The organism is Tritonibacter scottomollicae (assembly GCF_032924845.1).
Classification (GTDB): Bacteria; Pseudomonadota; Alphaproteobacteria; order Rhodobacterales; family Rhodobacteraceae; genus Epibacterium; species Epibacterium scottomollicae.
This window is the reverse complement of the sequence record NZ_CP136704.1, coordinates 2,987,501-3,100,838: the sequence shown is the minus strand read 5'-3', so window position 1 is coordinate 3,100,838 and position 113,338 is coordinate 2,987,501. Positions and strand designations below refer to the sequence as shown.

Sequence of the window (113,338 nt, the reverse complement as noted above, 5' to 3'; positions counted from 1 at the left end):
GACAGGTATTTGCGCGGCCGTGGCCGTCGCCGCAGGTGTTTATGCCATGAACAGCTTCTCGACCCGTCAAGGCGAGACGAGCTTGCTGGACATCCAACTGATTGGCGCAGCCAACGCGCAGGAGAGTGCTGAGGCTGCCGAAGTCGATACCTCTACCATCGTCGAGATGGTCCAGGGCGCGGAAGATGCACCTGTCACCATGATCGAGTATGCATCCTACACCTGCCCGCATTGCGCGAGTTTCCACGCGGACGCTTACAAGAAGCTGAAGGCGGACTACATCGACACTGGCAAAGTGAAGTTCATCTATCGCGAGGTCTACTTCGACCGCTTTGGCCTGTGGGCATCCATGGTTGCCCGGTGCGGTGGAGAGGAGAAGTTCTTCGGCATCACCGATCTGATCTTCCAACAGCAGTCCGAGTGGACCCGCGCCGGCAATCCGACCGAGATGGTCGAGGCGTTGAAAAAGATCGGTCGCCTGGCTGGCCTCGACAATGACAAGCTGGAGGCCTGCATGCAGGACGCTACCAAGGCTCAGACACTGGTGGCCTGGTATCAGGAAAACGCGACCAAAGACGAAGTGCAGTCCACACCGTCCTTCGTCCTGAACGGAACCAAGGTGTCGAACCAGTCCTACGAAGACATGAAGGCGCTGATCGACGCAGAGCTCGAAGGCTAACCTTCTATCGTTCTTATGATAATCCGCGCCGCTCTCTCATGCAGGGGGCGGCGCGATTTCCTTCAGGCGGGTGAGCAGCATGTCGGCCTCGGGTATCTGTAGGCGGACCGGCAGGGTGATTACCTTGCGTCGAAAGCTGTCAGGCAACCGCACGGCGTCTTTCTCCGTAGTAACGAGTTGCGCACCTAGCAGGCGCGCTTCCTGTTCCAGCCGGGTCAGCAGCGCCGGAGCCAGCGTTTGATGGTCATCCAACGCCTCCGCGCGGCGAAGGTCTGCGCCAAGGCCACGCAGGGTGGCAAAGAACTTTTCCGGATGCCCGATGCCGGCAAAGGCGAGCACCTTGGTGCCTTGCCATGGCATTCCGGTTGGCAACGGGGCGACGTGCCCCTCGACATGAGGGATGGTGATCGCCGGTCCCCAAAGGGCGCGAAAGTCGTTCTGTGCAGCGGTGTTACCCAGTGACAGCACAACATCCGCCCGCTTCAATCCGACATCGACTGGTTCTCTCAATGGTCCTGCCGGCAGGCAGCGCCCGTTGCCGAATCCGCGTTGGGCATCGACCACGATGATCGAAAAATCCTTTGCGACGGATGGGTTTTGGAACCCATCGTCCATCAGGATCACGCTGGCGCCAGAGTTTGCCGCAGCTTCGACGCCTGCGCTCCGCTCCTTGGCCACCCAGACTTCGCCGAAGGCGGCCATCAGAAGTGGTTCATCGCCGACATCTGCTGCGGAATGGTGCCTCGGGTCCACTTGCACCGGCCCGTCGAGCCGCCCGCCATAGCCGCGTGACACGACGTGAACGGAATGTCCGGCTGCGCCGAGCTGCTCCATCAACCAGATGACTGTCGGAGTCTTGCCCGTGCCGCCCGCGTTCAGGTTGCCGACGCAGATCACCGGAACCGTGGCTTGCAGCGCTGTGCCCTTGCGCAGACGTGCAGCAGTGGCGCGCGCATAGAGCGCACCCAACGGTGACAGAGCGTAGGCCCGCAGGTCAAAGACCCCCGGTGGCCTGTTCCAGAATTCAGGTGGCCGCATCGTTGATTTCACCTTGGTCCAGAAGATCCTGAATCTTGTCGAGGAGATTGTCTGTCATGACCGCACCTTCGGTCACGACCTGCCAACCTGCAAGCGCCATTTCTGCTGCCTTGTCAGGGGAGGAGAGCTGATAGACCGCTTCGGACAGTTCCTCTTCGCCATGGATGCGCTGGGCAGCTCCCAGTGCCGCCAGGCGATGGTAGGCCTGTGTATGCGTGACAACACCCGGACCATGTAGAATTGCAGATCCCAAGGCCGCTGCGTTCAATGGGTTGATGCCCTGCGCTCCCCTGATCAGGCTATTGCCGAGAAAACAGAGCGGGCACAGCCGGTACCAGAGGCCGAGGTCTTCGGTAAGCCCGATTATGACCTGGGTGTGATCCTCCGGCTCCTCGCCCATATCCCAGTCGGCAAAGACAAGCCCCTCTTTTTTCAAAGTATTACGCGCAGCGTCGAGATCCTCAAACGTGTCGACAGTGATGACCAGAAGCAAACGATGCAATAGTCGGAGCGTGGCGCGATGCGCCTTTACCACCGGTTGCAACTCGGTCAGCGACAGCCGCGCGCCGAGCCAAACGGGGCGGCTATGGAGTTGAGATTGCAGCCGTGCCAGCTCCTCGTCGTTGCAGCCAGGCGGGCTGGTCGACTCGAATAGGCGACCGGACGAGCGGATGCGTTCAGCCGGAACACCAGCGCGCTTCAACCGCTCCGTGACTTCGGTGCCAGGTACGAGGATTTCGGAAAACCCATTCAATAGCCGGTGCCGTTGATCGGGCAACCAACGCGATGTACGTCCTGGCAATTCATCGGCATCGATGTCGACCAGAACGGAGGGGAGTTTGCGTTCGCGTATCTGGCGCATCAAAACCCGGCGCAGATGACCGCCCGCCCAGATGCAGACAACCGGGTTCCAGTGATCAAGAAAGCTGCGGATATCAGTTGGCTGCTCGACAGTCAGCGGCCCCAAGGCGATATCGCAACCTTCCGGAATGTGAGAGGGGCGCGCATCCTCCTCCCAGGTGAACATCATCGAGAGGTCAGGGCGCATGGTCTTCAGACGATGCCCCACATCGCACAGGCCCAGAAACCGTTCCTGTGTTGTCGCATGCGCCCAGACCAGCTCGCCGTCAGGGCGGCTCAGGGGGGCGGTACCAAATCTATATTCGTCTTCGCGCCAGGGCATCAGCTCCGGTTCTCATCCGAACTGTAGACCAGACGGGAGAGCAATTGGCGATGCACCTTCGGTCCGCCCGCCACGACGCCGTCTTGAAGCGCGTCGGGGCGGTTGAAAATCATGCGCCCGCCAAAGCGATTGGTTGCCACACCTCCCGCTTCCTCCAGGAGCAACACACCTGCGGCGATATCCCACTCCCAGGTGGGGCGCAGGGTCAGCATCGCATCATAAGTGCCATCGGCCACACGTGCCATTCGATAGGCCAGCGATGGGCGATGGCTGCGTTCAAATGCAGGTGGTCCGGCATCGGTCCAATGGTGGGCATCCAGCGCGGATTTGGCGCTCAGCACATGAGCAGCTTCGACATCTTGAGCAGGACTGGCGTGAATTGGCGTGCCATTGCAGCGTGCGCCCTGACCGGCGGCCGCGGCAAACAGCAGGTCGCGCTGCGGTAGCATGACGACGGCGGCAACGGGCGCGCCATCCCTCACGATCGCGAGCGAATGCGCCCAGGTTCGAGAGCCATCGGCAAAACTACGGGTGCCATCGATCGGATCAATGACAAAGACATGTGACCGCGACAGGCGCAGATCATTGTCTTCACTCTCCTCCGACAGCCAACCGTAATCGGGGCGCGCGGCCTGCAGCCGATCCTCGAGATAGCGGTTCACGGCGAGGTCGGCTTCGGTAACCGGCCCTGCACCATCGGGCTTGTCCCATTTCTGCGCTTCGGTGCCAACAAATTGCCCCGCGATCTCACCTGCCCGCTGCGCCGCCGAAATGAGAAGGGACAGATCACTCTCCGGCAAGTGTCATTCCTTCGAGCAGCAGCGAGGGGACAACACGGGACAGGTAGGTCCGGGCGTCATTGGCTGGCACCAGCGTCTTGAGCATGTCGAGCAGGTTGCCCGCGATGGTGACTTCGTTGACCGGATGGGCGATCTCGCCGTTCTCTATCCAGAAGCCCGAAGCGCCGCGCGAATAGTCCCCGGTATTGGGATTGATCGTAGAGCCGATCATCGAGGTGACTAACAGGCCGGTGCCCATGTCCCGGATCAACTCGGCGCGCGTCCGTGTGCCCTGGGTCAGTGCGATATTCCAGTTGGACGGCGAAGGGACGGAACCAATGCCACGGGCGGCGTTGCCGGTACTTTCCATCCCCAGCTTGCGAGCGGAGGCCAGATCCATGGTCCAGCCGGTCAGGACCCCGTCCTCAACAATGGCACGTTTTTGGGTCGGAAGCCCTTCGCCGTCAAAGGGACGAGAGCCGGACATACGTGCACGGTGCGGATCTTCGATCACTGACAGGCTGTCTGGCAGGATCTGCGTACCAAGACCATCCTTCAACCACGATGAGCCCCGCGCGATGGCCGCGCCATTGGCGGCACTCAGCAAATGGCCGATCAGCGAGGACGAGATGCGTTCGTCGAACAGGACCGGATATGCCCCGGTCTTGGGGCGGCGGGAATTGATACGTTCGATTGCACGGGTGCCTGCGGTATGCCCGACGTCCCCGGCTGCGCGCAGGTCGCTCTGAAACGTGCGGGAATCGCCATCATAGTCGCGTTCCATGCCGCTGCCGGTCCCCGCGATGCCAACGCAGGAGACCGACCGGCTGGTGCGCGCGTAGCCTCCGGAGAACCCGTTGCTCGCGGCGAGATGGATGTCATGCCGACCGTAGCCCGCAGCGGCGGATTGGACCTGCGTGATCCCCTCGATGGCCGCGCAGGCCGCCTCGGCGGTCAAGGCGTCTTGCTGCAACTGGTCCGGTGCCGGTTCCGCGCTGGGGTCTGCCATCTCAAGTGCGGCCAGATCCCAGGACTGGGCCAACTGTTCGGCATCCGCCAATCCCGCATAGGGATCTTCCGGTGCCTCGCGCGCCATCGCCACAGCGCGCTCCGCCATGGCGGTCAGTGTTTCGGTGCGTGTGTCGGACGAGGACACTTGCGCCTGTCGTTGTCCGACAAATACGCGCAGCCCGATATCCACCCCTTCGGAGCGTTCCGCGTGTTCCAGGGTGCCGTCGCGGACTTCGATGGAGAGGGAGCTGCCCTCGGCGGCCATTGCATCGGCGGAATCAGCGCCCGCCTTGCGCGCTGCGTCGAGCAGGGCGTGGCAGAGGGTTTGCGGAGTTTGGGTCATGTGCACCTTCACGTATGAGCGGCAATGCTCCAGAGCTAGCCAGACCGCCGGGCTACCGCAAGGGCTGTGCACCATAAAAAGAGGCCGCCCCGGTAGGAGCGGCCCCATCACATGTGGGCAAAGGCCCGATGCGATTACTTCAGGCGCTGACCATTGGCGAGCACGTGACCTTCGTCGTTGACTTCGATTTTCGAGGTCAGCGTGTCATCACCGGCCGGGACGGCAAACATGCCCATCATCATGCGTGCACCCATGGCGTCATCCTCGGACAGGAGACCCATTCCGATCAGCTTGTCGATCAGCGCGTTTGCACCCACCAACTGCAGGTTGGCCTCACCTGAAGGTGCCGGCATCCCGTCAAAGCTCTCCAGGTCGGTGTTGTCGAAGGTGAAGTCACCGGTGCCGGTCAGTTCTGCACCCGCGGCGGACAGCAGCACTTCGTTGATTTTCAGCGAGTTCACTTCCCCCGGAACCTCTTCGCCGTCCTCGACTGCAGCCATTTGTTCTTCATCCGTCAGGTCAAAGAACAGTTTGCCGGTACCGGTCAGGTCAACAACCAGGTTGGCCGGGTCATGCGGCAGCTCGCCAGTCGGGTCGATCAGACCCCAGAGCATTTCCGGAACCGCAAATTCGCGCAGCGCGAGACCGAGAGCAAAATCCTGCTCTTCTTCGGATTTTGTCAGCGGCATCGCAAAGTTCACGCCCATCTCGGCCATGCTCAGCGAGATCGGGAACGGGAAGTCGGAGCCGGTCATGTTCAACGTCGTGTCGGATTGGATGACGTCGTAGGTCAGGCCTTCGGGGCTGAGGCCGATGTTGAACTCGCCGCCGTTCGAGGTGGTCTGTATCTCGAAGTTGTCAGACCCGTCGGAGCCTTTCGCGTTGCTGCTGCCGGACTCGAAGGTGAATTTGCCATCGTAGGCCATGCCTGCGTTCAGCATCGCCGCGACATCAGAGGGATCTTCAAGCTCGGGCACGATGGCGTCGCCGTCGAAGTTCACACCCTCGATCACGCCGTTGAAGGCCGCCCCGTCGTCACCTTCAGGGTCCTGGAACATGAAATCATAGGCAAGGGATGCGACGGTCATGGATTGGGTGTAGGACCGCAAGTCACCAATTTTCATCACCGTGTTGCTGGCAATGTCATTCATGGTGAGGGTCAGGGCCGCGACGTCAGTGGGGACGGCTTCGCCTTCGATCACGAGGTCGTTGAGCGTGATGGTGCCTTTATCGACAGCGTAGCTATACTCCATTTCGGAAGTGTCGCCGCTGACGACCATCGGGCTGCCGTCATGGGTGTAGAGCAAGCTGCCGGTGACGGCTTCGCCATCGGAATTGACATCAAATGCCATCGGGAATTCGGCTGGCATCACGACATTCACGCTGCCATCGCCATTTTCAATGAAATCCAGCGCGCCCATGGTCACGGAGACGGTATCACCGTCGATGTCCATCGACATTGCGATGTCGGTGACTTTGAGTGTACCGTTTTCGAACGCCTCTGATGCGGTCACGTCATATCCGGTGTCGGACATGTAGGATTTCCAGTCAGACCAGACATCCTGAGCGCTCAGATCGGCGTGCGCCGCCTGAGCGATAAGCAGTATTGGGGCAACGGCGCCCAGGCCACGAAAAAGAGAAACAGACATAAGAAGAACCTTTCCTAGCGAAGAGTTGGGGCGAACCTCTCCGCTCGCGCGGGTGTGGTCAAGGGAGCCAATGACTGGACCGTTCCCCCCAAAGCAGATTAACACATAAGCAAACGAAGATTTGGAGACAATTTATGGATATCGCGGGTAAGACAGTTGTCATTTCAGGGGCGAGCCGGGGCATCGGAGCGGATGCAGCAAGGGTTTTCGCCGCTTCTGGTGCGAATGTCGCGCTTCTTGCGCGTAGCGCTGATGCGCTCACCGAACTGGCGGCAGAGATAGGCGAAAAAGCGCTCGCGTTGGCCTGCGATGTGTCCGACTACGCGGCGGTTGAGGCGGCATTTGCCAAAACCAAGGACGTTTTCGGCAGCCTTGATGTGCTGATTTGCAACGCTGGCCTGATCGACCCGATCGACCGTTTGGCGGATGCATCCCCGGCGGATTGGGCGCAGTTGATCAACGTGAACATCACCGGCGTTTTCAATATGATGCACGCAGGCTTGCCGCATCTGAAGGCGGCGGGTGGCGGCTCTGTGCTGACCATCGGATCTGGCGCGTCGCAGCGGCCTCTGGAAGGTTGGAGCGCCTATTGCACCTCCAAGGCGGGCGCGGCGATGCTGACTGAAGCGCTGCACCTTGAGGAGGGTGAAAACGGCATTCGGGTTATGGGATTGTCGCCGGGCACGGTGGCCACTCAGATGCAGCGCGACATCAAGGCCAGCGGTCTCAATCCGGTAAGCCAGCTGGACTGGGAGGATCACATCCCGGCGGAATGGCCTGCGCGTACGCTTCTTTGGATGTGCAGCCCCGATGCCGACGAATTCATCGGCACCGAGATCTCCCTGCGCGATGAGACCATCCGCACGCGAGTCGGCCTGACATGATCGAACGCCATCAGGATTCGCGCGGTTTGCTGACCCTGCGCCTCAACCGTCCGGAGAAAGCCAACGCCCTGACGCCGGACATGCTGCAGCAGTTGATTGCAGTCTTGCGTGGGGCCGAGGGCGCGCGGGCCGTGATCCTGACCGGCACGGGTAAGGTGTTCAGCGCGGGTGCGGATCTTGATGCCGCGAAGGCCGGGCTGGCCACCTCGCCCCTGTGGGAGGAGCTGTCCGCGACGCTGGCGGCGATGCCCTGCCTGAAGGTTGCGGCCCTCAACGGCACGCTTGCGGGCGGTGCCAATGGCATGGCGCTGGCTTGCGATCTCCGCATTGCGGTGCCTACGGCCAAGGTGTTTTATCCGGTGATGCAACTGGGCTACCTGCCACAGCCCTCGGATGCGGCCCGGATGCGGGCACTGATCGGCCCGGCGCGCACCAAGATGGTGCTGGCGGCAGGACAGAAACTCTCCGCGCAGGAGGCCTATGACTACGGGCTGATCGACCGCATCGTGGCGCCGGAGGACCTGTTGCCGACCGCCGAAGCATTGGTGGAACCGTCCTTGGCGGCGGACCCCGAAGTTGCCCGCGCGATCCTGCAAGCCTGCGCACCGACCTAGCGTTTCCGTCGCTTGCCCGGCACGCGGGAGGAAAAGTCCGGCGGGCGCTTCTGCACCCAGTTGATGAACTTCGCCAGCCGCGGATGTTGTTGCAAGGCTGCGATGGTGCTGTAATTGCGCGCCAACTCCGCTTCGCTCAGGCTGGCGTGGATCTCCCTGTGGCAGATATGGTGGAGCAAAACCGTCGGACCGCCCTTGCCTCCTTTGAGCTTTGGGATCAGGTGGTGCAGGCTCCGTGGGGCGTCTTCCGGGATCGGACGGGCGCAGAGCGGGCAGATCGGGTTGGTGTCCGGGTCGGTCATGATGGGCTGCGAAGTTGGGATGCTCACCGCGCAAGATGCGGCGGAGACAGCAAAAGGCAAAGTCGAATGCATGAGTGGGATGCGGTGGTGATCGGAGGCGGGCCAGCGGGCCTGATGGCTGCGGGTGAAATCGCCCGTCAGGGGCATCGGGTGGCGCTGGTCGAGGCCAAGCCTTCGCCGGCACGCAAGTTTCTGATGGCTGGCAAATCCGGCCTCAACCTGACCAAGGACGAACCGATCGGGGCGCTGCTTGCCCACTATGGCGATGCCGAGGACTGGCTGGCCCCGATGATCCGCGCCTTTGACGCGCAGGCTGTGCAGGATTGGGCGCAGGGGCTGGGGCAGGCGCTGTTCACAGGCTCGACCGGGCGGGTGTTTCCCACTGCGATGAAAGGCTCGCCCCTGCTGCGCGCCTGGTTGGCGGAACTGGATCAGCTTGGTGTGACCCGGCATGTGGGCTGGCGCTGGACCGGTTGGCAGGATGGTCAGTTGAGCTTCAACACGCCGGATGGCCCGCAGTGGATCTCGCCCCGTGCGACGGTTCTGGCGCTGGGCGGGGCCAGCTGGGCGCGGTTGGGGTCTGACGGCGCCTGGGCCGCAATGCTGGCCAGCCAGGGTGTGGCACTGGCCCCCTTCCAGCCCTCCAACGCAGCACTTTCGGTGGCGTGGAGCGATCACATGGTGCCGCATTTCGGGGCGGCGATCAAGGCGGTAGGCTGGCAGGCCGGGCATCTGACGGGACGCGGAGAGGCAACTCTATCGGCGCGTGGGCTAGAAGGCGGCGGGCTCTATGCGCTGACCCCGGCCTTGCGTGACGGACATGCGCTATATCTGGACCTCGCGCCGGACGTGGCCGCGGCGGAACTGACCGCGCGTCTGGCAAAGCCACGCGGCAAGGCAAGCTGGGCCAATCATATGCGGCGGGGGCTGAAATTGGGTCCGGTGAAAACGGCACTCCTGCAGGAATTCGGGCGTCCGCTGCCGCAGGATCCGGCGGCTCTGTCCCTGATCATCAAGCACCTGCCGGTCAGCCATGCGGGGCTGCGTCCACTGGACGAGGCGATCTCCACCGCCGGAGGTGTACGGCGCGATGCGCTGGATGACGGGCTGATGCTGAAGGCGCTCCCCGGCACATTTTGCGCCGGAGAGATGCTGGATTGGGACGCGCCGACGGGCGGCTATCTGCTGACCGCCTGTTTTGCCACCGGGCGCTGGGCCGGGCAGGCTGCGGCGCGTTACTTGGCGAGTGTCACGACGCGCTGAAACGCCGCCCGGTCACGCATGCGCTTGCCATAGGCCAGCAACGCCTCGCTTTCGACCTCGAATTTGGCCCCGCGCGCCCAGTTCAGGCAATGGGTCAGCAGGATATCGGCGATGGAGAAACTTTCGCCTGCGATGAATTCATCGGTCAAGCGGGCCTCGACGCGGCTGACGGATCGGGCAAATTCCCAGCGCAGCGAGTCCTTGATCGCCGGCACCCGCTGTTCTTCTGGCAGGGCAAAGCTGTGCCGCGCAGCCATCCAGAGAAGCGCATCCATTTCGTCGTTGAGCATATTGGTGACCGAATCCTGCCGCGCGCGGGCTAAAGTGCCGGCGGGCGCAGTCAACGCGCCGTGCTTGTCAGCGAGATAGGTGATGATCGCAACGGAATCAGTCACGGTCGTGCCGTCTACCACAAGGGCGGGCACCTTGCCTGATGGGTTGTAGTTGCGAATTTCAGCGCTTTGCGGCGCCGCATCTTCCAACTCGTAGGGCTGTTCCAGTTCTTCCAGCGCCCAAAGCACGCGGAACGTGCGGGTCATCGGCTTGCCGATCACTTTGTACATCATGTGTGTCCTCCTTGGTTGCAGGCAGGTTTGCTGCACGCGCGAAAGAGGTCAAGCGGCCCGTCACGTCGTCGCGGGATGGTGATCAGCGCGCCCGGGCCAGCATCGCCAGCCGGATCAGGGCGCGTTCAGTCAGCGCTTGCGCCGGAGCGCTCTGCCCGGCAGACCGCAGCTGTAGGTCGGTATCGGTCAGCAAAGTCAGCGCGTTTTGCAATTTCTGCGCACCCCAGCCCTGGGCTTGCCGCAACATCCGGTCGCGCCGCTTGCCATAGAGCGGCGGACGCAGGCCACCGATGCCTTGCGCTGGGCCGCCGGGATGAGAGGCGATGGTGTAAAGCGTGCGAAAATGCCGGGTCGCCCCGATGCAAAGGCTGACCGCGTTGGTGCCCTGCGCCTGCAGACGCCGCAGCACAGGGCCGATCTCGGTGCTGCGCCCTTCGGCCACCACGTTGAGCAGATCGTCCAGTGCGGCCTCGGTGGACTGAGGCGCCACCGCGTCGATATCCTCCAGCGTCAGCGGGCTGCTGTCGCCGTGTTTGTAGAGGCTGAGCTTTTCAATCATGCGGGAGAAATCGCCGGGACCGATCTCATTGGCAATGTCGGTCAGCGCCGACATGCTGTCGCCGGGCACATCGCGTACCCCCGCCTCGCCCAGAATACGCTCGATCTCCGCGCGGGAGGGCGGGTCGTCGTAGATGCCGGTGGCGTAGGCGTTGCTGTGGGTTTCAAAGGCCTTGCGCAGCTTTGATGAGGCTTTCAGCTGGCCCGCGGTGACCACGATTTGCGCATCACCCGCCTGCCATTCCTGCAACGCGGCGGTGATCGCCGGGGTGGCAGTGTCATTGGCATCCTCGACAAACACCGCGCGGATGCCGGGAAAAAACCCCACGGCCTTCACCGCGTCCAGAAGTCGGGCCGGATCCTTGCGCAACTCGCCCGCCGCCATACGGGTCAGGCGCATCTCCTCCTCGGCTGCGGGGCCAAGGAGTGCCGCCAGCATCTGCTGACGTTTGAGCGAGACGCGCATCGCATCCGCCCCGTAGATCAACATCCCGGTCTTGCCGGGGTCGGGGCGGGCAAAATAGCCCTCGGCCTCGCGCGGGCTGAGTTTCATGTGCCGGTCGTCGTGCCCAAACCGGGCACCGCATAAAGCCGGGTCACGATCTGATCGGCGAGAATCACCATCAGGCGCTCGTGCGCGTCGGTCTCAGAAGCCAGGGTCTGTACCGTGGTGCCGCTGGCGGAATAGCCGGAGAAGTTCTCCACCTCGCCGCTGGCAACGATCTGTCCGTCCGACAGGCGCACGAGACTGTAGCCCGCGGTGCCGGTCAGCGAATACCGGGTGATGTCGCCATCGGCGGTGATCGCCTGACCGACTTCGCTCGTGTTCAGCGTCAGGTCCATTCGGTAGGCTGGCGCTCCCGCACGGCCCAGACGTGTCTCCAGCTGGCGGACGAAGTAGTAGGCATCAGTGTCGCTCGGCGCGCCGATGGTTTCGGGCGCCTGAAATGCGATCTGGTTGCGCAGGGCTGTGCCCGCTCCGTTCGGCCCATAGACCGGTTCAAATCCGCAGGCAGAGAGGCCGGCGCCAAGGGGCAGCGCCAGCATCAGGCCTAGGAATCTGCGTCGGTCAGGCAACGACATTGACGATCCGCCCCGGTACAACGATCACCTTCTTGGGCGCCGCACCTTCCAGCACCCGTTGTACAGCTTCATGCGCCAGCGCCAGTTTTTCAACCTCCGCCTTGTCGAGATCCTTGGCAACGGTCAGCTCGCCGCGCCGTTTGCCGTTCACCTGGATGGGCAGGGTGACGCTGTCCTCGACCAGCATGGAGTCGTCCGCGACCGGCCATGGGGCGTTGGCAACCAGCCCTTCGCCACCCTGATGCGCCCAGATATCCTCGGACAAATGCGGTGTCATCGGCGACATCAGCTGCGCCAAAGTCTTGATAGCTTGCTTTTGCACCGCGGCACTGGCCTTGGATTTGGACAGGGTGTTGGTGAAGCCATAAAGCTTGGCGATGGCGGCGTTGAAGCCAAAGCTCTCGACACCCAGCGTCACATCACGGATCGCCTTATGCATCTCGCGCAAGAGATCCTCGTCGCCTTCGCCTTTCGCATTCGGGTCCATCTCGCCAATGCGATCACAAAGGTTCCAGACCCGGTTCAGGTGCTTATAGGCGGCTTCAGCGCCAGATGCCGTCCATTCCACATCCCGCTCGGGTGGCGAATCGGACAGAACGAACCAACGCGCGGTATCGGCCCCGTAGGTCGAGATGATTGCCAGCGGGTCGACCACGTTGTTCTTGGACTTGGACATCTTGGCCGAGGGAATAACCTTGATCCGCTCGCCCGTCTTCTTGACGAAGACGCCTCCATCCCGCTCTTCAACCTCATTCGGGTAGTGGTAGATTGAGCGGCCGTTCTCGTCTTTGCGCTCGGCATTCTCGTAAATCGCGTGGGTCACCATGCCTTGCGTAAAGAGCGCATCAAACGGCTCTTTGGCGCTCTCGGGCAGATGGCCACAGATCTCCATCGCGCGGGCAAAGAACCGCGAATAAAGCAGGTGGAGAATCGCATGCTCAATGCCGCCGATGTATTGATCGACGTTCATCCAGTAGCTCGCAGCCTCCAGATCCGTCGGCGTCTCGGCGCGGGGTGCTGTGAAACGGGCGAAATACCAACTGGAGTCCACGAAGGTGTCCATCGTGTCGGTCTCGCGCTGGGCGGGCTTGCCACAGGACGGGCAGGCGCAATCGCGCCAGCTCGGGTGACGGTCCAGCGGGTTACCGGGGACCGAGAAATCAATCGCCTTGCCGTCCTCGTCGTAAGGAAGGGCGATGGGCAGGTTCTCTTTCTTTTCCGGCACCACGCCGCAGTCAGGGCAGTGGACGACGGGAATCGGGCAGCCCCAGTAGCGCTGACGCGAAAGACCCCAGTCGCGCAGGCGGAATTTGGTGACGCCTTCGCCCCAGCCTTCAGCCTCGGCTTTGTCGACGGCGGTGTTGACGCCGTCCTCGCCGGTTTGTTCCTCGGTACCTGCAAAGCCGCGCACATAGCGGACCTTCTCGGCTTTGGTCGGCACATAGGCCTCGGTCAGCTCATCTGCGCCTTCGACCGGCTCCACCACAGGAATGATCGGCAGGTCGTATTTGGTGGCGAACTCAAAGTCGCGCTGGTCATGCGCCGGGCAGGCAAAGATCGCGCCGGTGCCGTAATCCATCAGGATGAAGTTGGCGATCCAGACCGGCAGTTCCCAGTTCGGGTCGAGCGGGTGACGCACGCGCAGGCCGGTGTCGTAGCCCAGCTTCGGCGCGGTCTCGATGGCTTCTTCCGTGGTGCCGCCCTTGCGGCATTCCGCAACAAAATCGGCGACCTCTTGCGATTCGGCCTCGAGCTGCTTGGCAATCGGGTGATCGGGAGAGATGCCAACAAAGCTTGCGCCCATCAGCGTGTCGGGGCGAGTCGTATAGACCTCGATTGCCTCTTCACCATCGGTGCGCTCAAAGCTGAACTGCAACCCGCGGGACTTGCCGATCCAGTTTTCCTGCATCAGGCGCACCTTGGCGGGCCAGTTTTCCAGCCCATCGAGCGCGGTCAGCAGCTCATCCGAATAGTCGGAGATCTTGAAGAACCACTGCGTCAGTTCACGCCGTTCCACCAGCGCACCGGAGCGCCAGCCACGTCCGGCCTCGACCTGCTCATTCGCCAGAACGGTCATGTCCACGGGATCCCAATTGACCACGGCGTTCTTGCGGTAGACCAAACCTTTTTCAAGGAAATCGAGGAACAAAGCCTGTTGCTGGCCGTAGTACTCGGGGTCGCAGGTGGCGAACATGCGCGACCAGTCGAGCGAGAGGCCCAGCGGCTTCATCTGTTCGACCATCGTGTCGATGTTGGAATAGGTCCAGTCCTTGGGGTGCCCGCCCGAGGCCATCGCGGCGTTTTCCGCAGGCATGCCAAAGGCGTCAAACCCCATCGGGTGCAGCACGTTATGGCCGGTAGACAGCTTGTAGCGCGCGATCACGTCGCCCATCGTGTAGTTGCGCACATGGCCCATGTGCAGCTTGCCCGACGGGTAGGGGAACATCTCAAGCACATAGTACTTGGGTTTGCCGTGATCTTCTTTCGCTTGGAAAATGGCAGCCTCTTCCCAGGCTTTTTGCCATTTGGCTTCGATGTCCGAGGCTTCGTAACGCGACATGTGAGCGGTCCTTTGACTAAAAACGCCGGGCTTTAGACCCGGCGCTTCTGATACGTGTAATTTCTATTGGGTTCCAGTGCGCAGGCGTCAGATCTTCTTGTCAGCTATGCGTAGCTGACGGGCACGGGTGAGAATCGCATCCTCGACGGCGCGTGCAGTTGCCGAACTCACGGCGCCACCACGGCTTTGCAGCGCAACATTGAGCGACCGTGCCTCAAGCGCGGGATCTTTGATGTGAACGGTTGCCCGGTAAGAGCGCCCGCCACCCGGCGGTGTGCCGTACCCGGTCACGATCACGCCGGTGAACGGGTCGACCGACTGAACAGGCAGAAATTCGAGCACATCAAGGCTTGCGGCCCACAGATAGCGGTTCACCTGAACGCGTTGTTCGCTTTTGCGGGGGCCAAAGGCTTCCCAGATCGTGGTCTTGTCATCGTTTGCTTCACGGCCTTCGCCTGCGAGCACGATCGTGTCGCGGTCATCGACCTCAGTGCTGGTGTCCAGCGATCTAAAGGCCCCGCAGGCGGTCACAAAGGTCAGTGAAGATAGAAGAACGAAAGTCTTTATACCACGCATATTGGCCGGGCCTGTTCCAGAATTTGCAGTTGAACTACTCCTAGACAAGGCGGGATGCGCCAACAAGCCTATTCTTTAATAGACTCGCGCCTGCTGCGGTTTGCGGAGCTATCCGGTGAAATCGACTGTGACCTTGATGCATCATTTGGTTGATGAATGGTTTTCAGCTTTCAGCGCACGCTTGCTTCGAGACCCCAAAACGAGCGAGAGGATGTGCGTACTTGAGGAGCGAAGTGGCAGACGCCGATTGCTTCTTTCGAAATTCAAACCCGAGGGTAAACCATGAAAAAGATTCTCTTCGCTTCGACCGCTCTGGTCGCGACCGCAGGTGTCGCAGCAGCAGAACTCACCATCGGCGGCTCCGCACGCTTTGGTCTGGCATACAACGAAGCTGAAACCAACGAGACCCGCATCGAACAGCGTATGCGCGTCAACATCACCGGTATCGCGGAAACCGACGCTGGCGTGAAACTGGAAGCTCGCTTCCGTCTCGAAGCCAACGAAGATGACCACGAGAACTCCATCTCCGGCAAAGGCCCGGGCGCAGCCGGTTTCGCAGTGTCCTTCGGCGGTCTGCGTGTTGACGTTGGTAACGTATCCAACGTTCTGGATTCCGGTGACCAGGTTGACTACTACGGTTACGGCATCGGCTTCACTTCCTTCCTGGAAGCGAACTCCAACTTCAACGGCCCGGCAACCGGTTTCGGTGCAGGTTCCGCTGACGCAACCACCATCAAAGCACGTTACACCGTTGGTGACTTCTCCGCATCGCTCTCCTACAAAGAGACCCGTGCGCAGGCTCGTACCGCGACCACTCTCTGGAGCGCGGCGACCGGTGGTACTTCCACTGTCGTTTACAACGATGACGCAGTTGCGGCAGACGAAGAGTACCAACTGGGTCTCGGCTACACCCTGGCCAACGGCATGTCCCTCGGCGCGGTTTACTCCGACTCCGACATTGCTGGCGATTACTGGGTAATCGGCCTGAACGGCACCGCCGGCGCAATCGGCTACACCGTAATGGTTGGTGACGGCGACAACCAGCAGGACACCTCCATCTCCGCTTCGATGAACTACGAAGTGTCCTCCGCGACCTCCATCCGCGCGCTGGTTGCTGACGGTGGTATGACTGGCGCAGACACCGCATACGGTATCGGCTTCCGTCACGGTCTCGGCGGCGGTGTGACCCTCGCAGGTGGTGTTGGTTCCGACTCCTCCAGCAACACCAAAGCAGACCTCGGTGTGTCCTTCTCCTTCTAATTGGAGAACGGAACCACTCGGTTCTTGGGGCGGGCTCTTCGGAGCTCGCCCTTTTCTTTTGTGCGTAAACAGTGTTTTGTCCGGCCAAACAGCCCCCTAGCTAAATGAGGCCGAGATGTCGCTGAGTGAGATCAAATCCCGTATTGCCGCCGCAGAAGCTGCCGCCAATCGCACAGCCGGCTCGGTAGAGCTGATCGCCGTGTCCAAGGTACAGCCGAACGAACGCGTCGAGGCCGTTCTTGAAGAGGGGCACCGGGTTTTTGGTGAGAACCGCGTTCAGGAAGCAGCGGGTAAATGGCCCGAGTTTCGCGAGCGGTTTCAGGGCGTCGACCTGCATCTGATCGGCCCATTGCAGACCAACAAGGCGCGGCAGGCAATGGAGCTGGTGAATGCCATTCATTCCGTGGATCGCCCAAAGCTTGCCACAACGCTTGCGCGTCTTGCGCAGGAGTTAGGGCAGTGTCCGGATCTGTTCATACAGGTCAACACTGGCGAAGAAGAGCAGAAGGCCGGTATTCTACCTGCTGATGCAGATGGGTTCATTCAGGACTGCCGTGATCTCGACCTGCCGGTCAAAGGCCTGATGTGCATTCCGCCGGTCGACGAAGAGGCAAGCCTGCACTTCGCGCTCCTCGCCAAAATCGCGGATCGCAATGGCTTGGCCGGTCTGTCGATGGGGATGAGCGGCGACTTTGAAGGCGCAATCGCACTGGGTGCCACCCATGTTCGTGTCGGCTCGGCGATATTTGGTGACCGCACCTATTCAGCGTGAGCGGACAATAACCCGTGCTTCGGGCTGCAGTCGCTCTGCGATCCAGCGCAGGGTTTCGCGAGAGAACGCAATGCACCCTTCGGTGGGGTAGCCCGGCCTGCGCCATTGATGCAGGAAGATCGCAGAGCCGCGCGACTTTTGTGAATAGGGCCAATTCCAATCGGTTAGCAGAATAAGATCATAAAGCGGGTCGGCGCGCCGAAGCCGCTCATGGCTATGTGGATACGGCGCGCGCACCATGTGGTTGTAGTCGATCGCCTCGATGTCGTCAGACCAGAGGTCTCCGGGGAGGATTGGCATGGCCCAGTCCTGCGGTGGGCAGATGCGGTCCGGGCGATAGAGCATGCCCACAATGCGGTGTTCGCCGACCGGGGTGGCGCCGTCCCCTTCTGTTTTCCTGTCTGAAATGCCGCCTCTGCCGATCGAGCAGGCAAATGTACGGCCCATAAAGCGGAGGCCGGTGGGGGTTAGGACAAGGTCTGCAGGGGTCATAACATATGCCCTGACTTCGCGGCCTTGGTCGCCAGATAGTGACGGTTGAATTCGTTCTCGCCCACTTTTAACGGGACGCGTTCTTCGACCGAGATCCCGGTTTTCTCCATCATGGCGATCTTGCCGGGGTTGTTGGTCATCAACCGTACTGCGGAGAAACCCAGCTCTCGCAATATCGACGCGCCGAGGCGGAAATCCCGTTCGTCATCCTCGAACCCCAAACGATGGTTCGCCTCTACCGTATCAAAGCCCTGATCCTGCAATGAATAGGCGCGCATCTTGTTGGCCAGCCCGATACCGCGCCCTTCCTGGTTGAGATAAAGCAGGACGCCAGCGCCATCTTGGCCCATCTGGCCAAGCGCCCCGCGCAGCTGTGGCCCGCAATCGCATTTGAGTGACCCGAGGACGTCGCCGGTGAAACAGGCGGAGTGCAGCCGCGCCAACACCGGTTTGTCACGATCCGGTCGGCCAATCTCGATGGCGTAATGCTCCTCGCCGCCGTCTTCGGGGCGAAAGATGTGCAATCGGCCAGCTTCGGCGGCTTCCACTGGCAACCGGGCAGCCGCCACTGGATGGAGCGGGGAGCTTTGGTTCAGTAGCGGTTCGGCGGTAGAGCGGGGCAGGAGGGTCAGGTCGTGCTTTAGCGCAAAGGATCCGGCGTCCTGAAGGTCAACATAGGCGGCAGACGGCAACAGGCGCGCCGATTTCACAAGCGCCAGAGCCAGCCGGGGCAGAGAGGCCTCTCCGCTCCGCAGGCTGGTGAGCGGCCCTTTCATGGGGACTGCGAGATCGTCGGCGGGATCCGCAAGGGATTGAAGCCAGCTTAGATCCGCGTCGATGGGAACTTCCACCCGTGCCAGATCATCATCATAGACGCGGGCCTTCAGGGTCGTTGCACGGCGTGCTGTAAGGGCCAGGGCAACCGGGCCGAGCCCGCGCAGATCCGCAAGGCGCTCCGGGGTCAGGCTTTCTATGGCGATCGCGAGGATGGCAGTGTCGCCGGTGGTCAGGATGACTGGCAATCCCATCCTCAGATCGACTCGCGCACGTGCGATCCGCTCCAGCATTGTTGGCAATAGGCTCATCAGGTCACGATCCCGGCTGTAACATCAGGAATTTTTTCCTACGCCCAATTGCTGCAAAAGTGAAATATTTCCGCGCCACCGGACACGTCGACGTGAACCTCATGTCGCGAAGCTTGTTCTTTTGTGAGCACGGGCACATCTGTGATGGCAAGAGATCAGGAGAGACCGGATGGCCCAGTTGAAGAAAATTCTGCTCGTGGATGACGATGAGGATCTGCGAGAGGCTCTTAGTGAGCAGCTTGTGATGACCGAAGATTTCGACGTCTTCGAGGCTGGCGACGGGCAGGGCGCCATGGAACGTGCCAAAGAGGCGATCTATGATCTGATCATCCTGGACGTTGGATTGCCGGATACGGACGGGCGTGAGCTGTGCCGACTGATGCGCAAGCAGGGGGTGAAATCGCCGATCCTGATGCTGACCGGGCACGACAGCGATGCCGATACCATTCTCGGGTTGGACGCTGGCGCGAATGATTACGTCATCAAACCATTCAAATTCCCGGTTCTTCTGGCACGTATCCGCGCGCAGTTGCGTCAGCACGAGCAGTCTGAGGACGCAGTGTTTGTGCTTGGCCCCTATACCTTCAAGCCGGCGATGAAAATTCTGGTGACCGAAGATGAGCGCAAGATCCGCCTGACGGAGAAAGAGACGAATATCTTGAAATTCCTCTACCGCTCAAACGATGGCGTGGTGCCCCGCGACATTTTGCTGCACGAGGTTTGGGGTTACAACGCCGGGGTTACAACGCATACGTTGGAGACGCATATTTATCGCCTGCGCCAGAAGATTGAGCCGGATCCGTCGAATGCGAGACTTCTTGTGACGGAATCAGGCGGTTACCGGCTGGTCGCCTGAGTAACAATTAAAGGTGGAACAACTTTCGCACACACACGTTGAACGGTTGCTCTGCTGAAGAGATCCCGTGCATGTCCGGGTTATGATATGCACCCTCCCTGTTGGACTGGACCGGGCTTCGTGCCCGGTCTTTTTTTGTTCCGCGAGCGGCGGTACTTGAAAGTGTTTGTGCAGAATGACCGGTCAAGGGCTGGCATCAAGGCGGCTGCGGAGGCAATATCCGTGCGAACACTTGCCAGAGATTGAGAGCCCGCATGTCCTTTACCCTCGCCACTTGGAACATCAACTCCGTGCGCCTGCGCGAACCCATCGTGCTGAAGCTTCTCGAAGAGGAGGGGCCGGATGTGTTGTGCCTGCAGGAGTGCAAGAGCCCGGTGGACAAGATCCCGATGGAGGCGTTCCGGGCGCTGGGTTACACTCATATGGTTGCGCGCGGACAGAAGGGCTACAATGGAGTGGCGATCTTGTCCCGGCTTCCCATCGAGGACGCGGGCGACAAGGACTTCGCCGGCCTCGGCCATGCCCGCCATGTGGCGGGACGGCTGGAAAACGGCGTCACCATCCACAATTTCTACGTGCCTGCGGGCGGTGATGAGCCGAATCGCGAAAAGAACGTGAAGTTCGGTCAAAAACTCGACTACCTCACCGAGATGCGGGACTGGTTCCACGCCGAGCGGCCCGAGAAATCGGTGCTTGTGGGCGATCTCAATATCGCCCCGCGCGAGGATGACGTCTGGGATCACAAGAAGCTGCTGAAGGTGGTGAGCCATACGCCGATCGAGGTGGAGCACCTGGCGCAGGTGATGGAGGCCGGTGGCTGGGCCGATGTCACCCGCAACGACATTCCCGAGGGGCAGCTTTACAGCTGGTGGAGCTACCGTGCCAAGGATTGGGATGCCGCCGACAAGGGGCGTCGGCTCGACCATGTCTGGACCACGTCGGATATCACCAATGCCGCACACTCGAGCCGGGTCCTGCGCGCGGCGCGGGGTTGGGAAAAGCCCAGCGATCACGCGCCGGTCTTTGCCACCTTCGATCTCTGATCCCGCCTAAGTTTGGTGCAAGCAGGGCGGGGGCGCTCCCGCCAAAAGACGCGCGCCCGAGGGGGCGCGCATTTTTGTTGGGCCGGGCGCCGCGCCTGGCGGCGCGGCGGGGGCACGCCGCAAAGACTCTCGCGAAACTCATCCCTTGGTTTTCCGGCGTTGAAATCGCATATAGGGCTCAAGCAAGACTCAAAGGAGTGCGGAACAATGATGGACATTCTGGGCGGAGCCGATGCCGCAGCGTCTGCAGGCGATCTTATCAAGGATGTGACCGAAGAAACCTTCATGGCGGAGGTGGTTGATGGCTCCATGGAGGTGCCGGTCGTGGTGGACTTCTGGGCGCCCTGGTGTGGCCCCTGCAAGACGCTGGGCCCGATGCTGGAGGCAGCCGTTACCAAGGCCAAGGGCGCGGTCAAGATGGCGAAGATCAACGTAGATGAAAACCAGCGTCTGGCTGCCGCGCTGGCGCAACAGGGCCTGCCGCTGCAGTCGATCCCGAGTGTCGTTGCCTTTTATCAGGGGCGTCCGGTGGACATGTTCCAAGGTGCGTTGCCGCAATCCGAAATCGACGCCTTCCTGCAGAAACTGGCCGAAACCGCTGGCAGCACCGCCGATGGCGGACTGGGCGAAGCGCTGGAAACCGCCGAGCAGATGCTCGAAGAAGGCGCGGCCTCTGACGCGGCGCAGGTCTTTGCGGCGATCCTCGGTGAGGACGACAAGAGTGCTCCGGCCTACAGTGGACTGGCGCGCTGTCACGTGGCGATGGGCGAGTTGGACCAGGCCGAGGCGGTTCTGAACGGTGCCCCGGCCGAGATTTCAACGGCTCCCGAAATCGAGGCCGCACATGCGCAGATCGAGCTTGCCCGTCAGGCCGAAAACGCCGGTCCGGTCGCCGAGTTGCGCGCGGCTGTCGAGGCGGATCCGGACAATCTGCAGGCCCGGTTCGATCTGGCGCAGGCGCTGCATGCCGCAGGCGAAGCCGAGGCCGCCGTGGAGGAGTTGTTGGAGCTGTTCCGCCGTGATCGCGAGTGGAACGACGGCGCGGCCAAGGCGCAGCTTTTCACCATCTTCGAGGCGCTGAAGCCCAATGATCCGGTGGTTCTGAACGGCCGCCGCAAGCTCAGCTCTATTATATTTGCCTGATGCTGTTGCGGCACTAGGTTGCACAACATGATTAAACCCGCTGATCTGCCGGACACTATCCCTGTCTTCCCTTTGCCCGGGGCGCTGCTGTTGCCGCGGGCGAAACTACCGCTGCACATTTTTGAACCGCGCTACCTGCAGATGCTGGAGGATGCTCTCAAAACGCCTGAGCGGGTGATTGGAATGATCCAGCCCAATGGCAAGCGCAATGGTGAAGGCTCCGGCCTGCAAACCATCGGCTGTGCAGGCCGGGTAACGCAATTCTCGGAAACAGAAGATGGGCGCTATTTCATCACGCTTTGCGGACTGTCTCGGTTTCGCGTGAAAACGGAGGTCGAGGGCTTCACCCCCTATCGCCGTTGCGCGGTGGATTGGGCAGGGTTCGATGCCGATCTAGGGCAAACGGAATGCGACGAGGTCTTTGACCGCGCTGCATTGATGGGCCTTCTCGGGCGCTACCTTGACGCGCGCGGCCTGTCGACCGATTGGGGCAGTCTGGACGAGGCGGGGGACGAGTTGCTGATCAACTCGCTTTCGATGCTGCTGGATTTCGAACCGGAGGACAAACAGGCCCTACTGGAGGCGCCGAGCTTGTCGACCCGGCGCGAAACACTGGTCACCTTGATGGAGTTTGCCCTGCGGGGCGGCTCCGGTGGCTCTTTGGAGGAAAAACTGCAATGACAGATACGGCCCCCGCCTTTGATCGGCGCATGCTTGAAGCTTTGGTTTGCCCGACGAGCCAGACGCTGCTGGAATATGATGCCGAAAAGCAGGAGCTGATCTCCCGCGCCGCCAATCTGGCCTTCCCGATCCGCAACGGTATCCCGGTGATGCTAACGGATGAGGCGCGCCCGCTGGAGTGAGCGTGCCGCGAGCGCGCGGTCAGAGCGGGCGCCCGCGCAACAGTTTCGGCAGATCCCCGGACAGTCCCGCCGCCTCGCGCACAAATCCACGGCGCAGTCCGGGCAAGGCATTTGTCAGTCCAAGGCCAAGGTCGCGGGTGGCACGCAGAATCGGATTGTCGTTTGAAAACAGCTTGTTGAAGACATCCGTCGCCAGCGCCAGCGAGGTGGTGTCAAACCGTCGCCACTGCTGATAGCGCGCCAAGACCAGGGGGCTTGCAATATCCTCGCCCCGTCGCGCGGCGTCTGTCAGCACTTCGGCCAGGCTGGCAATGTCGCGCAGACCTGCATTCAGGCCTTGACCGGCGATCGGATGCAGCCCATGCGCCGCATCTCCCACCAGCGCCAGCCGCTCAGCGTAGTACGCATTGGCGAGGCTCAGCTTCAGCGGATAGCTGAAACGTTTGCCTTCCAGCGCGATCTCTCCGAGAAACGACCCAAATCGCGGGCGCAGCACGGTCAGGTAATCCGCATCCCCCAGCGCCTGGATGCGCGCCGCCTCGGCATGGGTCTCGCTCCAGACGATGGAGCTGCGATTGCCCGGCAGCGGCAGGATCGCCAGTGGGCCCGGCGGCATGAAGAACTGATGTGCAATCCCGTCATGCGGCAAATCATGTGAGATGGCGCAGACCAGCGCGGTCTGGCCGTAGTCCCAGCCGGTGCGCTTGATACCCGCGCGTTCACCGGTGCCGCTCTGGCGCCCATCGGCGCCCACCAGCAGCGTTCCGGACAGCTTCGTGCCATCCTCAAGCGTCACGGTGACCGCATCGGTACTGACAGACTGCGCCACCACGCGCTGGCCGGAGATCTGGGTGATCCGGGGTTCCACCGCCATCGCCTCCAGCAGGGCGCGACGCAGATAGCGGTCTTCGACCATGTAGCCCATCGGGCCCTCGTCCAGATCGCTGTCTTCGAAGTGCAGGAACAGCGGCGACGGGCCGCGCCCGGCGGTGCCGTCGCTGACCTTGATCTCATTCATCGGCTGGGCGCGATCCGCGATGCGGGACCAGACGCCGATCTGCTGCAGCAGCCGGGTTGAGGCCAGCGCCAGCGCGTAGGATCGCCCGTCAAAGCCCGCCTCTTCGCGCAGCGGCGCGGGCAGGGCGTCGATCAACGTTACGGAATGGCCAGCCTGGGCCAGTGCCAGAGCCAACGAGGGGCCGTTGAGGCCACCGCCCACGATCAGGATTTCACGCATATCAGTCATGCCCCGCAATATGCGCCCTGCCGGGCAATTGTCCATGCCAATGTCCAGAGGCACGCTGCCGCAGTCCCGTCGAGGGGCTGCGATCCGGGTCAGTCGGGATTGTGCGCCCCATGCGCGGTCGCTACGGTGGCCGCAAACGCAAATCTGCCCCCGGCACGGGGATCACGAAAAGGCAAAACTGATGCAGGACTGGCTGACCATGAGCGCCGCGCAACTGGGCCGCGGTATCGACGCGGGAGAGATCGACCCGCTGGCGTTGACCGAGACCTATCTGGCAGCGATTGATGCCCATCCCGCGACGGCGCGTATCTACACGCAAGTCACCCGAGACCGCGCCCTGGCGGAGGCCAAGGCCGCACAGGATCGCGCGAAATCCGGCCTGCGCCGCTCGCCGCTCGACGGGGTGCCGCTGAGCTGGAAGGACCTGTTCGACAGTGCCGACGTGGGCACCGAATCCGGCTCCGATCTGCTGAAAGGCCGGGTGCCGGACCGCGATGCGCTTGTGCTGGAGACCGCAACCGCCATGGGGGCGGTCTGCCTCGGCAAAACCCATATGAGCGAGCTGGCTTTCTCCGGTCTCGGGCTGAACCCGATCAAGGAAACACCGCCCTGCGTGAATGATCCCGACGCGGTGCCCGGCGGGTCATCGTCCGGTGCGGCCGCCTCGGTGGCCTTTGGTCTGGCGGCCGGGGCGATCGGTTCGGACACCGGGGGATCTGTGCGCATCCCCTCGGCCTGGAACGATCTGGTCGGGCTCAAGACCACCTCCGGGCGCGTCAGCCTTGAGGGCGTGGTGCCGCTATGTCTGAAGTTTGACACCATCGGCCCGCTGGCCCGCACGGTCGAGGATGCGGCGCTGATGCTGGCGCTTGTTGAAGGCTCCGCCGCCGCGCCGGATCTGGAAGGCGCAAGCGTCGAGGGCAAGCGGTTTGCCGACCTGCGCACGGTGGCACAGGATGATCTTGCACCCGAGGTGGCCGCGGCCCATGCCGCCGCGCTGGACAAGCTGCGCGAGGCCGGAGCGGACATCGTGCCGCTGGAGGTGCCGGAACTGCCCGAGGCGATGGTCCTGTCGCCGATCCTGTTCACCACCGAGGCCTATGGCCTGTGGAAGGACGTGATCGAGGCCGCACCTCATCTGATGTTCCCGGAAATTCTGGCCCGGTTCCGCTCCGGCGCGGAGTTCGCGGGCGCGGATTACGTCGCTGCATGGGCCAAGCTGGAACAGGTGCGCATGATCTGGGATCAGGCGGTCGCCGGCTTTGACGCGGTGCTGGCGCCGACAGCCCCGATTCTGCCGCCAAACCTCGCCCGGCTCCAAAGTGATCACGATTACTACGTCACCTCGAATCTCATGGCGCTCCGGAACACGCGGATCGGCAATCTGATGGGGATCTGCGCGCTGTCGCTGCCCACCGGCACGCCCAGCTGCGGGCTGCAGGTGATTGGTCAGCCCAACTGCGAAGAGGCGCTTTTGCGCGTGGGCGCTGGCGTTGAGGCGGCTTTGGCCTGAAAGACACACTGTTGCACCCGTGCCATCAGCGGGTGGACGCATGCTCCTTTGGCCTGTAACTTGCGGGACAAAACGGGGCGATTACGATCCCGGTATTGAGGCACAGACATGAAGTTTCCCGAGCGGTTTGCCCATCTGCCGCCCTACGCGTTTCCGCGTTTGCGTGCGCTTCTTGACCATCACGCGCCCGGTGGCGATGTGGTGCAATTGACCATTGGCGAACCAAAGCACGCATTCCCGTCTTGGGTCACCGATGTGATCATGGAGAACGCGGCAGGCTTTAACAGCTACCCGCAGAACGAAGGCACCGACGCCCTGCGCGGGGCCATGGCCGATTGGGCGGCGCAGCGCTATGGCGTGACGCTGGACCCGGCCACCCGGCTGATGGCGCTCAACGGCACCCGCGAGGGGCTGTATAATGCCGCCATGGCGCTCTGCCCCGAGGAAAAGAACGGCCAGCGCCCGGTGGTGCTGATCCCGAACCCCTTCTATCAGGTCTACATGATCGCGGCGATTTCGGTTGCCGCTGAGCCGATGTTCGTGCCCGCCACCGATGAGACCGGCCATCTGCCCGACTATGCGTCACTGCCCGAAGAGGTGCTGAACCGCACCGCCGTGGCCTATATCTGCTCGCCAGCCAATCCGCAGGGGGCCGTGGCCTCGCGCGCCTATTGGGAGCAGCTGATCCGCCTGGCGGAGAAATATGATTTCAAGATCTTCGCGGATGAATGCTATTCCGAGATCTACCGAGACAGCGCCCCGGTGGGCGCGCTGACGGTCGCTGACGAGCTGGGCGCGGATCCCGAACGGATTGTTCTGTTCAATTCGCTCTCCAAACGCTCCAACCTGCCGGGGCTGCGTTCCGGCTTGTTGGCTGGCGGACCCGAGACATTGGTGCAGGTCAAGAAACTGCGTGCCTATTCCGGCGCCCCAATGCCCGGTCCGTTGCAGGCCGCGGCCGCAAAGGTCTGGGCGGATGAGGCGCATGTTGTCGAAAATCGTGCGCTTTATCAGGAAAAATATCGCGTTGCGGATGAGGTCTTTGCCGGTCTCAACGGATATATGTCGCCTGAAGCCGGCTTCTTTCTCTGGCTGCCGGTCGAGAATGCTGAGGCGGCGACCTTGAAGCTCTGGCAGGAAACCGGCGTGCGTGTGCTGCCGGGTTCGTTCCTGGCGCAGGGCGAGGGGGCAGAGAATCCCGGGCATGGATATATCCGCGTGGCACTTGTGGCCTCTGCGGAACAGACACGTGCAGCGCTTACTTTGCTGCGCGATTGTCTCTATTGAGAATAAGAAGATCGCCTGTTCCCAAAGCCGGGAACAGGCCAAGAGCAAGACGAAACACCCGCGGGGCTGATCCAAGAGCGAAACAGCCGATGCCCTGCGCGAGCGAACCGAGGTAGGCATGGCATTTCAGACCCGCAGCAGAGATCCGCTTCTGGACAGCAACATGCAGGCGGCTATCGAAAAGCGTGGCAAGGAGCTGATCGGGCTTCTGTTGATTGGCGTTGGCCTGCTGGTGGCCGCGATGATCGGCTCATACACGCCGGACGACAGTAACTGGATGGTGTCCACAGACGCGCCGGTACAAAACTGGCTTGGTCAGACCGGGGCCTCGATCGCCTTTTTGCTGATCACATTTCTTGGCAAGGGCGCTTGGGCGATTTCCGTGTTTCTGTTTGCATGGGGTGCGCGCTTCCTGTTGCACAGGGGCGAGGACCGGGTGCTCTGGCCGGCCCTGATGCTGGTGTTCTGGCTGATCATTGTGGCGCTGCACTTTGAGACACTGGTGCCGGGTGACGAATGGAAGGCATTCCACAGCTTTGGTCTTGGTGGGATGATCGGCAATACGGCCCTGGGCGGCCTTTTGGCGCTCCTGCCTTTCGGTCTTGCGTTCCTGGTAAAGTTCCTGTCGTTCCTGACGGCCATCGCCGTGCTGGCGCTGGGGGCGTTTGTTCTTGGGTTTACCCGTTCCGAAGTGACGCGCATCGGGCGTTTCCTGTTGATCGGACTGGTGTTGGCCTATGGTGCCTTGGCAAACCTCTTGGGCCGTGGCGCCAATGGCGGCCTCCAGGCCGCGCGTTCATGGCAGAACCGCCGAGCAGAACAACGCACTCTGGCACTCGACGCAGAAGATGAACCACTGGTCTACAGCGACCCTATGGACGAGACTGAATTTGTCCGCAACGAACCGCAATTCGGTCTGCATACACCGGCGCCGCAGCCCGTCGCGGCCCCCCCTGTCGAGGAGCGCACAGGTCTGTTCAGCCGTGCAACCAATCTCATCCGGCGGGGTGAGGCGACGGACATGCCAGCACCAGAACTGGTGGATCCCGAACCGGTCGCCGACGTTCCGAATGTTCCGGGTGACGAGCGTATCGCCGAAAAGATCGCCAATGCCGTCCGTATCCGTCGATCCAAGACACCGCCGCCGTCGGACCTGTCGTTGACAAAGGGGCGTGGCAAACGGCCCGAACCGCTGATTTTCAATCAAAGCGCGCCGCAGGCGTCCCCCGCAAGCGAGCCGCAGCTTACTGCCGGTGTTTCATCTGTCCCTGATATTCCTGCCGCCCCGACACCGGAAGCGATCCCGCAGGCGCCAGTCGCTTCTGCACTGCACACGCCCGAAGCTGCGCCGGACATGCCGGATGCGTTCCTCGCCGACCAGGTTCCGACGGAGAACCTGCCCGAAGAACCTGCCATGACCAGTCCCGCACCAGCCATGCCGTCTGCTGAGGCACCTCGGGTCCAGATCACACCGCGCGCTGATCCTCAGCCCGCCGCGAATGTGTCGATGGAAATCCCGGTCGCAGAACCTCGCAAGGCGGTCGTGGAACAGCCTCAGCGCAAACCTGTTCAGCCCTCAGCCCGGGCGCAGGCGGAGGCGCAACCGAATTTGTTCAACGAGGAGAGCGACAGCGATTTCGAATTGCCACCGCTGTCACTGCTGACCAACCCGTCGGGTGTTGAACGCCTGCATCTCAGCGATGAAGCGTTGGAAGAAAACGCCCGCATGTTGGAAACCGTCCTCGACGACTATGGCGTAAAGGGCGAGATCGTATCGGTTCGCCCCGGCCCTGTTGTCACCATGTATGAGCTGGAGCCAGCGCCGGGTCTCAAGGCCTCTCGTGTGATCGGTCTGTCTGACGACATCGCCCGGTCGATGTCTGCCCTGTCGGCGCGGGTGTCCACTGTGCCCGGCCGCACGGTGATCGGTATCGAACTGCCGAACGAGAACCGTGAAAAGGTGGTGTTGCGCGAAATTCTCGCCAGTCGCGACTTCGGCGACGGCAATCAGAACCTGCCGCTGGCGCTGGGCAAAGATATCGGTGGTGACAGTATGGTCGCCAACCTCGCCAAGATGCCTCACCTGCTGATCGCCGGGACCACCGGTTCTGGTAAGTCGGTGGCGATCAACACCATGATCCTGTCGTTGCTCTACAAGCTCACGCCTGATGAATGCCGCCTGATCATGATCGACCCGAAGATGCTGGAACTGTCCGTTTATGACGGCATTCCGCACCTCCTGAGCCCCGTTGTGACCGATCCGAAAAAGGCGGTTGTTGCCCTCAAATGGGTCGTGGGCGAGATGGAAGACCGCTATCGCAAGATGTCAAAGATGGGCGTGCGGAACATTGCGGGCTACAACGGTCGCGTGAAAGAGGCGCTCGCCAAGGGTGAGATGTTCTCGCGCACCGTCCAGACCGGCTTTGACGAGGACACTGGCGAGCCGATCTTCGAGACCGAGGAATTCGAACCTAAGTCGCTGCCCTACATCGTCGTCATCGTCGACGAGATGGCAGACCTGATGATGGTGGCAGGCAAGGAAATCGAAGCCTGTATTCAGCGGCTGGCACAGATGGCGCGGGCCTCAGGCATTCACCTCATCATGGCGACACAGCGTCCGTCAGTTGACGTGATCACCGGCACCATCAAGGCGAACTTCCCGACCCGAATTTCCTTCCAGGTGACCTCGAAGATCGACAGCCGTACCATTCTGGGCGAGATGGGGGCCGAGCAGCTTCTGGGCATGGGGGACATGCTCTATATGGCGGGCGGCGCCCGTATTACCCGCTGCCACGGCCCGTTCGTGTCGGACGAAGAGGTCGAAGAGGTGGTGAACCACCTCAAACAATTCGGCCCGCCCGATTACGTCGGTGGCGTGGTTGAAGGTCCGGATGATGCGAAAGCCGACAACATCGATGCGGTCTTGGGTCTCAATACCGGTGGGAACACCAACGGCGAAGATGCGCTCTATGATCAGGCGGTGGGGATCGTCATCAAGGATCGCAAGTGTTCGACCTCCTACATCCAACGCAAACTGGGTATCGGATATAACAAGGCCGCGAGGTTGGTGGAGCAGATGGAGGAAGAAGGTCTCGTCTCTGCTGCAAACCACGTTGGTAAAAGGGAAATTCTCGTTCCCGAGCAATGAGCAACAAAAGGCCGGGCGCTGTGCCCGGCCTCTTCACTTTGGCCCTGAGGCGCATATCTTCTAAGTTATGAAACAGTTTGTCTTTGCTCTCGCGCTCGGCGCGACCACATTGGCTTCCACCGTTGCAACCGCGGCGGAGAAGCTGAGCCTGAACGAGATTTCCTCTTATATGAACAGTTTTGCCACTGCCCAGGCAGACTTCACTCAGGTGAACGATGACGGCAGCCTGTCGACCGGAAAGCTTTATATTCGCCGTCCGGGCAAGGTGCGGTTTGAATATGATCCGCCACATTCCGGGTTGGTGCTGGCGGAGGCCGGGACCGTCGCGATCATGGACCCGAAATCAAACCAGCCACCAGAGACCTATCCGCTCAGCCGTACGCCGTTGTCGATCATCCTGGCGCGGAACGTGAATCTGGGGCGCGCGAATATGGTTGTCGGACATGGGTTTGATGGGGTGTCCACCGTGGTGCGTGCGCAGGACCCTAAGAACCCTGAGTATGGCAGCATCGAAATGATGTTCACCGATGCGCCGGTACAGCTGCGAAAATGGGTTATCCACGGCAGCGCTGGCGAGACGACCACGGTCATTCTCGGTGATATGAAAACGGGGATGTCGTTTAAATCCAGCCTGTTCAGCATCTCACGTCCAAGACGCGACCGCTGATATAGGTTGCCCCACACCATTTGGCGTGGGGCAGTTCTTCACCTGAATTTTCGGCAGCTGTCCAATTGAACCTTATAGGCATTGGAGCGCGCTTCGACCTTGTTCGCGACGCCCAGCAGCCAGCTCTTTCTGTTGTAGCTGCCGCGCGCGTAGCCCGTGTGACCTTCGTGATAGGCCAGATACTGATTGCGCGCATCGCTTAGCTGGATGCCATTGCGCTGGTAGCTGCGCGTCATGTACCAACCCATGAAATCCGTGGCGTCATCAATCTTGTCCCGGCGTGCAGAGCGACGGCCGGTGTCTTTCTTGTAGTCTTCCCAGGTGCCGTCCAGAGCTTGGCCATAGCCGTAGGCGCTGGAAATGCGGCCCATCGGGATGATGCCGAGCGCATATTTATGCGGTGTGCGGGCCCTGCCATCAAAGCGGCTTTCCTGATGTATGGTTGCCATCTGCACATGCACCGGCACACCCCACCGGCGTTCTGCCGCGCGGAACGCACGCAAATACTTCGGGCGCTCGTTGATAATGCTGCAGGCGTTGTCCAAATTTCGCGGTGGGGATTTGTATCCACCACCACAGGCGGCCAATGCCAACAGGAGCACCAGGGCACTTATGATTCTGCTCATTGCCTCTGCCTCTGTTTTTTTGGCAGTTTAGCCAATTGCGATCAGGGAGGAAATCCCCAATGAATAGCGCTCACATTTCCCGCCGATTGTTAAAAATTGACGTGAAACTAGGGGGTTGTGGAACTGTCGTTGGCGGCCTGACAGACTGTTTCTGCAAATTGTCACCACCAAGGTTGGACAACCGAGGACGGAAACCGTTAGTACAGGGAGAGAAGAGGGCCGACAAACATGCTGAAGACGCGCGCAAAATATAATCTTGGCCAGGTCGTCCGTCATCGAAAGCACCCGTTCCGCGGCGTCGTTTTTGACGTGGACCCGGAGTTTTCCAATACCGAGGAATGGTATGAGGCGATCCCGGAGGAGAGCCGTCCGGCCAAGGAACAACCCTATTACCACCTGCTCGCCGAAAACGATCAGAGCTATTACGTTGCCTATGTCTCAGAGCAAAATCTGGTTGCGGATTATTCCGGCGAACCGGTCAGTCATCCTGACCTGCACGAGATGTTCACCGGGTTTAATGACGGCAACTATCAGCTGCAGTATCATCTGAACTGACGCCGTTCGACGCGAGACAGGTGCCGGGGGCGTCCCCCGACGTCCTGTCCTGTCGCGTTAGTATCCGATCGCGCATCCATCCTTGCGGGGATCGCTTGCCCCTTCCAGAACGCCATTGGCGTGGATCTGGATGGCTTGCGAGCCGCCGATCGCGGTGGTTGAAACGTCGACTTTGTGACCCATTTCGGTGAGCTCGGCTCTCACTTTATCCGAGTAACCTCGCTCAACTTTCAGCGTGCCTGCATCGGAGAACGCCCGTGGTGCGTCCATTGCGGTCTGCGGGTCCATGCCGAAATCCTTCAGGTTAGACACAAACCGCGCATGCCCGTTGGGCTGGTACGCGCCGCCCATGACGCCGAATGGCATGGTGATGCGACCGTTTTCTGCCAGCATCGCCGGGATGATCGTGTGCATGGGGCGCTTGCCGCCTGCGAGTTCATTGGCGTGCCCGGGCTGGAGGCAGAATCCCGCGCCCCGGTTCTGTAGCAGGATCCCAAACTTTTCCGACGCAATGCCGGATCCGAATCCGTGGAAGATCGAGTAGATCAGCGACACGGCCATCCGGTCCCTATCAACAACGGTGATGTAGATGGTATCCTTGTGCACTGCCTCGCTGACGCCTTGCGGCGCGGCCATGGCCCGTTTCGGGTCGATCAATGCGGCCAGACGCTCTGCCGTGTCCAATGCCAACATATGGTCGAGACGGGACATGTGATCCGGGTCCGCAATGAAGCGATTTCGGGCATCATAGGCGAGTTTTGCTGCCTCAGCTTCGATATGAGCGCGCTCAGCACCGTTGGGGTCCATGGCTGCGATGTCGAAATGCTTCAGGATGTTCAGCATCAGGATCGCGGTGGCGCCCTGACCGTTGGGCGGATGCTCCAGCAGGTCTGTCCCTTTGTAGTGACCCGAGACCGGATCTGTGGGCGTGGCCTCCGTCGCGGCAAAATCATCTGCGGTGTGCACACCACCGCGCGCCGCAAGGGCGGCGATCATGTCGTCCGCGATCTCTCCGGTGTAGAATGCATCACGCCCGTCCTTGGCGACCCGGCGTAACACCTCGGCCTGTCCGGGAGCGCGAAAGATGTCGCCCTGTGTCGGCGCCTTGCCGTCAAAGAGATAGGCCTCCCGCGCGGAGCCCTGCAGGGTAGACGCTTCATTGCCCCAATCAAATGCAACGCGCGGGGCAACGGGCACACCTTCATCTGCATAGTGTATGGCGGGGGCCAGAATGGCATCGAGGCCGAGTTTTCCTTCTGTTTCCGCCAAGCGGCAGAACGCATCCATGGCACCGGGGATGGTGACGGCATCCGAGGTATTCAACGGTACGGTCTGGCGCCCTTGAGTGCGCAGGTGGTCCGCATGCGCGGCTGCGGCGGCCCGACCGGATCCGTTCAGGGCGCGCACCCTGTTTTCGCCCGCCCGATTATAGAGGACAAAGCAATCCCCGCCGATGCCGGTCATCTGTGGTTCGCAAATCCCCAATAGCACCGCGCCAGCGATTGCCGCATCCATCGCATTGCCGCCACGCTTCAGAATGTCGATGGCGGCCTGGGCAGCCAAGGGATGCGAAGTGGCGCATATGCCATTCTGGGCGAAAACCGCAGAGCGGCCCGGTTTCTGGAAATCACGCATTCCTGTTTTCTCCTGTTTGGGACCGAAGCGTAGTGGTCCTGAAACTGGAGGCAATGGCAAAACGCGGGAGGGGCCGGATTGCTGCGCTTGAATGCGTGGCACTGCGCAGACTGCCGAAACCCCGGCGCCACGCGACAGGTGGGGGCAGAAATACACGGCGCCGGGGCAAGCTATAGATCAGCTCTACGTTGAGTTTTTGCTCAGCATTTGGGCGCTCGCGGGCCTTTAATGTGTCGGATCTGTGGCTGGGTGAGCGAGTTCATGCGGATCTGAAACAAATGCTGCGCAAATAGCGGTTTGGAGCAATTTGCCCGGTTCACTTCGTGAGTTGGATTTCGAAACACAGCGACAACTGATTGTTGTCCATATTGCGCTTGTACTGAATGTCACTGGCCAACTCGCGGATCAGGAACCAACCAAACCCCCCTTCGGGCAGATCCTCTAGCGGTGTGCTCGCGTCGACATGTGCGGGCTTTCCTTCCGGCAGTTTTGTGTCCGGAAAAGGCATACCCGCGTCGCGAATTTCCACCCAGAGACGGTCCGAGTGTAGGTTGCATCGGATCAGCACATCACCTGTGGTGGTTTCGGAATAGGCGTGTTCGACGACATTGTTGACTGCTTCGGCGAGGGCGATCTGCACCTCGTCGACACGGGTGTCGGGGACACCCATGTCCTTCAACCGATGGACCACCGAAATGACGCCACGCCTGGCATCCAGCTCGGTCGCCCTGAAGGAACAGGCAAAAGTTTCAACCATATAGTTCGATCTCCAAAGACGATCTTGGTCGGTTTAAGTCTCGACGTGTTCAGGATCGAGCGCGTCCTGCAGCGTGTCATAAAGATTGAAAACCGTGTCCATTCGGGTCAACCGAAACACCTTGTCGACCTTCGGGGTCAGGCCGGCCAGGTCCAGCTTGCGATCCTTGCCAAGCTGCTTCATCGCGGCGACGATTGCGCCCAGACCGCTGGAGTCGATGAAATCCACGCAAGACAAGTCGAGAATCACACGTGTCGGCCCCGCCTCCGTCTCCGTGCGCATGTCTTCTTTGAATTGGATGGCCATGGCTGCATCAATGCGCTGGGCGTTAACCGTCACCACCTGTGCGCCGTCTGCTTCCGTGCTTGTAAGGCTCATAGAGTGTTCCTCGGGTCATCATATTTGGAACTCACCCTAGACCTTAAATGTTATCATTCAGTATGGATAGTTCAGAAATTTGGAGGAGTTGACGGAATGGCCAGGATTGCGATCACGGGCGCGGCGCGAACACCGATGGGCGGTTTTCAGGGAATTTACGATGGGGTGACAGCGGCAGACCTCGGCGGGGCGGCCATCAAGGCTGCACTGCAGCGAGCAGGGGCCACCACCGTCGACGAAGTGCTGATGGGCTGTGTCCTGCCAGCAGGGCAGGGGCAGGCCCCGGCGCGGCAGGCAGGCTTTGCCGCAGGGCTGGGCGAAGAGGTGCCGGCCACCACGCTCAACAAAATGTGCGGCTCCGGCATGAAAGCGGCGATGATGGCGTTTGACCGTCTGGCGCTTGGCGGGGCCGACGTGATGGTTGCGGGGGGCATGGAGAGCATGACCAACGCCCCCTATTTGTTGCCCAAGATGCGCGGCGGGGCCCGGATCGGCCATGGTCAGGTCATCGACCATATGTTCCTCGACGGGTTGGAAGACGCCTATGACAAGGGCCGCTTGATGGGCACTTTTGCCGAGGATTGCGCCGAACATTATCAATTCAGCCGCGAAGATCAGGATGCATTTGCGCTGGGGTCGCTATCCAACGCCCTGGCGGCGCAGGAAAGTGGTGCCTTCGAGGGCGAAATAACTGAAGTGACGGTCAAAACCCGCAAGGGTGAGGTGGTGACCGACACTGATGAACAGCCCGGCGCGGCGCGCCCCGACAAGATCCCGACCCTGAAACCGGCGTTCCGTGCCGATGGTACGGTGACGGCGGCCAATGCCTCTTCGATTTCCGACGGGGCAGCGGCATTGGTTCTGGCGTCCGAAGAGGCCGCCGCGGCGCGTGGGCTGCCGGTTCGCGGGTATATCCTTGGCCACGCCAGTCACGCACAAGCGCCGGGCTGGTTCACCACCGCGCCGGTGCCGGCGGCGCGAAAGCTGCTGACCCGGATCGGCTGGGACGTGGAGGATGTGGACCTCTGGGAGGTGAACGAGGCCTTCGCCGTGGTGCCGATGGCCTTCATGCGCGAAATGGGCGTGCCGCGCGAGAAGATCAATGTGAACGGTGGTGCCTGTGCGCTTGGTCATCCGATCGGGGCCTCGGGTGCGCGGATCATGGTGACGCTGCTGAACGCGCTGGAGAAGCGCGGATTGCAACGCGGCATCGCAGCAATCTGCATCGGTGGCGGCGAGGGTACAGCCATCGCGATTGAACGGGTTTGACCTCGGTTCTGGCGCATCCTATCGGTTGACGCATCACGACAGGGAGGGGCGCGCCTCTTCCTGTCACATTCAGGAAAGGCAAATCTGAAATGCGGGTGAACTACCAGGATCTGGCCAAGACAGTGGCTGCGCTGACCGAAGGCGAAACCGACGAGGTGGCGTTGATGGCGACGCTGGCCTGCGAGCTGCATCACTCTGATGATCGCTTTGATTGGACCGGCTTCTATCGCGTCACCGAGCCGGAGGTTTTGAAGATTGGCCCCTATCAGGGTGGGCACGGCTGTCTGGTCATCCCTTTCGCGCGCGGTGTCTGTGGCGCGGCGGCGCGCACAGATACAGTACAGCTGGTCGAGGATGTTGAGGCATTTCCCGGTCACATCGCCTGCTCGTCGTCCACCCGATCCGAAATCGTGCTGCCGGTGCGCAACGGTGTCGGAGCGGTGATCGGTGTCCTCGACATCGACAGCGACCAGCCCGGCGCATTTACGCAGGAGGATGCGGATTGCTTGGCTGCACTGCTGGAGAGCGTGTTTGGCAGGCTCTGAATGCTCCCGTCGTTAGTACAATAACCGGCGCTGCCTCAGTGCCGGTTTTTTTCTGCCTGTCTGACGACAGATGACCCCTCCAACCCTCCTGTGAAATTTCCCTTTCAAATTTCATAGGAATCAGGCATCATGAAATTTATAAGGTAAATTTCACCATTCTGCGGAGGTCGCCTTGAACGATCACACCCCGGCTCTCACAACGCTTGGCGCCGATCTGCGCGCGCTCAGACGGGCGCGGGGGATCACCATCGCCGATCTGGCCGCGCGCATGGGCCGGTCGGTGGGCTGGATCAGCCAGGTGGAACGGGACTTGTCGGAACCGTCGATCTCTGACCTGCGGCAGCTGGCGACCTGTCTTGAAGTGCCGATGTCGATGCTGTTTGCCCATGCCTCCGCACCGGTCGAGGAGCAGGGCTACATCGTGCGCGCAGAGGCCCGGCGGCCCATGGGCTCCGGTGAAGAAGGGCTGATCGAGGAACTGCTCTCCCCCGATCTGACCGATGACTTCGAGATGGTGCATTCCACCTTCGCCCCAAACGCGCGCATGCAGGCGCGGGCCCATCGCCCGACGCAGGAGGTCGCTTATGTGATTTCCGGCCGCCTCGACCTGCAGATCGCGGATCGTCGCTTTACCGTCGGTCCCGGCGACAGTTTCCGCATCCGGAATGAGCCGTTCCAATGGGCCAACCCCTATGACGAGGCCTGTGTCGCCGTCTGGGTCATCGCGCCGCCGGTGTATTGACATGAGCTTTGACGCCTGGACCCTCTTTGCCCTGTTCTGGCTGGTCTTTGTGACCACACCCGGGCCCAATGCGGTCAATTGCATCTCCAACGGCATGAACCTCGGGTTCGGCAAGGCGATGCTCGGGGTGCTGGCAATCCTGACCCAGGCCTCGGGGTTTCTGATCCTTTCGGCGCTGGGCGTGACAGCGCTGATCGCGGCCTCACCGAGCGCGTTTTTTGTGGCCAAACTGATCGGGGCGGGTTTCCTGATTTTTCAAGGCATCCGGGGGTGGCGCAATGCGGCCAAACCCGCGCCTTCCGCCGAGCGCCCGGCGCGGCATGTTTATTTGCACGCGCTGGCGGTGGCGACGATCAATCCCAAGAGCGTCGCGGGCTATCTGGCAGCATTCTCGCAATTCGTGCAGCCGGACGTGCCGATCTGGTCGCAGATGGCGGTCATCATGCCGACCGCGCTGACGCTGACCACGCTCAGCTACACCGGCTTCACGCTCCTTGGCGTGATTATGGGCCGGGCAGCACTGGCAGCGGTTTTCAACATCTGGATCCGCCGTCTGCTGGCGATCTGTTTCATCATTTACGGTGTTCTTCTGGGTGCCAGCAGCACACCAAATCTGGAGGTTTCCTCATGATCAAAGGCCAGTGTCTCTGCGGCAATATCCATTTCGAAACCGAGGCCGCCCCCATGGGGCCATCCATGTGTCACTGCGGCCAGTGTCGACGCCAGTCGGGCGGCATCTGGTCCTCGGCCTATGTGGCGGACACGGATCTGACCATCACTGGCACCGTGTCCTGGTTTGCCTCCAGCCCAAACGCCAAGCGCGGCTTCTGCGCCACCTGCGGGTCTTTCCTGTTCTGGAAAGCGCTGGATGAGGACACCACCAGCTTTGCCCTCGGGGCGGTGAGCAATTCCACCGGCCTCACGCTGGAGAAGCACATCTTCGTTGCGGACAAGGGCGACTACTACAAGATCGCCGACGGGCTGCCGCAACAGGACTGACCCCCGATAAACGTCAACAGGGAGCCGACCATGTCTGATTTTCCAACACGGGCCCGCGTGGTCATCATCGGGGGCGGCGTTGTCGGCTGCTCCGCGCTGTATCATCTGGCCCAGAAAGGCTGGACCGATTGTGTCCTGCTGGAAAAGAACGAGCTGACGGCGGGATCTACCTGGCATGCGGCGGGCAATGTGCCGACCTTCTCGACCTCCTGGTCGGTCATGAACATGCAGCGCTACTCGACGGAGCTTTATGCCCGCCTCGGCGACGAGGTCGACTATCCGATGAACTACCATCAGACCGGATCCATCCGGCTGGCGCATTCCACCGAGCGCATGCAGGAGTTCGAGCGCGCCGCCGCGATGGGGCGCTATCAGGGCATGGATATCAAGATCCTGACGCCAGAGGAGGTGAAGGAGCTCTATCCCTTCATCGAGACCCACGACCTGACCGGGGCTCTCTATGATCCCAACGATGGCGACATCGACCCGGCGCAGCTGACCCAGGCGCTGGCCAAGGGCGCGCGCGATATGGGGCAGCGGATCATCCGTTTCTGCCCCGCCACCGGTGTCACCCAGACCGACGACGGCTGGGTCGTGCACACCGACAAGGGCGATATTGCCTGCGACTACGTGGTCAATTCCGCCGGATATTATGCGCAGCGCGTGGGGGAGTGGTTCAAGCCCTACGGCGGTCGCAGCGTGCCGATGATGGTGATGTCGCATCAGTACCTGCTGACCGAGGAAATCCCGGATATCGAGGCCTGGTCAAAGGAAACCGGGCGCAAGCTGCCGCTGTTGCGCGATGTGGATGTCTCCTACTACCTGCGGCAGGAGAAACACGGCTACAACCTCGGCCCCTACGAGCCCAACTGCTGCGCCCATTGGGACACGGACAGCGATCCGATGCCGGAGGATTTCTCCTTCCAGCTCTGGTCGGATGACCTCGACCGGATCGAGGACATCGTCACCGACGCCATGGAGCGGGTGCCGCTGATGGCCACCTCCGGCGTGTCGCGCGTCATCAACGGCCCCATTCCATACGCGCCGGACGGGTTGCCATTGCTTGGCCCCATGCCCGGTGTGAAGAATGCCTTTGAGGCCTGTGTGTTCACCTTCGGCATCGCCCAGGGTGGCGGCGCGGGCAAGGTGCTGGCGGAATGGATTGTCGACGGGCAGACCGAATGGGACATGTGGTCCTGCGATCCGCGCCGGTTCACCGATTACACCGATCACGACTACTGCGTGAAAAAGGGCATGGAGGTCTACGGCAACGAATACGCCATGCACTTCCCCCGTCACGAATGGCCCGCCGGGCGGAACAAGAAATGCTCGCCGGTGCACGAACAGGTCATCGCGCAGGGCGGCCAGATGGGCGCCTACAACGGTTGGGAGCGCGCCAATTGGTTTGCACAGCCGGGCGATGACATATCGCAAAAGGCCACCCATACCTGGGGCCGCGCTGGCCCGTGGCAGCAGCGCATCCGCGAGGAATGCGAAGCGGTGCGCGACCACTGCGGCGTGCTGGACCTGCCGGGGTTTTCGCGGTTTGCAGTCTCGGGTGATGGCGCGGCAGAGGCCCTGCGCGGCCTCATCGCCGGCGGCCTGCCCAAGGCGGGCCGGATGAACCTCGTCTATATCGCCGACAGCCGGGGGCGTATCCTGACGGAAATGTCCTGCCTGCGTAGCGGCGAGGATGAGTTCACGATGATCACCGCCGCTTCGGCCCAATGGCACGACCGGGACATACTGCGCGCCGCCATGCCCGCCGGCGTCACGGTGGAGGATCTCAGCACCTGCCGCGACACGCTGATCGTCACCGGCCCCAAATCCCGCGAAATCCTTGCGCCGCTCACCGACGCCGATCTTTCGCTGGGCTGGCTCAGCCATCAGGCCGCCACGGTGGCGGGTCACCCCGCCTATCTGGTCCGAGTCTCCTTCGCCGGTGAGCTTGGCTGGGAGGTTCACGCGTTGAACGACCACATGCCCGCGATCTACGCCGCGATCCGGGAGGCGGGCGCGAAGCCATTCGGCATGTATGCGCTGAATTCCCTGCGGATTGAGAAAGGCTACCGTGCGTGGAAGGGTGATCTCTCGACCGACTACAGTCTGCTTGAGGGCGGGCTGGACCGCTTTATGAAACTCGACAAGCCGCAGGACTTCCCCGGCAAGGCCGCGCTCCAGCAGGAGCGGCAGCAGGGGGCGCAGAAACGCTTTGTCACGTTGGTGGTCGAGGCAGGCGAGGCCGACGCGCCCTATATGTCCTGCCTCTGGAAGGACGGCGAGATCGTCGGCGAAACCACCTCGGGTGATTGGGGTTACCGGGTGGGAACCTCCATCGCGCTGGGCATGGTCCGCGCCGATCTTGCCACGCCGGGCACGGAGCTGGAGGTGGAGATCTACGGCCGCAAGCACCGCGCCACCGTACAGCCCGACCAACCCCTTTGGGATCCTCACAACGAAAGGCTGCGCGCATGACCGAGATTACGCTTCTGGATGGCTCCATCGGGCAGGAACTGGTTCGCCGCAGAGGGGCAAAGGCCACGCCGCTCTGGTCCACCGCCGTGATGATGGAGGCGCCCGATCTGGTGGGCACGCTCCATCGCGACTATTTCGCGGCGGGGGCAACGGTGGCGACCACAAACACCTACGCCGTACACAGGTCGCGGCTGGCGCGGATCGACGAGGAGGAGCAACTGCTTCCCCTGCTCGATGCGGCTCTGACACAGGCCAAAGCGGCGCAGTCCGCGTATCCGGGGGCGCGTCTGGCCGGGGCGCTGGGGCCGCTCTATGCGTCCTATCGGCCTGATCTGAAGCCCGACCCGGAGGTCGCGGCAACCGCCTTTCGGGAAATCGCCCGATACATGGCGCCGCACGTCGACCTGCTGCTGCCGGAAACGGTGTCCTCGGTGCAGGAGGCCGAAGGGATACTGCGCGGCATCTCTGATCTGGGCAAACCCGTCTGGATGGCCTTCAGCGTGATGGATGAGGATGGCGCGCGCTTGCGTTCGGGCGAGCCGCTGTCGGATGTTCTGCCGTTGCTTCAGACCTATGAGGTCGCCGCGGTGCTGATCAATTGCTCCCGCCCGGAGGCCATCCTGCCGGCGCTTGCGATTCTCAAGACCTCCGATCTGCCCTTTGGGGCCTTTGCCAATGGCTTTGACGGCATCGCCGAAGGGTTTCTGCAGGACGCGCCCACCGTCGACGCCCTCAGCCGACGGGTTGATCTTGGTCCGCAGGACTATGCCGATCATGCAATGGAATGGGTTGCCGCGGGCGCAACAATTGTCGGCGGCTGTTGCGAGGTCGGTCCCGACCACATCGCCGAGCTGGCCCGACGCCTCAGGGCCGCAGGGCATCGCCTCGTCTAACTTGCCGCACTGCGACCTCGTGGCAAGAGGCGGCGCCCCGCTCGCGGTGGTGCGCCCCAGATACGATTTTCCGAACGGGAAGGAGCAGACCAATGAACCAACTTCCGCAACAGGCCCGTGTTGTCATTATCGGTGGCGGCGTCGTGGGCTGCTCCGTCGCCTATCACCTGACCAAACTGGGCTGGCAGGATGTGGTGCTGCTGGAGCGTAAACAGCTCACCTCCGGCACCACATGGCACGCCGCAGGCCTCATCGCGCAGCTGCGCGCCACAGCCAATATGACCAAGCTCGCCAAATACAGTCAGGAGCTTTACGGCGCGCTGGAAGCGGAAACCGGGGTTGCCACCGGGTTCAAACGTTGCGGCTCGATCACCGTCGCCCTCACCGAGGAGCGCCGCGAGGAGATATTCCGTCAGGCCGCCATGGCGCGGGCCTTCGGAGTCGAGGTGGAGGAAATCTCGCCCGATGAGGTCAAGGCCAGATATGATCACCTGAATATCGAGGATGTCACCGCCGGGGTCTGGTTGCCCAGGGACGGGCAGGGCGACCCGGCCAATATCGCACTGGCGCTGGCCAAGGGCGCGCGGCAACGCGGCGCGATCATTCAAGAACGCGTCAAGGTCAGCGGTATTCAGCGGGAGGGCCGCCGTGTCACCGGGGTGGACTGGCACTCTGATGACGGGCAGCAGCAGGGCCACATTGCATGCGATATGGTGGTGAATTGTGCTGGCATGTGGGGGCATGAAGTGGGCCGCATGGCGGGCACCAATGTGCCGCTGCATGCTTGCGAACATTTCTACATCGTGACCGAAGCCATTGCGGGCCTGACCCAGATGCCGGTGCTGCGGGTGCCGGATGAATGCGCCTACTTTAAGGAGGACGCGGGCAAGATCCTGCTTGGCGCTTTTGAGCCCAACGCCAAACCCTGGGCCATGACGGGCATCCCCGAAAGTTTCGAGTTCGACCAGCTGCCGGAGGATTTCGACCACTTCGAGCCAATCCTTGAGGCCGCCGTGAACCGCATGCCGATGCTGGTCGAGGCAGGCATTCATACCTTCTTCAACGGGCCGGAGAGCTTCACGCCCGATGATGCCTATCACCTCGGCCTCGCGCCGGAGATGGACAATGTCTGGGTCGCCGCCGGCTTCAACTCCATCGGTATTCAATCTGCAGGTGGTGCCGGAATGGCGCTGGCGCAGTGGATGGAGGCGGGCGAGAAGCCCTTTGACCTCGGCGACGTGGACATCTCCCGAATGCAGCCTTTCCAGGGCAACAGGCACTATCTTTTCGAACGCTCCAAGGAAACGCTGGGGCTCTTGTATGCGGACCATTTCCCCTATCGCCAGAAGGCCAGCGCGCGTGGGGTGCGCCGCACGCCCTTCCATCATCAGCTGAAAGAACAGGGCGCGGTCTTTGGCGAGTTGGCGGGCTGGGAACGCGCCAACTGGTTTGCCGCGCCGGGACAGGACAAGGATTATAAATACAGCTGGAAGCGCCAGAACTGGTTTGAGAACTCTGCCGAAGAACATCGTGCCGTGCGCGAGAATGTCGGCATGTACGACATGTCCTCCTTTGGTAAGATCCGCGTCGAGGGGCCGGATGCGGAGGCCTTCCTGAACTACATCGGTGGTGGAGACTATTCGGTGCCTGTGGGCAAGATCGTCTATACCCAATTCCTCAACCACACCGGTGGGATCGAGGCGGATGTGACCGTCACCCGCCTGTCTGAGACGGCCTATCTTGTGGTCACGCCCGCTGCGACGCGGCTGGCGGATCAGACCTGGATGATGCGCCACCGCGGTGCCTTCAACGTGGTCATCACCGATGTCACGGCGGGCGAGGGCGTGTTGGCGGTGATGGGGCCCAATGCACGCGCGCTGCTGCGGAAGGTCTCGCCCAATGACTTTTCCAACGCCGTGAACCCCTTTGGCACCGCGCAGGAGATCGAGATCGGCATGGGCCTCGCCCGCATCCATCGGGTCACCTATGTGGGAGAGCTGGGCTGGGAGGTCTATGTCTCTTCCGACATGGCCGGGCATGTGTTCGAGACCCTGTGGCAGGCCGGGCAGGACCTCGACCTGAAACTCTGCGGCATGCATATGATGGACAGTTGCCGGATCGAGAAGGGCTTTCGCCATTACGGCCATGACATCACCTGCGAGGATCACGTGGTGGATGCGGGGCTCGGCTTTGCGGTGAAACTCGACAAGGGCTGCGATTTCATCGGTCGTGCTGCCGTGGCCGAACGCAAGGAGAGCGGACCGCACAATCGTCTGCTGCAATTCCGCCTGACCGATCCGGAGCCCCTGCTGTTTCACAACGAGCCGATCCTGAGGGACGGGGAATGCGTGGGCTACCTGTCGTCGGGCAACTACGGTCATACCCTTGGTGCGGCGATCGGTCTTGGCTATGTGCCGTGCAAGGGCGAGGCCGCGGCGGATGTGCTGGCCTCCACCTACGAGATTGATGTCTGCGGCACGAGGGTGCGGGCAGAGGTCTCCCTCAAACCGCTGTATGACCCCAAGTCGGAGCGTGTAAAAGCCTGATACATCTGCTACGCCGACACGATCGCAGCGCCCATATTTTTGGCGGCGCTGCGGTTTTCTTTTATTTGTTAAGTCGTTGACGGCACGTTGCCGGACGGTCGATTCGGATTGGGGAGGAGGCCCGGCGATGAGCAGCAAACCAGAAAACGTGGATACGCCCCAGGGCCTCGCCTTTGCGCTGACGGCCTATATCCTCTGGGGCTTCCTACCGCTCTACATGAAGCTGCTGGCCCATATTCCCCCCACCGAAGTGGTCGCGCATCGGGTGATCTGGTCGGTGCCGATCGCCGGTATCCTGCTGATCATGCTGGGCCGTCTGTCGGATCTGAAGGCTGCCTTGCGCAGCCCGCGCGTTTTGGCCATGGGCTGCGTCACCGCGGCGTTCGTTTCGGTGAACTGGGGCATCTATGTCTGGTCCGTCGGGTCGGGCTACGCTCTGGAGGCGGCGCTGGGGTATTACATCAACCCGCTGTTCTCGATTGCGCTGGGCGCGCTTCTGCTCGGCGAACGCCTCACTCGGGCGCAGTGGGTTGCGGTTGGCCTCGCCAGCCTTGCGGTGATCATCCTGACCGTGGAAACCGGGCGGTTGCCGCTGGCGGCGCTGGGGCTGACTGTATCCTGGGGCTTTTATGCCTTCTTCAAGAAGTCCCTGCCCATCGGTCCCAATCAGGGCTTCCTGCTGGAGGTGCTGATCCTCACCATTCCGGCGCTGGGCTACATCGGCTATCTGACCGCCACTGGGCAGAGCCATTTTGCCTCCGTGCAGTTCGACACGCTGCTGCTACTGGGGTGCGGTGTGGTCACGGCGGTGCCGCTGATCATCTATGCCAATGGCGCCAAGCTGCTGAAGCTCTCCTCCATCGCAATTTTGCAGTATATTGCGCCGACGATGATCTTTCTCGTCGCGGTCTTTGTGTTCAAGGAGCCCTTTGGTGGCGCTCGCATGGTAGCCTTCCCGCTGATCTGGGTGGCGCTGGTGATCTATTCGGTCTCTCTGCTGCGGGAGATGCGGCGCAAGGGACGCGCGGCCCTGACCGAGGCGGCACCCGCACGTGAGGCCTGAGGCCCGCGCGCAGACTGATGCTTGCTTGGCACGCCGATCACAGCTAGGCAGCGGCTCATGACCGTATCCAGCGAATATTGCCCGCCGAGCGACCCGCTTGATGTTCTGCATCACGACTCGCAGTTGCTTGTGGTGAACAAACCTGCCGGCTTGCTTTCCGTGCCCGGCAAGGGAGCGCATCTGGCCGATTGCCTGATCTCCCGCATTCAGGCCGCCTTTCCGGAGGCGCTTTTGGTACATCGTTTGGACCGTGATACCTCAGGGGTGATGGTTTTTGCGATGACACCGCATGCGCAACGGCATCTTGGCCTGCAGTTTGAAAAGCGTATGACGAAGAAAACCTACGTCGCGCGTCTGGTTGGACATCTTGAACCGCGCAGCGGGACGGTGGATCTACCGCTGATCGTGGATTGGCCCAACCGTCCGCTGCAAAAAGTCTGCGCTGAGACCGGCAAACCGGCGGAGACGGAGTGGAAGGTCGTCAGCTACGGCGAAAACGAAACCCGTGTGCGCTTGTCTCCCAAAACCGGGCGGTCGCATCAGTTGCGGGTTCATACGCTGTCACTTGGTCATCCAATCCTCGGGGATCCGCTCTATGCCAGCGGTGCGGCGAGAGAGCATTCACGTATGATGCTGCACTCGGAGGAGCTGCGGCTCAAACATCCCGAAGGTGGCGCCTCTCACAAGTTCCGTAGCAAAGCCCCATTCTAATCGACACGCCTTTGGGCGTGCTGTTTGATCCGGTACTTGCGCGGCGTCGTGCCGATCTGTCTGTGAAACTCGCGCTGAAAATGCGCCTGATCTGCATAGCCACAGTAAAATCCAACTTCCGCGAGGCTCAGGCTGCTGGTCCGCAAAAGTGCGGCTGCCCGGTCCGTTCGCGCCTGTCGCAAGGTGATCGAAAATGTCCCCCCTTCGGCGTGCAAATAACGCTGCAGGCTGCGGGTGGAGAGGCCAAGATGCAGGGCTGCGTCCTCGATGCGCCAGGCGCGTGAAAGGTCCGAGGCGATCAATTGAACCAGATGATCCGTCAGTTGCGCAGATTCGCAGGGAGGCGGCGTGGGAATGCCCGGGGCATTCTTCCACCGGATTTTCCGCCCTTGGGCCGAAACAAATTTGAACCCCGCCCGTTCCAGAACCCCCTGCAGAATTGCGGCGCATTTCAGGTCCGGTGGTTCGTCGTGTGGCCCCGCTGCCAGGGTGATGGCCTGCGTGGTCACCTCGGCAATCTCAAGGCGAGGAACAATGCTGCAGTACCGTTGCAACCGCAGCAGTTTTTCGCAGATCAGCGCCGGGTCGGGGACTGCAACCAGTGCGGTGACCACGGGTGCCTCGGCACTGGCCACTGATCGGATAATTGTCTCCGCCGTCTGGTCGGCGGACAGATCCACGCCCAGAGCATCGCTAAAATCCATTGCGCACCTCCTCACTGAGGCAAGCCTGGCGCAGGGCTGGGCTCAATCCACGGTGCTAAAACGCTGTACCGTTGGTCAAAGTCTTGCAAGTTTTGATGAATGTTTAAAGACGCCCTGCTGATGACTGCACCACGGCAAAAAAGAACCGCCCCGAAGGGCGGTTCCTGATGTCAATCTTCGTGCGGGATCAGGCTTCCGGCGTCCAGCCGCCAACGGCCTTCACCTCGAGGAAGTCCTCAAGCCCCCAAACGCCGCCTTCGCGACCATTGCCGGATTGCTTCATGCCTCCAAAGGGCGCACCGGCGCTGCGGGATTTGCCGTTCATTTCCACCATGCCGGAGCGCAGAGCTCGCGCCAGACGGTTGGCGCGCGCGCCGTCCTGCGTCTGGACGTAGTTGGTCAGGCCATAAGGCGTATCATTGGCGATCTCGACCGCCTCTTCCTCGGTCTCGAACGGGATGATCGCCATCACCGGGCCAAAGATCTCTTCGCGCGCGATGGTCATCTGGTTGTTCACATCGGCAAAGACCGTGGGCTTCACGTAGTACCCTTTGTTCAGCCCATCCGGACGACCGGTGCCGCCTGCCACCAGTCGTGCGCCCTCATCGATGCCCTGTTGGATCAGGTCCTGGATCTTGGTCCACTGCAGTTCATTGACGACGGGACCGATATGGCGGCCTTCCTGCGAGGCGGGGCCGACCTCGACCTTGTTGGCGACTGTGGCGGCTTCTTCGACCACACGGTCATAGATGCCCTTCTGGACCAGCATCCGCGAGGGTGCGTTACAGCTCTGGCCGGTGTTCTGCATCATATGCAGCACACCACGTTTCACGGCCTTTTCATCGGCGTCCTCAAACACGAGGTTCGCACCTTTGCCGCCCAGTTCCAGATGCACCTTTTTCAGCGTGTCAGCGGCCGCCTTGGAGATCGCGGTGCCCGCGCGGGTGGAGCCGGTGAAGGACACCATATCCACATCCGGGTGCGACGACAGCTGCGTGCCAACGCCCGCACCATCGCCGTTCACAAGGTTGAACACACCGGCAGGGAAGCCCGCCTCATGGACCATCTCGGCAAAGATCATCGCGTTCAGCGGGCTTTGTTCGGACGGTTTCAGTACCATGGTGCAGCCCGCGATTGCCGCGGCGCCAAACTTCAGCGTGATCTGGTTCATCGGCCAGTTCCACGGCGTGATCAGGGCCGTCACGCCGACCGCTTCGTAAATGATCCGGTCGTTGGGGGCATGATCGCCAAGGGGGCGTTCGAACTCGAAGTTTTTCGCCGCTTTCACAAACCCATCGAGGTGCCAGCTGCCGGCACCGACCTGGCCGCTGCGGGACAGATCGATCGGCGCGCCCATCTCCGTGGACATGGATTGCGCAAGCTCTTCGGTACGGGTGTTATAGACCTCGATCAGCTTCTCAACGAGCGCGATACGTTCAGCAGGAGGGGTCGCCATCCAGCTGGGCAATGCTGCCTTCGCAGCAGCAACGGCAGCATCCGTGTCGGCCTGTGCGCCCAGAGAGATCACCGTGCAGGCTTCTTCTGTGGATGGGTCTATGACGGCACAGTCGTTGGCTGCAGAGGGGGCAACCCACTGACCATTGATGTAAAAATCACGTTTCTCAAGCATGTTTCAGCTCCCCTATCAGGTATTGAATCTGGCCGGTCTTCGGCGCGTTGCGGGCAGTGTGTCAGTGACCGCAGCTCTCTACAAGTCGGATTTTTGATCAAATTCCGGCGTCAGATCTCGCGCCTCATGAAACCGTGTTTCGTCAGCGTATTGAACTTGTATTTTCTGCGGAAGATTTGGTGACCTGCGACAAAAACGGACGTGAATGGGCAATATGCTTTCACCCGGACAGAAACGGAGTAGGTTTGGCGCAGCGATTCACGCGACTTGATACAGGAGGAGCACTCAAATGGGTTTGCGTATTAATGACGTAGTGCCGAACTTCACGGCAGAAACCGATCAGGGCACCATTACTTTTCATGATTGGATCGGCGACAGCTGGGCCATTCTGTTCTCTCACCCCAAGGACTTTACTCCGGTTTGCACCACAGAGTTTTCTGCAGTGGCGCAACTGAGCACGGAGTGGGCAGAGCGCAACACCAAGGTCATCGGTGTCTCTGTCGATAGCGCCGAGGACCACCGCAAGTGGAAGAGCGACATCGAGAGCTACGGCAAGTCCGAAGCCGGTTTCCCGATCATTGCGGATGAGGGTCTTGCGGTTTCCAAGGCCTTCGACATGCTGCCCGCCGAGGCCTATCTGCCTGATGGCCGTACCCCCGCCGACAGCGCAACCGTGCGGTCCGTCTTCATCATCGGTCCGGACAAGCAGCTGAAGCTGTCCATGACCTATCCGATGACCGTGGGCCGCAACTTCGCGGAAATTCTGCGGGCGTTGGACGGTTTGCAGATCTCCGCCAAGGGGGTTGCCACCCCGGCTAACTGGGTGCCGGGCGAAGATGTCATCATCCCACCGTCGGTGTCCAATGAGGATGCAAAAGCGAAATTCGGCGAGTTCGAGACGATATTCCCCTACCTGCGCAAGACAAAGGCGCCGGAGTAAAATCTCAATCGGTCACCGTGTGCTGCATGCGGTGACCGATCTTGCCGCGTTATGCCGCGTCGGCTGAGGCAGCAAAAGCTTTGCCGCGGGTTTGTCTCAGGTTCAGGGCTTCGTCTCGGATCGTGTCACCAAACGGGCCGTCCAGATCGCGAACAAAGCGCAGCGTCAAATCGGAGGCGTCTTCGTCCAGCCAGATCGGCGATTTCTTCAGAAACGCGAAACCACGGCTTTGATGCATCAGGCGCGGCTGGGTGTAGCTGATCCCTTGACGGGCGACGGCCGTCAGGATGAAGCCGATCAATTCTTCCCGTGTGGCCGTACGGGACATGAGCTCCTCTCTCAACGCCTTGGCGCGCGGCATTTCGGGAATGATGGTGTCCCGGGCGACGGCCGTCAATTCCGTGTCCGAGAGGCCGGCCAGCTCCGTGTCGAGGTCCGAAATATCCAGCGTACTGCCATGACTGAACCCATGTGAGATAATCCAGCTGCTCAACCCGATCTCGCCCCGACGAACGGTCACCGTCTTGTTGTTCGTCAGCGGGAATTTGCGCCAGAAGCGCCGGAAGGCCGGTGACTTCAGAACGTTTTCAGAGATCATCAGCGCAAATGAGCAATAGTGAAAGTTGCGGTGATCGCAACTATAGCTCCAGCGGATCTGCTTGTAGTCTTCGAGATCGACGCGTTCATGGCCATAGTTGCTGGCCGCACCGACGAAATCCAGTTTCAGCGCTTCGGCCTCATGCAGCCAATCACCAGAGTTCGGGAGCGGGAACCAGGCGGAGTCGTTCAACAAGACAAGCCGTTCAACAGATTTGAACTCGTTGATGACCTCAAGCACCCCATCTCGATACCCGCCAAAATCATAGCCGAAGTTCGGACGCTCGATGATGCGCGATGACAGTGCAGTCAACTCGTCCCTATCGGTGTCAGATAGCGGTAGGTTCGACACAACCACCGGGCTATAGCCATTGTCGATCAGATAGCGCAGCGCCACTTTGTGCGAGGCCAGAACGCCGGTTTGTGGGAAAATAAGGTAGATTGCGACCTTGTTGGTTTGTGGAGCGGCGCCGATATGGGTCCGCTTTTTACGCGCCAGAATGTGATCATAGTACGGTTGCGCGAAGAACAGACTGCCGAGACGTGGTGGCAAACGGCTCAATTGTTTGAAAGGCCGTATCAGTTCACCACAGACAAAGTAGGATAACGGGCGGCCAGAAGAGAGGCGCAATTCATAGCGTGTTGCCGAGGAGGCGACAACTGCGTGGTCAGCCCCAGGGCAGGGGCAGGTTGGCGGTGTTTTGCTGGTAAGCCACGAGAACGCCGCGAAGATAGGCCCAATGTTTCGCGCGTTTGCGCTTCGACAGGAGCGTCAACGGTGACGAAAGCTGCAACAGCGCATCTGAAAGCGCGCGGGCATATGCCCCTGGCAGGCCGTGTTTGCGGGCCGCATAGACCCGCGACTGTCCCATGTACCAGGCCTTGAGTGAAGCGGTACGGGGAGAGCGCACGGTGGACTCTCCAAAGAGATGTGTCGCCTCAGCGCCGGTGACCAAGCGCAAGGGGCCACAGTCCCGCGCCAATCTCAGGCTGAGGTCATCATCTTCGTGAAACAGAAAGATCTTCGGGTCGAAGCCGCCGATGGTTTCAAATGCCGCGCGGCGCACAAATATGGCGGCGCCTGACAGAACTGGAAGCTCGCAATCGGCCTCCGCCGCGCTGCGTGGCAACCAGTGGGATTTCGGGAGCAGCTTGCTGCGGCGCTTGAACGCGAGCCTGCCATCCCCCTCGCGCAGGCGTGGGTTGAAGGCGCTGGCCTCAGGATGGGCCTCTGCCGCCGCCAAAAGCACCTGAATGGCGCCGGAGGCCAGACTGGCATCGGGGTTCACGAAAAACAGGAACTCACTGTTGGAGTGTGCAGCGCCCAGATTGCACCCTCGCCCGAAGCCGATATTCGTCTCAGAGACCACCAATTCCGCGCCATGGGTTTCTGCAAGCCGACGGGTCGCATCGGTATCTGCCGATCCGTTGTCCACCACGATGCAGCGCACGTCCTCAGGCAGGGAGGCCAACAACCCCGGCAGGATCTTGGATGAATTATAGGCAACGGTAATGACGGTGACGCGGCTCATGAGATCCTCGGTCGGCGCGACAGGCGCGCCATAAAAAATGCCCGGGACCAATGGCCCCGGGCATCTTATGTCAGATCCGCATCATGCGGGGAAAGACTTATTCAGCGTCTTCTTTCTTTTCGACGATCTCTTCGCCGGTTTGCTGATCGATCATCTTCATCGACAGGCGCACCTTGCCGCGATCATCAAAGCCCAGAAGTTTGACTTTCACTTCCTGACCTTCCTTCAGAACATCCGAAGGGTGGTTCAGGCGGCGGTTTTCGATCTGGCTGACGTGCACAAGGCCGTCGCGCTTGCCGAAGAAGTTCACGAAGGCGCCGAAATCGACGATCTTCACGACCTTACCGGTGTAGATCGCGCCTTCTTCCGGCTCTGCAACGATCGAATAGATCATCTCATAGGCCTTCTTGATGGCCTCGCCGTTGGCGGATGCGATCTTGATGATGCCATCGTCGTTGATGTCGACCTTGGCACCGGAGACTTCGACGATCTCGCGGATGACCTTGCCGCCGGAGCCGATGACTTCGCGGATTTTGTCGGTCGGGACCTGCATGGTCTCGATGCGCGGCGCGTGCTCGGAGAACTCGGAAGCTTCGGTCAGCGCCTTGGACATTTCCTCAAGGATATGCAGACGGCCCGCTTTGGCCTGAGCCAGCGCGGATTTCATGATTTCAGGCGTGATGCCTGCAACCTTGATGTCCATCTGCAGGGAGGTGATGCCCGCTTCGGTGCCCGCAACCTTGAAGTCCATGTCGCCGAGGTGATCCTCGTCGCCGAGGATGTCGGTCAGGATGCCGTAGGAACCGTCTTCTTCCAGAACCAGACCCATCGCAACACCGGCAACCGGTGCTTTCAGCGGAACGCCCGCGTCCATCATGGACAGGGAGCCACCGCAAACGGACGCCATCGAGGAGGAGCCGTTGGATTCGGTGATCTCGGAAACCACGCGGATGGTGTAGGGGAAGTCGGTCGGCGCAGGCAGAACCGCCTGCAGCGCGCGCCATGCCAGTTTGCCGTGGCCGATTTCACGACGACCGGGGCCACCAACACGACCCACTTCACCAACCGAGTAGGGCGGGAAGTTGTAGTGCAGCAGGAAGTTGGATTTGAAGTTGCCGTGCAGCGCGTCGATGAACTGTTCGTCATCGCCGGTGCCCAGCGTGGTCACGACCAGACCCTGTGTTTCACCACGTGTGAACAGGGCGGAGCCATGGGTGCGCGGCAGGAGGCCGGTTTCGCATTCGATGCCGCGAACCTGATCCAGCGCACGACCGTCGATGCGGCGGCCGTTCTTGACCACGTCACCACGCAGAACAACGGATTCCAGCTTCTTCAGCGCGGAGCCGAGGTTGCCGTCTTCCTGCTGCTCTTCGCTCAGAGCGGCGATGATTTCGTCCTTGGCGGTGCCAACGGCGGTCACGCGTTCCTGCTTGTCGGAGATCGCATAGGCGGCGCGCATCTTCTCTTCACCAGCTGCTTTGACCGCAGCATAGAGGTCGGAGTAATCCGGCGGGGTGAAGTCGAACGGCTCTTTCGCGGTCTCTTCCGCAAGCGAGACGATCAGGTCGACGACCGGCTGGAGTTGCTCGTGGGCAAAGGTCACCGCGCCGAGCATTTCTTCTTCTGTCAGCTCGTAAGCCTCGGATTCCACCATCATCACGGCGTCTTTGGTGCCGGCGACGATCAGGTCCAGACGCTGCTCCGGGTTCAGGCGCAGGTCCTGCATGTCGTCCACGGTCGGGTTGAGAACGTAGTCGCCACCCTCATAGCCAACGCGGCAACCGGCGATCGGACCCATGAAGGGCACGCCGGAGATGGTCAGCGCGGCAGAGGCCGCGATCATCGCGACGATATCCGGGTCGTTGACCAGATCGTGGGACAGCACGGTGCACATCACCAGAACTTCGTTTTTGAAGCCGGGAACAAACAGCGGGCGGATCGGGCGGTCGATCAAACGGGCCGTCAGCGTCTCTTTTTCAGTCGGACGCGCTTCGCGTTTGAAAAAGCCGCCCGGGATCTTGCCGGCGGCGTAGTATTTTTCCTGGTAGTGCACGGTCAGCGGAAAGAAATCCTGACCGGGCTTTTGTGCGCGGGCGTAGGTCACGTTGGCCATGACCGAGGTTTCGCCAAGGGTCGCGATCACGGTGCCATCTGCCTGGCGCGCAACCTTACCCGTTTCCAGTGTCAGCGTTTCTTCGCCCCACTGCATTGTTTTCGTCGTCACATTGAACATCTATCGTATCCTAAGTCGGAGCACTCCCGGGCGTATCCCGGGTCTCCATATTGCGTAGCGGCCCCATTGCCGCCGACCCCCTATGCTATCTTGCTTTCGCGTGCCGGGGTCTGGGCACATCGTCTCAGATAGATCCGCCCTTACAGGAGTTCGGCGCAAAAAGAAAGCGTTCGCTGTGGTGTCGTGTTACGCGGCTCAGCGGTTGCGGGGCTGTGCCAGCGTCTTCTGTTCGACCGCATCGAGGTGGGCCAGCGCGGCCTCCTCGCCCAGACCGGCCCGGCGTGCCGCCTGCCAGATGCGGCGGCAGGACTGCGCCGACCATGGAAGAGAGGCCTCGCGCACCCAGGCCCGCAGGGGCGGCGGCAGCCGGTCATAGGCCGCCATCGGGTCTTCCTGCCTGCGCCGGGTGGGCAGGGACACTGCCCCCCGGTTGCCATCCCGGTCCCGCCTGGCCATGGTCAGGCCGCCTGTTCGGCGCGCCGCCACAGCGGAAAGGGATCTGCTAGGGTTTCGCAGTCTGGCAGGGTCTCGGCGGTGATCTCCTGCATCAGGCAGGTGTCCAGTCTGGCGCTCAGCGCCGGCCAGTCGATGCCGGCGCCGATAAAGACCAGTTCCTGCCGCCGGTCGCCAAAGGGCTCCTGCCAATGGGTGCGCATGTAGTCCTGCGCCTGTTGATGTGTGGGCCAGCGGTCTATCGGCACCGAGGCCCACCAGGTGCCCAGCGGCGCCACGCTCGACAAGGCACCGGCGAGCGAGAACTCGGCAACCCAGTCGGGGCGGGTGGCGATCCAGAAATGCCCCTTGGCGCGGATCACCCCGGGCAGGCTGCCGTTCAGCACATCGTGGATTTTCTGCGGGTCAAAGGGCGCCCGGGCGCGGTAGACAAAAGAGGCAATGCCGTATTCCTCGGTCTCCGGCACGTGATCGGCAAAGCCATAAAGCTCCTTGGCCCACATCGGGTGCTCATGCGCCTTCTCGAAATCAAACAACCCTGTGTCGAGGATCCTGTCTGCGGGCACGGCGCTGAAATCCGCTTCGATGATGTCCGTATCGGCGTTGAGGCTGCGGATGATCTTACGCGCCGCATCGACCTGCTCCGGCGTGGCCAGGCTCACCTTGTTCAGCACCACCACATCGGCAAATTCGATCTGATCGGTCAGCAGATGTACCAATGTGCGTTCGTCTTCCTCGCCCATCGTCTCGCCCCGGTCCGCCAGCAGGTCGTGGCTGGCAAAGTCGCGCAGCAGGTTTACCGCATCGACCACGGTCACCATGGTATCGAGTTGGGCCACATCCGACAGGCTCTCGCCCTCGGCGTCGCGGAAATCAAAGGTCGCCGCGACGGGCAGCGGTTCCGAAATGCCGGTGGATTCGATCAGCAGGTAGTCAAAGCGCCCCTCCTGCGCCAGGCGACGCACCTCCGCCAGCAGGTCATCGCGCAGGGTGCAGCAGATGCAGCCGTTGGACATCTCCACCAAGGTTTCCTCAGTCTGGCTCAGATCCGCGCCGCCCTCGCGCACCAGATCGGCGTCGATGTTGACCTCGGACATGTCGTTGACGATGACCGCGACGCGACGGCCCTCGCGATTGTTGAGGATGCGGTTCAGCAGCGTGGTCTTGCCAGCGCCGAGAAAGCCGGAGAGCACGGTGACGGGAAGGCGGGGATCGGACATCTGCGACTCCTGTGTGATGTGTTATAACGTAACAACCACGAAGCGATTGCAATAACAAGTCCCCGAAATCAAAAAAGCCGCGCGCCGATCCGGAACGCGATTCACGCCAGACTCACAATCGGGAGACACAGACAGCGCGTCACGCGTTTCGATCTGCCAATGCGGTTGGAGCAAAAAGAAACGCCCGCTCCTGTGCAGGAACGGGCGCTCTTTGAACCGAAGTCCGGGCGGATGTCTTAGCGACGGATGCCCAGCTTCTTGATAATGTCCTGATAGCGCGCTTCTTCTTTGCCCTTCAGGTAGTCCAGCAGCTTACGGCGCTGAGCAACCATTTTCAGAAGGCCACGGCGACCGTGGTTGTCTTTCTTGTGGGTTTTGAAGTGCTCTGTCAGCGTGGTGATACGCGAGGTCAGGATTGCAACCTGGACTTCCGGAGAACCGGTGTCGCCCTCTTTGGTCGCGAATTCTTTCATCAAGCGTGTTTTTTCTTCAGCTGTAATCGACATCGGGGTCTCCTTCATAAGGTTAGAGTTGATGGCGCAGGCCGGGATGTCGTCCAGCACAGGCCCATGGAGAAATCCACGCACGAAGCTCACGAGGTTTGATTCCACGCGCGGATGCGGGTCACTACGGGATCCGGGGCAGTATTGCAAAGGAAAAGCGTGACAGGGATGTGGGCGCAGTCTGCCAATAGCGGTGCGGGCGCAAGGATCGGCAGGGCACGCGGGCGACTGTCAGGTCGGGATCGGCAGATAGGCGACGTCTTCGTCGTTTGCTTCGACCAGGATGATGTCGTCAGCGGTCAACCCTTCGGCGCCCGTCAGGCGTATCGCTTCTTCACCATCAAGCCTGACGATGGTTTGTTCGGGCACATCCGGGTCTGCCTCGACTTCGAGCGACGGTTGGGCCTCCGTGCCGTCGTAAACGAGCAGGAGCTGATCCTCGTCGCGGTCGAAGTCGATAAGGTCGACAGTGCCCTGCGCAATCCAGTCGCCCAGCAAAAGCTGATCTGCGCCGTCGCCGCCGGTCAGCACGTCAGAGGCGCCTGCGATCAGGGTATCATCTCCGTCTCCGCCGTTTACGAAGTCACGCGTGTCGCCATCATCGGCGCCATTGACCAGATCATCTCCGGCGCCACCAAACAGCGCATCTTCGCCTTCGCGGCCGGACAGGGTATCATTGCCATCGTTGCCATGCACCGCATCAGACCCTTCGCCACCGGTCAGTGTGTCATCGCCCTGACCGCCATGAAGCGTGTCGTCGCCGCTGCCACCCTGAAGCTGATCGCTGCCAAAGCCGCCATAGAGGGCATCATTGCCATCCTCGCCCGCCAGCGTGTCGGAACCTTCTTCGCCATAGAGTGTGTCGGCGCCGGTCCCCCCGGTCAGAGTGTCGTCTCCTTCATTGCCATAGAGGTCGTCATTGCCGCTTCCGCCATCGAGTGAATCATCTCCGGCGTAGCCATTGACCTGATCATCCCCGCCGAGGCCAAGGAGCGTATCATTCGCGGTGCTGCCTGACAGGTGATCGAGCGTGTCGGTGCCAATGTGGGTCGTGCCGAGATTGGTTGCGCTTCCCTCGGTCCCGTCCTCGTCATCAGTGCCGCCGCCATCCTCTGTATCGCCGTCGGGATCGGAGCCAGAGAGAAATACGTCAGGTGACACAACGTTGTTTCCGGTGCGTGTCACATCCTCGTCAGAGGTCTCATCATCGTCCTCGTCGGAGTCAAAATCGATCATGATCGCGCTGCCAACAGCAGCGATTCCAAGAATACTGGCCAACCACAACACGGTACTGGTCCACTTCGTACTAGATACACTCAACCAGTATGAAGGATGGCACAGAATAGCTTAAAGCAGAATACAAAACAGGAACATCGGTTAATGAACCCTATGGATCGACCTGCGAAAGCCAGATCCGGGGCGCTTCGGCATACGCGATATAAAGCGGGTGTTTGGGATGTCCGGCCTTGCTGAGACCGAGGTGATGCAGGGGGCGACCGCTTTGGCGCAGAGTGGCGGCCACCTGCGGACCTTGATTGCGGTGCGCGCCATGCGTGCCCCAGGCGCAGATCACCATGTCGGCCCAGTCCATGCCCTGCAGCAGCACATCCATATTATCCGGCCCTTCGGGGTCCGCCGCGGCGCGCATGTCGCGCGGATCCGTGGCCCGATAGGCAAAGATATTGGTGGCCTGAAACCCGCCGAATCCCAGCGCCCTGGCCCGACGTTCGCACCGCTCGATGGTGGGGTCGTTCTGTACCTCGGTGGCTTTCGAGGGGTTCAGCATCACGAACATCACCTTCTGCCCAGCCGGATCCCAGATCCGGCTCAGGCTGTAGCGATAGGTCTCGCAATCGGAATAGACGGCGGTGGAGGGCGCATCGCCCTTGACGTGATGGCGGGTGATCATGCCAGCGGTTTTGCCGCATCCCGGCGGAATGCGCAATTCCCCCGGCGTTTTCACCGGAGGCCTGCAGGTATAGGTCAGCACAGTTGAAGTTATGTTTCGCGCGCGAAACGATGGGTCAGGGAGCTGTCCCTTTCATTCGCAAGATCTTAACTCGTCTGTCGCGGATGTGAGTGGCCTTCGATCCCGGGGTGTCAGTCCTGATTGAACACCCGGGAGGGATGCAATTCACCCGCCTTGTAGTTGCCCACGGCAACGGCCTTGCCGTCCAGAGAGGCCCAAGCCTCTTCGCCGTACTCTACGTCGGAGGCAATCACCATGCCAGGGTTGCCGTTGCGCAGACGTACCGCGCCCTGCGCGGTGCATTTCAGTTCCGGCAGGTCGATCAGGCCTTCTTCGAGCGGGCGCAGGAACTGGTCGATTTCAGGGGATTTGGCCAGCGCGTCGATCTGCTCCAGCGTGACGCCATCCTCGGCATCAAACGGGCCGGACCAGACCCGCCGCAGCTGCTTCACATGGCCGAGGCAACCGAGTTTCTCGCCGAGGTCGCGTGCGATGGAGCGCACGTAGCCGCCCTTGCCGCAGGTCATCTCCAGCACCACGTGATCGGCGTCGGGACGGTCCAGCATCACCAGCTCCTCGACCCAGAGGGCGCGGGCGGACAGCTCCACCTCTTCGCCATCACGGGCCAGCTTGTAGGCGCGTTGCCCGTCGATCTTCACCGCGGAGAATTTCGGCGGTACCTGCTGGATCTCGCCGATGAAGCCCTGCAACGCATTCTTGATGTCTGCGTCGGTGGGACGGGTTTCGGAGGTCGCCAGCACCTCGCCTTCTGCATCATCGGTGTTGGTGGCCGCGCCGAGGGTCACGGTGAAGGTATAGGCCTTAATCGCGTCGGTGATATAGGGAACCGTCTTGGTGGCCTCGCCCAGGGCCACGGCAAGCACGCCGGTGGCTTCGGGATCGAGGGTGCCGGCATGACCGGCCTTTTTTGCGTCAAACGCCCAGCGGACCTTGTTCACGACGGCGGTCGAGGTCAGGCCTGCGGGTTTGTCCACCACCAGCCAGCCGGAAATATCGCGTCCCTTGCGTTTGCGTCCCATCAGAGTCCCCTAAAATGTCGGATAAGGCGGGCGGGGTAACGCAGGACGCGGGGGCTGTCAATTCTGCAGCGTGTCTGCTTCCGTATCCGGGATATCCTCGACCACACCCACCACAGGCCCCATCATGAACCCCACATCCGAACGCCCCAGTTCCGGCGCGTGCAGGCGGGAGATATTGCCATCGAAATAGAGCGCTTGCGGCAGGCCGAGATGATCGCGAAACAGGCTGCCGAAATCGTGGAAGTTCACAGCGTTGCGCGAGATCGCAAAAACCACGCGGCTGCCGTCCGCACTGGTGCCGACACCGTTGCGAATGTAGCGAGAATCGCTGTCCTTCAGGAACCGCGGGTGCAGATCGCCGTCGATCACCAGCATCGGCCCGGATTGGGTGGCGCTGGTGCAGGTGGTGTCGCTGGCCTCATAGGCCAAGGTTTCGATCACGTCGGCGCGGTTCTGGCGCAGACAGAACACCCCGTTGGGCACCAGGCCGAAGTTGCCGGGGCCGGGGTTGGTGACCAGTCGCATCTCTTCTGCGCCGTCTTCGACATAGAGCCCGACCGGTGAGCGGTCCGTGTGATACATGCCCGCATTGGTGCCAAAGGCGAGGCGTTTGCCTGAGGTCGCGAGATGCGCCTCGATGGTGGAGAAATGCCCCATAACCACGCCATCGTCATCGCGCAAGAACAGGCGCAGGTCTTCACTCGCGGCATCGACTTCACACAGGCTATAGCGATTGCCAGCGTAGCTCTCATCGCGACACTCCACGGCGCGGGCCGCATGTGCCCACAGAGACATGGACAGACTCAGCGACAGACCGAGCAGGGAGGCACGGGCCCACATCGCTTCAGTCCTCGATGTCGCGGCGCACCGCGTCCTGCTCGAAGATCCGGCGGGTGTCGTCCATCCGGTCGAAGGTCTCGTCAATCTGAAAGCGCAGATCCGGTGTGAATTTCAGCCCGGTCTTCTTGCCGATGGCGCGGCGCAGCTCTCCCTTGTTGCGGGCCAGCAGCTGCAGCACGTCCTCCTGCCCCTTGCCGCCAAGCGGCAGCACATAGGCGGTGGCGATTTTCAGATCGGGGGAGGTGCGGACCTCGCCGACGGTGATCGAAAGACGGTTTAGCTCCGGGTCGTGGATATCACCGCGCGCCAGCACCTCGGACAAGGTGCGGCGGATCACTTCGCCGACGCGAAGCTGACGTTGAGAGGGACCGGGACCGTCGTGAAATTTGTTCTTAGCCATGAAACTCGATCTATGCCGAAACCCGCCCTTTGCCAAGCGGTCGCGGTCAGGGTAGGAGGATTCAAGCGGATAGTCCAATCAGAGAGTGAGGCCATGACGGATAAACCAGGGATCGTGATCACCGGCGCTTCGGGGCGCATGGGGCAAATGTTGATCAAGACGGTGCTGGAGAGCGACAAGGCCGAGCTGGCGGGCGTGGTCGAGCGCGAGGGCCACGATTGGATCGGGCAGGACGTCGGTATTGCCATGGGCGGCGCCGCGCGAGGCGTGATTGTCACTGATGACGCGCTGGAGGCTTTTTCCGGGGCGCAAGCGGTGATCGATTTTACCGCGCCTGAAGCAACGATCGCCTTTTCGCAACTCGCGGCACAGGCGCGCTGCGTGCATGTGATTGGCACAACCGGCATGACGGAAGAACAAATCGCGCGGTTGCAGCCAGCTGGTCGCCAGACGGTGCTGGTGCGGGCGGGCAATATGTCTCTGGGGGTGAACCTCTTGGTGCAGCTGACAAAAAAGGTCGCTGCCGCGCTGGATGAGGATTTCGACATCGAAGTGATCGAGGCCCATCACCACCACAAGGTCGACGCGCCTTCCGGCACTGCGTTGATGCTGGGCGAGGCCGCGGCCGAGGGCCGGGGTGTCACGCTTGCGGATGTTGCGGACCGGGGCCGCGATGGCATGACCGGCGCGCGCAAGTCGGGCGATATCGGCTTTACTGCCATTCGGGGCGGCGACATCGTGGGCGAGCATGACGTGCTGTTTGCCGCCGCCGGCGAGCGTATCGTGCTGCGCCACATGGCCACTGACCGCGCGATCTTTGCCCGCGGTGCGCTGAAAGCGGCGCTCTGGGGGCAGGACAAGGCGCCTGGTGAGTATGACATGATCGACGTGCTCGGCCTCTGAGGTTTCTGGGCCGCCCTTGCGGGCGGCTGCCTCCGGCGGAGGTATTTGGCAAAAGATGAAAGGTAGCGGCGCCCTGTTTCATCTTTTTGAAAATATCTCGGGGTGAGCGCCCGAGCCGGGCGCGAGGGGCAGCGCCCCTCTGCGCGACGGCTCAGAAGTCGATAGCGATGCCCTTTTTCTCCCAATCACCATAGCGGGCCGGGTCGGGGCCGTCGCGACCGCCCAGTTCGATTGGCTGCGCTGATTCTGCTGCGCGGGCTTTGCGGCGCGCCTCGGCTTCGGCGAGCGCGCGCTGGGCGGCGGGGGGCAGATCCTCTGCGCGGGGGGCTTCGGGGGCGTCGCTCATGGGGTCTTCTCCGCAGGGTGGGTTTCATTATGCTTGCGCCATGATATACGCCCGCGTCCGCTGTGGACAAGCCGATGCCCCATCAGGAGAGCAATTGCATGAGTGACCGCCCAACATCCGCAACCGATGCCCGCCGCGCGGCGGTAGCGCTTCTCGACAAGGTTCTGGGTGAGGGGCTGTTGCTGTCCGAGTGTCAGGCGCAGGTTCTGGACAAGCTGGAACCGGCGGACCGCGCCCGGGCGCAGCGGTTGACGCTGGAGGTGCTCCGGTCCTTGGAACGAGCGGACCGAGTGTTGCAGAAACACTTGCGCAAACCACCGGCGCTGTTTGTGCGCAATGCCTTGCGTCTGGGCACGGTTGAGCTGTGCTCGGGCGGTGCGGCGCATGGGGTTGTGAATGACATCGTCAATCTGGTGGCGCGCCACCGTCGCCACGGTCAGCTCAAGGGGCTGGTCAATGCGGTCCTGCGCAAGGTCGCCGAGGAGGGTCCGGCGGAATGGGCCAAGCTGCGGGTGCCACGCCTGCCGAAATGGCTGCGCAGCCCGCTGGCGCAGGCCTGGGGCAGCGAGGCCATGCTGGGGATCGAGGCGGCTCATCTGCGGGGGGCGCCGCTGGACCTGAGCGCCAAGCCCGGCGTGGATCTGTCGGCATTGGGCGGCGGGCTGACACCAACCGGCAGCTTGCGGCTGGAAGAGGCCGGCCAAGTCTCAGCCTTGCCGGGGTTCGAGCGAGGCGATTGGTGGGTGCAGGATGCGGCGGCAGCACTCCCCGCGCGGATCCTCAATGCGCAGCCCGGCGAACGGGTGCTTGATCTGTGTGCCGCACCTGGCGGCAAGACCTTGCAGATGGCGGCTTCGGGGGCCGATGTCACGGCGGTTGATATCTCGGAAGGCCGTCTGGCACGTTTGCAAGAGAACCTGGCGCGCACCGGCTTGTCGGCGAATGTGATTGCCGGTGATGTCATGGCGCAGAGCGGGCAATACGACGCGGTACTGCTGGATGCGCCCTGCTCCGCCACGGGCACCATCCGTCGCCATCCGGATCTGCCCCATGCCAAGGACGGTGCCGGGTTTGGTGCGCTGATCGAGCTGCAGGCGCAGATGCTGGCGCATGCCTGGACGCTGGTGAAACCCGGTGGCCGCTTGGTCTATTGCACCTGTTCGCTATTGCCGGATGAAGGCGAGTGTCAGATCGAGGATGCGTTGGAGATGTTCCCTGAGGCGCGGGTTGGCGATGGCGTCAGGACGCTGGAGGGAATCGATGCAAGCTGGATCACTGAGGAAGGCGGTCTGCGTCTGCGTCCGGACTACTGGCCGGAGGTCGGCGGCATGGACGGGTTCTACATGGCGGAGCTTGTGAAAGCGGACGTCTAGCGACTGATTTTTTCTGCAACAACGGTTACCGGGGGGAGGGCTCCCGCGCCCGCAGGTGCCTTGCCGGCGGCAAGCCCCCTTGGCGGTCTTGGGCCCGACCCGTGACCCTCCATGGGAGGGTCACGGGTCCCGCCTTGCGGGTCATCTGGCCTGCAAGGCGCCAGGCCCAACGGGAGCGGAGCATCTCCGCATGATCCGGCGACGGGCGGGAGCGTCCCCGACGGTGTGTCAGCTCCGGTTTCATGGTTCTCCGACGCAGCTGTGACACAGAGCGCATGACACCTGCGCCACCGCGCGTTATCCTCTGGCCAAAACGCCAAAGGCGTGTGAGGCAAGAGAGCATGTCCAGATACGATCGAATGGCCAGTCGCGGAACGCGTCTGCTGAACCGCTATACCGCCTGGAAGGCGCGCAAGCAGCCTGCGGCCACGGGATTCGTGTCGCAGCCGGAGCCGCGCACCATCGGCAGCTTTGCGCGCGGGCGCCAGCTGGTGGCCGGCAACCTGCTGCTTGCGGGCTACCTGGTCGAAAGCAATACCACAGGGCTATGGGATGTCGACGCGCCAGATTTCGCCTTCGAGGCGGAGCGGCAAGGCTGCACCTGGCTCGACGATCTGGCAGCCGTCGGCGACATCAAGGCACGTCGCAAGGCGCAGCATTGGGTCTGGGGTTGGATTGACGAGTTCGGCAATGGCACTGGCCCCGGCTGGTCACCGGATCTGACTGGTCGCCGCGTGATTCGATGGATCAACCACGCGCTGTTCCTGCTCAGCGGGCAGGACAAGCCAGCCTCGGACGCCTTTTATCGGTCACTGTCGCAGCAAACCTGGTTCCTGTCGCAGCGCTGGAAAGGGGCTTCGCCTGGGTTGCCACGCTTCGAGGCACTCACGGGGCTGATCTATGCCGGGCTGGCGCTCAAGGGCTGCGAGGAGCTGGCGGACCCGGCTGTGCGGGCATTGGCACAGGACTGCGAAACGCAGATCAATGCCGACGGAGGTCTGCCCACTCGCAACCCGGAAGAATTGCTCGATGTCTTCACCCTGCTGACCTGGGCGGCGGCGGCCCTGCACGAAGCCGGGCGCTCGGTGCCTCGCGAACATCACGCCGCTCTGGACAGGATCGCGCCCACCCTGCGCGCGTTGCGCCATAGCGATGGAGGGCTTGCGCGGTTTCACGGCGGTGGGCGCGGGCAGGAAGGCTGGCTCGACCATGCCTTGGCGGCCTCACATGTGCCAGCGCGTGCCATTGATGGATTGGCGATGGGGTTTGCCCGGCTTTCCGCCAGGCGGACTTCGGTGATTGTTGATGCCACCGTGCCGCCGGTGAGCAAAGCGTCCTATAACGGACATGCCTCAACCTTGGCGTTCGAGCTGACCTCTGGTCGGCGTCCGTTGATCGTGAACTGCGGCGCGGGTGAGAACTTTGGTCTCGAGTGGCGTCGCGCCGGGCGGGCGACACCATCGCATTCTGCCCTCTGTGTCGAAGGGCATTCCAGCGCCCGGCTGGCGCAACCGCAGAAGGGCACCGGCCATGAATTCCTGATCGAGTCGCCCACTGAGGTGCCGATCGAGCGCGAAGACCTTGATGATGGCTACCGGTTTCAGGGCGCGCATGATGGTTATTCCCGCCACTTCGGGGTAACTGTCGCCCGCGCATTGGAGCTGTCCGTGGATGGGCGGATGGTTTCGGGCGAGGATATGTTGCTCGCGCTGGATGGGGCGGCCAAGAAACGCTTCGACAAGGCGCTGGATTCCGGCGGGCTGCAGGGAATCGGTTATGATTTGCGGTTCCATTTGCACCCGGATGTGGATGCGGCCCTTGACTTGGGGGGCGCGGCAGTATCCATGGCGCTCAAGAGTGGGGAAATCTGGGTATTCCGTCACGACGGTCAATGCGACCTGAAGCTGGAAACCAGCGTTTACCTGGAAAAGACCCGCTTGAAGCCGCGTCAATCGCTGCAAATTGTCCTGTCGGGTCGGGCCATTCAATACGCGACCCAGATCCGCTGGACCCTCAGCAAGGCGCAGGAAACGGCCGTGGCCGTGCGCGATTTGGCCCGCGACGAACCCATGGCCTACGAAGAGTGAACCTGAACAAGGATTCTGACACCGATGACCGACCTCCACCCCGTCCGCCGCGCCCTTCTGTCCGTCTCTGACAAAACCGGGCTGATCGAGCTGGGCAAATCCCTCGCTGAGCGCGGGGTTGAACTGCTCTCGACCGGTGGCACTGCAAAAGCGCTGCGTGATGCGGGTCTCGCCGTTCGGGATGTGTCTGATGTGACCGGCTTCCCGGAAATGATGGACGGTCGTGTGAAAACATTGCACCCGATGGTGCATGGCGGTCTGCTGGCGCTGCGCGACAATGACGCCCATGTGGCGGCGATGACCGAGCATGGCATCGGCGAGATCGACCTTCTGGTGGTGAACCTCTACCCGTTCGAGGCGGCGCTGAAGCGCGGTGCGGCCTATGACGAGATGATCGAGAACATCGATATTGGCGGCCCGGCGATGATCCGCGCGGCGGCCAAGAACCACGCGTTCGTCAACACCGTGGTGGATGTCGAAGACTACGGTGTACTCTTGGAGGAACTGGACCAGAACGACGGTCAGACCTCTTTCGTGTTCCGTCAGTGGCTGGCGCAGAACGCCTATGCTCGCACAGCGGCCTATGATGCGGCGGTGTCGAACTGGATGGCCGGTGCCATCGGCCTGGAAGCGCCGCGTCGCCGCGCCTTTGCTGGACAGATCGCGCAGACGCTGCGCTATGGCGAGAACCCGCATCAGGACGCAGCTTTCTACACCGATGGCAGCGACCGCGTGGGTGTTGCCACCGCACAGCAGCTGCAGGGCAAGGAACTCTCCTACAATAACATCAACGACACCGACGCGGCCTTTGAGCTGGTGAGTGAATTCGCCCCCGAGGACGGCCCTGCGGTGGCGATCATCAAACACGCCAACCCTTGCGGTGTGGCCCGGGGCGCGACCTTGATTGAGGCCTACACAAAGGCCTTCGACTGCGACCGCACCTCGGCCTTTGGCGGCATCGTGGCGCTGAACCAACCGCTGGATGGCGAAACCGCCGAGGCGATCGCCCAGATCTTTACCGAGGTGGTTATCGCGCCGGGCGCATCCGACGAGGCCAAGGCGATCTTTGCCGCCAAGAAGAACCTGCGCCTGCTGATCACCGATGGTCTGCCCAACCCGCAGGACGCAGGCCTGACCACCCGTCAGGTCTCGGGCGGCATGCTGGTGCAGGACAAGGACATTGGCCACCGCGCCATGGATGACCTCAAGGTGGTAACCGAAAAAGCGCCCACCGAGGAACAGATGGCGGATCTGCTGTTTGCGTGGAAAGTTGCCAAACACGTGAAATCCAATGCGATCGTCTACGTGAAGGACGGTCAGACCGTGGGTGTTGGTGCAGGCCAGATGAGCCGTGTGGACTCTGCCACCATCGCCGGCGTCAAGGCGCAGCGGATGGCGGATGCGATGGAGCTGCCCGCAAGCCTCGCGAAAGGGTCTGCCGTGGCGTCCGATGCGTTCTTCCCCTTTGCCGACGGTCTGATGGAAGCGGCGGCCAATGGCGCCACCTGCGTCATCCAGCCCGGTGGCTCGATGCGCGATGATGAGGTCATCAAGGCCGCCAATGAGGCGGGTCTGGCGATGGTCTTCACCGGCATGCGTCACTTCCGTCACTGAGTCCGGAGCAGTAACTGATATGCGGAGCTACGTGCTTTACCTTGCCGCCTTTGTTGCCCTGATCATTGATCAGGCAACCAAGATCGGGGTCGTGTTCGGCCTCGATCTGGTCAATCGGCTGCGACTCGACGTGGCTCCGCCGCTCCTGACTTTTCGGTATGGCGAAAACCGCGGCATCAACTTCGGCCTGTTCGACGGCGGCAGCGACGCAAGTCGCTGGGCGCTGGTGGTGATCTCACTAGTGATCTGCGTTGCGGTGTTCCTTTGGGTGCGCCGCAGCCATGGCCAGAGCCGGATGATGCAGCTCTGTGCCGGCCTTGTGATCGGTGGCGCGCTGGGCAATGTGGTGGATCGGGTGCTTTATGGTTATGTGCTCGACTTTCTCAACATGTCCTGCTGCGGCGTGAACAATCCCTTTGTTTTTAACGTCGCGGATATCTTTATCTTTGCGGGCGCGGCGGGGTTGATCCTGTTCGAAGGCCGCGCGAAAAAGCCCGCGTGACCTCCTGCGCGATATGCGCTAGAGGTGACTGAAACGTCTAAGAGGACCGCGCCCCATGCGCTTTGCGACTGCACCGATCATTCTGGGTTCCGTTTTGCTGTTGTCGGCCTGTGGCAACAAACCGCTGCATGATCTTGATGCGCGCCGCAACAGTCCCGATGAGTTTCTTGTGCTGCCCAGCAAGCCGCTGGAAGAACCGTCAAGCTATGCGGCTCTGCCGGAGCCGACCCCCGGCGGACGCAACCGCACGGATCGCGACCCCAAGGCAGAAGCAGTGGTGGCCTTGGGCGGACGCCCGAGCAGCACGGATATTCCTGCCGGCGATGGCGCGCTTGTGACGGCCGCCAGCCGATATGGCGTGCAGGGTGATATTCGCGAGTCGCTGGCAACAGAGGATGCGAAGTATCGCAAACGGGCCGGTATTCTTGCCAACATCAAGCTGTTCCCGGTCGACCGCTACGCCGAGACCTACGAGCGTCAGGCGCTGGACCCTCAGGATGTGAGTACGGCGTACCGTCGGGCCGGTGTGCCGACCCCCTCTTCGCCGCCAGAAGGCGAATAATCCTTCACAATTTCGGCAAACCGGCTTGTGGCTGGCGTTTTGCACCGTAACTTGATCTTCAGCAGACGAAACCGACTCTGCGCTGGGGCATGCCATGGCATGTGCCGGGATGATCGATCTGGAGGATAGAACATATGACATCTGTGGCAGCGTTTCGGTCCGGGCTTCGGGCCAGCTGGCGGGTTGCGCTTTGTGCCCTGGCGATGACGGCGGGTCTTGGTGCGCCCATGCTGTCCGCCCAGGAGACCGCACCCGCTGCTGAGGCCGCGCCCGCAGAGGCACAGTCAGGGGCCGAAATGGTGACAACCTTCACGCTGGAAAACGGCATGATGGTTGTGGTTGTCGAGGATCATCGGGCCCCAGTTGTTCAGCATATGGTCTGGTATCGGGCCGGATCGGCGGATGAACCCGTCGGGCAGAGCGGTGTTGCGCATTTTCTCGAACACCTGCTGTTCAAAGGCACGGATACGCTGGAGGCGGGCGAGTTGTCGGCCACCGTCGCGCGCAATGGTGGCCGCGACAATGCCTTCACCAGCTATGATTACACCGCCTATTTTCAGCGGGTTGCGGCGGATCGCCTTGAGTTGATGATGCAGATGGAATCGGATCGGATGCGGAACCTGCGCCTGACCGAGACTGACATCGTGACAGAACGCGAAGTGATCCTTGAGGAGCGCAATCAGCGCACCGACAATGATCCTTCGGCGCTGTTCCGGGAGCAGATGCGGGCGGTTCAGTATCTCAATCATCGCTACGGCCAGCCAGTCATTGGCTGGCGTCACGAGATGGAAACGCTGTCGATGGAGGACGCGCTGTCCTACTACGGCACCTACTATGCGCCCAATAACGCGATTCTGGTGGTCTCCGGGGATGTGAGGCCAGACGAGGTGCGGGCCTTGGCCGAGACATACTACGGTGTCATTCCCGCCAATCCCGATTTGCCCGAACGCCTGCGCAGTCAGGAACCGCCGCAGAGCGCGGCGCGGCGTCTAGCCTTTGCCGACGCGCGGGTGGCGCAGCCTTATGTGCAGCGCTCTTATTTGGCACCGGAACGGGATCACGCCAGCCAAGAGAAAGCTGCGGCACTCTATCTGTTGTCGGAATTGCTGGGGGGGGGCACAACTTCCTATCTCGCCAACGCCTTGCAATTCGAGCAGCAGGTCGCGGTCTATACGGCTGCTTTCTATTCCGGGGTATCACTGGATGACACGACCTTTGATTTTGTTGTTGTGCCCGCCGACGGTGTGACGCTTGAGGAAGCAGAGGCTGCGCTGGACCGGACCGTGACGCAATTTTTGGCCGAAGGCGTCGACAGTCAGCAGTTGGAGCGGATCAAGTTGCAGCTGCGCGCCTCCGAAATCTATGCCCGTGATGATGTGGACCGGATCGCCAACCGTTACGGCCGTGCGTTGACCTCGGGGCTGACGGTGGAGGATGTGCAGGATTGGCCGCGTGTGCTGCAGTCGATCACCGAGGATGAGATCATTGCCGTCGCGCGAGAGGTGATGCGGCCCGAGACCTCTGTCACCGGATATCTGACCCAGAGCCAGCAGGAGGCTGACCAATGAGCCGGAACATGACAACGCTGCGCGCAAAAACCGTGGATCTACGCCCGCTGAAGCGTGCGGCACTGGCGCTTGTGGCCGGGTTTGCCCTGCTGATGGCGGCCCAGATGGCGCGGGCGGAGATCGACATCCAAGAGGTCACCTCGCCGGGCGGCATCAAGGCATGGCTGGTGGAGGATCACACGATCCCCTTCTCCGCACTGGAGATGCGCTTTCGCGGCGGGACATCACTGGATGCGCCCGGAAAGCGGGGCGCGGTACATTTGATGGGCGGATTGCTTGAGGAGGGGTCGGGAGAGCTTCGCGCGCAGGATTACGCACGCGCGCTCGAAGCGCTGGCTGCGAATTTCTCCTATGATGCAGATAAGGACACGGTCTCCATTTCTGCTCGCTTTCTGAGTGAGAACAGCGAAGAGGTGGTGGAGCTGCTGCGTCAGACGATTCAGGAACCGAGATTCGATCAGGATGCGTTGGATCGCGTCCGGGCGCAGGTTTTGGTGGGGCTACGTTCGGATGAGAGCGATCCCAATGCGATCGCCGGACGCAAATTTGCCGAACTTGCCTTTGGGGACCACCCCTATGGGACAAACGGCATCGGCACCGTGGAGAGCGTTTCAGCGCTGACACGTCAGGACATGTTTGCGGCACATGAGGCGGTTTTTGCTCGGGACAGGCTCTATGTCAGTGCTGTTGGCGACATCACGCCCGAGGAGCTGGGTGTGATGCTGGACGAGTTGCTGGGTGATCTGCCCGCTGAGGGCAGCCCTATGCCTGGTCCGGCTGAGGTGATGATCGAAGGTGGCGTCACGGTGGTGCCCTTTGCCACGCCGCAATCGGTTGCGTTGTTTGGCCAGAAGGGCATTGACCGGACGGATCCGGATTTCTTTGCCGCTTATGTGTTGAACCAGATCCTGGGTGGGGGCTCGTTCGAGACCCGGTTGATGCAGGAAGTTCGCACCAAGCGTGGGCTGACCTATGGCGTCTACAGCTATCTGGTGCCGCGCGATCTGGCCGCGACCTATATGGGGTCGCTCGCCTCGGCGAATGAGAAGATGGCAGAGGCCGTCGGAGTGGTACGTGATCAATGGGCCTCTTTGGTGGCGGACGGCGTGACCGAGGCAGAATTGCAGGATGCCAAGACCTATTTGACCGGTGCCTACCCGCTGCGGTTCAACGGCAATGGTCAGATTGCATCAATCCTTGTGTCGATGCAGATGGACGATCTTCCGACTGATTATGTGCTGACTCGCAATGAGAAAATCGACGCGGTGACGCTGGGGGATGTGAACCGGGTGGCACGGGAGCTGCTGGTCCCGGATGGCCTGCGGTTTGTGGTCGTCGGTGAGCCCGTTGGGCTGAAGTCGACGGACTGATCTGCGGCACTCGGCACTGAGGTCGCGTGCAGATCAACACCCGAACAACGCAAAATGAAATCGGCGCGGTCCCAAGTCTGGGCCGCGCCGTTTCTGTGTTGATTGGTTCTCAGGTCACTCGCCGTAGGGGATCCAGACCGTCTTGACCTCGGTTGCGGCTTGCAGGAAGCGCTTGCTGTGATCGCGCGCCCAGTCCGTCGCCTGACCGTTGTTGACCCATGTGCGTTTCAGATTCCCGGCAGAGGCGACCTCGATCAATTGTGACAGATCGGTGGAGGAGAAGCTCCAGACCGCATCGAGGTTGAGGTGCTTGGCCATGGTGTCGCCAAGATCTTTGTGCGCGCCTGTCAGGATGTTGACCACACCGGCAGGCAGATCGGAGGTTTCCAGCACCTGATAAAGATCTGTGGCGGCCAGCGGAAACGCTTGTGAGGCCGCCAGAATCACCCGATTGCCCATGGCGATTACGGGTGCCATGGCGGAAATCAGACCCAGCAGCGGCGCCTCGTCCGCGCAGAGCACGCCGATGGTGCCGACAGGTTCCTTCATGCCAAGCGCGACGCCGCGGATCGGCACACCATGCGCCAGACCATCGTATTTGTCGGCCCAGGCAGCGGCGGAGAACAGGCGCTGCAACGAGGCTTCGACCTCGGCGGTGCCTTCCCCCTTGCCGGTCATCGCGTCGATGCGGGCGGCAAATTCACCAGCCCGCGCGGCGAGGTTCTCGGCCATGTAATAGAGAATCTGAGCGCGCAGGTGGCCGGTGGTCTTGGACCAGCCCTTGGCGGCATGGGCGGCCTCGACCGCGTTGCGCACATCCTTGCGACTGCCAGTGCCGACATGGCCCAGCAGGTTGCCCTTTGGCCCGTAGACCGGCTTGGAGTAGCCGCTGTCGGGGCGTGCCTGCTTGCCGCCAATGTACATCTTGGCAGTGCGGTCGATGCCTGCAGGGGCGGTCGCGGCTTCTGCGCCCTCAAAGGCGGCAATCGGTGTCAGGGCCTTGGTCTCGCCCTTGGGTCGGGTGTAGGCCATCAGCCCTTCGACACCGCCCTCGCGGCCAAAGCCGCTTTCGCGCACGCCACCAAACGGGGCGGCGGCATCGAACATGTTGGTGCCATTGACCCAGACCACGCCGGCGACCAGCTTTGGCGCGATATCCAGCGCCAGGTTCACATTCTCGGTCCAGAGCGTCGCCGCCAGCCCGTAGCGGGTGTTGTTGGCCAGCTCGACCGCCTCGGACGGGGTGCGGAAGGTGGTGGTGACCAGCACCGGGCCAAAGATCTCTTCCTGCATCAGGGGATCGGCGGGCGACAGACCCTCGATCAGGGTCGGCGGGAAGAAGCAGCCCTTTGCGGGCATGTTGACCTTGCTCTGATGCACGGTGCAATTCTTGGCAGTGGCCACCAGACGGGTGATCTCGGCATGTTGCACGGGATCGACCACGGCACCTACATCGATGCATTTGTCGAGCGGATCGCCGAGGCGCAGGGTCTTCATCCGGGCGCGCAATTTCTTGTGGAACCGCTCGGAGACGCTCTCCTGCACCAGGAGACGCGAGCCAGCGCAGCAGACTTGGCCCTGATTGAACCAGATCGCATCCACCAGCCCTTCGATGGCGCTGTCCAGATCAGCGTCGTCAAAGACGATGTAGGGGCTCTTGCCGCCCAGCTCCAGCGTCAGCGCCTTGCCGGTGCCTGCGGTCGCTTCGCGAATCTTGCGGCCGACGTCGGTCGAGCCGGTGAAGGCGATCTTGTCCACATCCGCATTGACGATCATCTCGCCCACGGCGCCATCGCCGGTGACGATGTTGACCACGCCCTTTGGCAGGCCGGCCTGACGGCAAATGTCGGCAAACAGCAGCGCGGTGAGCGAGGTATACTCCGCTGGTTTCAGCACCACGGTATTGCCCATGGCAAGCGCTGGCGCGACCTTCCACGCCAGCATCAAGAGCGGAAAATTCCACGGGATGATCTGGCCACAGACGCCGAGCGCCTCACGACCCGACATCTCCTCGTCCATCAACTGGGCGTGGCCGGCGTGGTGGTAGAAGTGGCGCTGCACAAGCGGGATATCGATGTCGCGGCTCTCGCGGATCGGTTTGCCGTTGTCCAGCGTCTCCAGCACCGCAAACAGGCGGCTGTGTTTCTGCATCAGACGTGCGATCGCATAGAGGTAGGTGGCACGGCCAGATCCACCCATCGCGGCCCAGGGGCCTTGCGCGGTGCGGGCGGCTTTTACCGCGGCGTCGACGTCCTTTTTTGTCGCTTGGCTCAATTCCGCCAGCACCTCGCCGGTGGCCGGGTTCTTGCTCTCGAACCCCTTGCCCGGGGTGGTGAAGTCACCGTTGATGAAATGACCAAACCGGCTGCCCTGATCGACCAGCCATGCAAAGGCGTCTGCGGCGCTTTCGGGAGCGGGGCCATAGTCCATGGTGTCGAAGATCTCTTTGATTGTCATCTGTTCGTCCTCACGCCATCGGGTGGCGGTAGCCGGCGGAATAGGCGCCGGTCACGTGGTGTTCGAGCTGGCGTTCGATATCGCCCAGCAGGCTGGACGCGCCAAAGCGGAACAGGTCGGGCTGGACCCAGCGGTTGCCCAGTTCCTCTTTCATCAGGGAGAGGTAGACCAGCGCGTCCTTGGCCTTGGAGATGCCGCCTGCGGGTTTGTAGCCGACGTGAAAGCCGGTGCGTGCGTAGTAGTCGCGGATGGCGCGGATCATCACCAGCGAGACCGGCAGGGTGGCGTTCACCCCTTCCTTGCCGGTGGAGGTCTTGATGAAATCGGCGCCCGCCATCATGCAGATCATCGAGGCACGGGCGACGTTGCGCAGGGTGCCCAGCTCGCCGGTCGCCAGGATCGCCTTCACATGCGCCTCGCCGCAGGCCTCGCGGAAGGCCTTCATCTCGTCATAGAGCGCCTGCCAGTTGCCCGAGAGCACATGGCGGCGGGAGATCACGATGTCGATCTCGCGGGCCCCGGCGCGCACGCTTTCGCGGATCTCTTCGACCCGCAGGTGAAAGGGCGACAGGCCTGCAGGAAAGCCGGTGGAGACGGCGGCGACCGGGATCTGGGTGCCGTGCAACGCCCGCGCAGCGGCCGGGATCATGTCGTGATAGACACAGACCGCGCCGGTTGTGATGCCCTCCATACCGAGTTGCGACAGAATTTCTGCGCGCACCGGCTGACGTGCCTTGGCGCAGAGCCGCCGCACGCGGGCCTCGGTGTCGTCGCCTGCAAGCGTCGTGAGGTCGATGCAGGTGATCGCCTTCAAAAGCCATGCGGCCTGATGGTCTTTTTTGACCGACCGGCGCCCGGGAAGGCTGGCGCAGCGGCGTTCGATGGCGGAGGTGTTGGCCTCCATCCCGAGTGCCCAATCCAGGTCCAGCTCCATGCCGGGGTTGCGGGGCAGATGTACGCCGGCACCGTCCCCTGAGGGCGATGCAGCGGCGGCTTTGGCAGGGGCGTCTGCGGTTTGGCTGTCCATGTGCGGGAGTCCTCGAAAGATTTGCCCCAAAATCGCACGCCAAACCGCGTTGATGCAAGGTTTCCCATGGGTTTTCCGCATTCTGTTTTGACCAAAAGGACAAAAAATTGACCTTTCTTGAGAATAATTCGCATTTTCATTGACGAAGTTGAGAATCGTTCTCATATTGCTGGAAAGAGAAACGAGATTTTGCGAGCAGGGAGCACGTTATGCTGAGCCGACGTCATACTCTTCTGGGGCTGGGTGCTGTGGCCGCACTGGCCAGTGCGACTCCGGGGCTGGCGGCCGAGGGAAAGCTTACCGTTGTGGCCACCACCGGCATGATCGCAGATGCGGCGCGCCAGATCGGCGGCGCCGAGGTCGCGGTGACCGCATTGATGGGCGCGGGCGTGGATCCGCATGCCTATCGCCAGACCCGCACCGATATCGCCGCCATGACCCGCGCCGATCTGGTGCTGTGGCACGGGCTCTACCTTGAGGCGCAGATGGAAGACTTCTTCCATTCGCTGGCGCGCAAGCGTGTGGTGGTGCCGGTGGCCGAGGCGATGCCCAAGGACCTGCTGCGCGGCCATGATGACTACGCTGACAAATTCGACCCCCACGTCTGGATGAGTCCGGAGATGTGGAAACATGTGGTGCGCGAAGTGGCGCGGGCGCTCACCGAGGCCCGCCCGGCGGCGACAGACCTCTTTGCCGCCAATCTGGAGCGTCATTTGGGCGAGCTGGACCGCCTGTCGGACTACGGCCGCAGGGTTGTCGCCGGCGTGCCGGATGACAACCGGGTGCTGGTCACCGCGCATGACGCCTTTGGCTATTTCGGGCGCGACTACGGGTTTGACGTGCTGGGCATTCAGGGCATTTCCACACAGTCCGAGGCCGGTCTGAACCGTATCGGCGAATTGGTCGACGTGCTGGTGGATCGCCAGGTCAAGGCGGTGTTTGTCGAAACCTCGGTGGCGGATCGCTCCATGCGTGCCTTGATCGAGGGCGCGGCGGCCAAGGATCATGAGGTGGTCATCGGCGGCGAGCTGTTTTCCGACGCCATGGGCGCGGAGGGCACCTATGAGGCAACCTATCTTGGTATGTTGGACCACAACTTTACCACCATCGCCGGCGCGTTGGGCGCGGATGTTCCCACAGGCGGCATGGATGGCAAACTCGGGGCGGGACACTGAATATGCAACTTTCACTGGCCAGCCAGAACGGACAGGCTGCGCGCGAGCCGGGGCTGGAGACCAGTCCGCTCGCCATCCGTGGCCTCACCGTCAGCTATGGCGAGAAACCGGCGGTGTTCTCCGTCGACATGACTGTGGTTTCGGGGCAGATGACCGCAATTATCGGTCCCAACGGCGCCGGCAAATCCACCCTGTTGAAGGCCGCCCTGGGCATCGTGCCGCCGGTCTCGGGCCGGGTGCAGGTCTTTGGCCGCCCGCTGGACCATCAGCGCGGGCGCATTGCCTATGTGCCGCAGCGCGCCTCGGTGGATTGGGATTTCCCGACCCGGGTGATCGACGTGGTGATGATGGGGCTTTATCGCGAGCTGGGACTGCTGGGTCGTATCCGCGGCACCCATCGCCAAATCGCATCGGATTGTCTGGATCGCGTCGGCATGAGCGAGTTTGCCGACCGGCAGATCGGTCAGCTCTCCGGAGGGCAGCAGCAACGGGTATTTCTGGCGCGCGCGCTGGCACAGGGGGCGGATCTCTACCTGCTGGACGAGCCCTTTGCCGGGGTGGATGCGGCGACGGAGAAGGCGATCATCGGCGTGCTGAAGGCGCTCCGGGCCGAGGGCAAGACCGTGGTCGTGGTGCATCATGACCTTGCGACGGTGCGGGACTACTTCGACAATGTGTTCCTGATCAACACCCGCAAGGTCGCCGAAGGCTCGGTGACTGAGGCCTTTACTCCGGACACGTTGCAGTCGGCCTATGGCGGACGTCTGGCCACTGCACAGATCGACCAGATCGCGCGGCCGGCGTGACTGCCACTGCGACCTGACATATCTAATTGATACAGAGAGAGGCGGAGCATGCTGATTGACGCGCTGTTCCTGCAAATGGGCTATAACGCCACTTTGGTGGCGATCGGGGCGGCGCTGCTGGGCGCGGCCTCGGGGATCACGGGGACCTTCCTGTTCCTGCGCAAGCGGGCGCTGGTGTCCGATGCCGTGAGCCATGCCACCCTGCCCGGCGTCTGCGTTGCGTTCCTGGTCCTCGTGGCGCTGGGTGGGGATGGCCGCAATCTTGCGGCTCTGCTGACCGGCTCTGCCGTATCAGCTGGCCTCGGTCTGCTGTGCATGAATTGGCTGACCCGCAACACGCGCCTGGCCGAAGATGCGGCGATCGGTGCGGTGCTATCGGTGTTCTTCGGCTTTGGCGTGGTGCTGCTGACTGTGATCCAGACGCTGGGTGTCGGACGGCAGGCGGGGCTTGAGGGGTTCCTGTTGGGCTCCACCGCAGGCATGCTCTACACCGATGCGCTGGTGATCGCAGGGGGCGGTGCGGCGGTGCTGTTCCTCGTCCTGTTGACGCGACGCCCCATGACCATGGTGGCTTTTGATCCCGAATATGCCGCCGCGCGTGGCCTGCCGGTCAGCAAGATCGACATGCTGATGATGGGGCTGGTGATGGCGGTCACCGTGGTGGGCCTCAAGGTGGTGGGGCTGATCCTGATCGTGGCGCTGCTGATCATTCCGCCTGTTGCTGCGCGATTCTGGACCGAACGCGCCGACCAGGTGGTGATCCTTGCAGGCGTTCTGGGTGCTTTGGCGGCCTATCTCGGCGCGGCCATCTCAGCCTCTGCGCCGAACCTGCCCACCGGGCCGATCATCGTTCTGATGAGCTTTGCGCTCTTTGCCCTGTCGCTGCTGGTGGCGCCCAACAGAGGTGTGCTCGCCGCCGTGCTGCGACATCAAAGGTTCCAGCGCCGCTTGCATATGCGACAGGGTCTGCTGGCGCTGGCGCAGGACCAGACCATCTATGAACCGCTCACCCTGCGTCTGCTGTCCCGAGCTGGGTTGGTGCGCGCCGATGGTGTTGCGACACGGTCCGGCCAAGCCCGCGCCGCCAAGGCGCTGCGCGACGAACGCCGCTGGGACATCCTGCGCCGCGATCAAGCACAGGAGGCAGCGGCAGCGCTTTATGATGGGCTGCGCGAGATTGAAACCGTGCTGACCCCGGACCAGATCGCCGCGATTGATCGCGAGATCGGCACCCCCAAGGAGGCCTTCTGATGGGCAGCGAATTCGTCACCCTCTCTCTCACGCCGCTGCTGATCGGAATTTTTGCGGCGGTGGCCTGCGCGCTGCCGGGGAATTTTCTGCTGCTGCGCAAGCAGGCGCTGATCGGCGATGCGATCAGCCATGTGGCGCTGCCGGGCATTGTCGTGGCCTTCCTGCTGACCGGCGCAATCTCCACCTGGCCGATGATGCTGGGTGCGGCGGGCGCGGCGGTGGTCGCGGTGGTGATGATCGAGGCGATCCGTCGTCTTGGCCGCATCGAACCCGGTGCGGCCATGGGCGTTGTCTTCACCACTCTGTTCGCCGCCGGGGTGCTGCTGCTGGAGCAGAGCGATACGTCCTCCGTTCATCTGGACGTGGAACATGCGCTCTATGGCAACTTGGAGAGCCTGATTTGGCTGGATGGCACCGGCTGGGGATCGCTGCTGGATCCGCAGGCGCTTGCCTATCTGCCAGTCGAACTGCCGCGCATGGCAGCGACGCTGGTGGTGGTGGCGGGCTTCATCGCGCTGTTCTGGCGTCCGCTGAAGATTGCGACATTCGACGAAAGCTTCGCCCGTACCATCGGGATGCGGACTGATCTGCTGGGGTTGGCGCTGGTGATCACGGCGGCGATCGCGGCCGTGGCGGCCTTTGATGCGGTTGGGTCGATCATCGTGATCGCCATGTTCATCTGCCCGCCGGCCGCGGCGCGGATGATGACCAACCGGCTCGAACTTCAGATCGCCTGGAGCGTCGCTTTCGCCACCCTATCGGCCATCATTGGCTATGTTCTGGCGGGTTACGGTCCGCTCTGGATTGGCATGGGGGATGCGGTCAGCGCGGCGGGCATGATCGCCACCATCTCCGGCGTGATCCTGGCGATTGCCGCGTTGTTCGGCCCCTGCCGCGGGCGTGCGGGGGCGCCGTCGGGCGTGTAACCGCCGAGGGCTGCGCGCTCGCTGCACGGGCCACCCGGCGTGTGTATTCCGGGTGGCAGAATCGTGCTCGCGCATGCTAAATCTTGGGCTATGTCTACGATCGACCCCCAAATCAGCGAAAATCCCGTGACTCAGGCTGCGTCTGCCCCTCTTCCCGTCATTCGCCAGCTGGACGACAGCGCCATCAACCGCATTGCCGCGGGGGAGGTGGTCGAACGTCCGGCCTCGGCGGTGAAGGAGCTGGTGGAGAACGCCATCGACGCCGGGGCGACCCGCATCACGGTCGAAATCGCCGATGGCGGCAAGACGCTGATCCGGGTGACCGACAATGGCTGTGGCATGACCCCTCAGGATCTGCCGCTGGCTCTGTCGCGCCATGCGACCTCCAAGATCGACGGCTCGGATCTGCTGAACATCCACACCTTCGGCTTTCGCGGCGAGGCGCTGCCCAGCCTTGGCGCGGTTGGGCGGCTGACCATTACAAGTCGTGCCGAGGGGCATGACGCGGCGCAGATCCGTGTGGCGGGCGGGCAGATGGAGGCGGTGAAACCCGCTGCCCTGCGTCAGGGTACCATCGTGGAGCTGCGCGATCTGTTCTTTGCCACGCCGGCACGGCTGAAATTCATGCGCACCGACCGCGCCGAAAGCCAGGCGATCTCCGACACCGTGAAGCGGCTGGCGATGGCGGAGCCTGCGGTAGGGTTTACCCTGCGCGATGTGTCCGGCGGTGGCGAGGGACGCGTGACCTTCCGGGCCGACCCCATGAGTGGCGATCTGTTTGACGCGCTGCATGGGCGCCTGGCGCATGTCATTGGCCGAGAATTTGCCGAAAACGCACTGAAGATCGACGCCACACGTGAGGGCATTCGCCTCTACGGCTATGCGGCGCTGCCGACCTATTCGCGCGGTGCGGCGGTGACGCAGTTCCTGTTCGTGAACACGCGGCCGGTGAAGGACAAGATGCTCACGGGGGCGCTGCGGGCCGCCTATATGGATTTCCTCAGCCGCGACCGGCACCCGGCGGCGGCGCTGTTCATCGATTGTGAGCCGACGCTGGTCGACGTGAACGTACATCCGGCAAAATCAGAGGTGCGTTTTCGCGATCCGGGTCTGGCGCGCGGGCTGATCGTCTCCTCCTTGCGCCATGCGCTGGCGGAGGCCGGTCATCGTGCTTCCAGCACCGTGGCGGGGGCCACTTTGGGGGCGATGCGACCCGAACAGCCCACCGCGAGTGGGGCGCCACGGGTCTACCAGATGGACCGGCCCTCTCTCGGCGCGCGCAACAGCGCTTATGCGGCGCAATCCCCCGGCCTGCCACCCGCACCGCCCTATCCTGCGCCGCCACCGGCAGAGGAAAATGCGGGCTTTGCAGAATTTTCTGCCGCCTATAGTGGTCGCCTGGTCGAAGAGCCTGTCAGCGCCGAGCCGGAGACGCAGCCCGTCGAGGATCTGCCGCTGGGGGCTGCGCGGGGTCAGGTGCATGAGAATTACATTATCGCCCAGACCCGCGACGGCATGGTGATCGTCGACCAGCACGCCGCGCACGAACGATTGGTCTATGAAAAGCTGAAACACCAGATGGCGGACACCGGCGTCGCCGCGCAGGCTCTCCTGATCCCGGAGATCATCGAGCTGTCGGAGGGGGACTGTGCCCGGCTGCTGGAGGTGGCGGAGGAACTGGCGAAATTCGGCCTCGGCATCGAGGCCTTTGGTGGCAACGCCGTGGCGGTGCGGGAGACCCCTGCGATCCTTGGCGAGGTCAATGCAGAGGCGATGATCCGCGACATCCTCGACGAGCTGGCAGATCAAGGCGAAAGCCAGCTGGTGCAGGCGCGTCTGGAAGCGATCCTGAGCCGGGTGGCCTGTCATGGCTCCATCCGCTCGGGCCGGCGCATGCGCGGCGAGGAAATGAACGCGTTGTTGCGCGAGATGGAAGAGACTCCCCATTCCGGCCAGTGCAACCATGGCCGCCCGACCTATGTGGAACTCAAACTCGCTGATATCGAACGCCTGTTTGGTCGCAGCTGAAGGAACATCTGATGGAAGGCATGGATGATGCCGTGGCCAATATGGATACGCTAGGTCTGATCCTGCTGGGCGCAGGGGCCGGGCTGCTGCTGTTGGTGGTGTTCCTTGTGCAGTCGATGCGCAGCGCCGCGCGCACCGCTCGCGCGATTGAGCCGCTGGGTCAGCAGATGAGTACCCTCAGCCAGGTGGCGCAGCAGCTCTCTTCGGGACAGGAGGCGCTGCGCGGCAATCTGCAGACCGTGTCGGACACCCAGGCCAATGCGCAGCTGCAGATTTTGCAAACGATGGAATCCCGCCTGGGCGATGTGCAGCAGCGCATGAATGATCGGCTGGCGGACAATGCGATGAAACAGGCCCGCGCGATCTCCGACATGCAGGAACGCATGAGCGAGAGCCTGCATGGCAATGCCAAACGCACCGCCACCTCACTGACGCAGCTGCAGGAGCGGCTGGCGGTGATCGACAAGGCACAGGACAATATCACCAAGCTGTCGGGCGATGTGCTGTCGCTGCAGGATATCCTGTCCAACAAGCAGACGCGCGGGGCGTTCGGGGAAATCCAGCTCAACGATATCGTGTCCAAGGCGCTGCCGACGGATGCCTATGCATTTCAATACACGCTGTCGAACGGCAAGCGCGCGGACTGCCTGATCCATCTGCCCAACCCGCCGGGGCCGATCGTGATCGACAGTAAGTTCCCGTTGGAGCCCTATGAGGCGTTGCGCAATGCCGAGACGCAGGACGCGCGTGCGCAGGCGGCGCGGCTGCTCAAAGGCGCGCTCCGAAAACACATCCGGGACATCTCGGAAAAATACATCCTGGATGGCGAGACCGCCGATGGCGCGCTGTTGTTCCTGCCCTCGGAGGCAGTCTATGCCGAATTGCATGCCAATTTCTCTGATGTGGTGCGCGAAGGGTTTGCGCTCAAGGTCTGGATCGTCTCGCCCACCACCTGCATGGCGACGCTGAACACCATGCGCGCCATCCTCAAGGACGCGCGCATGCGCGAGCAGGCTGGCGCCATCCGCAAGGAATTGGGCCTGCTGCACAAGGATGTGGAGCGGCTAGGGGATCGGGTCGGCAATCTTGATCGCCACTTCAGCCAGGCGCAAAAGGACATCTCTGACATCAAGATCAGCGCCGACAAGGCCGGGCGCCGGGCGCAGCGGCTGGATAATTTCGACTTCGAGGAGCTGAGCCAGGACAGCGTCAGCCAGGTGGTCGCACTGGAAACTCCAGGCGAATGAGGGTCTTGCCGAAACGGCGGCGGATTGCACCTGATGCGGCCCTGTTGCGCGAGGCAGAGCTGAGAGCCGAAAAAGTTGTCTCGATCCTTCGAATGTTCGTGGCACTGGGGCTGATGGTTGTCTTCTTCCTCGCGGTCGGCGAACCGCCGGAGGAGATCGCGGACTTTCTGCGCAAACAGTGGATCTTTGCGGTCCTGTCGATGTTCTCGTATCTGTTGCTGGGCGCGCTGACGCTCTGGCTGGCGCGCAGTGGCCGCTTCCGGCGCTGGATGGTCTGGCCCGTCGTGACGCTGGATTGCCTGTTCATGTTGGTGAACGCCTGGGTTGGTCTGGAGAACGTGTCGATGCCCGGTGCCTTGACCTTCCTGCTGCCTCCGACCTGGCTGGTGCCGCTTGTGCTGGCCTTTGCGGTGTTGCGGTTCAACCCTTATTTGCAGGCCTATTGCGTGGCGCTGATCGTCGGTGGCCTCGGGTATCTCAGCTTTGTCACGGAGGTTACCATCACACCTGACATCGCCAGCCGTGTGCAGCATCTGGTGGCGGTGCCGCCCAATATCGTACGACTGGCGATGATCCTGCTCGCGGGGGTGGTGCTGGTGGTGGCGGCCGCAGCGCTGCGGGGCCTGTTGCATCGCGCCCTGATCGAGACAGAAAAACGCCTGTTGCTGACCCGGTACCTGCCTGCGCGGTTGGCCGAGCGGATGCAGACAGAGGATCTGGATGATCTGCGTCAGGGAAAGCGGCAGGACATGGCGGTGATGTTCATCGACATTCGTGGTTTCACCTCCTGGGCAGAGGGACGTGACCCGGCGGAAGTCGGCGCCTTTGTCACCGAATATCGCATCCGCGTTCAACGCGCAGCCCGCCAGACACATGGTATGGTCGACAAGTTCATTGGCGACGGTGCCATGCTGTTGTTTGATGGCGCAGAGGCGCCGAAACGGGCGCTGCGATGTGCCATGCAATTGTCGGCAGAGATGCAGGAGTGGTCCATGCTGCGGCATGCTGAGGGGCGTCCGGATGTGCATGTCGGCATTGGGCTGCACTGGGGCGAGGTGTTCTCCGGCGTGGTCGGAGACGAAGACCGGCTTGAGTACACTGCCCTTGGAGACACGGTGAATACTGCGTCGCGGCTGGAGCAGATGACCAAGACCAATGACATGGAAATCATCGTGTCTGCAGCCGTTCTGGAGGCCACCAATCTGCCCATGTCCGAGCGCGAGGAATGGGTGACGCTGGATCCGGAGCCGCTGCGCGGGCGCAGTCAGCCGCTCGCGCTTTTTGGGCGACCACGGGGCGCGTCGGCTCAGGTCTGACTTGTCGCAGATCAAGGACACAAGTCGAACATTGCGCGACCATCTGACCTCAGCAGCGAGACAGCAGGAGGCAAACACGATGGTTGGTATTGCAACAAACAAAGCGGAGCAGGTGGCGCTGATGGCGCGCGAGATCAGCCGTGCAGAGCCGGAGCTGCGCGCCTTCATTGCCGATATGAATGAGGATGAGCAGGCCGATCTGGTGGCGATCCTCTGGGTCGGGCGCGGGGTTTTCGAGGCGGAGGAATTCACTCAGGCTGTGGACACGGCGCGCCAGGAGAAGACCACGCCAACCGAGGATTACCTGATGGCAACGCCGAACCTGGCCTATGACATCGAGGCGGGGCTGGAGGCCTTGGGCGTGGATGTTTCGGCAGTTGCCGAGGATGTCATGGGGCGCTGAGCGGCCTTGGGGCGCGACGTTGCACAGGGTCGGGCCGCCAGACTGTGAACAGGAAAAAAAGCCCCACCAAATTGGCGGGGCTTCTTAGTGTCAAATCGTGGATGGTGCGCCTCAGGAACGGTGTGACACCACCTGAAGGTGCTGCGCGAGCGCGCCGATACGGCCCATCCAGCTGTCGACCAGCGCGGCATCGCTGGGCGCGGCGCTGACGCCCGGGGCGATCTTGCCGTTCATTGCCGCCTCGATGGCGAAGGAAACCGGGTAGGACACCAGACGCGCCATGGCGCTGCCGCGATCATCGCCCCAGGCATCCATCACATAGGTCTTGTGCCACTTGGTCTCGCCGTTTTTTTCTGCCTTGAGATCCACGCAGAGGACCACGCGGTCAGGCTCGCCCTCGTCATAGGCGTTGTCCTGCCAGAACTGGTCGGACATCTCCTTGAGACGGGCGTCGCCTGCCTCACCTTCGAGGGTTTCGACCTCCTTGAAGACATCGGCCCAGGCCTCGGACCAGCCGTCCAGGCGCAGGGTGCCGCGCACGAAAGTCTTCACCTTCCAGTCGGCGCCGAAATGATACTGCTCCATGAAGGGCAGCGAGTCGCGGTTGGGATAGACTTGGAAGGTTTCCGGCGTGGCCAGCGGCGCGTCGTAGGTGGAGAGCGCGTCCCAGGGGCGGGCGACATCGTAGGTTTCGAAGTTGCGGATCGAGCGGGACGGTGAGCGCAGTGCTTTCAGCACGCCAAGGGGCGACCAGCTGAACTTGTAGCGGAACGGGTTTGGGGTCTTGGGAATGCCACCGCAATAGGACAGGAAACTGATCTCGTTGTCCGCGTCGAAGGACGGAGATTCGGCATATTCCGCCACCAGCGCATGAGCCATCAGGTGGTCGATGCCCGGATCAAGACCAACCTCGTTCACCAGCGCGACACCGGCATCCTTGGCCTTTTGATCCAGCGCCCGCATCTCTGGCGAGATATAGGAGGAGGACACAAAATGCGCGCCGTTGTTGATCGCCAGTTCCGCAAGCTCCACATGCCAGTCACCGGGCAGCATGGAGACCACGATGTCGGCGGGGCTCAGCAGCTCGGACAGGCGCGCGATGGAGAATTTGTGGATATTGGTGGTCAGATCGCCGATCGCCTCGGCGGCCTTTTCGGGCGTGCGGTTCCAGACGGCGACGTCGTGACCCGCTTCGAGCAGGCGACGCAGGCCGGGAATGGCGGAGAGGCCGGTGCCGCACCAGTGAATAGTCATGTCAGTTCTCCTTGGTCGGGGCAGGCCGCTTAGCCTGCCACATGTTCGTCAAAGACCGCCTTGGCCCGGCCCCAGACGCCCGCATCTAGGTCGGGCAGGGTAAGGAGGCTGGCCAGAAGCTGGTCCGCATAGTCCTCGGAGCTTTCCGCGGGCAGCATCGAGGGCAGATTGTCGATCGCCATCACGTCGAGCACGGGCGCCTCTGCAACCCTCAGGGCGGGTGCGTCCCACTTGGTGGCATGGTCATAGACAGGAACCGGATTGTAGTCGCTATCCGGGTCGCAGGCCACATCACCAATTGCGGTGAGTTTACGGACCGCGCCAAGCGCCTCCTGCGGCACGAACACCGGTGTGCCGGGGCGGGCAAAGATGCAGTTCAGGAACAGGTCATGGTCAAGGATTTGTGGGAAAGGGCCGCCGCTTGCGGTCTCGGCCATGTCCCATTTGGTGACACTGATCCCCATCGCTTCGCACAGGTCGGCAGCGCCGGTGCCGACACGGCCAAGCGCGCCGATGACGATGGCAGTGGGGCGGTCCGTGCTGATCGCGTCCAACTCGCCACCCAGATCGGCCAGCAGGGCATGTTTGTCTTTGTAGACACCTACTGGGCCACAGATCTCGTCGCGTTGCTGCGCGGCCCAGGCCTTGAGCGTGACGGCAGCGCCAGCATAGCCCGCCCAATATCCAAAGGCGGCAACCCGGCGGCCGGTCTCGTCCACCAGATACTCCAGATCATAGAGCGTGCCACCGCCTTCGCGGAACCGGCGCAGCAGTTCCTTGCCGGAGTGCTGGCCCTTGAAGGCATGGCCGAACATGATGTGGCGATGGGGCAGGGGCGTGCCGTCGTCAGGCAGCTCCTTGAGGCCAAAGATGATCGCGTCCGGCGGGGCGTCGGGCCAGGAATTCTCTGCCGCGATCTCGCAGCCTGCGTCGATGTAGCCCTGCAGCGGAATGGCGCGACTGGCGCTTTCTTCAACGGTGACGCGGAGGCCGGCCTCCAGAAGCGCGGCTGCGCCGGCCGGGGTCAGCCCGACGCGATCCTCGTTCTGACGCTGTTCGGCGCGGACCCAGAGATGTGTCATAGTCTTGTCCTTCAAAGCATATCCTTGGCGCGCACGGCTTTGACGCTGTCGCGTGCCTCCATCGCCGCCATGAAGGCGGTGAGTTTCGGAAAACGTGCAATCTTGACCCCGTCGCCTTCGAGCCAGGTGCAGACCACATAGAGGTAGCAGTCGGCGAGGCTGGGGCTGTCGCCCAGAACGAAAGGACCGCGCAGGCCGTGGTTGCACATGTAGTCGCAGGAGGCGGCCATGGTCTCGGGTACCTTGCGGGCCATGTCCTTGAACGAGGCCGAATTGGAGGCCCAGCGGGCGCCGCGCAGCTTGTGGGCGTGGTTCACATGCATGGTAGAGGCGAGATAGAACATCACCTCACGCATGCGGGCGGCCAGCACCGGATCATTGGGGCGCAGACCCGCCTCGGGGGCCATGTCCGCAATCAATTCCAGCAGCGCGCCGGTTTCGGTCAGGATACCGCCCTCGACCACCAGTGCGGGCACCCGGCCCTTGGGGTTGATCTGGTGATAGGCTCTGGTGGTTTGCTGACGTTCGGCAAAATCGATCCTGATCGCCTCATACTCCAGACCGGCTTCCTCAAGCGCGATGGCTACGGCGATAGAGATGGTATTGGGCGCGTAGTAGAGTTGCATAGCGGTCTCCTGTGCGGGGCGATCTAGAGGTGAGTGCGCGCGTATTGCCGGTCGGGCTCTTCCAGATGCGGAACCGCGTTGAAGAGGACCGGCGCATAGTGCCCGCCGATATTGTGCAGGCGGTGCAGCGAGGTGTTCATTATGGCAAGGGCGATGCGGGCGGTGGCGGCAGTATCCAGCCCGAGGCAGTGGCGCATCACCATGGAGATCAAGCCACCTGAGGTCACGACCAGCGCCGGGCCGTCGCCTTTGGCGATTTCCGACAGGGCGGCCTTGGTGCGGCTCTCAAAGTCGCGCCAGCTTTCATAGGGGGCGGCAATGCGATCCGCTTCCCAGGCGGCGAAGACCTGCGGCAAATGGGCGACAAAACCTTCGCGCTCCTGCGGGATCGCCAGACCGTGCTGGGCCTCCATCGCCTGGGCGAGGGTGAAATATTCCATCTCGTTGAGGCGTGGATCCCGGATCAACTGTCCGGCGTCAAAGCCCATGGCGCGGGCGGTTTCCTCGTGCCGGGTGAGGGTGCCGCAGTAGATGCGGGCATAGTGATCCTTGCAGCTGCGCAGGTGATCGCCGAGCCATTGGGCCTGCTGGTGGCCAAGCGGACTCAGCTTGTCGTAGCTGATTTCGTCCCGTGCCCCGGTATTGGCCTGGCCGTGGCGGACCAGCGTGATCTCTGACATGCGCGCCTCTTTGATCCTGTCGCAGAATTACTAGGGGAGGGGCGCCCGGGTTGAAAGGGGCAAACTGCAAGCGATGCAGAGGGGCGGGATGCGGCGCCGTCCGGAGCGGCCCGCGGCCATCAGGCGCGGTTGTAGCCGCGTTTCAACATCCGGTGGCGATGACGGTCTGCTGCCACCGAGGCTTCGCGCAGGTTTCCGAAGATATTGATGGTCGTTCGCCCCTTGCCACCCTTCACACCCCATTCGCGCAGGAGGGAGACCTCGTCGAAGAGGTTCATCGCGAGCTCGATCCGGTAGAACCGAGGAGGGCGGGTTTCAGCGCGATTATAGAGCAGACAGGTGGCCATATTGTCTTTTTACGCGAGCCGAATCATCGCCGCAAGAGGTCGGGTGTACTCCCGCCCGTCGCCGGAGGAGAAAATCCTCCGCTCCCGTTGGGCGTGGCGCCGCGCCTGTGGCGCGGCGCTGCCGCTTGCCCCGAAGAGGGGCGAGCGGCCCGGCCCAACTCCGCCAAGAGGATTTGCCGCAGGCAAGGCCTCTGTGGCGGCGGGAGCGCCCCTCCTCCCTCACACCGGATTTGTGGCAGGCCGGGTCAACTCCAGCTGACATCTCCGAGGAAAATATACCCGGCGCCATAAATCGTCTTGATCAGGCGCGGGTTCTTGGGATCCTCGCGCAGTTTGGTGCGCAGGCGGGAAATGCGCACATCCATGGCCCGGTCAAAACTGTCCCCGGCCCCGCCGCCTAGTCGTTCCATCATCTGTGCGCGGGAGATCAGCCGCTTTGGGCTTTCCAGAAACAGGCGCAGCACTTCGCCTTCGGCGTGGGAAAAGGCGGTTTCCTCCCCGGCCTCGTCTTCCAGCGCGTAGCGGTCGAAATGCGCGGTCCAGCCTGAAAACTGTGCCCGATCTCCAGACGGCGCCTGTCCGCCCCGGGGGGCATCGCGCAGGCGTACGCGGATACGGGCGACAACCTCCGCCGGATCAAAGGGTTTGGTGATGTAGTCATCGGCGCCGAGCTCCAACCCGGTGACCCGATCCTGCACCTGCGCCCGACCCGAAATGATAATGACACTGGCCCCCTGTTCCAGCGCCAGCCGGTGCACCAGCGCCAGCCCGTCGGTATCCGGCAGCGACAGATCCACCAGGCAGACGTCCGGCGTCACCCGTTTCAAGGCAGCCTCGAAATCCCGCGCGCGGGAAAAGCTCTGGGTGCGATAGCCGGCGTCCTCCAGCGTTTCGGTCAGCAGCTGACGGATTTCCGGTTCGTCATCGAGGATCGTCACCAGGGGGGATTGGTTGGCATCACGCATGGTCGGCCTTCTGTTGCAGGAGCGCCATCAGATGGGAGCTTTCAAAGGGTTTCGGCAAGAGCGGCGCTGCGGCCAATGCGGCGCGGTAGAGCGGGTCAGTGTGCGGCAGCGAGGTCATCAAAACCACAGGCGGAGCATTTGACCCGAGGCGCGTGCAGAAATCGACACCGGTGGCCTCGCCCTCCAGCTTGATGTCGGACAGGATCAGGGCGATGCCCTCGACATCGGCGACCAGCGCCACCGCCTCGTCGACGCTGGTGGCTTCCAGCACAGAATAGCCGAGGTCCATCAACAGCTGGCGATAGGTGGCCCTCAACCCGTCACTGTCCTCGACCAGCAGCGCGATGCCACCGGTGGCCAAGGGCGCGTCGCGATAGGGCAGTCGCAGGGTGACCATGGCGCCGGAGACCGTATTGCCGATGCGGATATCGCCGCCGGCGGATTTGACCATGTCATAGACCATCGACAGACCCAGCCCGGATCCCTCCTGCCCCTTGGTGGTGAAAAACGGGTTGAGCGCATTGTCGAGCGCGTCGCGCGAAAAACCGGACCCGGTGTCGCCGACGGAGAATTCGATCCAGGTCTGCCCCACCAGATGCGCGGCCACGGTGATCTGGCCGCTGGTGCCACAGGCGTCGCGGGCATTCAGGATCAGGTTCAACAGCGCGTCCTGCAATCGTCCAGGGTCGAGCAGAAAACGCCCGTCGCCCGTGTTGTCGAGCACGCTGAGGCCGATGCCCTGCGGCAAGGAGGGCGTGGCGAGGATCTTCATCTCGTCCAGCAGCGCATGCAGGTCGGTGGCCTGCGGGCGCAAGCCCCGGTGGCTTGTCATCTCCGCCATCCGGTCCAGCAGACGCCCGCCCCGGCGGGCCGCCGACAGCGTTGCTTCCACAAGCTCCCCGGCGCCCTCCGGCAGGGCGCTGCGAGAGAGCTTTGTCTGCATGCCGAGGATGATGGTCAGGAGGTTCGAGAAATCATGCGCTAGCCCGCTGGTCATCTGCGCCGCGATCTCGCGTTTGCGGGATTGTTGCAGGGCAACGCGGGCCTGGGTCTCCTCGGTCACATCCATCGACAGGATGAACACACCGCCCTCATGGTCAGGGGTGAAGGCCACGCGCAGGCGGCGGCTGTCGTGATCTTCGGTGAATTCGAACACCGGGTTCTCACCCTGATAGGCGGCCTCGAGATGTGGCGCGATGCGCGCATAGGCCGCCGGCCCCAGCGCGTCCGAGATATGCTGGCCCAAGATATCGGAGGGACGACCGGGAAACACCCGGCTGAGCCGCCCGTTGGTGAAGGTATAATGCCCTTCACTGTCCACATGGGCGATATGGGCGGGCATCATCTCGGTGGTCAGGCGGGTTCGGGCCTCGGTCTGTTTCAGTTGGCGCTGGGTTTCCTCCAGCGTCTTGATGGTTGCGGCCAGCTTGCGGTTGGTGGCGGAGAGTTCTTCGGTATAGCCGGTCACCTGATCCGACAGTTCCTCAGAGCGGGCGCGCAGCAGCGCCTCCACCCGCTTGGTGCGGGTGATGTCGGTGTAGACGGTGACCCAGCCCCCCTGGGGCAGGGGCGCCCCCTCGATGGAAATCACCTGCCCATTGGCCCGTTGGCGTTCGACATAATGCGGAACGAAAGCGCGGGCCTGATCGACCCGCTGCTGCACAAACTGGTCGATGTCGTCGATCAGCCCATAGTCGCCCTGTTCGGCGATAAAGCGGATGGTGGCGGCAAAGCTTGCGCCCTCCTCGACCAGTTCGGGCGGCAGGTTGAACATTTCACGAAACCTGTTGTTACAGGCCGACAGACGCAGGTCGCTGTCATAGATCGACAGGGCCTGTGCGATCAGGTTGAGGCCTGCGTCCACCATTGTCGTGCGCTGTGCGTGTGTTTGTCTCATACGTGCTCCCCGCGTCTTGGCTAGCAGTTTGACCGAGACAGGCAAAGCGGCTTGTGACCTTTGTGCGCTTGGAGGCCATATCGTCCTGTGGCCGTTCGCCCCTGTCGTCCGCGGTGCTTGTTACAATTTGATAGATTTCAGAAATCTTCGCGAAAAACTTGCTTTGTTACAAAGGTGCTGTCCTACTGAGGACATAAGGGTTGCGCCCCACAGATGTGGGAGATGCGATCAATCCGGTCGGGGAGGACCGGATATGGGAGGAGTAAATACGTGTCTCAGACCGCTGCGCAGACATCGTCTGGCGCCGGGCAGCTTCTGTCTGTTCCGGCCCTGCTGGAGAAGAACGCAACTGTCCATGCCAACCGCCCGGCCTACCGGGAAAAGGAATTTGGCATCTGGCAAAGCTGGACCTGGAAGGAAACCGCCGAGGAGATCGATGCGCTTGCGCTGGGTCTGTTGAACCTCGGTGTCTCTGAAGGGGATTTTATCGCCGTCATCGGTCGCAACCGGCCCTCGCTCTACTGGTCGATGGTGGCCGCGCAGAGCGTCGGTGCGGTGCCGGTGCCGATCTATCAGGATTCCGGCGCCGAGGAGATGGCCTATGTGCTGGATCACTGCGGCGCGGCCTATGTGATCGCCGGGGATCAGGAGCAGGTCGACAAGGTGGTCGAGATCAAGGACCAGCTGACCAACCTGAAACACATGATCTATATCGACCCACGCGGGTTGCGCAAATATGATCACAGCCATCTGCATCAGTATAGCCATGTGCAGGAGCAGGGGCGCGCCGCGCGCGATGAGCTGAGCGCCGAGCTGGCGGCCCGTCGCGGCAAGCTCGACTACGAGTCGACCTGCGTGATGCTCTACACTTCGGGGACCACCGGACGGCCCAAGGGCGTGGTATTGTCGAACCGCAACGTGATCGAGAGCGCCAAGAACGCAAGCGAGTTCGATCATCTGACGGCGCAAGAGGACATTCTCTCTTATCTGCCGATGGCCTGGGTGGGGGATTTCATCTTCTCGCTGGGGCAGGCGTTCTGGTGCGGGTTCTGCGTGAACTGCCCAGAGAGCGAAGACACCATGATGACGGATCTGCGCGAGATCGGTCCGACTTATTTCTTTGCCCCGCCGCGGGTGTTCGAGGGCCAGCTGACCAATGTGATGATCCGCATGGAAGACGCCGGAAAGCTGAAGCGGCGCATGTTCCATCACTTCCTGGCGCATGCAAAGAAGGTCGGCGGGTTGATCCTGGATGGCAAGACCGTCAGCACGATGGACCGGCTGAAATATGCGCTGGGCAATATCCTGGTTTATGGACCGCTGAAGGACACGCTGGGCTATGGCCGCATTCGTGTCGGCTATACTGCAGGCGAGGCGATCGGGCCGGAGATCTTTGATTTCTATCGCTCTCTCGGCATCAACCTGAAGCAGCTTTATGGCCAGACCGAGGCGACGGTGTTCATCACCGTGCAGCCCGACGGACAGGTTCGTGCGGACACTGTAGGGGTGCCCGCGCCGGATGTGGAACTCCGCATCGCCGACAATGGCGAGATCTTCTATCGCTCGCCCGGCACCTTTGTCGAATATTACAAGAACGCGGAATCTACCGCGTCGACCAAGGATGCCGAGGGCTGGGTCGCCACCGGGGACGCGGGCTTCATTGAAGAAAGTTCCGGCCACCTGCGGATCATCGACCGGGCTAAGGACGTGGGCAAGATGGCCAATGGCGCGTTGTTTGCCCCCAAATATGTCGAGAACAAGCTGAAGTTTTACCCAGATATCTTGGAGGCGGTGGTGTTCGGCAATGAGCGGGATCGCTGCGTGGCTTTCATCAACATCGACCTGACGGCGGTGGGCAACTGGGCTGAGCGCAACAATATCGCCTATGCCTCCTATCAGGAGCTGGCCGGGCACCCGCGGGTGCTGGAGACAATCCGCAACCATGTGGAGGCGGTCAATGTCTCGGTGGCGCAGGACGAGATGCTGTCTGGCTGTCAGATCCACCGGTTTGTGATCCTGCACAAGGAACTGGACGCCGATGACGGCGAGATGACACGGACCCGCAAGGTGCGCCGTCGCATCGTCGAGGAAAAATTCGCTGATATCATTGCCGCGCTCTACGACGGCTCCGATCAGGTTTCGACCCGCACAGAGGTCACCTATGAGGATGGGCGCAAGGGGGCGATCAGCGCGACGCTGACTTGCGTCGACGCCAAGGTGCAATCGGCGATCACCCGGGCGGTGGCCGCAGAATGACGGTTGAGACGACGCTCGTGCAGGCGAGCTGCACATCGCCCCGCCCACCGTCCCTTGCCACCCTTTCGTGTGGCGCGAATTCCCAAGGAGTGACCCATGCTTGATGCCTCCGACAGCTTTGTGACCGAGGATGGCCGCACCATCGGTGGCGTGGTCATGGAAATGAAGAATATCACCCTGCGCTTTGGCGGTGTGGTGGCGATCAAGGATATCTCCTTCGACATTCGCGAAGGAGAGATCCGCGCCATCATCGGTCCCAATGGGGCTGGCAAATCTTCGATGCTGAACGTGATTTCCGGCTTCTATGTGCCGCAGGAGGGCGAGGTGCTGTTCCACGGCAAGCAGCGCCCGCCGATGCGCCCTTATGAGGTGGCACGTCAGGGTATTGCCCGCACGTTCCAGAATATCGCCCTTTTCGAGGGCATGAGCGTTCTGGACAACGTTATGACCGGGCGCCTGAACAATATGAAAGCAGGCCTGTTCCAGCAGGCCTTCTGGAAGGGCCGCGCGGAAAAGGAAGAGGTCGCGAACCGCGAAGTCGTGGAAAAGATCATCGACTTCCTGGAGATCCAGGCGATCCGCAAGACGCCGGTGTCACGCCTGCCCTACGGGCTGAAGAAACGCGTCGAACTGGCCCGGGCGTTGGCCGCCGAGCCGAAGCTGTTGCTGCTGGACGAGCCGATGGCCGGCATGAATGTCGAGGAGAAGGAGGACATGTCCCGCTTCATCCTCGATGTGAACGACGAATTCGGCACCACCATCGCGCTGATCGAACACGACATGGGCGTGGTTATGGACCTGTCGGATCGTGTCGTGGTGATGGATTACGGCAAGAAGATCGGCGACGGCACACCGGATGAGGTGCGCAACAATCAGAACGTCATCGACGCCTATCTGGGGGTGTCTCATGACTGATCTTGGCCGCAAGCAAGCAATGAACAAGGAGGCGCACCATGCCTGATCAACTGATCTTTGCCATGGAGGTGACGCTGAACGGGCTGATGGCCGGGGTGCTTTATGCGCTGGTCGCGCTGGGCTTCGTGCTGATCTACAAGGCGTCGGGAATTTTCAACTATGCGCAAGGGGTTATGGCGCTGTTCGCGGCTATGACCCTGGTCGGTATCATGGAAGGGCAGGTGCCGTTCTCGCATCTGATTAATGCCCTGTTCGGGGGGCATATCACCCATTTCGGCTGGACGGTTCCGTCCTTAGTGGCGATCCTGATGACGGTGGCCGTGATGGTACTGCTGGCCTGGCTGGTGCAGGTGTTGGTGATGAAGCATCTGGTCGGGCAGGAACCGATCATCCTATTCATGGCGACCATCGGTCTGGCCTATTTCCTCGAAGGGGTGGCGGACCTGATGTGGGGCTCCGAGATCAAGACGCTGGACGTCGGCCTGCCGCAGGGCATCAACCTGTGGATCGACGAAACGACCTTCGGGATCTTCGGGTACGGCTTCTTTATCGACAATCTTGATATCGTGGCGACGGTGATCGCGGCGCTGCTGGTGACCGGCCTTGTGCTGTTCAGCCAGTATACCAAACAAGGGCGTGCGATGCGGGCGGTGGCGGATGACCACCAGGCGGCGCTGTCGGTGGGGATCTCGCTGAACTTCATCTGGGTGCTGGTCTGGTCGGTTGCGGGCTTTGTCGCGCTGGTGGCCGGCATCATGTGGGGCACAAAGTCTGGCGTGCAGTTCTCGCTGTCACTGATCGCGCTGAAGGCACTGCCGGTGCTGATGCTCGGGGGCTTCACCTCGATCCCCGGAGCCATCGTCGGCGGTCTGATCATCGGCGTGGGCGAGAAACTGTTCGAGTTCCTCATCGGCCCGATGGTCGGTGGTGCAACCGAGAATTGGTTCGCCTATGTGCTGGCGCTGATCTTCCTGGTGTTCCGCCCGCAGGGCCTGTTTGGCGAGAAGATCATTGAACGCGTTTGACCCGCATATCCGCCCCGCTTCCCAATGCCTGCAGCGTCAGCCCTGCATGCGTTGGAAGGCGGCGATGACCACAGCGGCAAACACCGTGACGGCCAATGTCAGCGCGATGGTGATGTCACCGATCAACTGCCCCACGAGGAAGGTCATCAGCCCCGCGGCACAGAGCCCGACAAGGCATAGCCCCCAGAAAAACGACATGTCGCTGTTCTCGGCCGTGTCTGATCGACGGTCCTGGGCAGGCATTGCACTTGGTGCGGCCCGGCTGGATGCCGCAGCTGGTGCAGAGCGGCGCGGCCGTGGGCGAGAGGGCTTCGATCCCGCAGGCTCAAGGTCGGCGTCTTCAACCAAAGACAAAAGCTTTGATCGGGCGTCTGCATATTGCGCGTCCGTCAGCTCCCCTCGCTTCCGCGCAGCATCCAGCTGCCGGAGTCTCTCCAACATTACGGTCATATCACCCACTCACTTTTCCCACGGGCAACGTGCCGCTGAGATTTGGGCAAAATGTGGCGAAATGCAGAAACCTGACGAAATGGTTAACAGGAGGAGCCTCTGATGACGAAATTTCTGGCCCTGCTCAACGTCATTGCCTGGTCCGGTTTCTGGGCCTTCGGGTACCTCGCCGTGACGGGCGATGGCTACACCAAAGGGCAGGTGACAATGGCCACGATACTTGCGGCCGCCGGTCTGTTTGCGGGTCTCTTCGCCTATTTGAAGCTGGTCCGGATTTCAGAGCGCAAAGGCTACGCCCAACCCTCAAACCGCATGACGCGTGATCAGCGCGATGCAGCCCAGTCGAATTGGGGAGAGGTTTGATGCAAAACGATAAATTCAACCAAGGGAGCCTCTGAATCATGTTCTACCGTGAAGCCGGGGATTTCAAAGCCTCCTATGTCGAGGACAGCCAGACCTTTCCGATCAAGTTCGACCGGTATCGCTACTACGCGGTGCTGGTGCTGGCCTTCGGGGTGATCCCGTTCCTCGTGAATGACTACTGGGTCAATGCGATCCTGCTGCCGTTCCTGATCTATGCGATCGCGGCGATCGGGCTCAACATACTTGTTGGTTACTGCGGGCAGGTCTCGTTGGGGACCGGGGGCTTCATGGCGGTGGGGGCCTATGCCTGCTACAAGCTTATGACGGCCTTTCCCGAGGTTTCGATGTTCATCCACGTGTTGCTGGCGGGGGGAATCACCGGGCTGGTCTGCGTGTTGTTCGGCCTGCCGAGCCTGCGTATCAAGGGGTTCTACCTCGCGGTGGCGACTTTGGCGGCGCAGTTCTTTCTGGTGTGGCTCTTCAACCGAGTGCCTTGGTTCTACAACTACTCTGCCTCCGGCCAGATCAACGCGCCGGAACGCGAGGTGTTCGGCATCATCATCACCGGCCCTCATGCGCCGGCCTGGGCGACTTATATGTTCTGCCTGATCTTTCTGACCTTCTGCGCGATCGTCGCCCGCAATCTGACCCGTGGCACCCAAGGGCGCAGCTGGATGGCAATCCGCGACATGGACATCGCCGCGGAGATCATCGGGGTCAATCCGATGAAGGCGAAAATGACCGCATTTGCAGTCTCCGGCTTCTTTGTCGGCATCTCGGGGGCGCTGTTCTTTTCGGTCTACCTCGGTGCGGTCGAAGTGGGAGAAGCCTTTGGCATCAACAAGTCATTCCTGGTGCTGTTCATGGTCATCATCGGTGGTTTGGGCTCGATCTTTGGCTCCTTTGCGGGCGCGGCCTTCCTGGTGCTGCTGCCGGTGGTGCTGAAGGTTGTCGGCGTCGACATGCTGGGCTGGCCCACTGATATCGTGGCGCATTTCCAGCTGGTCATCGTGGGCGCACTGATCGTGACATTCCTGATTCTGGAGCCGCACGGGTTGGCGCAGCTCTGGCGTGTGACCAAGGAGAAGCTCCGGCTCTGGCCCTTCCCGCACTGATCGGGGTGGGCGACGACCTCGCCGGGTCCAGCGAAGGAGGAGGCTGGGCTCGATCACGACACCATCGGAAAAAATTCAAGGGAGGATGATACCCGATGACACTGAAACTGACGACTCTGGCGCTGAGTGCGCTGATGGCCGCAGGTCCTGCAATGGCGGACCTCGTATTCCCGGACCTGAGCTATCGGACCGGTCCCTATGCAGCGGGCGGCATCCCGTTCTCTGACGGCTACAACGACTACTTCACGCTGGTCAACGAGCGGGACGGCGGCATCGGCGGTGTCAAGGCACGCGTGATCGAGTGCGAGACCGGCTACAACACCGAAAAGGGTGTGGAGTGCTATGAATCTACCAAGGGCGAAGGCGCTCTGGTCTACCAGCCGCTGTCCACCGGCATCACCTATCAGCTGATCCCCAAGGTCACGGCAGACGGCATTGCGCTGCACACCATGGGGTATGGCCGGACCTCGGCTGCAAACGGCAAGGTGTTCTCCAACGTCTTCAACTACCCGGCGAACTATTGGGATGGGGCGTCCGGCGTCATCAATCACCTGCTGGAAGAAAACGGCGGTGACCTGAACGGCAAGAAGGTCGCGCTAGTCTATCACAATTCCGCCTATGGCAAGGAGCCGATCCGCACGCTGGAAGAGCTGGGCAAGAAGCATGGTTTCGAGCTGAGCCTGCTGCCGGTTGACCATCCCGGTCAGGAGCAGAAATCCCAGTGGCTGCAGATCCGCCGCCAGCAACCCGACTATGTCGTGATGTGGGGCTGGGGCGTGATGAACCAGGTTGCCATTCAGGAAGCTGCCAACATTCGCTTCCCGATGGAGAACTTCATCGGCGTGTGGTGGTCCGGCTCCGATCACGATGTGATCCCGGCGGGTGCCAAGGCGGATGGCTACAAGGCCGTGACCTTCCACAACGTCGGCGATGACTTCCCGGTCTTTGACGACATCCAGACGCATGTGGTCGACAAAGGTCTGGCCGCAGGTGCGGGCGATCAGATCGGCAAAGTTGCCTACAACCGCGGCATGTATGCAGCGATGCTGGCGGTCGAGGCTGCCAAGACCGCACAGGAGATCCACGGCACTGCGGAGATCGACGCCGCGATGATGATCGACGGCATGGAAGGTCTGGAACTCACGGCTGAAAAGATGACGGCACTGGGCATGCAGAACTTCGGCCCTGCTTTCAATGTGTCCTGTGAAAACCACGGCGGTCCGGGGCTTGTCGGGGTGACGCAATGGGATGCGGATACGCAGACCTGGTCGCTGATCTCGGGCTTCAACCCAACCGACTCCGAGGTGATCGGTGCCTTGGTGGCCGAGGACTCCGCGTCCTATGCAGCCGAAAACAACATCGAAGAGCGCTGCAACTAAGCGGTCCTGTCGCGCCGAGAGAGGTCTCTCGGCGCGGCTTCAAAACTCATATGATGTGGCGCAGGGCCGCCGCATCGGTTCCGTCCCAAACGGACACTGGCGAAAGGGATAGCTTTCGAGATGCTGGACGCGGCGAACACCACAGATGTGCAGGCGGAGACGCTGCTCGAGGTCAATAATATCGAGGTGATCTACAACCACGTGATCCTCGTGCTAAAAGGCGTGAGTCTGAATGTGCCCAAGGGCGGGATCACCGCGCTTCTGGGGGGCAACGGGGCTGGCAAGACCACGACCCTGAAAGCAATTTCCAGCCTGCTGCATTCCGAACGCGGCGAGGTCACCAAGGGTTCGGTGCGCTATCGCGGCAAGGACGTGCATGCGCAGGATCCGGCGGATCTGGTGCGCAAGGGGGTGATCCAGGTGATGGAGGGTCGCCATTGTTTTGAGCACCTGACGGTCGAGGAAAACCTGCTGACCGGCGCCTATACGCGCGGCGATGGCAGTGCCAAAATTCAAGACGATCTGGAGATGGTCTATACTTATTTCCCCCGGCTGAAGGAGCGCCGCAAAAGTCAGGCAGGCTACACCTCCGGCGGGGAGCAGCAGATGGTCGCTATGGGGCGCGCCTTGATGAGCCGCCCGGAGACGATCCTGCTCGATGAGCCATCAATGGGCCTGGCGCCGCAGCTTGTGGAGCAGATCTTTCAGATCGTGAAGTCGATCAACGAGAACGAAGGCGTGACCTTCCTGCTGGCTGAGCAGAACACCAACGTGGCGCTGCGTTATGCCCACTATGGCTACATTCTGGAATCCGGCCGGGTGGTAATGGACGGCCCGGCGGCGGAGCTGCGCGAGAACCCGGATGTGAAGGAATTCTACCTCGGGATGTCCGAAGAAGGCCGCAAGAGTTTCCGTGACGTGCGGTCCTACCGCCGTCGCAAGAGGTGGCTGAGCTGAGGCGGGGAGAGATGACCATGACTTATTTTGATGCATTGGAAACCCGCAGCTCAGATGAGCGGGCCGCAGATCTGGCCAAACTTTTGCCAGAGCAGATCGCCCGCGCAAAATCGGCGCCCGGCTTTGCCGCCCTGCTGAGCGATGTGGATCCGGCGCAGATCACGACGGTTGCGGATCTTGCGCGCTTGCCCGTTCTGCGCAAGGCGGAGCTGAGCGCGGCGCAGGCGGCGCATCCACCCTTTGGTGGTTTCACCGTGAAACCGGCGCATGGCTTTGCCCATATCTTTCAGTCACCGGGGCCGATCTATGAACCCGGTGGGGTGGACCACGACTGGTGGCGCATGGGGCGTTTTCTGCATGCCGCGGGTGTGGGTCCCGGCGATGTGGTGCAGAACTGCTTTGGCTATCACCTGACGCCTGCCGGGATGATCTTTGAGAACGGTGCCCGCACGGTGGGGGCTGCGGTTCTGCCTGCTGGTACGGGCCAGACCGAATTGCAGGTCACGGCTGCGCGCGATGTGGGCGCGACCACCTATGCCGGAACGCCAGATTACCTGAAGGTGATCCTCGACAAGGCCGAGGCCATGGGGGTGACACTGGGGTTCACAAAGGCCGCGGTTGGTGGCGGCGCGCTGTTCCCCAGCTTGCGTCAGGATTACGCGGATCGCGGCATTGCGTGTCTGCAGTGCTATGCCACCGCAGATTTGGGCAATATCGCCTATGAGAGCGCCGCGATGGAGGGGATGATTGTCGACGAACAAGTCATCGTCGAGATCGTCACGCCCGGCACCGGCACCCCAGTTGCACCGGGTGAAGTCGGCGAGGTTGTGGTGACCACGCTCAACCGCGATTACCCGCTGATCCGTTTTGCCACCGGCGACCTGAGCGCGGTGATGCCCGGTGAGAGCCCCTGTGGCCGCACGAACCTGCGTATCAAGGGCTGGATGGGGCGCGCCGATCAGACCACCAAGATCAAGGGCATGTTCGTACGCCCCGAGCAGGTGGCAGCGCTGGTTGAAAAACATGACGAGATCGTCAAGGCGCGCGTCGTGGCCTCCCGCGAAGGCGAGATGGATGTGATGACCGTCCGGATCGAGGCCGAAGGCGGCGACGAGATCAGCTTTGCCCGCTCGGTTATTGATGTGCTGAAGATGAAGGGCGCCGTGGATGTGGTTGCCCCGGGGAGCCTGCCCAAGGATGGCCTCGTGATCGAGGATCAGCGCAGCTACGACTGATCTGCAGCCTCTTGCTGGACCCGACAGTGCCGCCGCTGCCGACATGCCGTCGCAGCGGCGGTTTCGCGCTGGAATTTCCGACAGAAATGCTTGAAACAGGTGCGACTCTGTTCAAAGGCAGGATGAATGACGCAAGCAAGCCAGACACAGGCGCCAGTAGCCCACCGCCAAAGCGCCGCCCGGAGCAGGGGCACACGCGGCTTTGCACTGCTGGCCTGGATCGTCGCGCTGTCCTGCCTGCTGCCGATGGTTGCAGTTGGTATCGCGGCGCTGACGGGCGGGGTGGAGACGATCTCGCATCTCGCGGATACTGTGCTGCCCCGCTATGCGCGTACCACGGTCTATCTGGTGCTGCTGGTGTCGTTGGGCACATTTTCCATCGGCGTGGGGGCGGCCTGGCTGGTCACCATGACCCGGTTTCCCGGCGTGCGGTTCTTCGAGGTGGCGTTGGTGCTGCCGCTGGCGTTTCCGGCCTATGTTCTGGCCTATGCCTATACATTTCTGCTCGACCATCCGGGGATTGTGCAGTCGACCCTGCGGGATGTGACAGGCTGGGGGCCGCGCGACTACTGGTTCCCGGAAATCCGGTCACTTGGCGGTGCGGCGCTGATGCTGGTGCTGGTGCTTTACCCATATGTCTACCTGCTGGCGCGAGCCGCCTTCCTGCAGCAAAGCTCCAGCGCGTTTCTTGCGGCGCGGGCGTTGGGGGATAGCTCCTGGCGCGCGTTTTGGCGTGTCAGCCTGCCGATGGCGCGGCCTGCGGTGGCCTCGGGCGTGTTGCTGGCGGTTATGGAGACCATCGCGGATTACGGCACAGTGGCCTATTTCGGGGTGCAGACCTTTGCCACGGGCATCTACACCAGCTGGTTTTCGCTGGGAGATCGTGGGGGAGCTGCGCAACTGGCCCTCTGTCTGTTAGGGTTTGCATTGATGCTCGCGGTGGCTGAGCGTGTCAGCCGCGGCAAGGCGCGTTACCACCACGCCGGAAAACAACAAGCCGCACTGCCCCCGGCGACACTGAGCGGCGGCAATGTGATTGCGGCTTGGGTGCTTTGCGCACTGCCGGTGATCTTTGGGTTCCTGGTGCCGCTGGTGAGCCTGACGCTGATGGGGCTTGAGTCTGAACAGAACTTGCTAAGCAGCCGCTATATTGCCTTCATCAAGAACTCGCTGACGCTGGCGAGTATGGCGGCGCTTATAACGCTGCTGGCGGCGGTCAGCCTTGGATTCTACCAACGTCTCCGCCCGGGCAAGCTATCGAGCACAGCCGCGAATTTTTCGCGCCTTGGCTATGCGGTGCCGGGCGGAGTGATCGCGGTGGGTTTGATGGTGCCATTTGCCGCGTTCGACAACGCGCTTGACGCCTGGATGCGAGCCAACTTCGGCATTCGAACAGGGCTGCTGGTCACCGGTTCGATCTGGCTTCTGGTGATGGCGTATGTTGTGCGCTTCATGGCGGCAGCGCTGGGGGCTTATGAAGGGGGGCAGGCAACGGTTCATGCGAATATGGACGCGGCTGCGCGTTCATTGGGTCAGAGCCCATTTGGCATGCTGCGCCGGGTGCATCTGCCGATCCTGACGCCGAGCCTGCTGACGGCACTGCTGATCGTCTTTGTCGACGTCATGAAGGAGCTGCCTGCAACATTGATCATGCGACCGTTCAATTTCGATACGCTGGCGGTGCAGGCGCACCGGCTGGCGGCGGATGAACGGCTTGAAGGGGCTGCTGTACCATCACTGGTGATCATGGCGGTGGGGTTGCTTCCGGTGATCCTGGTCTGTCGGCAAGTGCGACGCCGGACTTAAGGCGCAGAGGTCAGGGGCCGCTCCACCAGGCCTCGATCTCGGCGTGGCTCACGCGTTGTTCCGGGCCAAGGGCAACCAGAAGCGTTTCATCTGCATCACAGCGGCGTGCCTCAACATGACGACCGACAATATGCAACTCATAGGCACCACCTGAGGTCAGCACGAAGCCTTTCATCCTGTAGAGCCCCTCTGGCCGGTCGGCCAGTTTGTCACCCAATGCCCGACGGTCCATGACCGTTTTGCTGCGATGTTGCCAGCTGACGTATCCGGGGTGCGGCGCAGGCGTCATGCCGCGCGGGAGCGGCACGATGTCGAATAGCATGCGAGACAACTCCATATCGGCGATCCGAGTTGGAGTTCGAGCCCCCACCTGACGGAGCTGATCGAGCAACTCTGTTTCGGGCGCGCTGTCGAGTTTGCTGAGAAGAACCAGATCTGCCGCGCAGATTTGCTGCGCCACCTGAGGTTTCAGCAGTGGATCATCCATCAAGGTGGAAAAGCTGGAACCATCCACCACGGTGACAATACCTGCATAGCTAAGGCGGCTGTCATTGAGCAATGCATTGGCGATCGCAACTGGCTCGGCGACACCACTGGCTTCGATCAGGATATGATCAGGCTGTTTTCCGCGGGTCAGGACCTCATTGACGCTCAAGGCTAGGTCATCACCAAGCGAGCAACAAACGCAGCCGTTGGTCAACGCAATCCTGTCGACATCCGCATCTGCAATAAGCGAGGCGTCGATATTGATGCTGCCGAAGTCATTGACCAAAACGGCCAGACGCAAGCCGTGATCCTCGCCAAGCAGCGCGTTGATCAGCGTTGTCTTACCCGCGCCGAGATATCCACTGATGATCGTAACTGGCGTGCGCATCAGGACATGCCCCTGCGCATCAAGTGCATCGCAATCGGCATGTCAACCGAGCTCCCCGCTTTATGAATTTGCAATCTCTATGTCTTGCTTGGCGCGACTCTATAGGTTCTGAGGACGGCTCGGTCCAGACAAAGATTCGGCAGAAGCGGGGAGCAAATCACCTGTTTCGAGCTTGCTGCCTGATTTCACATCAGAAAAATTGTATGAAAATTCAAATTTCTGGAGGGCGGCTTCAGTTCTCTGCATTTGTTCACGCGCTGCAGATTGGGATTCCCGCTCCCGATTCTTGCAAAGCGGATGCAAAAAAGGGCGCAGTCGAAACTGCGCCCTCTCTCTCGAATACACTAGAGTAGCTTATTCCCAGCCAACCTCGTTGAAGATTTTCTGCGCGGTCGGAAGGTTCAGAGCAACTTTGGACAGTTCGACATCGTCGGCGACAAATTCACCCAGCTTTGCCACGCTTTCAGACTTTTCGACCGAAGGAACGGCAGGGAACTCGTCGTTGCCACCGGAGAAATACTGTTGCGCCTGATCGGATGCGAGATACTCAAGAAACTTGACCGCGTTGTCGCGGTTCGGTGCATGGGCCGCAACGCCGCCACCGGACAGGTTCATATGCGCACCTTCCGCGTCCTGAGACGGGAAAACCCACGCAATCTTGTCGATGTCGGCTGAGAGGCCTTTGACATCCTTCCGCAGCGCACGGGCAAAGTAATAGGAGTTGGCAACCGAGACATCACATTCGCCGGAGATGATTCCGCGCAGCTGATCGGTGTCGCCACCCTGCGGCGCGCGCGCAAAGTTCTCCACCATGCCAGCGGCCCATTCACGTGCCTTTTCCTCACCGTGGTTTTCGATGATGGCAGAGAGCAGCGTCTGGGCATAGACGTTGCTGGAGGACCGGTGGCAGACCATGCCTTTGTACTCGGGCTTGATCAGATCCATGTAGGTCGCCGGCGGGTTGTCCACGTCGGCCTTGTCGTAGAACACGATGCGGGCGCGCTGTGAAAAGCCGAACCACTGGTTGTCGGCGTCCTGCAGGTTGGACGGGATCCGGTCTTCGAGCACGTCGCTGTCGATCGATTGCAAAACACCTGCATCCTTCGCGCGCGCCAGACGGGAGGTATCCACTGTCAGCAGGATGTCCGCCGGAGAGTTTGCACCCTCGGCCTGCATCCGGGCGATCAGCTCATCAGCCTTGCCTTCGATGCGGTTGATGGTGATGCCGGTGGCCTCTTCGAAGTCGGAGTAGAGGCGTTCATCGGTGTCGTAGTGGCGAGAGGAGTACAGGTTGACTACTCCGTCAGCGACGGCAGTGGTCGCAAGACTCGCGGCGATTACAGTTGCAAAAACGTTGATTTTCATGAGCTTTTCACCCCTCTGAATGTCGCTTGTTCCTGGGTGGCACCTCCTCGCGCCAAAACCCAAGTTGTTTAGTCAATTACTACACTGCGCGCGAAATGTAAGGGGTAACTGATTAATTCTGTCAGAAAATTCTTCGGTCGCGAAGGTCATGCCTCACGATTGAATGACGCCCCCTGGCCAGGCGGCGTGTCAGACAACTTCTGTGGGAGATACTGGGGGCACAAAAACAAAAAACCGCATCCGAAGATGCGGTTTTCCGGAGCCCCGTGAGAGGCGTCATATGCTGTATGTCAGCCCTGACGAGCTTTGAACCGACGCTGGGTCTTGTTGATCACGTAGACGCGACCTTTGCGACGCACAACCCGGCAATCACGGTGCCGGTTCTTCAGCGAACGGAGCGAGTTCTTGACCTTCATGGTCTCTCTCCTTGTCTGCGGCGCGAACCAGCGCCTGGGTTAGCGGGCGTTCCGGCGCCTGAGCCCGAAACAATGAAATCATGGTGGGCGGTACAAGGATCGAACTTGTGACCCCTTCGATGTCAACGAAGTGCTCTACCGCTGAGCTAACCGCCCATGATGCCGACAACAAAACAATTTTCTACGCCGTTTGGCGCATCGCTTCGCGTCAGTGAAAAGGCGTATAAAAGGAGTCGATTGTGGGCGCAAGAGCTTTTGCCACAGAAATATAAACTCTATGCTGTGACTCTCAGGCGGGAAAGTGGAGCTGGCATGTCACGTCAGGCATATTCGGTTGAAATGCCACAGATGTGGCAGTCTCCGGTGGTGATCGCATCGCCGCATAGCGGCTCGAACTATCTGAAAACCTTTGTTTCTCAGTCGGTTCTCGACGCAAAACGCTTGCGCAGCAGCGAGGATGCATTTGTCGACCAGCTGTTCGCTGTCGCGCCTGAGTTCGGGATGCCCATGCTGACGGCGCAGATGCCGCGGGCGTTTGTCGACTTGAACCGTTCGTCCGGTGAATTGGATCCTGCTCTGATCGAAGGGGTACGGCGGCGCGGACAAAATCCCCGCGTGGCCTCCGGACTAGGTGTGATTCCCCGAGTCGTTTCCAACGGGCGGTCCATCTATCGCGGCAAGATCAGCATGGCCGAGGCGCAGGCGCGAATCGATCAGTACTGGACGCCCTATCACGCGGCTCTGCAGCAGTTGCTTGATGCCTCTCATGCGCGGTTCGGCGAAACCATTCTGGTCGATTGCCATTCAATGCCGCATGAGGCGGTCGAAGGCGTGTCGCCGAAACGAGCATTGCGACCGGAAATCGTTTTGGGGGATCGGTTCGGTGCGGCCGCTGACGGCTGGATCGTGGATGAGATCGAAGCGGCCTTTGCGGAGGCAGGGTTCCGTGTGGCGCGAAACGCGCCGTTTGCAGGGGCCTATATCACCCAGACCTATGGGCGACCGGCGCGGCGGCAGCATGCCATTCAGGTCGAGATTGATCGCTCTCTCTATATGGACGAGACCGACATCACGCCAAATGCGCAATTTGCAACTGTAAAAGCACAGCTCACACGTGCGCTCAGTCGTGTTGCGACCCTCGGCTCCGACAGAAAACCGATGGCTGCAGAATAAACTTACCTCAGCGTAGCGCGCGTCCCTTCAGGATGGCTTCCTTGCCAAACCGTTTGCGGATTTCGTCTGTCGCACGTTCGGCACTTGCCCGTTTTTCCGCGTTGGGATCGAGCAGATCGCCCGTGGTGTCGGCCTGTGCCTCTGGTCCAAGTTCGCTGATGCCGCATCCAAGCAGCCGGAAGGGGCCCTGGTTTACTGACTGATCCAGCAGGTGGCGCGCGGTGCGATAGATCTGATCGGCGATCTGAGTCGGACTGTGCAGGGATTGGCGCCGGGTGAGCGTTGAATGGTTCGCGCGTTTTAGTTTCAGCGTGACCACTCGACCGGCGAGTTCCTTGGCCTTGGCCCGGTCCGAAACTTGTTCTGCTAGGCGCCACAGATGCCCATCGAGCACGTCCATTTGCATCGTGTCCTCAAAGAAGGTGGTTTCCTTGGATATGGATTTCACCGGGGTACGCGCGGACACCTTGCGGCGGTCTTCGCCGCGCGCCAAATGCCAGAGCCGGTCCCCCATGCTGCCAAAGCGCTCATGCAGGTCACGACGATCCCAACGCAACAGGTCCGAGAAGGCGCGAATCCCTGCTTTTTCCAGTGATGCTTGTGCGGCGGGGCCAATACCCCAGATGAGGCGCACGGGTTTATCGCGCAGGAATTCCCCTGTTTCGGCTTCACCAATCACTGAAAAGCCGCGTGGTTTGTCGAGGTCGGAGGCGACCTTGGCCAAGAATTTGTTGTGACTCAGCCCGATCGAGCCGGTGACGCCGAGCTCATCCTTCATCCGCCTGACCAACCGCGCCAGCATGACCGCGGGGGGCGCGCCGTGTAGCCGCTCGGTGCCAGACAGATCCATGAAGGCCTCATCCAGTGACAGGGGTTCCACCTCTGGTGTCAGCTCATCCATCATGGCCCGGATTGCGCGGCTGGTTTCCACATAGGCATGCATCCGTGGTTTGATGACCACCGCGTCCGGACAGAGCTTCAGCGCCTGAAACATCGGCATGGCAGAGCGGACTCCCCGAATGCGGGCCACATAGCAGGCGGTCGAAACTACGCCGCGATGTGCGCCGCCGATGATTACCGGCTTGTCCGCCAATTCTGGATTGTCGCGTTTCTCGACGCTGGCATAGAAGGCATCGCAATCCATATGCGCGATGGAGAGCGTGAACAGCTCGTCATGAGCCTTGATGCGCGGGCTGCGACAAGCAGGACAGCGTCGGTGCCCCGGACGCAGCGCGCCGGGATCAAAGCAGTGCAGACAGTCGCGGCAGAGGGCTGGCATGGCGGACTCGACAAAAAAGCGCAGAAACGGGGTGTGCGCGACGCCCGCTCCGGTTAGCGTGCACCCGGCGTCAACGGGGCGCCTCTGCGCAGAGGTGAAATATACCATGAGCTTTACGGGAACGAAACTGGCGCTGTTTCTCGGCCCGCGTCTGCTGGTGATCCTGCGCGACGAGACTGTCGATATTCCCTTTCCCGGTCATTGGGATTTCCCCGGGGGTGGGCGAGAGAACGGCGAGACCCCGAAGGAATGCACTCTGCGAGAGACGTATGAGGAGGTCGGGCTCGCCCTGGCGCCCGAAGAGCTGACCTACGCGCGCTGTTATCCCCGGCCGGATGGCGACAGCTGGTTCTTTGCCGCCCACCTTTCAGAAGCGACGGTGGCGGATATCCGGTTTGGTGATGAAGGGCAGGGGTGGGAGCTCATGACACCGGCGGCCTATATTGCCCACCCGCTGGGCATTCCGCGTTTCAAGGACCGGCTGCAGAACTATCTGCAGCGTTCTCAGTCTGACGGGGCGTGAGGCTCCGGTACAGCAACACAGGTAATATTGATGTTTCGGAAAGAAAGGCCCCCGCACAAGTGGCGGGGGAAGGTGACGTTTCTCAGGAAGAGGTAAACGTCAGGGGAGTGTCTCCACTCCAGATTCACCTATGAACCCATGTTTCGCAAAGCTCCAAGCCGGTTCGAGATGGATTTCTCGCTCCGACCTGTGCTTTCAATGTCACGAATATGAAATTCAGTTTTTCGAAACGGTCAGTGTTTCTACGTGATTTGTTCTTTGATCCCCGCACCTTGTCGCCATGATATACGATGGCTTTACGGTGCGGGCTGGAACGGGTGTTAAGGTCTGCGTTTGCCCGTCTTTTGGGCAGTGCAGCCCGCAATCGAGCGGCGTTACCCCTTGTTGGGGATTTTCGTCTGTGCGCTGTTCATCTCTTTCAGAATATCCTGCGCCGCCAGACGTGGAACTTCGGCCTGCCAGATCGGACGGCCGACAACGATGTGGTCGGCGCCCGCCTCCAGCGCTTGCATCGGGGTGGTTACGCGTTTCTGGTCCCCCAGATCGGCGCCAACAGGGCGTACGCCAGGGGTCACGATCAATTTGCCTTCGGCCTCTGGCAGTGCACGGATCAGGGCGGCTTCTTGCGGGCTGGCAATCACGCCATCGGCTCCTGCAGCCAGCGCCTTGCCTGCGCGTTCCTGTACAAGATCGGTGATGTCGCCGCTCTTGATGAGCGCATCGTCCAGATCATTCCGGTCGAGCGAGGTCAGAATGGTGACGGCCAAGATCTTCAGGTCCTTGCCTGCGGCACCCTCTTTGGCGGCGCGCACCACATGCGGGTCGCCATGCACGGTGAGGAAGTCGAGCTCGAACTGAGACAGGCCGCGCACCGCGTTTTCCACCGTCGCGCCGATGTCAAAGAGCTTCATGTCGAGGAAGATCTTCTTGCCGAGCTCCTGTTTCAGCTCATTCGCGAGGGCCAGGCCTCCGCCGGTCAGCATGCCCAGACCGATCTTGTAGAAAGAGACGGCATCTCCCAACTGTTCGGCCAGCTTCAAGCCGGCGATGGCGTTGGGTACATCCATGGCAACGATCAAGCGGTCATCGGCGATGGGAGTGGTCATGGGCATGTCTCCGGTCTGGGGCGCTGGGTTGCGTCTTCCTAATGCCTTTGCCCCTTGCGGAAAAGGGCCTTCAGAGGTTTCTTACGTGGTTTGATCGCGGTCAAGGTTCATCAACACTTGTCATGGTAGTCAGGGACTTGAAGATGTGCGGTGAATACCCACATCTTACCCCGAGGCCCACACCGATCCTGTGCTGCCAAGCGGGCAGGGTCATTCTAGGGGCGCTTGAAAAAGGAGAAGAAGATGGACTTGAACAAGTTCACTGAGCGGGCGCGCGGTTTTGTGCAGGCGGCCCAGACTGTCGCACTTCGCGAGGGTCACCAGCGGCTGACGCCGGAACATATCCTCAAAGCATTGCTGGACGACGATCAGGGCATGGTTACGAATCTCATTTCCCGTGCGGGAGGAGATCCGAAACGCGTGGCCGAATCCGTCGAGGCGGCCATGGGCAAGCTGCCCAAGGTGTCCGGTGATGCCGGGCAGATCTATCTTGATGGTCAGACCGCCCGGGTGCTGGATGAAGCGACCAAGGTGGCAGAGAGGGCCGGGGACAGTTTTGTTCCGGTAGAGCGCATGTTGACCGCCTTGGCATTGGTCAAATCGAAAGCGAAAGAAGCGCTTGAGGCGGGCAATGTCACGGCACAGAAGCTCAACGAGGCGATCAACGACATTCGTCAGGGGCGCACGGCCGATAGCGCGACGGCTGAAGACTCATATGAGGCTCTGAAGAAATACACGCAGGACCTGACCGAACGTGCCAGCGAGGGCAAGATTGACCCGATCATCGGGCGCGATGACGAGATCCGTCGGACCATGCAGGTGCTGAGCCGCCGGACCAAGAACAACCCGGTGCTGATCGGTGAGCCGGGCGTGGGTAAAACGGCGATCGCCGAAGGCATGGCCTTGCGCATCATCAACGGGGATGTGCCCGAATCCCTGCGCGACAAACGACTTCTGGCGCTGGACATGGGCGCGCTGATAGCCGGTGCGAAATATCGTGGCGAGTTTGAGGAGCGGTTGAAGAGCATCCTGAATGAGGTCACGGCGGCGGCGGGTGAGGTCATCCTGTTCATCGACGAGATGCACACGCTGGTCGGTGCCGGAAAATCTGATGGTGCAATGGACGCCGCCAACCTCATCAAGCCGGCTCTGGCACGGGGTGAGCTGCACTGTATCGGCGCCACCACGCTGGATGAATATCGCAAGTATGTGGAGAAGGACGCAGCACTCGCGCGCCGTTTCCAGCCGGTAATGGTGTCTGAGCCGACGGTTGAGGATACGATTTCCATTCTGCGCGGCATCAAGGAAAAATACGAACTCCATCACGGGGTGCGTATTGCTGATGGCGCCCTTGTGGCGGCAGCAACCTTGTCAAACCGCTACATTACGGACCGGTTCCTGCCCGACAAGGCTATTGACCTTGTGGACGAGGCCGCGTCGCGCCTGCGAATGGAAGTGGACTCCAAGCCGGAAGAGCTGGACGCGCTTGATCGCCAGATCCTGCAGATGCAGATCGAGGAACAGGCCCTGAAGCTTGAAGAGGATACCGCCTCTCTGGATCGCCTGGAAACACTGCAGAAGGAACTCGCTGACTTGCAGGAGCGCTCGGCAGAGATGACGGCGCAGTGGCAGGCGGAACGGGACAAATTGGCCTCCGCTCGGGACATCAAAGAGCGGTTGGACAAGGCGCGTGCTGAACTTGATATCGCAAAGCGTGAGGGCAACCTCGCCAAGGCGGGTGAGCTGTCTTATGGCGTCATCCCTGGTTTGGAGAAGCAGCTGACAGAGGCCGAGCAGACCGAACAAAAGGGGCTTATGGTCGAAGAGGCTGTCCGTCCCGAGCAAATCGCGGGCGTCGTGGAGCGCTGGACCGGCATCCCGACCTCCAAGATGCTCGAAGGTGACCGTGAAAAGCTGTTGCGGATGGAAGACGGTCTGCATGCGCGTGTCATCGGACAGAACACTGCGGTGACGGCAGTCGCCAATGCGGTGCGCCGGGCGCGGGCTGGTCTTAGTGACGAAAACCGTCCACTGGGCTCTTTCCTGTTCCTCGGGCCAACGGGTGTAGGCAAGACCGAGCTGACCAAGGCCGTGGCTGAGTTCCTGTTTGACGATGACAGCGCCATGGTGCGCGTCGACATGTCGGAGTTCATGGAAAAGCACAGCGTCGCCCGCCTGATTGGTGCCCCTCCGGGGTATGTCGGCTATGATGAGGGTGGCGTTCTGACCGAAGCCGTACGGCGTCGTCCCTATCAGGTGATCCTGTTCGACGAAGTTGAGAAGGCGCACCCGGATGTGTTCAACGTGCTGCTGCAGGTGCTGGACGATGGTGTGCTGACGGATGGGCAAGGCCGGACCGTGGACTTCAAGCAAACGCTGATCATCCTTACATCCAACCTTGGCGCGCAGGCCCTCAGCCAGCTGCCAGACGGGGCGGATGCGTCGGATGCTAAGCGGGACGTGATGGACGCGGTGCGGGCGCATTTCCGCCCCGAGTTCCTGAACCGCCTGGATGAGACGGTGATCTTCGACCGGCTTGGTCGTCACGACATGGGCGGGATTGTAGAGATCCAGCTCCGGCGTCTGGTCAAGCGGTTGGCAGATCGCAAGATCACACTGCAACTGGACGATGGCGCCAAGGCGTGGCTTGCGGATGAGGGGTATGATCCGGTGTTTGGGGCGCGCCCGTTGAAACGCGTCATTCAGCGCGCACTGCAGAACCCGCTGGCAGAGGCGCTGCTGTCTGGGGACATCAAGGACGGAGAGACCGTTTCGGTGTCTGCGGGCAGTGAAGGGCTGGTTATCGGGGATCGCCTCGGCACAACCAAGCGGCCACGCCCGGATGAGGCTGTCGTTCACTGAGCTTGCACGTGATGATGAGATAGAGGGTCGCCCTTTGGGGCGGCCCTTTTGCCGATAACCATTGCTGAACCGGATGTGAAATCCCACCTGTGAAACGTCATGCGTCTGTCGTGTGTCGGCATGCTATAATACGGATTGGTCAGGCCGCCTTGCCTGTCCCGCGATATTGAAGAGAAAGGATTTTCCATGGGGTTTGCGATGAATGCGGTGTCGATCCTTGCGGTGGTGTTCATCTGCCTTCTGGGTGTGTTTGCCCTGGCGGCACTGGCGATGTTTGTCATAGATCGCACGCAGACCCAGGACGCGATCCGCCGCAACTACCCGGTGCTGGGGCGGTTTCGGCATCTCTTCAGTTCCCTTGGGGAGTTCTTCCGCCAGTATTTCTTCGCCATGGATCGCGAGGAGCTTCCGTTCAATCGTGCGCAGCGGGAGTGGATTGCCCGTGCCTGCGCCGGTGTGACCAACACGGTGGCCTTTGGCTCCACCCGCAACACTGCGGTGCCGGGCACGCCGATCTTCGTAAACGCCGCCTTCCCACCGCTGAATGACCAATATGCCAGTTCCGAACCGATGCTGATCGGTCCGACCGCGCGGGTACCCTATAATGCACCGTCGTTCTTCAACATTTCCGGTATGAGCTATGGCGCACTGTCGCGTCCTGCAGTCACCGCCCTCAGCCGGGGCGCGCGCGAGGCGGGGATCTGGCTCAACACCGGGGAGGGTGGGCTAAGCCCGTTTCATCTCGATGGGGGCTGTGATGTGGTCTTTCAGATCGGCACCGCCAAATACGGGGTGCGCGATGCCGAAGGAAATCTGAGTGATGCGCGCCTGAAGGAACTCGCCGAGATCCCGCAGGTAAAGATGTTCGAGTTGAAGCTGGCGCAGGGGGCAAAACCCGGCAAGGGCGGTATCCTGCCCGCCGCCAAGGTCAATGCCGAAATCTCCGAGATCCGCGGCATCCCGGAAGGGACGGCGAGCATTTCTCCCAACCGGCACCCGGAGATCGCCTCTTATGACGACCTTCTCGATATGGTTGCCCGCGTGCGCCAGGTTTCTGGCAAGCCGGTGGGGATCAAGACGGTCGCAGGGTCTGAGGTTGCCCTGCGGGAGATGTTCCTGAACTTCGCGGCGCGACCTGATGACGTTCCGGACTTCATCACCATTGACGGTGGTGAGGGCGGCACCGGAGCCGCACCGATGCCACTGATTGACCTTGTTGGCATGTCCGTACGCGAGGCCCTGCCGTTGGTGTGCAACCTACGCGATGAATATGGCTTCAAGGAGCGCATCCGCCTGATCTCCAGCGGCAAGCTGGTCAACCCCGGCGATGTGGCCTGGGCGCTGGCAGCGGGCGCTGATTTTGTCACCTCGGCGCGGGGCTTCATGTTTTCGCTGGGCTGCATTCAGGCGCTGAAGTGCAATCGCAACACCTGCCCGACCGGCATCACCACCCACGACCCGCGCTTTCAGCAGGGGCTCGTGGTGGAGGACAAGTACAAGAAGGTCGCCCGCTTTGCTCGCGAAGTGATCCAGGAGGTGGAGACCATCGCCCATTCGGTCGGGGTGGATGAACCGCGCAAGATGCGCCGCCGTCACATGCGGATCGTGCAGGAGGATGGCTCCTCGCGGCCGATGAATGAGATCCTGCCAAGTTACAGTGCTGTCGCGGAGATGTGAGAGGATATGTTTTTGCCCTGAGCGCCTAAGGCGTTACCTCAAGGATCAACACGATCTCAAGGAGCGCTTTCATGGCCCATCGCTGGCAAAACGATCTGACCCACCGGGACATCACGCCGGAATCCCTGTTCTGGAACCGGCGCAAGATCCTCGCAGGCATGGGGGGCGTCGGGCTGGGGGCTATCGGCGGCGGTCTGGCGCAGGCCCAAGAGGCGGAGCTGGACCCCAACACCTGGGAAGAGGTCACCAGCTACTGCAATTTCTATGAATTCGGCACCGGCAAAACCGATCCCGCCAGCTATGCCGGCCAGATGACCACCTCGCCCTGGGAGGTGGAGATCGACGGCATGGTCGACAATCCCGGCACCTACGGCTTTGACCAGATCCTGTCAGAGATGACACTGGAAGAGCGCATCTACCGGTTTCGCTGTGTCGAGGCCTGGTCGATGGTGATCCCCTGGCAGGGGTTTGAACTGGCGGACCTGCTGAACCTGGCCGGCGTGCAGGAGGGGGCGAAATACGTCGCCTTTGAAACCCTGCTGCGCCCGGATGAGATGCCCGGCACCCGTTACCCGGTGCTGGACTGGCCCTACCGCGAGGGGCTGCGCCTCGATGAGGCGATGAACCCGCTGACGATCATGGCCACCGGCATATTCGGCAAGCCACTGCCAAACCAGAACGGTGCCCCGCTGCGCCTGGTGGTGCCGTGGAAATACGGCTTCAAGTCGATCAAGTCGGTGGTGAAGATCACCCTGACCGATCAGGAGCCGCCGACCAGCTGGAACATGGCCAATGCGCGCGAATACGGTTTCTACAGCAATGTGAACCCTGAGGTGGATCACCCCCGTTGGAGTCAGGCCTCGGAGCGGCGCATTGGTGGCGGGCTGTTTTCCCGTCGTCAGCCAACATTGATGTTCAATGGCTATGAGGCAGAGGTCGCCTCCCTCTATGAGGGGCTGGATCTGACCAAGAACTTCTGATGGATCTGACTTCTGTGAATTCCGCCCTGCGCCGGGTGCCGTCGTGGCTCAT

The 113,338-nt window shown here is 61.7% G+C and carries 105 protein-coding genes and 1 tRNA gene (2 of these 106 cut by a window edge); 58 read left to right on the top strand and 48 right to left on the bottom strand.

Annotated elements, in window-relative coordinates:
- A protein-coding gene (locus R1T40_RS15430; RefSeq protein ID WP_106162607.1) for a DsbA family protein crosses the window boundary here: on the top strand, positions 1-679 show its 3' portion. It extends 14 nt beyond the left edge of the window; the window shows 679 of its 693 coding nt (coding positions 15-693); the start codon falls outside the window, past its left edge; it ends in the stop codon at positions 677-679.
- A 36-nt stretch (positions 680-715) separates the two neighbouring features.
- On the opposite strand, the gene lpxK is transcribed toward R1T40_RS15430, so the two are convergent.
- From lpxK to R1T40_RS15405, 5 genes are all read right to left on the bottom strand, one after another.
- The gene (gene lpxK, locus R1T40_RS15425; protein ID WP_317384755.1) at positions 716-1,717 is read right to left on the bottom strand and encodes a tetraacyldisaccharide 4'-kinase; all 1,002 of its coding nucleotides are present in this window, start codon (positions 1,715-1,717) and stop codon (positions 716-718) included.
- Positions 1,704-2,900: a 3-deoxy-D-manno-octulosonic acid transferase gene (locus tag R1T40_RS15420; protein WP_317384754.1), complete on the bottom strand. Its 1,197-nt coding sequence runs from the start codon at positions 2,898-2,900 to the stop codon at positions 1,704-1,706. Before R1T40_RS15420 ends, lpxK begins: the two co-directional genes overlap by 14 nt.
- A complete protein-coding gene (locus tag R1T40_RS15415; RefSeq protein WP_317384753.1) occupies positions 2,900-3,700 on the bottom strand; it encodes a 3'(2'),5'-bisphosphate nucleotidase CysQ in 801 nt (266 codons plus the stop codon). Before R1T40_RS15415 ends, R1T40_RS15420 begins: the two co-directional genes overlap by 1 nt.
- Entirely contained in the window at positions 3,687-5,033 is a 1,347-nt protein-coding gene (locus tag R1T40_RS15410) for a TldD/PmbA family protein (RefSeq protein ID WP_317384752.1), read from the bottom strand. The genes R1T40_RS15415 and R1T40_RS15410 overlap by 14 nt, the downstream gene beginning before the upstream one ends.
- A gap of 134 nt (positions 5,034-5,167) precedes the next feature.
- Positions 5,168-6,682 (bottom strand): DUF2125 domain-containing protein, encoded by a 1,515-nt coding sequence (locus R1T40_RS15405; RefSeq protein ID WP_317384751.1) that lies wholly within the window; start codon positions 6,680-6,682, stop codon positions 5,168-5,170.
- Between the two features lie 134 nt (positions 6,683-6,816).
- Between R1T40_RS15405 and R1T40_RS15400 the strand changes: the two genes are divergently transcribed.
- Complete coding sequence (locus tag R1T40_RS15400) at positions 6,817-7,566, top strand: SDR family oxidoreductase (protein WP_317384750.1); 750 nt, start codon at positions 6,817-6,819, stop codon at positions 7,564-7,566.
- The gene (locus tag R1T40_RS15395; protein WP_317384749.1) at positions 7,563-8,180 is read left to right on the top strand and encodes an enoyl-CoA hydratase/isomerase family protein; all 618 of its coding nucleotides are present in this window, start codon (positions 7,563-7,565) and stop codon (positions 8,178-8,180) included. Before R1T40_RS15400 ends, R1T40_RS15395 begins: the two co-directional genes overlap by 4 nt.
- Here the strand turns inward: R1T40_RS15395 and R1T40_RS15390 are convergent.
- Entirely contained in the window at positions 8,177-8,482 is a 306-nt protein-coding gene (locus R1T40_RS15390; protein WP_317384748.1) for an HNH endonuclease, read from the bottom strand. The two genes, R1T40_RS15395 and R1T40_RS15390, sit on opposite strands and share 4 nt — an antisense overlap.
- 66 nt (positions 8,483-8,548) lie before the next feature.
- On the opposite strand from R1T40_RS15390, the gene R1T40_RS15385 reads away from it, so the two are divergent.
- Positions 8,549-9,745, top strand: a complete 1,197-nt coding sequence (locus R1T40_RS15385) for a TIGR03862 family flavoprotein (RefSeq protein WP_317384747.1) — start codon at positions 8,549-8,551, stop codon at positions 9,743-9,745.
- Here R1T40_RS15385 and R1T40_RS15380 read toward each other — a convergent pair.
- The 5 genes from R1T40_RS15380 to R1T40_RS15360 all read right to left on the bottom strand — a co-directional run bounded on the left by R1T40_RS15380 (position 9,718) and on the right by R1T40_RS15360 (position 15,088).
- A complete protein-coding gene (locus R1T40_RS15380) occupies positions 9,718-10,308 on the bottom strand; it encodes a glutathione S-transferase family protein (RefSeq protein WP_106162617.1) in 591 nt (196 codons plus the stop codon). The two genes, R1T40_RS15385 and R1T40_RS15380, sit on opposite strands and share 28 nt — an antisense overlap.
- Positions 10,309-10,393: 85 nt before the next feature.
- A complete protein-coding gene (holA, locus tag R1T40_RS15375) occupies positions 10,394-11,422 on the bottom strand; it encodes a DNA polymerase III subunit delta (RefSeq protein WP_106162618.1) in 1,029 nt (342 codons plus the stop codon).
- A complete protein-coding gene (lptE, locus tag R1T40_RS15370) occupies positions 11,419-11,952 on the bottom strand; it encodes an LPS assembly lipoprotein LptE (protein ID WP_317384746.1) in 534 nt (177 codons plus the stop codon). Before lptE ends, holA begins: the two co-directional genes overlap by 4 nt.
- The gene (gene leuS, locus R1T40_RS15365; protein ID WP_317384745.1) at positions 11,939-14,512 is read right to left on the bottom strand and encodes a leucine--tRNA ligase; all 2,574 of its coding nucleotides are present in this window, start codon (positions 14,510-14,512) and stop codon (positions 11,939-11,941) included. The genes lptE and leuS overlap by 14 nt, the downstream gene beginning before the upstream one ends.
- An 87-nt stretch (positions 14,513-14,599) precedes the next feature.
- On the bottom strand, positions 14,600-15,088 hold the full coding sequence (locus R1T40_RS15360) for a DUF3576 domain-containing protein (RefSeq protein WP_317384744.1): 489 nt from the start codon (positions 15,086-15,088) through the stop codon (positions 14,600-14,602).
- A 282-nt stretch (positions 15,089-15,370) separates the two neighbouring features.
- Between R1T40_RS15360 and R1T40_RS15355 the strand changes: the two genes are divergently transcribed.
- Complete coding sequence (locus R1T40_RS15355) at positions 15,371-16,348, top strand: porin (protein ID WP_317384743.1); 978 nt, start codon at positions 15,371-15,373, stop codon at positions 16,346-16,348.
- Between the two features lie 115 nt (positions 16,349-16,463).
- Entirely contained in the window at positions 16,464-17,120 is a 657-nt protein-coding gene (locus R1T40_RS15350; RefSeq protein WP_317384742.1) for a YggS family pyridoxal phosphate-dependent enzyme, read from the top strand.
- Here R1T40_RS15350 and R1T40_RS15345 read toward each other — a convergent pair.
- The gene (locus R1T40_RS15345; RefSeq protein WP_317384741.1) at positions 17,112-17,612 is read right to left on the bottom strand and encodes a L,D-transpeptidase family protein; all 501 of its coding nucleotides are present in this window, start codon (positions 17,610-17,612) and stop codon (positions 17,112-17,114) included. The genes R1T40_RS15350 and R1T40_RS15345 overlap by 9 nt on opposite strands.
- Complete coding sequence (gene ribA / locus R1T40_RS15340; RefSeq protein WP_317384740.1) at positions 17,609-18,697, bottom strand: GTP cyclohydrolase II; 1,089 nt, start codon at positions 18,695-18,697, stop codon at positions 17,609-17,611. Before ribA ends, R1T40_RS15345 begins: the two co-directional genes overlap by 4 nt.
- 169 nt (positions 18,698-18,866) lie before the next feature.
- On the opposite strand from ribA, the gene R1T40_RS15335 reads away from it, so the two are divergent.
- The 5 genes from R1T40_RS15335 (at position 18,867) to R1T40_RS15315 (ending at position 22,602) form a co-directional block, all read left to right on the top strand.
- On the top strand, positions 18,867-19,553 hold the full coding sequence (locus tag R1T40_RS15335; RefSeq protein WP_106162626.1) for a response regulator transcription factor: 687 nt from the start codon (positions 18,867-18,869) through the stop codon (positions 19,551-19,553).
- Positions 19,554-19,807: 254 nt separating this feature from the next.
- Positions 19,808-20,596 (top strand): exodeoxyribonuclease III, encoded by a 789-nt coding sequence (locus R1T40_RS15330; RefSeq protein ID WP_317384739.1) that lies wholly within the window; start codon positions 19,808-19,810, stop codon positions 20,594-20,596.
- A 207-nt stretch (positions 20,597-20,803) separates the two neighbouring features.
- Positions 20,804-21,739 carry a tetratricopeptide repeat protein gene (locus R1T40_RS15325; RefSeq protein ID WP_106162628.1) on the top strand — a complete coding sequence of 312 codons (936 nt, stop codon included), beginning with the start codon at positions 20,804-20,806 and terminating at the stop codon, positions 21,737-21,739.
- Positions 21,740-21,766: 27 nt separating this feature from the next.
- Complete coding sequence (locus tag R1T40_RS15320) at positions 21,767-22,420, top strand: LON peptidase substrate-binding domain-containing protein (protein WP_106162629.1); 654 nt, start codon at positions 21,767-21,769, stop codon at positions 22,418-22,420.
- Entirely contained in the window at positions 22,417-22,602 is a 186-nt protein-coding gene (locus R1T40_RS15315; protein ID WP_106162630.1) for a Trm112 family protein, read from the top strand. The genes R1T40_RS15320 and R1T40_RS15315 overlap by 4 nt, the downstream gene beginning before the upstream one ends.
- 19 nt (positions 22,603-22,621) lie before the next feature.
- On the opposite strand, the gene R1T40_RS15310 is transcribed toward R1T40_RS15315, so the two are convergent.
- Positions 22,622-23,848: a UbiH/UbiF/VisC/COQ6 family ubiquinone biosynthesis hydroxylase gene (locus tag R1T40_RS15310; RefSeq protein ID WP_317384738.1), complete on the bottom strand. Its 1,227-nt coding sequence runs from the start codon at positions 23,846-23,848 to the stop codon at positions 22,622-22,624.
- Positions 23,849-24,029: 181 nt separating this feature from the next.
- Here R1T40_RS15310 and R1T40_RS15305 point away from each other — a divergent pair, with 181 nt between their 5' ends.
- The 4 genes from R1T40_RS15305 (at position 24,030) to R1T40_RS15290 (ending at position 30,463) form a co-directional block, all read left to right on the top strand.
- Entirely contained in the window at positions 24,030-25,361 is a 1,332-nt protein-coding gene (locus tag R1T40_RS15305) for an amidase (protein WP_317384737.1), read from the top strand.
- A 108-nt stretch (positions 25,362-25,469) separates the two neighbouring features.
- The gene (locus R1T40_RS15300; RefSeq protein ID WP_317384736.1) at positions 25,470-26,648 is read left to right on the top strand and encodes an aminotransferase class I/II-fold pyridoxal phosphate-dependent enzyme; all 1,179 of its coding nucleotides are present in this window, start codon (positions 25,470-25,472) and stop codon (positions 26,646-26,648) included.
- A gap of 118 nt (positions 26,649-26,766) precedes the next feature.
- Positions 26,767-29,796, top strand: a complete 3,030-nt coding sequence (locus R1T40_RS15295) for a DNA translocase FtsK (protein WP_317384735.1) — start codon at positions 26,767-26,769, stop codon at positions 29,794-29,796.
- 67 nt (positions 29,797-29,863) lie between these two features.
- A complete protein-coding gene (locus R1T40_RS15290) occupies positions 29,864-30,463 on the top strand; it encodes a LolA family protein (protein WP_317384734.1) in 600 nt (199 codons plus the stop codon).
- A gap of 38 nt (positions 30,464-30,501) precedes the next feature.
- Here R1T40_RS15290 and R1T40_RS15285 read toward each other — a convergent pair whose 3' ends face one another.
- Entirely contained in the window at positions 30,502-31,089 is a 588-nt protein-coding gene (locus R1T40_RS15285) for a transglycosylase SLT domain-containing protein (RefSeq protein WP_106162636.1), read from the bottom strand.
- A 228-nt stretch (positions 31,090-31,317) separates the two neighbouring features.
- On the opposite strand from R1T40_RS15285, the gene hspQ reads away from it, so the two are divergent.
- Positions 31,318-31,644, top strand: coding sequence for a heat shock protein HspQ (hspQ, locus tag R1T40_RS15280; RefSeq protein ID WP_317384733.1), 327 nt, complete (start codon positions 31,318-31,320; stop codon positions 31,642-31,644).
- A gap of 57 nt (positions 31,645-31,701) precedes the next feature.
- Here hspQ and R1T40_RS15275 read toward each other — a convergent pair whose 3' ends face one another.
- The 3 genes from R1T40_RS15275 to R1T40_RS15265 form a co-directional block, all read right to left on the bottom strand.
- The gene (locus tag R1T40_RS15275; RefSeq protein WP_317384732.1) at positions 31,702-33,279 is read right to left on the bottom strand and encodes a gamma-glutamyltransferase family protein; all 1,578 of its coding nucleotides are present in this window, start codon (positions 33,277-33,279) and stop codon (positions 31,702-31,704) included.
- Between the two features lie 316 nt (positions 33,280-33,595).
- Positions 33,596-34,036 (bottom strand): ATP-binding protein, encoded by a 441-nt coding sequence (locus R1T40_RS15270; RefSeq protein ID WP_106162639.1) that lies wholly within the window; start codon positions 34,034-34,036, stop codon positions 33,596-33,598.
- A gap of 33 nt (positions 34,037-34,069) precedes the next feature.
- Entirely contained in the window at positions 34,070-34,414 is a 345-nt protein-coding gene (locus R1T40_RS15265; protein WP_317384731.1) for an STAS domain-containing protein, read from the bottom strand.
- Between the two features lie 96 nt (positions 34,415-34,510).
- On the opposite strand from R1T40_RS15265, the gene R1T40_RS15260 reads away from it, so the two are divergent.
- The 10 genes from R1T40_RS15260 (at position 34,511) to R1T40_RS15215 (ending at position 45,657) form a co-directional block, all read left to right on the top strand.
- A complete protein-coding gene (locus R1T40_RS15260) occupies positions 34,511-35,683 on the top strand; it encodes a thiolase family protein (RefSeq protein ID WP_317384730.1) in 1,173 nt (390 codons plus the stop codon).
- An 89-nt stretch (positions 35,684-35,772) separates the two neighbouring features.
- Positions 35,773-36,228 carry a GAF domain-containing protein gene (locus R1T40_RS15255; protein ID WP_317384729.1) on the top strand — a complete coding sequence of 152 codons (456 nt, stop codon included), beginning with the start codon at positions 35,773-35,775 and terminating at the stop codon, positions 36,226-36,228.
- 172 nt (positions 36,229-36,400) lie between these two features.
- Positions 36,401-36,970: a helix-turn-helix domain-containing protein gene (locus tag R1T40_RS15250; RefSeq protein ID WP_317384728.1), complete on the top strand. Its 570-nt coding sequence runs from the start codon at positions 36,401-36,403 to the stop codon at positions 36,968-36,970.
- A gap of 1 nt (position 36,971) precedes the next feature.
- Complete coding sequence (locus tag R1T40_RS15245) at positions 36,972-37,601, top strand: LysE family translocator (protein ID WP_317384727.1); 630 nt, start codon at positions 36,972-36,974, stop codon at positions 37,599-37,601.
- Positions 37,598-37,969, top strand: a complete 372-nt coding sequence (locus tag R1T40_RS15240) for a GFA family protein (RefSeq protein WP_317384726.1) — start codon at positions 37,598-37,600, stop codon at positions 37,967-37,969. The genes R1T40_RS15245 and R1T40_RS15240 overlap by 4 nt, the downstream gene beginning before the upstream one ends.
- A 30-nt stretch (positions 37,970-37,999) precedes the next feature.
- The gene (locus tag R1T40_RS15235) at positions 38,000-40,444 is read left to right on the top strand and encodes a GcvT family protein (protein ID WP_317384725.1); all 2,445 of its coding nucleotides are present in this window, start codon (positions 38,000-38,002) and stop codon (positions 40,442-40,444) included.
- Positions 40,441-41,337: a homocysteine S-methyltransferase family protein gene (locus R1T40_RS15230; protein WP_317384724.1), complete on the top strand. Its 897-nt coding sequence runs from the start codon at positions 40,441-40,443 to the stop codon at positions 41,335-41,337. Before R1T40_RS15235 ends, R1T40_RS15230 begins: the two co-directional genes overlap by 4 nt.
- 92 nt (positions 41,338-41,429) lie before the next feature.
- A complete protein-coding gene (locus tag R1T40_RS15225; protein ID WP_317384723.1) occupies positions 41,430-43,883 on the top strand; it encodes a GcvT family protein in 2,454 nt (817 codons plus the stop codon).
- A 127-nt stretch (positions 43,884-44,010) separates the two neighbouring features.
- Complete coding sequence (gene rarD / locus R1T40_RS15220; protein WP_106162649.1) at positions 44,011-44,946, top strand: EamA family transporter RarD; 936 nt, start codon at positions 44,011-44,013, stop codon at positions 44,944-44,946.
- A 57-nt stretch (positions 44,947-45,003) separates the two neighbouring features.
- On the top strand, positions 45,004-45,657 hold the full coding sequence (locus R1T40_RS15215; protein WP_317384722.1) for an RluA family pseudouridine synthase: 654 nt from the start codon (positions 45,004-45,006) through the stop codon (positions 45,655-45,657).
- Here R1T40_RS15215 and R1T40_RS15210 read toward each other — a convergent pair.
- Positions 45,654-46,361: a helix-turn-helix transcriptional regulator gene (locus R1T40_RS15210; protein ID WP_317384721.1), complete on the bottom strand. Its 708-nt coding sequence runs from the start codon at positions 46,359-46,361 to the stop codon at positions 45,654-45,656. The genes R1T40_RS15215 and R1T40_RS15210 overlap by 4 nt on opposite strands.
- Positions 46,362-46,548: 187 nt before the next feature.
- Positions 46,549-47,991, bottom strand: a complete 1,443-nt coding sequence (locus R1T40_RS15205) for an aldehyde dehydrogenase family protein (RefSeq protein WP_317384720.1) — start codon at positions 47,989-47,991, stop codon at positions 46,549-46,551.
- Positions 47,992-48,280: 289 nt separating this feature from the next.
- Here R1T40_RS15205 and R1T40_RS15200 point away from each other — a divergent pair, with 289 nt between their 5' ends.
- The gene (locus tag R1T40_RS15200; RefSeq protein ID WP_106162653.1) at positions 48,281-48,931 is read left to right on the top strand and encodes a peroxiredoxin; all 651 of its coding nucleotides are present in this window, start codon (positions 48,281-48,283) and stop codon (positions 48,929-48,931) included.
- Positions 48,932-48,980: 49 nt separating this feature from the next.
- Here R1T40_RS15200 and R1T40_RS15195 read toward each other — a convergent pair whose 3' ends face one another.
- The 11 genes from R1T40_RS15195 to rbfA form a co-directional block, all read right to left on the bottom strand.
- Positions 48,981-50,081, bottom strand: coding sequence for a rhamnan synthesis F family protein (locus tag R1T40_RS15195; protein ID WP_317384719.1), 1,101 nt, complete (start codon positions 50,079-50,081; stop codon positions 48,981-48,983).
- Between the two features lie 115 nt (positions 50,082-50,196).
- Positions 50,197-51,060: a glycosyltransferase family 2 protein gene (locus R1T40_RS15190; RefSeq protein WP_317384718.1), complete on the bottom strand. Its 864-nt coding sequence runs from the start codon at positions 51,058-51,060 to the stop codon at positions 50,197-50,199.
- Between the two features lie 97 nt (positions 51,061-51,157).
- Complete coding sequence (gene pnp / locus R1T40_RS15185; protein WP_106162655.1) at positions 51,158-53,293, bottom strand: polyribonucleotide nucleotidyltransferase; 2,136 nt, start codon at positions 53,291-53,293, stop codon at positions 51,158-51,160.
- Between the two features lie 195 nt (positions 53,294-53,488).
- A complete protein-coding gene (locus tag R1T40_RS15180) occupies positions 53,489-53,749 on the bottom strand; it encodes a DUF6525 family protein (protein ID WP_317384717.1) in 261 nt (86 codons plus the stop codon).
- Between the two features lie 2 nt (positions 53,750-53,751).
- Positions 53,752-54,966 carry a GTP-binding protein gene (locus R1T40_RS15175; protein ID WP_317384716.1) on the bottom strand — a complete coding sequence of 405 codons (1,215 nt, stop codon included), beginning with the start codon at positions 54,964-54,966 and terminating at the stop codon, positions 53,752-53,754.
- Between the two features lie 236 nt (positions 54,967-55,202).
- A complete protein-coding gene (gene rpsO, locus R1T40_RS15170; protein ID WP_106162657.1) occupies positions 55,203-55,472 on the bottom strand; it encodes a 30S ribosomal protein S15 in 270 nt (89 codons plus the stop codon).
- 228 nt (positions 55,473-55,700) lie between these two features.
- A complete protein-coding gene (locus R1T40_RS15165; protein WP_317384715.1) occupies positions 55,701-56,705 on the bottom strand; it encodes a calcium-binding protein in 1,005 nt (334 codons plus the stop codon).
- A 151-nt stretch (positions 56,706-56,856) separates the two neighbouring features.
- Positions 56,857-57,378 carry a DUF1643 domain-containing protein gene (locus tag R1T40_RS15160; protein ID WP_317386986.1) on the bottom strand — a complete coding sequence of 174 codons (522 nt, stop codon included), beginning with the start codon at positions 57,376-57,378 and terminating at the stop codon, positions 56,857-56,859.
- A 191-nt stretch (positions 57,379-57,569) separates the two neighbouring features.
- The gene (gene truB, locus R1T40_RS15155) at positions 57,570-58,478 is read right to left on the bottom strand and encodes a tRNA pseudouridine(55) synthase TruB (RefSeq protein WP_317384714.1); all 909 of its coding nucleotides are present in this window, start codon (positions 58,476-58,478) and stop codon (positions 57,570-57,572) included.
- Between the two features lie 57 nt (positions 58,479-58,535).
- Complete coding sequence (locus R1T40_RS15150) at positions 58,536-59,273, bottom strand: phosphodiester glycosidase family protein (protein WP_317384713.1); 738 nt, start codon at positions 59,271-59,273, stop codon at positions 58,536-58,538.
- 49 nt (positions 59,274-59,322) lie between these two features.
- Complete coding sequence (gene rbfA / locus R1T40_RS15145; RefSeq protein WP_106162661.1) at positions 59,323-59,718, bottom strand: 30S ribosome-binding factor RbfA; 396 nt, start codon at positions 59,716-59,718, stop codon at positions 59,323-59,325.
- Positions 59,719-59,811: 93 nt separating this feature from the next.
- Here rbfA and dapB point away from each other — a divergent pair, with 93 nt between their 5' ends.
- Positions 59,812-60,621 (top strand): 4-hydroxy-tetrahydrodipicolinate reductase, encoded by an 810-nt coding sequence (gene dapB / locus R1T40_RS15140; protein ID WP_317384712.1) that lies wholly within the window; start codon positions 59,812-59,814, stop codon positions 60,619-60,621.
- A gap of 151 nt (positions 60,622-60,772) precedes the next feature.
- On the opposite strand, the gene R1T40_RS15135 is transcribed toward dapB, so the two are convergent.
- Positions 60,773-60,967 (bottom strand): DUF1674 domain-containing protein, encoded by a 195-nt coding sequence (locus R1T40_RS15135; protein WP_317384711.1) that lies wholly within the window; start codon positions 60,965-60,967, stop codon positions 60,773-60,775.
- A 98-nt stretch (positions 60,968-61,065) separates the two neighbouring features.
- On the opposite strand from R1T40_RS15135, the gene R1T40_RS15130 reads away from it, so the two are divergent.
- The 7 genes from R1T40_RS15130 (at position 61,066) to R1T40_RS15100 (ending at position 70,043) form a co-directional block, all read left to right on the top strand.
- Positions 61,066-62,340 (top strand): RsmB/NOP family class I SAM-dependent RNA methyltransferase, encoded by a 1,275-nt coding sequence (locus R1T40_RS15130; protein ID WP_317384710.1) that lies wholly within the window; start codon positions 61,066-61,068, stop codon positions 62,338-62,340.
- A 341-nt stretch (positions 62,341-62,681) separates the two neighbouring features.
- On the top strand, positions 62,682-64,427 hold the full coding sequence (locus R1T40_RS15125; RefSeq protein ID WP_317384709.1) for a heparinase II/III family protein: 1,746 nt from the start codon (positions 62,682-62,684) through the stop codon (positions 64,425-64,427).
- A 24-nt stretch (positions 64,428-64,451) separates the two neighbouring features.
- Positions 64,452-66,041: a bifunctional phosphoribosylaminoimidazolecarboxamide formyltransferase/IMP cyclohydrolase gene (gene purH / locus R1T40_RS15120; RefSeq protein WP_317384708.1), complete on the top strand. Its 1,590-nt coding sequence runs from the start codon at positions 64,452-64,454 to the stop codon at positions 66,039-66,041.
- Positions 66,042-66,060: 19 nt separating this feature from the next.
- A complete protein-coding gene (gene lspA, locus R1T40_RS15115; RefSeq protein ID WP_106162667.1) occupies positions 66,061-66,543 on the top strand; it encodes a signal peptidase II in 483 nt (160 codons plus the stop codon).
- 55 nt (positions 66,544-66,598) lie between these two features.
- Complete coding sequence (locus R1T40_RS15110) at positions 66,599-67,105, top strand: DUF3035 domain-containing protein (protein WP_317384707.1); 507 nt, start codon at positions 66,599-66,601, stop codon at positions 67,103-67,105.
- A 134-nt stretch (positions 67,106-67,239) separates the two neighbouring features.
- Positions 67,240-68,673, top strand: a complete 1,434-nt coding sequence (locus R1T40_RS15105) for a M16 family metallopeptidase (RefSeq protein ID WP_317384706.1) — start codon at positions 67,240-67,242, stop codon at positions 68,671-68,673.
- Positions 68,670-70,043, top strand: a complete 1,374-nt coding sequence (locus R1T40_RS15100; RefSeq protein WP_317384705.1) for a M16 family metallopeptidase — start codon at positions 68,670-68,672, stop codon at positions 70,041-70,043. Before R1T40_RS15105 ends, R1T40_RS15100 begins: the two co-directional genes overlap by 4 nt.
- A 114-nt stretch (positions 70,044-70,157) precedes the next feature.
- Here the strand turns inward: R1T40_RS15100 and R1T40_RS15095 are convergent, their stop codons facing one another.
- Positions 70,158-72,500, bottom strand: a complete 2,343-nt coding sequence (locus R1T40_RS15095; RefSeq protein WP_317384704.1) for an aldehyde dehydrogenase family protein — start codon at positions 72,498-72,500, stop codon at positions 70,158-70,160.
- Positions 72,501-72,510: 10 nt separating this feature from the next.
- Positions 72,511-73,527, bottom strand: a complete 1,017-nt coding sequence (gene deoC / locus R1T40_RS15090) for a deoxyribose-phosphate aldolase (protein ID WP_317384703.1) — start codon at positions 73,525-73,527, stop codon at positions 72,511-72,513.
- A gap of 209 nt (positions 73,528-73,736) precedes the next feature.
- Here deoC and R1T40_RS15085 point away from each other — a divergent pair, with 209 nt between their 5' ends.
- The 8 genes from R1T40_RS15085 (at position 73,737) to R1T40_RS15050 (ending at position 82,679) form a co-directional block, all read left to right on the top strand.
- On the top strand, positions 73,737-74,702 hold the full coding sequence (locus R1T40_RS15085) for a metal ABC transporter solute-binding protein, Zn/Mn family (protein WP_317384702.1): 966 nt from the start codon (positions 73,737-73,739) through the stop codon (positions 74,700-74,702).
- Between the two features lie 2 nt (positions 74,703-74,704).
- Positions 74,705-75,508, top strand: a complete 804-nt coding sequence (locus R1T40_RS15080; RefSeq protein WP_317384701.1) for a metal ABC transporter ATP-binding protein — start codon at positions 74,705-74,707, stop codon at positions 75,506-75,508.
- 48 nt (positions 75,509-75,556) lie between these two features.
- On the top strand, positions 75,557-76,759 hold the full coding sequence (locus R1T40_RS15075) for a metal ABC transporter permease (protein ID WP_106162675.1): 1,203 nt from the start codon (positions 75,557-75,559) through the stop codon (positions 76,757-76,759).
- Positions 76,759-77,685, top strand: a complete 927-nt coding sequence (locus tag R1T40_RS15070) for a metal ABC transporter permease (RefSeq protein WP_317384700.1) — start codon at positions 76,759-76,761, stop codon at positions 77,683-77,685. Before R1T40_RS15075 ends, R1T40_RS15070 begins: the two co-directional genes overlap by 1 nt.
- A gap of 90 nt (positions 77,686-77,775) precedes the next feature.
- A complete protein-coding gene (gene mutL, locus R1T40_RS15065) occupies positions 77,776-79,713 on the top strand; it encodes a DNA mismatch repair endonuclease MutL (RefSeq protein WP_317384699.1) in 1,938 nt (645 codons plus the stop codon).
- Positions 79,714-79,724: 11 nt separating this feature from the next.
- Positions 79,725-80,960 carry a DNA recombination protein RmuC gene (locus R1T40_RS15060; RefSeq protein WP_317384698.1) on the top strand — a complete coding sequence of 412 codons (1,236 nt, stop codon included), beginning with the start codon at positions 79,725-79,727 and terminating at the stop codon, positions 80,958-80,960.
- 5 nt (positions 80,961-80,965) lie between these two features.
- On the top strand, positions 80,966-82,276 hold the full coding sequence (locus tag R1T40_RS15055) for an adenylate/guanylate cyclase domain-containing protein (protein ID WP_394804995.1): 1,311 nt from the start codon (positions 80,966-80,968) through the stop codon (positions 82,274-82,276).
- 79 nt (positions 82,277-82,355) lie between these two features.
- Positions 82,356-82,679, top strand: a complete 324-nt coding sequence (locus tag R1T40_RS15050; protein WP_317384696.1) for a DUF3775 domain-containing protein — start codon at positions 82,356-82,358, stop codon at positions 82,677-82,679.
- A gap of 111 nt (positions 82,680-82,790) precedes the next feature.
- Here R1T40_RS15050 and R1T40_RS15045 read toward each other — a convergent pair whose 3' ends face one another.
- The 7 genes from R1T40_RS15045 to R1T40_RS15015 form a co-directional block, all read right to left on the bottom strand.
- Positions 82,791-83,933 carry a saccharopine dehydrogenase family protein gene (locus tag R1T40_RS15045; RefSeq protein ID WP_317384695.1) on the bottom strand — a complete coding sequence of 381 codons (1,143 nt, stop codon included), beginning with the start codon at positions 83,931-83,933 and terminating at the stop codon, positions 82,791-82,793.
- A 29-nt stretch (positions 83,934-83,962) separates the two neighbouring features.
- Positions 83,963-85,015, bottom strand: coding sequence for a saccharopine dehydrogenase (locus tag R1T40_RS15040; protein WP_317384694.1), 1,053 nt, complete (start codon positions 85,013-85,015; stop codon positions 83,963-83,965).
- 11 nt (positions 85,016-85,026) lie between these two features.
- On the bottom strand, positions 85,027-85,641 hold the full coding sequence (locus R1T40_RS15035) for a glutathione S-transferase family protein (RefSeq protein ID WP_317384693.1): 615 nt from the start codon (positions 85,639-85,641) through the stop codon (positions 85,027-85,029).
- Positions 85,642-85,664: 23 nt separating this feature from the next.
- Positions 85,665-86,321, bottom strand: coding sequence for a histidine phosphatase family protein (locus R1T40_RS15030; protein WP_106162683.1), 657 nt, complete (start codon positions 86,319-86,321; stop codon positions 85,665-85,667).
- Positions 86,322-86,440: 119 nt separating this feature from the next.
- Positions 86,441-86,668 (bottom strand): WGR domain-containing protein, encoded by a 228-nt coding sequence (locus tag R1T40_RS15025; protein WP_106162684.1) that lies wholly within the window; start codon positions 86,666-86,668, stop codon positions 86,441-86,443.
- 245 nt (positions 86,669-86,913) lie between these two features.
- Complete coding sequence (locus tag R1T40_RS15020) at positions 86,914-87,633, bottom strand: response regulator transcription factor (protein WP_317384692.1); 720 nt, start codon at positions 87,631-87,633, stop codon at positions 86,914-86,916.
- Positions 87,626-89,530 (bottom strand): PAS-domain containing protein, encoded by a 1,905-nt coding sequence (locus R1T40_RS15015; RefSeq protein WP_317384691.1) that lies wholly within the window; start codon positions 89,528-89,530, stop codon positions 87,626-87,628. The genes R1T40_RS15020 and R1T40_RS15015 overlap by 8 nt, the downstream gene beginning before the upstream one ends.
- A 270-nt stretch (positions 89,531-89,800) precedes the next feature.
- Here R1T40_RS15015 and R1T40_RS15010 point away from each other — a divergent pair, with 270 nt between their 5' ends.
- From R1T40_RS15010 to R1T40_RS15000, 3 genes are all read left to right on the top strand, one after another.
- Positions 89,801-91,786 carry an AMP-binding protein gene (locus R1T40_RS15010; protein WP_317384690.1) on the top strand — a complete coding sequence of 662 codons (1,986 nt, stop codon included), beginning with the start codon at positions 89,801-89,803 and terminating at the stop codon, positions 91,784-91,786.
- Between the two features lie 96 nt (positions 91,787-91,882).
- Positions 91,883-92,701: an ABC transporter ATP-binding protein gene (locus R1T40_RS15005; protein WP_106162688.1), complete on the top strand. Its 819-nt coding sequence runs from the start codon at positions 91,883-91,885 to the stop codon at positions 92,699-92,701.
- Positions 92,702-92,739: 38 nt separating this feature from the next.
- Positions 92,740-93,726, top strand: a complete 987-nt coding sequence (locus tag R1T40_RS15000; RefSeq protein ID WP_317384689.1) for a branched-chain amino acid ABC transporter permease — start codon at positions 92,740-92,742, stop codon at positions 93,724-93,726.
- A gap of 36 nt (positions 93,727-93,762) precedes the next feature.
- On the opposite strand, the gene R1T40_RS14995 is transcribed toward R1T40_RS15000, so the two are convergent.
- Positions 93,763-93,924, bottom strand: coding sequence for a hypothetical protein (locus tag R1T40_RS14995; RefSeq protein WP_317384688.1), 162 nt, complete (start codon positions 93,922-93,924; stop codon positions 93,763-93,765).
- Positions 93,925-94,278: 354 nt separating this feature from the next.
- Between R1T40_RS14995 and R1T40_RS14990 the strand changes: the two genes are divergently transcribed.
- The 6 genes from R1T40_RS14990 to R1T40_RS14965 all read left to right on the top strand — a co-directional run bounded on the left by R1T40_RS14990 (position 94,279) and on the right by R1T40_RS14965 (position 101,031).
- Positions 94,279-94,539: a hypothetical protein gene (locus R1T40_RS14990; RefSeq protein ID WP_106162691.1), complete on the top strand. Its 261-nt coding sequence runs from the start codon at positions 94,279-94,281 to the stop codon at positions 94,537-94,539.
- A gap of 38 nt (positions 94,540-94,577) precedes the next feature.
- A complete protein-coding gene (locus R1T40_RS14985) occupies positions 94,578-95,654 on the top strand; it encodes a branched-chain amino acid ABC transporter permease (protein WP_317384687.1) in 1,077 nt (358 codons plus the stop codon).
- Between the two features lie 95 nt (positions 95,655-95,749).
- Positions 95,750-97,033 carry an ABC transporter substrate-binding protein gene (locus R1T40_RS14980; RefSeq protein WP_317384686.1) on the top strand — a complete coding sequence of 428 codons (1,284 nt, stop codon included), beginning with the start codon at positions 95,750-95,752 and terminating at the stop codon, positions 97,031-97,033.
- 120 nt (positions 97,034-97,153) lie between these two features.
- The gene (locus tag R1T40_RS14975; protein ID WP_106162694.1) at positions 97,154-97,990 is read left to right on the top strand and encodes an ABC transporter ATP-binding protein; all 837 of its coding nucleotides are present in this window, start codon (positions 97,154-97,156) and stop codon (positions 97,988-97,990) included.
- 17 nt (positions 97,991-98,007) lie between these two features.
- Positions 98,008-99,225, top strand: a complete 1,218-nt coding sequence (locus R1T40_RS14970) for a phenylacetate--CoA ligase family protein (RefSeq protein WP_317384685.1) — start codon at positions 98,008-98,010, stop codon at positions 99,223-99,225.
- A 126-nt stretch (positions 99,226-99,351) separates the two neighbouring features.
- Positions 99,352-101,031, top strand: a complete 1,680-nt coding sequence (locus tag R1T40_RS14965) for an ABC transporter permease (RefSeq protein ID WP_317384684.1) — start codon at positions 99,352-99,354, stop codon at positions 101,029-101,031.
- 10 nt (positions 101,032-101,041) lie between these two features.
- Here R1T40_RS14965 and R1T40_RS14960 read toward each other — a convergent pair whose 3' ends face one another.
- The 4 genes from R1T40_RS14960 to R1T40_RS14945 form a co-directional block, all read right to left on the bottom strand.
- The gene (locus tag R1T40_RS14960) at positions 101,042-101,905 is read right to left on the bottom strand and encodes a CobW family GTP-binding protein (RefSeq protein ID WP_317384683.1); all 864 of its coding nucleotides are present in this window, start codon (positions 101,903-101,905) and stop codon (positions 101,042-101,044) included.
- A gap of 354 nt (positions 101,906-102,259) precedes the next feature.
- The gene (locus tag R1T40_RS14955; protein ID WP_317384682.1) at positions 102,260-103,270 is read right to left on the bottom strand and encodes an extracellular solute-binding protein; all 1,011 of its coding nucleotides are present in this window, start codon (positions 103,268-103,270) and stop codon (positions 102,260-102,262) included.
- Positions 103,271-103,560: 290 nt separating this feature from the next.
- A complete protein-coding gene (gene ykgO, locus R1T40_RS14950; RefSeq protein ID WP_008562923.1) occupies positions 103,561-103,686 on the bottom strand; it encodes a type B 50S ribosomal protein L36 in 126 nt (41 codons plus the stop codon).
- Positions 103,687-103,767: 81 nt separating this feature from the next.
- Positions 103,768-103,842: transfer RNA gene (locus R1T40_RS14945), tRNA-Val, on the bottom strand.
- 156 nt (positions 103,843-103,998) lie between these two features.
- Between R1T40_RS14945 and R1T40_RS14940 the strand changes: the two genes are divergently transcribed.
- Positions 103,999-104,859, top strand: a complete 861-nt coding sequence (locus tag R1T40_RS14940) for an N-formylglutamate amidohydrolase (protein WP_317384681.1) — start codon at positions 103,999-104,001, stop codon at positions 104,857-104,859.
- 7 nt (positions 104,860-104,866) lie between these two features.
- Here the strand turns inward: R1T40_RS14940 and R1T40_RS14935 are convergent, their stop codons facing one another.
- Entirely contained in the window at positions 104,867-106,138 is a 1,272-nt protein-coding gene (locus tag R1T40_RS14935) for a DNA polymerase IV (RefSeq protein WP_106162735.1), read from the bottom strand.
- A 106-nt stretch (positions 106,139-106,244) separates the two neighbouring features.
- On the opposite strand from R1T40_RS14935, the gene R1T40_RS14930 reads away from it, so the two are divergent.
- Complete coding sequence (locus R1T40_RS14930; protein WP_317384680.1) at positions 106,245-106,661, top strand: NUDIX hydrolase; 417 nt, start codon at positions 106,245-106,247, stop codon at positions 106,659-106,661.
- Positions 106,662-107,035: 374 nt separating this feature from the next.
- Here the strand turns inward: R1T40_RS14930 and pyrF are convergent, their stop codons facing one another.
- On the bottom strand, positions 107,036-107,767 hold the full coding sequence (gene pyrF, locus R1T40_RS14925) for an orotidine-5'-phosphate decarboxylase (protein WP_106162700.1): 732 nt from the start codon (positions 107,765-107,767) through the stop codon (positions 107,036-107,038).
- Between the two features lie 243 nt (positions 107,768-108,010).
- On the opposite strand from pyrF, the gene clpB reads away from it, so the two are divergent.
- The 4 genes from clpB to msrQ form a co-directional block, all read left to right on the top strand.
- Complete coding sequence (clpB, locus tag R1T40_RS14920; protein ID WP_317384679.1) at positions 108,011-110,629, top strand: ATP-dependent chaperone ClpB; 2,619 nt, start codon at positions 108,011-108,013, stop codon at positions 110,627-110,629.
- A 186-nt stretch (positions 110,630-110,815) separates the two neighbouring features.
- On the top strand, positions 110,816-112,306 hold the full coding sequence (locus R1T40_RS14915) for an FMN-binding glutamate synthase family protein (protein WP_106162702.1): 1,491 nt from the start codon (positions 110,816-110,818) through the stop codon (positions 112,304-112,306).
- Positions 112,307-112,377: 71 nt separating this feature from the next.
- Positions 112,378-113,286: a protein-methionine-sulfoxide reductase catalytic subunit MsrP gene (msrP, locus tag R1T40_RS14910; protein ID WP_317384678.1), complete on the top strand. Its 909-nt coding sequence runs from the start codon at positions 112,378-112,380 to the stop codon at positions 113,284-113,286.
- Positions 113,286-113,338 carry the 5' end (the start) of a protein-methionine-sulfoxide reductase heme-binding subunit MsrQ gene (msrQ, locus tag R1T40_RS14905; protein WP_317384677.1) on the top strand. Its footprint extends 547 nt past the window's final position, so only the first 53 of its 600 coding nucleotides appear in the window; the start codon lies at positions 113,286-113,288; its stop codon lies off the right edge, out of view. The genes msrP and msrQ overlap by 1 nt, the downstream gene beginning before the upstream one ends.

What these genes read in the sequence shown, in the direction of transcription:
- R1T40_RS15105 (WP_317384706.1), top strand. Translation starts at nt 67,240, where the DNA reads ATGACATCTGTGGCAGCGTTTCGGTCCGGGCTTCGGGCCAGCTGGCGG.
- R1T40_RS15235 (WP_317384725.1), top strand. Translation starts at nt 38,000, where the DNA reads ATGTCTGATTTTCCAACACGGGCCCGCGTGGTCATCATCGGGGGCGGC.
- R1T40_RS14930 (WP_317384680.1), top strand. Translation starts at nt 106,245, where the DNA reads ATGAGCTTTACGGGAACGAAACTGGCGCTGTTTCTCGGCCCGCGTCTG.
- R1T40_RS15325 (WP_106162628.1), top strand. Translation starts at nt 20,804, where the DNA reads ATGATGGACATTCTGGGCGGAGCCGATGCCGCAGCGTCTGCAGGCGAT.
- R1T40_RS15265 (WP_317384731.1), bottom strand. Translation starts at nt 34,414, where the DNA reads ATGAGCCTTACAAGCACGGAAGCAGACGGCGCACAGGTGGTGACGGTT.
- R1T40_RS15360 (WP_317384744.1), bottom strand. Translation starts at nt 15,088, where the DNA reads ATGCGTGGTATAAAGACTTTCGTTCTTCTATCTTCACTGACCTTTGTG.
- R1T40_RS15320 (WP_106162629.1), top strand. Translation starts at nt 21,767, where the DNA reads ATGATTAAACCCGCTGATCTGCCGGACACTATCCCTGTCTTCCCTTTG.
- R1T40_RS15130 (WP_317384710.1), top strand. Translation starts at nt 61,066, where the DNA reads ATGAGTGACCGCCCAACATCCGCAACCGATGCCCGCCGCGCGGCGGTA.
- R1T40_RS15275 (WP_317384732.1), bottom strand. Translation starts at nt 33,279, where the DNA reads ATGCGTGATTTCCAGAAACCGGGCCGCTCTGCGGTTTTCGCCCAGAAT.
- ykgO (WP_008562923.1), bottom strand. Translation starts at nt 103,686, where the DNA reads ATGAAGGTCAAGAACTCGCTCCGTTCGCTGAAGAACCGGCACCGTGAT.
- R1T40_RS15310 (WP_317384738.1), bottom strand. Translation starts at nt 23,848, where the DNA reads ATGACTGATATGCGTGAAATCCTGATCGTGGGCGGTGGCCTCAACGGC.
- R1T40_RS15400 (WP_317384750.1), top strand. Translation starts at nt 6,817, where the DNA reads ATGGATATCGCGGGTAAGACAGTTGTCATTTCAGGGGCGAGCCGGGGC.
- R1T40_RS15355 (WP_317384743.1), top strand. Translation starts at nt 15,371, where the DNA reads ATGAAAAAGATTCTCTTCGCTTCGACCGCTCTGGTCGCGACCGCAGGT.
- R1T40_RS15395 (WP_317384749.1), top strand. Translation starts at nt 7,563, where the DNA reads ATGATCGAACGCCATCAGGATTCGCGCGGTTTGCTGACCCTGCGCCTC.
- hspQ (WP_317384733.1), top strand. Translation starts at nt 31,318, where the DNA reads ATGCTGAAGACGCGCGCAAAATATAATCTTGGCCAGGTCGTCCGTCAT.
- R1T40_RS15045 (WP_317384695.1), bottom strand. Translation starts at nt 83,933, where the DNA reads ATGACTATTCACTGGTGCGGCACCGGCCTCTCCGCCATTCCCGGCCTG.
- R1T40_RS15000 (WP_317384689.1), top strand. Translation starts at nt 92,740, where the DNA reads ATGCCTGATCAACTGATCTTTGCCATGGAGGTGACGCTGAACGGGCTG.
- R1T40_RS15095 (WP_317384704.1), bottom strand. Translation starts at nt 72,500, where the DNA reads ATGACAATCAAAGAGATCTTCGACACCATGGACTATGGCCCCGCTCCC.
- dapB (WP_317384712.1), top strand. Translation starts at nt 59,812, where the DNA reads ATGACGGATAAACCAGGGATCGTGATCACCGGCGCTTCGGGGCGCATG.
- R1T40_RS15165 (WP_317384715.1), bottom strand. Translation starts at nt 56,705, where the DNA reads ATGATCGATTTTGACTCCGACGAGGACGATGATGAGACCTCTGACGAG.
- rarD (WP_106162649.1), top strand. Translation starts at nt 44,011, where the DNA reads ATGAGCAGCAAACCAGAAAACGTGGATACGCCCCAGGGCCTCGCCTTT.
- rbfA (WP_106162661.1), bottom strand. Translation starts at nt 59,718, where the DNA reads ATGGCTAAGAACAAATTTCACGACGGTCCCGGTCCCTCTCAACGTCAG.
- R1T40_RS15160 (WP_317386986.1), bottom strand. Translation starts at nt 57,378, where the DNA reads ATGATCACCCGCCATCACGTCAAGGGCGATGCGCCCTCCACCGCCGTC.
- lptE (WP_317384746.1), bottom strand. Translation starts at nt 11,952, where the DNA reads ATGTCGTTGCCTGACCGACGCAGATTCCTAGGCCTGATGCTGGCGCTG.
- R1T40_RS15040 (WP_317384694.1), bottom strand. Translation starts at nt 85,015, where the DNA reads ATGACACATCTCTGGGTCCGCGCCGAACAGCGTCAGAACGAGGATCGC.
- R1T40_RS15245 (WP_317384727.1), top strand. Translation starts at nt 36,972, where the DNA reads ATGAGCTTTGACGCCTGGACCCTCTTTGCCCTGTTCTGGCTGGTCTTT.
- mutL (WP_317384699.1), top strand. Translation starts at nt 77,776, where the DNA reads ATGTCTACGATCGACCCCCAAATCAGCGAAAATCCCGTGACTCAGGCT.
- R1T40_RS15030 (WP_106162683.1), bottom strand. Translation starts at nt 86,321, where the DNA reads ATGTCAGAGATCACGCTGGTCCGCCACGGCCAGGCCAATACCGGGGCA.
- R1T40_RS14915 (WP_106162702.1), top strand. Translation starts at nt 110,816, where the DNA reads ATGGGGTTTGCGATGAATGCGGTGTCGATCCTTGCGGTGGTGTTCATC.
- R1T40_RS15240 (WP_317384726.1), top strand. Translation starts at nt 37,598, where the DNA reads ATGATCAAAGGCCAGTGTCTCTGCGGCAATATCCATTTCGAAACCGAG.
- R1T40_RS15125 (WP_317384709.1), top strand. Translation starts at nt 62,682, where the DNA reads ATGTCCAGATACGATCGAATGGCCAGTCGCGGAACGCGTCTGCTGAAC.
- R1T40_RS15100 (WP_317384705.1), top strand. Translation starts at nt 68,670, where the DNA reads ATGAGCCGGAACATGACAACGCTGCGCGCAAAAACCGTGGATCTACGC.
- R1T40_RS14970 (WP_317384685.1), top strand. Translation starts at nt 98,008, where the DNA reads ATGACTTATTTTGATGCATTGGAAACCCGCAGCTCAGATGAGCGGGCC.
- R1T40_RS15070 (WP_317384700.1), top strand. Translation starts at nt 76,759, where the DNA reads ATGGGCAGCGAATTCGTCACCCTCTCTCTCACGCCGCTGCTGATCGGA.
- R1T40_RS14990 (WP_106162691.1), top strand. Translation starts at nt 94,279, where the DNA reads ATGACGAAATTTCTGGCCCTGCTCAACGTCATTGCCTGGTCCGGTTTC.
- R1T40_RS15080 (WP_317384701.1), top strand. Translation starts at nt 74,705, where the DNA reads ATGCAACTTTCACTGGCCAGCCAGAACGGACAGGCTGCGCGCGAGCCG.
- R1T40_RS15230 (WP_317384724.1), top strand. Translation starts at nt 40,441, where the DNA reads ATGACCGAGATTACGCTTCTGGATGGCTCCATCGGGCAGGAACTGGTT.
- R1T40_RS15285 (WP_106162636.1), bottom strand. Translation starts at nt 31,089, where the DNA reads ATGAGCAGAATCATAAGTGCCCTGGTGCTCCTGTTGGCATTGGCCGCC.
- deoC (WP_317384703.1), bottom strand. Translation starts at nt 73,527, where the DNA reads ATGGACAGCCAAACCGCAGACGCCCCTGCCAAAGCCGCCGCTGCATCG.
- R1T40_RS15215 (WP_317384722.1), top strand. Translation starts at nt 45,004, where the DNA reads ATGACCGTATCCAGCGAATATTGCCCGCCGAGCGACCCGCTTGATGTT.
- R1T40_RS14965 (WP_317384684.1), top strand. Translation starts at nt 99,352, where the DNA reads ATGACGCAAGCAAGCCAGACACAGGCGCCAGTAGCCCACCGCCAAAGC.
- leuS (WP_317384745.1), bottom strand. Translation starts at nt 14,512, where the DNA reads ATGTCGCGTTACGAAGCCTCGGACATCGAAGCCAAATGGCAAAAAGCC.
- R1T40_RS15150 (WP_317384713.1), bottom strand. Translation starts at nt 59,273, where the DNA reads ATGTCTCTGTGGGCACATGCGGCCCGCGCCGTGGAGTGTCGCGATGAG.
- purH (WP_317384708.1), top strand. Translation starts at nt 64,452, where the DNA reads ATGACCGACCTCCACCCCGTCCGCCGCGCCCTTCTGTCCGTCTCTGAC.
- R1T40_RS15085 (WP_317384702.1), top strand. Translation starts at nt 73,737, where the DNA reads ATGCTGAGCCGACGTCATACTCTTCTGGGGCTGGGTGCTGTGGCCGCA.
- R1T40_RS14985 (WP_317384687.1), top strand. Translation starts at nt 94,578, where the DNA reads ATGTTCTACCGTGAAGCCGGGGATTTCAAAGCCTCCTATGTCGAGGAC.
- R1T40_RS15135 (WP_317384711.1), bottom strand. Translation starts at nt 60,967, where the DNA reads ATGAGCGACGCCCCCGAAGCCCCCCGCGCAGAGGATCTGCCCCCCGCC.
- R1T40_RS15180 (WP_317384717.1), bottom strand. Translation starts at nt 53,749, where the DNA reads ATGGCCAGGCGGGACCGGGATGGCAACCGGGGGGCAGTGTCCCTGCCC.
- R1T40_RS15175 (WP_317384716.1), bottom strand. Translation starts at nt 54,966, where the DNA reads ATGTCCGATCCCCGCCTTCCCGTCACCGTGCTCTCCGGCTTTCTCGGC.
- R1T40_RS15025 (WP_106162684.1), bottom strand. Translation starts at nt 86,668, where the DNA reads ATGGCCACCTGTCTGCTCTATAATCGCGCTGAAACCCGCCCTCCTCGG.
- R1T40_RS15050 (WP_317384696.1), top strand. Translation starts at nt 82,356, where the DNA reads ATGGTTGGTATTGCAACAAACAAAGCGGAGCAGGTGGCGCTGATGGCG.
- clpB (WP_317384679.1), top strand. Translation starts at nt 108,011, where the DNA reads ATGGACTTGAACAAGTTCACTGAGCGGGCGCGCGGTTTTGTGCAGGCG.
- pnp (WP_106162655.1), bottom strand. Translation starts at nt 53,293, where the DNA reads ATGTTCAATGTGACGACGAAAACAATGCAGTGGGGCGAAGAAACGCTG.
- R1T40_RS15295 (WP_317384735.1), top strand. Translation starts at nt 26,767, where the DNA reads ATGGCATTTCAGACCCGCAGCAGAGATCCGCTTCTGGACAGCAACATG.
- R1T40_RS15190 (WP_317384718.1), bottom strand. Translation starts at nt 51,060, where the DNA reads ATGAGCCGCGTCACCGTCATTACCGTTGCCTATAATTCATCCAAGATC.
- R1T40_RS15200 (WP_106162653.1), top strand. Translation starts at nt 48,281, where the DNA reads ATGGGTTTGCGTATTAATGACGTAGTGCCGAACTTCACGGCAGAAACC.
- R1T40_RS15305 (WP_317384737.1), top strand. Translation starts at nt 24,030, where the DNA reads ATGCAGGACTGGCTGACCATGAGCGCCGCGCAACTGGGCCGCGGTATC.
- R1T40_RS15330 (WP_317384739.1), top strand. Translation starts at nt 19,808, where the DNA reads ATGTCCTTTACCCTCGCCACTTGGAACATCAACTCCGTGCGCCTGCGC.
- R1T40_RS14960 (WP_317384683.1), bottom strand. Translation starts at nt 101,905, where the DNA reads ATGCGCACGCCAGTTACGATCATCAGTGGATATCTCGGCGCGGGTAAG.
- R1T40_RS15420 (WP_317384754.1), bottom strand. Translation starts at nt 2,900, where the DNA reads ATGCCCTGGCGCGAAGACGAATATAGATTTGGTACCGCCCCCCTGAGC.
- lspA (WP_106162667.1), top strand. Translation starts at nt 66,061, where the DNA reads ATGCGGAGCTACGTGCTTTACCTTGCCGCCTTTGTTGCCCTGATCATT.
- R1T40_RS15385 (WP_317384747.1), top strand. Translation starts at nt 8,549, where the DNA reads ATGCATGAGTGGGATGCGGTGGTGATCGGAGGCGGGCCAGCGGGCCTG.
- R1T40_RS15380 (WP_106162617.1), bottom strand. Translation starts at nt 10,308, where the DNA reads ATGTACAAAGTGATCGGCAAGCCGATGACCCGCACGTTCCGCGTGCTT.
- R1T40_RS15060 (WP_317384698.1), top strand. Translation starts at nt 79,725, where the DNA reads ATGGAAGGCATGGATGATGCCGTGGCCAATATGGATACGCTAGGTCTG.
- R1T40_RS15290 (WP_317384734.1), top strand. Translation starts at nt 29,864, where the DNA reads ATGAAACAGTTTGTCTTTGCTCTCGCGCTCGGCGCGACCACATTGGCT.
- R1T40_RS15075 (WP_106162675.1), top strand. Translation starts at nt 75,557, where the DNA reads ATGCTGATTGACGCGCTGTTCCTGCAAATGGGCTATAACGCCACTTTG.
- R1T40_RS14940 (WP_317384681.1), top strand. Translation starts at nt 103,999, where the DNA reads ATGTCACGTCAGGCATATTCGGTTGAAATGCCACAGATGTGGCAGTCT.
- R1T40_RS15255 (WP_317384729.1), top strand. Translation starts at nt 35,773, where the DNA reads ATGCGGGTGAACTACCAGGATCTGGCCAAGACAGTGGCTGCGCTGACC.
- R1T40_RS15300 (WP_317384736.1), top strand. Translation starts at nt 25,470, where the DNA reads ATGAAGTTTCCCGAGCGGTTTGCCCATCTGCCGCCCTACGCGTTTCCG.
- R1T40_RS15035 (WP_317384693.1), bottom strand. Translation starts at nt 85,641, where the DNA reads ATGCAACTCTACTACGCGCCCAATACCATCTCTATCGCCGTAGCCATC.
- R1T40_RS15410 (WP_317384752.1), bottom strand. Translation starts at nt 5,033, where the DNA reads ATGACCCAAACTCCGCAAACCCTCTGCCACGCCCTGCTCGACGCAGCG.
- R1T40_RS15015 (WP_317384691.1), bottom strand. Translation starts at nt 89,530, where the DNA reads ATGAGACAAACACACGCACAGCGCACGACAATGGTGGACGCAGGCCTC.
- truB (WP_317384714.1), bottom strand. Translation starts at nt 58,478, where the DNA reads ATGGGACGCAAACGCAAGGGACGCGATATTTCCGGCTGGCTGGTGGTG.
- R1T40_RS15345 (WP_317384741.1), bottom strand. Translation starts at nt 17,612, where the DNA reads ATGACCCCTGCAGACCTTGTCCTAACCCCCACCGGCCTCCGCTTTATG.
- R1T40_RS15335 (WP_106162626.1), top strand. Translation starts at nt 18,867, where the DNA reads ATGGCCCAGTTGAAGAAAATTCTGCTCGTGGATGACGATGAGGATCTG.
- R1T40_RS14980 (WP_317384686.1), top strand. Translation starts at nt 95,750, where the DNA reads ATGACACTGAAACTGACGACTCTGGCGCTGAGTGCGCTGATGGCCGCA.
- R1T40_RS14995 (WP_317384688.1), bottom strand. Translation starts at nt 93,924, where the DNA reads ATGTCGTTTTTCTGGGGGCTATGCCTTGTCGGGCTCTGTGCCGCGGGG.
- R1T40_RS15390 (WP_317384748.1), bottom strand. Translation starts at nt 8,482, where the DNA reads ATGACCGACCCGGACACCAACCCGATCTGCCCGCTCTGCGCCCGTCCG.
- R1T40_RS14955 (WP_317384682.1), bottom strand. Translation starts at nt 103,270, where the DNA reads ATGAAAATCAACGTTTTTGCAACTGTAATCGCCGCGAGTCTTGCGACC.
- R1T40_RS15005 (WP_106162688.1), top strand. Translation starts at nt 91,883, where the DNA reads ATGCTTGATGCCTCCGACAGCTTTGTGACCGAGGATGGCCGCACCATC.
- holA (WP_106162618.1), bottom strand. Translation starts at nt 11,422, where the DNA reads ATGAAACTCAGCCCGCGCGAGGCCGAGGGCTATTTTGCCCGCCCCGAC.
- R1T40_RS15110 (WP_317384707.1), top strand. Translation starts at nt 66,599, where the DNA reads ATGCGCTTTGCGACTGCACCGATCATTCTGGGTTCCGTTTTGCTGTTG.
- R1T40_RS14935 (WP_106162735.1), bottom strand. Translation starts at nt 106,138, where the DNA reads ATGCCAGCCCTCTGCCGCGACTGTCTGCACTGCTTTGATCCCGGCGCG.
- R1T40_RS14975 (WP_106162694.1), top strand. Translation starts at nt 97,154, where the DNA reads ATGCTGGACGCGGCGAACACCACAGATGTGCAGGCGGAGACGCTGCTC.
- R1T40_RS15315 (WP_106162630.1), top strand. Translation starts at nt 22,417, where the DNA reads ATGACAGATACGGCCCCCGCCTTTGATCGGCGCATGCTTGAAGCTTTG.
- R1T40_RS15225 (WP_317384723.1), top strand. Translation starts at nt 41,430, where the DNA reads ATGAACCAACTTCCGCAACAGGCCCGTGTTGTCATTATCGGTGGCGGC.
- R1T40_RS15020 (WP_317384692.1), bottom strand. Translation starts at nt 87,633, where the DNA reads ATGCGTGATGCCAACCAATCCCCCCTGGTGACGATCCTCGATGACGAA.
- msrP (WP_317384678.1), top strand. Translation starts at nt 112,378, where the DNA reads ATGGCCCATCGCTGGCAAAACGATCTGACCCACCGGGACATCACGCCG.
- R1T40_RS15205 (WP_317384720.1), bottom strand. Translation starts at nt 47,991, where the DNA reads ATGCTTGAGAAACGTGATTTTTACATCAATGGTCAGTGGGTTGCCCCC.
- R1T40_RS15270 (WP_106162639.1), bottom strand. Translation starts at nt 34,036, where the DNA reads ATGGTTGAAACTTTTGCCTGTTCCTTCAGGGCGACCGAGCTGGATGCC.
- R1T40_RS15350 (WP_317384742.1), top strand. Translation starts at nt 16,464, where the DNA reads ATGTCGCTGAGTGAGATCAAATCCCGTATTGCCGCCGCAGAAGCTGCC.
- R1T40_RS15210 (WP_317384721.1), bottom strand. Translation starts at nt 46,361, where the DNA reads ATGGATTTTAGCGATGCTCTGGGCGTGGATCTGTCCGCCGACCAGACG.
- rpsO (WP_106162657.1), bottom strand. Translation starts at nt 55,472, where the DNA reads ATGTCGATTACAGCTGAAGAAAAAACACGCTTGATGAAAGAATTCGCG.
- R1T40_RS15260 (WP_317384730.1), top strand. Translation starts at nt 34,511, where the DNA reads ATGGCCAGGATTGCGATCACGGGCGCGGCGCGAACACCGATGGGCGGT.
- ribA (WP_317384740.1), bottom strand. Translation starts at nt 18,697, where the DNA reads ATGAGCCTATTGCCAACAATGCTGGAGCGGATCGCACGTGCGCGAGTC.
- R1T40_RS15405 (WP_317384751.1), bottom strand. Translation starts at nt 6,682, where the DNA reads ATGTCTGTTTCTCTTTTTCGTGGCCTGGGCGCCGTTGCCCCAATACTG.
- lpxK (WP_317384755.1), bottom strand. Translation starts at nt 1,717, where the DNA reads ATGCGGCCACCTGAATTCTGGAACAGGCCACCGGGGGTCTTTGACCTG.
- pyrF (WP_106162700.1), bottom strand. Translation starts at nt 107,767, where the DNA reads ATGACCACTCCCATCGCCGATGACCGCTTGATCGTTGCCATGGATGTA.